This window comes from Paenibacillus psychroresistens, assembly GCF_009728935.1.
Taxonomy (GTDB): Bacteria; Bacillota; Bacilli; order Paenibacillales; family NBRC-103111; genus Paenibacillus_AC; species Paenibacillus_AC psychroresistens.
This window is the reverse complement of the sequence record NZ_CP034235.1, coordinates 7217501-7332843: the sequence shown is the minus strand read 5'-3', so window position 1 is coordinate 7332843 and position 115343 is coordinate 7217501. Positions and strand designations below refer to the sequence as shown.

101 protein-coding genes, 1 other RNA gene, 1 pseudogene and 1 riboswitch (1 of these 104 cut by a window edge) are annotated in these 115343 nt (G+C 41.2%); of the genes and pseudogenes, 70 read left to right on the top strand and 33 right to left on the bottom strand.

Features of this window, described 5'->3' with window-relative positions; all coding sequences use genetic code 11:
- Positions 1 to 300: 300 nt before the first annotated feature.
- Entirely contained in the window at positions 301 to 1011 is a 711-nt protein-coding gene (locus EHS13_RS33000; RefSeq protein WP_155704447.1) for an ArsR/SmtB family transcription factor, read from the bottom strand.
- Between EHS13_RS33000 and EHS13_RS32995 the strand changes: the two genes are divergently transcribed.
- From EHS13_RS32995 to EHS13_RS32985, 3 genes are all read left to right on the top strand, one after another.
- Entirely contained in the window at positions 974 to 1675 is a 702-nt protein-coding gene (locus EHS13_RS32995) for a DMT family transporter (protein WP_227013657.1), read from the top strand. The two genes, EHS13_RS33000 and EHS13_RS32995, sit on opposite strands and share 38 nt — an antisense overlap.
- 15 nt (positions 1676 to 1690) lie before the next feature.
- Positions 1691 to 1954 (top strand): EamA family transporter, encoded by a 264-nt coding sequence (locus tag EHS13_RS32990; RefSeq protein ID WP_227013656.1) that lies wholly within the window; start codon positions 1691 to 1693, stop codon positions 1952 to 1954.
- Between the two features lie 130 nt (positions 1955 to 2084).
- Complete coding sequence (locus EHS13_RS32985) at positions 2085 to 2618, top strand: M23 family metallopeptidase (protein ID WP_155704446.1); 534 nt, start codon at positions 2085 to 2087, stop codon at positions 2616 to 2618.
- 76 nt (positions 2619 to 2694) lie between these two features.
- Here EHS13_RS32985 and EHS13_RS32980 read toward each other — a convergent pair whose 3' ends face one another.
- Both EHS13_RS32980 and EHS13_RS32975 read right to left on the bottom strand, forming a co-directional pair.
- Complete coding sequence (locus EHS13_RS32980; protein WP_155704445.1) at positions 2695 to 3648, bottom strand: NmrA/HSCARG family protein; 954 nt, start codon at positions 3646 to 3648, stop codon at positions 2695 to 2697.
- 67 nt (positions 3649 to 3715) lie between these two features.
- Positions 3716 to 3880 carry a hypothetical protein gene (locus tag EHS13_RS32975; RefSeq protein WP_155704444.1) on the bottom strand — a complete coding sequence of 55 codons (165 nt, stop codon included), beginning with the start codon at positions 3878 to 3880 and terminating at the stop codon, positions 3716 to 3718.
- Between the two features lie 168 nt (positions 3881 to 4048).
- Between EHS13_RS32975 and EHS13_RS32970 the strand changes: the two genes are divergently transcribed.
- Entirely contained in the window at positions 4049 to 4606 is a 558-nt protein-coding gene (locus EHS13_RS32970) for a response regulator transcription factor (protein ID WP_162463372.1), read from the top strand.
- Between the two features lie 6 nt (positions 4607 to 4612).
- Here the strand turns inward: EHS13_RS32970 and EHS13_RS32965 are convergent, their stop codons facing one another.
- Together EHS13_RS32965 and EHS13_RS32960 are read right to left on the bottom strand one after the other, a co-directional pair.
- The gene (locus EHS13_RS32965) at positions 4613 to 5887 is read right to left on the bottom strand and encodes an extracellular solute-binding protein (RefSeq protein WP_155704441.1); all 1275 of its coding nucleotides are present in this window, start codon (positions 5885 to 5887) and stop codon (positions 4613 to 4615) included.
- A 5-nt stretch (positions 5888 to 5892) separates the two neighbouring features.
- The gene (locus EHS13_RS32960) at positions 5893 to 7140 is read right to left on the bottom strand and encodes an ABC transporter substrate-binding protein (RefSeq protein ID WP_162463371.1); all 1248 of its coding nucleotides are present in this window, start codon (positions 7138 to 7140) and stop codon (positions 5893 to 5895) included.
- A 127-nt stretch (positions 7141 to 7267) separates the two neighbouring features.
- Between EHS13_RS32960 and EHS13_RS32955 the strand changes: the two genes are divergently transcribed.
- The 7 genes from EHS13_RS32955 (at position 7268) to EHS13_RS32925 (ending at position 12656) form a co-directional block, all read left to right on the top strand.
- Positions 7268 to 8071: a helix-turn-helix transcriptional regulator gene (locus EHS13_RS32955; RefSeq protein WP_155704439.1), complete on the top strand. Its 804-nt coding sequence runs from the start codon at positions 7268 to 7270 to the stop codon at positions 8069 to 8071.
- A gap of 100 nt (positions 8072 to 8171) precedes the next feature.
- Complete coding sequence (locus EHS13_RS32950) at positions 8172 to 9137, top strand: ABC transporter substrate-binding protein (RefSeq protein ID WP_155704438.1); 966 nt, start codon at positions 8172 to 8174, stop codon at positions 9135 to 9137.
- A gap of 4 nt (positions 9138 to 9141) precedes the next feature.
- Positions 9142 to 10167 carry a FecCD family ABC transporter permease gene (locus EHS13_RS32945; protein ID WP_155704437.1) on the top strand — a complete coding sequence of 342 codons (1026 nt, stop codon included), beginning with the start codon at positions 9142 to 9144 and terminating at the stop codon, positions 10165 to 10167.
- Positions 10164 to 11144 (top strand): FecCD family ABC transporter permease, encoded by a 981-nt coding sequence (locus tag EHS13_RS32940; RefSeq protein WP_155704436.1) that lies wholly within the window; start codon positions 10164 to 10166, stop codon positions 11142 to 11144. Before EHS13_RS32945 ends, EHS13_RS32940 begins: the two co-directional genes overlap by 4 nt.
- A gap of 126 nt (positions 11145 to 11270) precedes the next feature.
- Positions 11271 to 11561 (top strand): autorepressor SdpR family transcription factor, encoded by a 291-nt coding sequence (locus EHS13_RS32935; protein WP_155704435.1) that lies wholly within the window; start codon positions 11271 to 11273, stop codon positions 11559 to 11561.
- The gene (locus tag EHS13_RS32930; RefSeq protein WP_155704434.1) at positions 11551 to 12213 is read left to right on the top strand and encodes an SdpI family protein; all 663 of its coding nucleotides are present in this window, start codon (positions 11551 to 11553) and stop codon (positions 12211 to 12213) included. The genes EHS13_RS32935 and EHS13_RS32930 overlap by 11 nt, the downstream gene beginning before the upstream one ends.
- 110 nt (positions 12214 to 12323) lie before the next feature.
- A complete protein-coding gene (locus EHS13_RS32925; protein ID WP_155704433.1) occupies positions 12324 to 12656 on the top strand; it encodes a hypothetical protein in 333 nt (110 codons plus the stop codon).
- 74 nt (positions 12657 to 12730) lie between these two features.
- On the opposite strand, the gene EHS13_RS32920 is transcribed toward EHS13_RS32925, so the two are convergent.
- Positions 12731 to 13177 (bottom strand): VOC family protein, encoded by a 447-nt coding sequence (locus EHS13_RS32920; RefSeq protein ID WP_155704432.1) that lies wholly within the window; start codon positions 13175 to 13177, stop codon positions 12731 to 12733.
- Positions 13178 to 13561: 384 nt separating this feature from the next.
- Here EHS13_RS32920 and EHS13_RS32915 point away from each other — a divergent pair, with 384 nt between their 5' ends.
- Positions 13562 to 13741, top strand: coding sequence for a hypothetical protein (locus EHS13_RS32915; RefSeq protein WP_155704430.1), 180 nt, complete (start codon positions 13562 to 13564; stop codon positions 13739 to 13741).
- Between the two features lie 87 nt (positions 13742 to 13828).
- On the opposite strand, the pseudogene EHS13_RS32910 reads toward EHS13_RS32915, so the two are convergent.
- Together EHS13_RS32910 and EHS13_RS32905 are read right to left on the bottom strand one after the other, a co-directional pair.
- Positions 13829 to 14257: pseudogene (locus EHS13_RS32910) on the bottom strand (class I SAM-dependent methyltransferase); the annotation flags it as partial.
- Entirely contained in the window at positions 14257 to 14970 is a 714-nt protein-coding gene (locus tag EHS13_RS32905; protein WP_162463370.1) for a MerR family transcriptional regulator, read from the bottom strand. The gene EHS13_RS32905 and the pseudogene EHS13_RS32910, both read right to left, overlap by 1 nt.
- Before the next feature lie 189 nt (positions 14971 to 15159).
- Here EHS13_RS32905 and EHS13_RS32900 point away from each other — a divergent pair, with 189 nt between their 5' ends.
- From EHS13_RS32900 to EHS13_RS32890, 3 genes are read left to right on the top strand one after another with little or no spacing between them, the layout of a single operon-like run.
- Entirely contained in the window at positions 15160 to 16173 is a 1014-nt protein-coding gene (locus EHS13_RS32900; protein WP_227013655.1) for an ABC transporter ATP-binding protein, read from the top strand.
- A complete protein-coding gene (locus EHS13_RS32895; protein WP_155704427.1) occupies positions 16170 to 16949 on the top strand; it encodes an ABC transporter permease in 780 nt (259 codons plus the stop codon). The genes EHS13_RS32900 and EHS13_RS32895 overlap by 4 nt, the downstream gene beginning before the upstream one ends.
- Positions 16950 to 16954: 5 nt before the next feature.
- Positions 16955 to 17737, top strand: coding sequence for an ABC transporter permease (locus EHS13_RS32890; RefSeq protein WP_162463369.1), 783 nt, complete (start codon positions 16955 to 16957; stop codon positions 17735 to 17737).
- Here the strand turns inward: EHS13_RS32890 and EHS13_RS32885 are convergent.
- A complete protein-coding gene (locus EHS13_RS32885; protein ID WP_155704423.1) occupies positions 17734 to 18381 on the bottom strand; it encodes a YitT family protein in 648 nt (215 codons plus the stop codon). The genes EHS13_RS32890 and EHS13_RS32885 overlap by 4 nt on opposite strands.
- Positions 18382 to 18549: 168 nt before the next feature.
- Here EHS13_RS32885 and EHS13_RS32880 point away from each other — a divergent pair, with 168 nt between their 5' ends.
- Positions 18550 to 18987, top strand: coding sequence for an Lrp/AsnC family transcriptional regulator (locus EHS13_RS32880; protein WP_155704421.1), 438 nt, complete (start codon positions 18550 to 18552; stop codon positions 18985 to 18987).
- A 92-nt stretch (positions 18988 to 19079) separates the two neighbouring features.
- Here EHS13_RS32880 and EHS13_RS32875 read toward each other — a convergent pair whose 3' ends face one another.
- Together EHS13_RS32875 and EHS13_RS32870 are read right to left on the bottom strand one after the other, a co-directional pair.
- Entirely contained in the window at positions 19080 to 20282 is a 1203-nt protein-coding gene (locus EHS13_RS32875) for an ATP-binding protein (protein WP_155704419.1), read from the bottom strand.
- A gap of 34 nt (positions 20283 to 20316) precedes the next feature.
- The gene (locus EHS13_RS32870) at positions 20317 to 20952 is read right to left on the bottom strand and encodes a GNAT family N-acetyltransferase (RefSeq protein ID WP_155704418.1); all 636 of its coding nucleotides are present in this window, start codon (positions 20950 to 20952) and stop codon (positions 20317 to 20319) included.
- Positions 20953 to 21397: 445 nt separating this feature from the next.
- On the opposite strand from EHS13_RS32870, the gene EHS13_RS32865 reads away from it, so the two are divergent.
- On the top strand, positions 21398 to 27310 hold the full coding sequence (locus EHS13_RS32865) for a GLUG motif-containing protein (RefSeq protein WP_155704416.1): 5913 nt from the start codon (positions 21398 to 21400) through the stop codon (positions 27308 to 27310).
- A 106-nt stretch (positions 27311 to 27416) separates the two neighbouring features.
- Here EHS13_RS32865 and EHS13_RS32860 read toward each other — a convergent pair whose 3' ends face one another.
- The 4 genes from EHS13_RS32860 to EHS13_RS32845 all read right to left on the bottom strand — a co-directional run bounded on the left by EHS13_RS32860 (position 27417) and on the right by EHS13_RS32845 (position 30197).
- Positions 27417 to 28385: an NAD(P)-dependent alcohol dehydrogenase gene (locus EHS13_RS32860; protein WP_155704414.1), complete on the bottom strand. Its 969-nt coding sequence runs from the start codon at positions 28383 to 28385 to the stop codon at positions 27417 to 27419.
- A gap of 240 nt (positions 28386 to 28625) precedes the next feature.
- Complete coding sequence (locus EHS13_RS32855; protein WP_155704412.1) at positions 28626 to 28847, bottom strand: helix-turn-helix transcriptional regulator; 222 nt, start codon at positions 28845 to 28847, stop codon at positions 28626 to 28628.
- 1 nt (position 28848) lies between these two features.
- A complete protein-coding gene (locus EHS13_RS32850) occupies positions 28849 to 29295 on the bottom strand; it encodes a hypothetical protein (RefSeq protein ID WP_155704411.1) in 447 nt (148 codons plus the stop codon).
- 203 nt (positions 29296 to 29498) lie between these two features.
- Positions 29499 to 30197: an NAD(P)-dependent oxidoreductase gene (locus EHS13_RS32845; protein WP_155704409.1), complete on the bottom strand. Its 699-nt coding sequence runs from the start codon at positions 30195 to 30197 to the stop codon at positions 29499 to 29501.
- Positions 30198 to 30428: 231 nt separating this feature from the next.
- On the opposite strand from EHS13_RS32845, the gene EHS13_RS32840 reads away from it, so the two are divergent.
- The gene (locus EHS13_RS32840) at positions 30429 to 31283 is read left to right on the top strand and encodes an ankyrin repeat domain-containing protein (RefSeq protein ID WP_155704408.1); all 855 of its coding nucleotides are present in this window, start codon (positions 30429 to 30431) and stop codon (positions 31281 to 31283) included.
- A gap of 239 nt (positions 31284 to 31522) precedes the next feature.
- Entirely contained in the window at positions 31523 to 32662 is a 1140-nt protein-coding gene (locus tag EHS13_RS32835; protein WP_155704406.1) for a hypothetical protein, read from the top strand.
- 160 nt (positions 32663 to 32822) lie between these two features.
- Here EHS13_RS32835 and EHS13_RS32830 read toward each other — a convergent pair whose 3' ends face one another.
- Positions 32823 to 33668: a helix-turn-helix transcriptional regulator gene (locus tag EHS13_RS32830; RefSeq protein ID WP_162463368.1), complete on the bottom strand. Its 846-nt coding sequence runs from the start codon at positions 33666 to 33668 to the stop codon at positions 32823 to 32825.
- Between the two features lie 240 nt (positions 33669 to 33908).
- Here EHS13_RS32830 and EHS13_RS32825 point away from each other — a divergent pair, with 240 nt between their 5' ends.
- Positions 33909 to 37001, top strand: coding sequence for an alpha-L-rhamnosidase (locus EHS13_RS32825; protein WP_155704403.1), 3093 nt, complete (start codon positions 33909 to 33911; stop codon positions 36999 to 37001).
- A gap of 1 nt (position 37002) precedes the next feature.
- A complete protein-coding gene (locus EHS13_RS32820; RefSeq protein ID WP_155704402.1) occupies positions 37003 to 39087 on the top strand; it encodes an alpha-L-rhamnosidase-related protein in 2085 nt (694 codons plus the stop codon).
- A 5-nt stretch (positions 39088 to 39092) separates the two neighbouring features.
- On the opposite strand, the gene EHS13_RS32815 is transcribed toward EHS13_RS32820, so the two are convergent.
- Positions 39093 to 39986 (bottom strand): helix-turn-helix transcriptional regulator, encoded by an 894-nt coding sequence (locus EHS13_RS32815; RefSeq protein ID WP_155704400.1) that lies wholly within the window; start codon positions 39984 to 39986, stop codon positions 39093 to 39095.
- A 197-nt stretch (positions 39987 to 40183) separates the two neighbouring features.
- Here EHS13_RS32815 and nudK point away from each other — a divergent pair, with 197 nt between their 5' ends.
- Together nudK and EHS13_RS32805 are read left to right on the top strand one after the other, a co-directional pair.
- Positions 40184 to 40783 (top strand): GDP-mannose pyrophosphatase NudK, encoded by a 600-nt coding sequence (gene nudK / locus EHS13_RS32810; protein WP_155704399.1) that lies wholly within the window; start codon positions 40184 to 40186, stop codon positions 40781 to 40783.
- A 91-nt stretch (positions 40784 to 40874) separates the two neighbouring features.
- A complete protein-coding gene (locus tag EHS13_RS32805) occupies positions 40875 to 42767 on the top strand; it encodes a stalk domain-containing protein (RefSeq protein WP_155704398.1) in 1893 nt (630 codons plus the stop codon).
- Positions 42768 to 42849: 82 nt separating this feature from the next.
- Here the strand turns inward: EHS13_RS32805 and EHS13_RS32800 are convergent, their stop codons facing one another.
- Positions 42850 to 43710 (bottom strand): LysR family transcriptional regulator, encoded by an 861-nt coding sequence (locus EHS13_RS32800; RefSeq protein ID WP_155704396.1) that lies wholly within the window; start codon positions 43708 to 43710, stop codon positions 42850 to 42852.
- 111 nt (positions 43711 to 43821) lie between these two features.
- On the opposite strand from EHS13_RS32800, the gene EHS13_RS32795 reads away from it, so the two are divergent.
- From EHS13_RS32795 to EHS13_RS32780, 4 genes are all read left to right on the top strand, one after another.
- The gene (locus tag EHS13_RS32795; protein ID WP_155704394.1) at positions 43822 to 44349 is read left to right on the top strand and encodes a GNAT family N-acetyltransferase; all 528 of its coding nucleotides are present in this window, start codon (positions 43822 to 43824) and stop codon (positions 44347 to 44349) included.
- Positions 44350 to 44990: 641 nt separating this feature from the next.
- Positions 44991 to 45689 carry an RNA polymerase sigma factor gene (locus tag EHS13_RS32790; RefSeq protein WP_155704392.1) on the top strand — a complete coding sequence of 233 codons (699 nt, stop codon included), beginning with the start codon at positions 44991 to 44993 and terminating at the stop codon, positions 45687 to 45689.
- Between the two features lie 504 nt (positions 45690 to 46193).
- Entirely contained in the window at positions 46194 to 47765 is a 1572-nt protein-coding gene (locus tag EHS13_RS32785) for an ABC-F family ATP-binding cassette domain-containing protein (RefSeq protein ID WP_155704391.1), read from the top strand.
- Positions 47766 to 47787: 22 nt separating this feature from the next.
- Complete coding sequence (locus EHS13_RS32780; RefSeq protein ID WP_227013654.1) at positions 47788 to 48537, top strand: M15 family metallopeptidase; 750 nt, start codon at positions 47788 to 47790, stop codon at positions 48535 to 48537.
- 57 nt (positions 48538 to 48594) lie between these two features.
- On the opposite strand, the gene EHS13_RS32775 is transcribed toward EHS13_RS32780, so the two are convergent.
- From EHS13_RS32775 to EHS13_RS32755, 5 genes are all read right to left on the bottom strand, one after another.
- Positions 48595 to 49497, bottom strand: a complete 903-nt coding sequence (locus EHS13_RS32775) for an MBL fold metallo-hydrolase (protein ID WP_162463366.1) — start codon at positions 49495 to 49497, stop codon at positions 48595 to 48597.
- A 569-nt stretch (positions 49498 to 50066) separates the two neighbouring features.
- On the bottom strand, positions 50067 to 51248 hold the full coding sequence (locus EHS13_RS32770) for a HupE/UreJ family protein (protein WP_155704387.1): 1182 nt from the start codon (positions 51246 to 51248) through the stop codon (positions 50067 to 50069).
- 106 nt (positions 51249 to 51354) lie between these two features.
- Entirely contained in the window at positions 51355 to 53397 is a 2043-nt protein-coding gene (locus EHS13_RS32765) for an S-layer homology domain-containing protein (protein ID WP_155704385.1), read from the bottom strand.
- A gap of 77 nt (positions 53398 to 53474) precedes the next feature.
- Positions 53475 to 55403, bottom strand: coding sequence for a fibronectin type III domain-containing protein (locus tag EHS13_RS32760; RefSeq protein ID WP_155704384.1), 1929 nt, complete (start codon positions 55401 to 55403; stop codon positions 53475 to 53477).
- Positions 55404 to 55570: 167 nt separating this feature from the next.
- The gene (locus EHS13_RS32755; protein ID WP_155704382.1) at positions 55571 to 56644 is read right to left on the bottom strand and encodes a HupE/UreJ family protein; all 1074 of its coding nucleotides are present in this window, start codon (positions 56642 to 56644) and stop codon (positions 55571 to 55573) included.
- A gap of 184 nt (positions 56645 to 56828) precedes the next feature.
- Between EHS13_RS32755 and EHS13_RS32750 the strand changes: the two genes are divergently transcribed.
- Positions 56829 to 58010, top strand: a complete 1182-nt coding sequence (locus EHS13_RS32750) for a YibE/F family protein (protein ID WP_155704380.1) — start codon at positions 56829 to 56831, stop codon at positions 58008 to 58010.
- On the opposite strand, the gene EHS13_RS32745 is transcribed toward EHS13_RS32750, so the two are convergent.
- Positions 58007 to 58807: a 3'-5' exonuclease gene (locus tag EHS13_RS32745; RefSeq protein WP_155704378.1), complete on the bottom strand. Its 801-nt coding sequence runs from the start codon at positions 58805 to 58807 to the stop codon at positions 58007 to 58009. The two genes, EHS13_RS32750 and EHS13_RS32745, sit on opposite strands and share 4 nt — an antisense overlap.
- 158 nt (positions 58808 to 58965) lie before the next feature.
- On the opposite strand from EHS13_RS32745, the gene EHS13_RS32740 reads away from it, so the two are divergent.
- Positions 58966 to 59505: a DUF1697 domain-containing protein gene (locus EHS13_RS32740; RefSeq protein ID WP_155704377.1), complete on the top strand. Its 540-nt coding sequence runs from the start codon at positions 58966 to 58968 to the stop codon at positions 59503 to 59505.
- A 193-nt stretch (positions 59506 to 59698) separates the two neighbouring features.
- Here EHS13_RS32740 and EHS13_RS32735 read toward each other — a convergent pair whose 3' ends face one another.
- Together EHS13_RS32735 and EHS13_RS32730 are read right to left on the bottom strand one after the other, a co-directional pair.
- Positions 59699 to 60460 (bottom strand): exodeoxyribonuclease III, encoded by a 762-nt coding sequence (locus tag EHS13_RS32735; RefSeq protein ID WP_155704376.1) that lies wholly within the window; start codon positions 60458 to 60460, stop codon positions 59699 to 59701.
- Positions 60461 to 60480: 20 nt separating this feature from the next.
- Positions 60481 to 61296 carry a stalk domain-containing protein gene (locus tag EHS13_RS32730; RefSeq protein WP_155704375.1) on the bottom strand — a complete coding sequence of 272 codons (816 nt, stop codon included), beginning with the start codon at positions 61294 to 61296 and terminating at the stop codon, positions 60481 to 60483.
- Between the two features lie 330 nt (positions 61297 to 61626).
- Here EHS13_RS32730 and EHS13_RS32725 point away from each other — a divergent pair, with 330 nt between their 5' ends.
- The 24 genes from EHS13_RS32725 (at position 61627) to EHS13_RS32615 (ending at position 88537) form a co-directional block, all read left to right on the top strand.
- Positions 61627 to 63753: a carbohydrate-binding protein gene (locus EHS13_RS32725; RefSeq protein ID WP_155704374.1), complete on the top strand. Its 2127-nt coding sequence runs from the start codon at positions 61627 to 61629 to the stop codon at positions 63751 to 63753.
- A gap of 89 nt (positions 63754 to 63842) precedes the next feature.
- Positions 63843 to 64313: a hypothetical protein gene (locus EHS13_RS32720; protein WP_155704373.1), complete on the top strand. Its 471-nt coding sequence runs from the start codon at positions 63843 to 63845 to the stop codon at positions 64311 to 64313.
- Positions 64297 to 65364, top strand: a complete 1068-nt coding sequence (locus EHS13_RS32715) for a right-handed parallel beta-helix repeat-containing protein (RefSeq protein ID WP_155704372.1) — start codon at positions 64297 to 64299, stop codon at positions 65362 to 65364. The genes EHS13_RS32720 and EHS13_RS32715 overlap by 17 nt, the downstream gene beginning before the upstream one ends.
- A gap of 117 nt (positions 65365 to 65481) precedes the next feature.
- A complete protein-coding gene (locus EHS13_RS32710) occupies positions 65482 to 66594 on the top strand; it encodes a Gfo/Idh/MocA family protein (protein WP_227013653.1) in 1113 nt (370 codons plus the stop codon).
- Complete coding sequence (locus EHS13_RS32705) at positions 66591 to 67664, top strand: Gfo/Idh/MocA family protein (RefSeq protein ID WP_155704370.1); 1074 nt, start codon at positions 66591 to 66593, stop codon at positions 67662 to 67664. Before EHS13_RS32710 ends, EHS13_RS32705 begins: the two co-directional genes overlap by 4 nt.
- 70 nt (positions 67665 to 67734) lie before the next feature.
- Positions 67735 to 70056 (top strand): helix-turn-helix domain-containing protein, encoded by a 2322-nt coding sequence (locus EHS13_RS32700; protein ID WP_155704369.1) that lies wholly within the window; start codon positions 67735 to 67737, stop codon positions 70054 to 70056.
- 178 nt (positions 70057 to 70234) lie between these two features.
- Positions 70235 to 71167: an ABC transporter permease gene (locus tag EHS13_RS32695; protein WP_155704368.1), complete on the top strand. Its 933-nt coding sequence runs from the start codon at positions 70235 to 70237 to the stop codon at positions 71165 to 71167.
- 11 nt (positions 71168 to 71178) lie between these two features.
- Positions 71179 to 71571 carry an ABC transporter permease family protein gene (locus tag EHS13_RS37045; protein ID WP_227013651.1) on the top strand — a complete coding sequence of 131 codons (393 nt, stop codon included), beginning with the start codon at positions 71179 to 71181 and terminating at the stop codon, positions 71569 to 71571.
- Positions 71571 to 72071, top strand: a complete 501-nt coding sequence (locus EHS13_RS37040) for a carbohydrate ABC transporter permease (RefSeq protein ID WP_264373564.1) — start codon at positions 71571 to 71573, stop codon at positions 72069 to 72071. The genes EHS13_RS37045 and EHS13_RS37040 overlap by 1 nt, the downstream gene beginning before the upstream one ends.
- 128 nt (positions 72072 to 72199) lie before the next feature.
- Positions 72200 to 73780, top strand: coding sequence for an ABC transporter substrate-binding protein (locus EHS13_RS32685; protein WP_155704367.1), 1581 nt, complete (start codon positions 72200 to 72202; stop codon positions 73778 to 73780).
- A gap of 78 nt (positions 73781 to 73858) precedes the next feature.
- Positions 73859 to 74764 carry a sugar phosphate isomerase/epimerase family protein gene (locus tag EHS13_RS32680; RefSeq protein WP_155704366.1) on the top strand — a complete coding sequence of 302 codons (906 nt, stop codon included), beginning with the start codon at positions 73859 to 73861 and terminating at the stop codon, positions 74762 to 74764.
- Entirely contained in the window at positions 74761 to 75627 is an 867-nt protein-coding gene (locus tag EHS13_RS32675; protein WP_155704365.1) for a sugar phosphate isomerase/epimerase family protein, read from the top strand. Before EHS13_RS32680 ends, EHS13_RS32675 begins: the two co-directional genes overlap by 4 nt.
- A gap of 13 nt (positions 75628 to 75640) precedes the next feature.
- Positions 75641 to 76453, top strand: a complete 813-nt coding sequence (locus EHS13_RS32670) for an alpha/beta fold hydrolase (RefSeq protein WP_155704364.1) — start codon at positions 75641 to 75643, stop codon at positions 76451 to 76453.
- A gap of 12 nt (positions 76454 to 76465) precedes the next feature.
- Positions 76466 to 78007 carry a TIM barrel protein gene (locus EHS13_RS32665; protein ID WP_155704363.1) on the top strand — a complete coding sequence of 514 codons (1542 nt, stop codon included), beginning with the start codon at positions 76466 to 76468 and terminating at the stop codon, positions 78005 to 78007.
- The gene (locus EHS13_RS32660; protein WP_155704362.1) at positions 78004 to 78999 is read left to right on the top strand and encodes a zinc-dependent alcohol dehydrogenase; all 996 of its coding nucleotides are present in this window, start codon (positions 78004 to 78006) and stop codon (positions 78997 to 78999) included. The genes EHS13_RS32665 and EHS13_RS32660 overlap by 4 nt, the downstream gene beginning before the upstream one ends.
- 140 nt (positions 79000 to 79139) lie before the next feature.
- Positions 79140 to 80360: a multidrug effflux MFS transporter gene (locus EHS13_RS32655; protein ID WP_155704361.1), complete on the top strand. Its 1221-nt coding sequence runs from the start codon at positions 79140 to 79142 to the stop codon at positions 80358 to 80360.
- A gap of 45 nt (positions 80361 to 80405) precedes the next feature.
- Positions 80406 to 80993, top strand: a complete 588-nt coding sequence (locus tag EHS13_RS32650) for a beta-xylosidase family glycoside hydrolase (RefSeq protein WP_155704360.1) — start codon at positions 80406 to 80408, stop codon at positions 80991 to 80993.
- Between the two features lie 131 nt (positions 80994 to 81124).
- Positions 81125 to 82393, top strand: a complete 1269-nt coding sequence (locus tag EHS13_RS32645; protein WP_155704359.1) for a CHASE4 domain-containing protein — start codon at positions 81125 to 81127, stop codon at positions 82391 to 82393.
- Positions 82390 to 82740, top strand: coding sequence for a hypothetical protein (locus tag EHS13_RS32640; RefSeq protein ID WP_155704358.1), 351 nt, complete (start codon positions 82390 to 82392; stop codon positions 82738 to 82740). The genes EHS13_RS32645 and EHS13_RS32640 overlap by 4 nt, the downstream gene beginning before the upstream one ends.
- A gap of 51 nt (positions 82741 to 82791) precedes the next feature.
- Positions 82792 to 84249: a DHA2 family efflux MFS transporter permease subunit gene (locus EHS13_RS32635; protein ID WP_155704357.1), complete on the top strand. Its 1458-nt coding sequence runs from the start codon at positions 82792 to 82794 to the stop codon at positions 84247 to 84249.
- A gap of 168 nt (positions 84250 to 84417) precedes the next feature.
- Complete coding sequence (locus tag EHS13_RS32630; protein ID WP_155704356.1) at positions 84418 to 85278, top strand: VOC family protein; 861 nt, start codon at positions 84418 to 84420, stop codon at positions 85276 to 85278.
- A gap of 57 nt (positions 85279 to 85335) precedes the next feature.
- Complete coding sequence (locus tag EHS13_RS37650) at positions 85336 to 85437, top strand: stalk domain-containing protein (protein ID WP_155705604.1); 102 nt, start codon at positions 85336 to 85338, stop codon at positions 85435 to 85437.
- A gap of 114 nt (positions 85438 to 85551) precedes the next feature.
- The gene (locus EHS13_RS32620; protein WP_155704355.1) at positions 85552 to 86988 is read left to right on the top strand and encodes a hypothetical protein; all 1437 of its coding nucleotides are present in this window, start codon (positions 85552 to 85554) and stop codon (positions 86986 to 86988) included.
- Between the two features lie 88 nt (positions 86989 to 87076).
- Complete coding sequence (locus EHS13_RS32615) at positions 87077 to 88537, top strand: tetratricopeptide repeat-containing glycosyltransferase family 2 protein (RefSeq protein WP_162463363.1); 1461 nt, start codon at positions 87077 to 87079, stop codon at positions 88535 to 88537.
- A 64-nt stretch (positions 88538 to 88601) separates the two neighbouring features.
- On the opposite strand, the gene EHS13_RS32610 is transcribed toward EHS13_RS32615, so the two are convergent.
- The 4 genes from EHS13_RS32610 to EHS13_RS32595 all read right to left on the bottom strand — a co-directional run bounded on the left by EHS13_RS32610 (position 88602) and on the right by EHS13_RS32595 (position 95529).
- Entirely contained in the window at positions 88602 to 91670 is a 3069-nt protein-coding gene (locus tag EHS13_RS32610; RefSeq protein WP_162463362.1) for a carboxypeptidase regulatory-like domain-containing protein, read from the bottom strand.
- Positions 91671 to 91839: 169 nt separating this feature from the next.
- Positions 91840 to 92424 (bottom strand): C40 family peptidase, encoded by a 585-nt coding sequence (locus tag EHS13_RS32605; protein ID WP_155704352.1) that lies wholly within the window; start codon positions 92422 to 92424, stop codon positions 91840 to 91842.
- Positions 92425 to 92429: 5 nt separating this feature from the next.
- A riboswitch (cyclic di-AMP (ydaO/yuaA leader) is annotated at positions 92430 to 92565 on the bottom strand.
- A gap of 138 nt (positions 92566 to 92703) precedes the next feature.
- On the bottom strand, positions 92704 to 93522 hold the full coding sequence (locus tag EHS13_RS32600; RefSeq protein WP_155704351.1) for a hypothetical protein: 819 nt from the start codon (positions 93520 to 93522) through the stop codon (positions 92704 to 92706).
- Positions 93523 to 93534: 12 nt separating this feature from the next.
- Complete coding sequence (locus EHS13_RS32595; protein ID WP_155704350.1) at positions 93535 to 95529, bottom strand: M1 family metallopeptidase; 1995 nt, start codon at positions 95527 to 95529, stop codon at positions 93535 to 93537.
- 177 nt (positions 95530 to 95706) lie between these two features.
- On the opposite strand from EHS13_RS32595, the gene EHS13_RS32590 reads away from it, so the two are divergent.
- Positions 95707 to 96207: a YwhD family protein gene (locus tag EHS13_RS32590; protein WP_155704349.1), complete on the top strand. Its 501-nt coding sequence runs from the start codon at positions 95707 to 95709 to the stop codon at positions 96205 to 96207.
- Here the strand turns inward: EHS13_RS32590 and EHS13_RS32585 are convergent.
- Together EHS13_RS32585 and EHS13_RS32580 are read right to left on the bottom strand one after the other, a co-directional pair.
- Complete coding sequence (locus EHS13_RS32585) at positions 96199 to 97035, bottom strand: Cof-type HAD-IIB family hydrolase (RefSeq protein WP_155704348.1); 837 nt, start codon at positions 97033 to 97035, stop codon at positions 96199 to 96201. The genes EHS13_RS32590 and EHS13_RS32585 overlap by 9 nt on opposite strands.
- An 822-nt stretch (positions 97036 to 97857) precedes the next feature.
- Positions 97858 to 99879, bottom strand: coding sequence for a transglycosylase domain-containing protein (locus tag EHS13_RS32580; protein ID WP_155704347.1), 2022 nt, complete (start codon positions 99877 to 99879; stop codon positions 97858 to 97860).
- Positions 99880 to 100083: 204 nt separating this feature from the next.
- Between EHS13_RS32580 and speE the strand changes: the two genes are divergently transcribed.
- Both speE and EHS13_RS32570 read left to right on the top strand, forming a co-directional pair.
- Positions 100084 to 100911 carry a polyamine aminopropyltransferase gene (gene speE / locus EHS13_RS32575; RefSeq protein WP_155704346.1) on the top strand — a complete coding sequence of 276 codons (828 nt, stop codon included), beginning with the start codon at positions 100084 to 100086 and terminating at the stop codon, positions 100909 to 100911.
- Between the two features lie 16 nt (positions 100912 to 100927).
- Positions 100928 to 101341 carry a YwiB family protein gene (locus EHS13_RS32570; RefSeq protein WP_162463361.1) on the top strand — a complete coding sequence of 138 codons (414 nt, stop codon included), beginning with the start codon at positions 100928 to 100930 and terminating at the stop codon, positions 101339 to 101341.
- Between the two features lie 22 nt (positions 101342 to 101363).
- Here the strand turns inward: EHS13_RS32570 and EHS13_RS32565 are convergent, their stop codons facing one another.
- On the bottom strand, positions 101364 to 102584 hold the full coding sequence (locus EHS13_RS32565; protein WP_227013649.1) for a S8 family peptidase: 1221 nt from the start codon (positions 102582 to 102584) through the stop codon (positions 101364 to 101366).
- A gap of 362 nt (positions 102585 to 102946) precedes the next feature.
- On the opposite strand from EHS13_RS32565, the gene rpoE reads away from it, so the two are divergent.
- From rpoE to EHS13_RS32495, 14 genes are all read left to right on the top strand, one after another.
- The gene (gene rpoE / locus EHS13_RS32560; RefSeq protein ID WP_155704344.1) at positions 102947 to 103546 is read left to right on the top strand and encodes a DNA-directed RNA polymerase subunit delta; all 600 of its coding nucleotides are present in this window, start codon (positions 102947 to 102949) and stop codon (positions 103544 to 103546) included.
- 207 nt (positions 103547 to 103753) lie between these two features.
- A complete protein-coding gene (locus tag EHS13_RS32555; RefSeq protein WP_155704343.1) occupies positions 103754 to 105358 on the top strand; it encodes a CTP synthase in 1605 nt (534 codons plus the stop codon).
- Positions 105359 to 105471: 113 nt separating this feature from the next.
- On the top strand, positions 105472 to 105867 hold the full coding sequence (locus tag EHS13_RS32550; RefSeq protein ID WP_227013648.1) for a response regulator: 396 nt from the start codon (positions 105472 to 105474) through the stop codon (positions 105865 to 105867).
- A 147-nt stretch (positions 105868 to 106014) separates the two neighbouring features.
- A complete protein-coding gene (gene fba, locus EHS13_RS32545) occupies positions 106015 to 106869 on the top strand; it encodes a class II fructose-1,6-bisphosphate aldolase (RefSeq protein ID WP_155704341.1) in 855 nt (284 codons plus the stop codon).
- A gap of 81 nt (positions 106870 to 106950) precedes the next feature.
- Positions 106951 to 108225 carry a UDP-N-acetylglucosamine 1-carboxyvinyltransferase gene (locus tag EHS13_RS32540; protein WP_155704340.1) on the top strand — a complete coding sequence of 425 codons (1275 nt, stop codon included), beginning with the start codon at positions 106951 to 106953 and terminating at the stop codon, positions 108223 to 108225.
- A 50-nt stretch (positions 108226 to 108275) separates the two neighbouring features.
- Positions 108276 to 109685, top strand: a complete 1410-nt coding sequence (gene rho / locus EHS13_RS32535; RefSeq protein ID WP_155704339.1) for a transcription termination factor Rho — start codon at positions 108276 to 108278, stop codon at positions 109683 to 109685.
- Positions 109686 to 109753: 68 nt separating this feature from the next.
- The gene (locus EHS13_RS32530) at positions 109754 to 111022 is read left to right on the top strand and encodes a radical SAM family protein (protein ID WP_155704338.1); all 1269 of its coding nucleotides are present in this window, start codon (positions 109754 to 109756) and stop codon (positions 111020 to 111022) included.
- A 120-nt stretch (positions 111023 to 111142) separates the two neighbouring features.
- Entirely contained in the window at positions 111143 to 111340 is a 198-nt protein-coding gene (gene rpmE / locus EHS13_RS32525) for a 50S ribosomal protein L31 (RefSeq protein WP_155704337.1), read from the top strand.
- 80 nt (positions 111341 to 111420) lie between these two features.
- Positions 111421 to 111819, top strand: coding sequence for a hypothetical protein (locus EHS13_RS32520; RefSeq protein ID WP_155704336.1), 399 nt, complete (start codon positions 111421 to 111423; stop codon positions 111817 to 111819).
- Positions 111820 to 111866: 47 nt separating this feature from the next.
- Positions 111867 to 112133, top strand: an RNA gene (gene ffs / locus EHS13_RS32515) — signal recognition particle sRNA large type.
- A gap of 188 nt (positions 112134 to 112321) precedes the next feature.
- Entirely contained in the window at positions 112322 to 114121 is a 1800-nt protein-coding gene (gene dnaX / locus EHS13_RS32510) for a DNA polymerase III subunit gamma/tau (protein ID WP_155704335.1), read from the top strand.
- 14 nt (positions 114122 to 114135) lie between these two features.
- On the top strand, positions 114136 to 114447 hold the full coding sequence (locus tag EHS13_RS32505; RefSeq protein ID WP_155704334.1) for a YbaB/EbfC family nucleoid-associated protein: 312 nt from the start codon (positions 114136 to 114138) through the stop codon (positions 114445 to 114447).
- Between the two features lie 105 nt (positions 114448 to 114552).
- Positions 114553 to 115152: a recombination mediator RecR gene (gene recR, locus EHS13_RS32500; RefSeq protein WP_155704333.1), complete on the top strand. Its 600-nt coding sequence runs from the start codon at positions 114553 to 114555 to the stop codon at positions 115150 to 115152.
- A gap of 167 nt (positions 115153 to 115319) precedes the next feature.
- Positions 115320 to 115343 carry the beginning of a DUF2508 family protein gene (locus tag EHS13_RS32495; protein WP_155704332.1) on the top strand. 267 nt of this gene lie beyond the right edge of the window, so the window shows 24 of its 291 coding nt (coding positions 1-24); its start codon is at positions 115320 to 115322; the stop codon falls past the right edge of the window.

Below are 115343 nucleotides of genomic sequence, written 5' to 3'. Positions count from 1 at the left end.
ACGCACGATCTTATTACTCCCAATGCTCTGTACGGACACAAAAAGCCGGGAACTTCCACTCTGGAGGTATCTCGGCTTTTATTATTTGTACTCTCAAAGATTGCAATATACCTCTTGTATAGGCTTTAAGTTCACTTCTCTTCAACGTACCCAGTTCAGTCTTAAAATCAACACATTAAATGTTCAAATAATCAAATCAACGAGAAATCAACAAAATTTACCTTCATGTAAATGATAAAGAATAAGACTCCGAAAACGGGAAAAATCCCTCGACGAAGAGTCGAGAAGTTTCTTGGGTAATCAAATAAAGGGGTAATGAAGCCCGAACTCGCCTGCTAATCCTTGGATTCCCTCGTTTGTTACTCGAACAGCCCGGCCATTAGGTATGCGTTCAATCCACTTTAGCTCGAACAGCCTTTTGGTTAACTGGGCTCCCAAGCTTCCTGCTAAGTGGTGCCGCCGTTCCCTCCAGTCTAAGCATTGGCGAGCATAATGTCGCCGTTTCCGGGGATCTGCATCAACCTCAACTCCGAGCTCCCTTAACTTTTCCTTACCTTCTAAGCGCAATACATAATCATTCCCGGATTCCTCTAATAATTTCATATCAAGTAATCGATCCGTAAGGGCTACCCCAATTTTACCAGCCAGGTGGTCATAGCAAGTTCGAGCATGACGCAGTGTCTTTAGTTCGTCGGATTCACGGAGTGAACGCACGGATTTGGGTGGTGCAATGGTAATAAGGGATTCAAGGACATGTCCAACTTCATAACTAGCAAGTCGAAAATATTTATGTCGGCCATGTGGTTCGTGAAGCAGCAGACCTCCCTCTACCATCTTGGCTAAGTGCGAGCTGGCCGTTTGTGGAGATATTCGAGCCGCATGGGCTAATTCGCCAGCGGGTAGAGCTTTTCCCCCTAGCAAACTCATTAGCATTGCTAAACGTGATGGATCGCCGATAAGAGATGCAATCACCGTGACATTCGGATTTAAAGACTGGACGAAATTGATCATTATTGGATTTTTTCAGACGACGGGAGTTATGGGGTGTATCTTTCTGAGCATGCGTACAATCCCGTCTGGAGAGACTTCCATATTGACCTTTGTTAATCCGCTTCTGGTCGTGATCTTGGGAACCGGGTTTCTAGGGTTGAAGTATCGAATGTCTCAATGGTTTGGGGTAATCGTAGGATTTATAGGTGTATTCATAACACTAGGATTCCACTTGCAATTAACGACTGGGTCTTGGTTGGGCTTAGGATCTGCGCTTTCATGGTCGATCGCTACTGTTATGGTAAAAAAATGGGGTGGGCTTTTTGATACTTTGGTAATGACTGCTTATCAAATGTTATTCGGCGGTTTACTTCTGTTATTGCTGAGCATGGTATTGGAATCACCGCATCTTATCATCAATGCAACTTCTTTAGGGGTTGTAGTCTATCTAACTCTCATGGGCTCAATAGTACAATTCGCAACATGGTATTATTTGCTGAGTCGTGGTGATCCTGGGAAAACAAGCGCATTTCTATTCTTAGCTCCGTTCTTCGGAGTCCTGTCGGGATGGTTGATCCTTGGTGAGGAAATCCATAAGTGTGTTTATTTAGGAGGATTTTGTATCTTCATCGGAATATTCCTAGTCAATTGGACTAAAGTCAACAAGAAGCTTTTACAACAATAGAAAGAAGGGATTTATGTGCAAGATTTTGGTCCGTGGACGATTGCTTTCCTCAGCATCGCATACATACTCTTTTATTTTATGGTCCAAAAAGGGAGTCCTGAATTTGCTACGATGGTTACCTATTTTATTCCGGCAAGCGCAATTATTTGGGGAAGCACACTGCTGAACGAACAAATTCATTGGAGTTTATTGATAGGACTAGCATTCATTCTAGGAGGCATATTCTTAGCAAGAAAAAAACGTCTCCAACAAGCAGCTGCCACACTTAATGAAGCTTAATAGGAAAAAATTCCCGAAGGTAATCCTCCAATAGGAGTGATTGGATTAGTTATTCGGAGAATTCAGTGGCGACTGACAAGGGATAATAGCCGCGAAGCTGTGCTTGGTTTTAGAGGGTTTCATACTGATCATGGTTGCTTTGTTGGTGTTGCCATCCACATTTGCTGCGGGAAAAGAAGAGAAAATTAAGCAAACACTAAATTCTGCACCAATAAGTGCGGTGTCTGATCAAACGGTTGGCGAGCAGAAAGAAAAAGTTCTGCCTTCGCCGAAAGTATCGGAAAAGATCGTGTTCAAAATGCCGACATCTGGTAAAGTAACAACTCCATTTGGTTACCAAACGCATCAGAAAATCCTGCATGATGGCATAGATATTGTGAACAAAGAAGGAACCGATGTATATGCTGCCGCTGCTGGTAAGGTAATCAAGGCAGAGTATGATCCTGACAACGGTTTTACCATTGTCATTGAACATAATGAGAACTGGCGAACGGAATATCGGCATTTCGCAAACGCAAAAATGCCTGTTATAAAGGGAGAAATGGTGAAATCAGGCGACCTGATTGGACACATGGGTAGCACCGGTCAAGCAACAGGTCCTCATCTTCATTTTTCAATCCTCATGGATGGAGAATATATCGATCCGGTATCCATGCTTAAGTAAAAGACCGGAAGGCACCTAGTTCTGGTGTCCTCCCGGTCTTTGTTCTGCAAATACTGTTTTCAAACAAAAATTTAGTTTATTCAACCAGGATACGATCCTTGTTCTGAGCCAGCCATTCACCCAGAGTCTGTAAGGAAGCATTTAATTGACGAGAAACATCGAGGTCCCGCGCTCCGGTAAAAACCTGATCGAACTCTGCAAAGTACTGAAACATGTTACCTAAATCTTCAGCACCAGGGAAACCAAAGCTGCGATAAATCTCAGGAGCTAGCTTATTGTATCGAACTGTCTCACCATAAGTCTTTGAAAGCAAATCAGCAATCTCGATTCCAGTCAAAAAGTCTCCTGCAATTCCAATAAACTTACCTGCATACTTATCTGGTCCACCCTTGAAAATACCGTAAGCGCATTTACCAATATCTTCAGCTGCAATCCCCGCAAGCTTACTATCACCCATAGGTAATGTGATCGCCAGCGTGCCATCTTCTCCTCTTTTAGGGCCCATCCCGAAATGAATCATGTTATCCCAAAAAAAGGAGGTCAATAAGAATGTTGTGGGTACTCCAGCATCAATAAAGAATCGATCACCTTCACCTTTTGAATCAACATGAGGTACTTTGTAATTGCCCATTAGAGTTGGCATGCGGTCATCACTTAAAGGAATCCATTTTCGTGTATCCTCAAGGGTAGACCAAATAACATGCTTAACATCAGCTTGTTTTGCTGCTTCTGCCATAAGCTTAGCATGGTTGATTTCTTTCTCAGGTGAAAAGTGATTCCAAAAGAAAGTAACACAGAAAGCACCATAAGCATCTTTGAATGCCTTTTGTAGACTTTCAGCATCATCGAGATCAGCCGCTACTACCTCAGCTCCTAATGCAGCTAGCTCTTTCGCGGTTTCACTGTTAACATCTCTTGTTATTGCACGGACAGTGAATTCCCCAGCTTTGTCATTCAGAATAGCCCGTACTAAACCGCCACCCTGTGATCCCGTTGCACCCATTACTACTATAATCTTCTTATCAGCCATATACTTTCTCCCATCAAATTCAATTCGATACTAACACGTAAACAAGAAAGGTTTCCCATCCTAATATTTACTTGAAATTATTTTCATAAATCAACGAGTAGCTAACTGGAGGCATTGGCATTCCGCTTGCTTCTGTTACACCTGCATAAAACGCAACTGCTATCTCTTCGCTTTCCCATATATCAGTTATCGTAACGCCACTTTCATGCTTGGAAACAACGTGGGATATCATTGCCTCAGGAACCAATTGCTCCGGATTAATTGATTTGTCGAAAGCTTTAAATTCTTCATAACTGACACTGCTCAGTTAATAGAAAAAGTTCAAAGAGCGGATCGGAATCGCATCCAAGATGAAGCTTTATTCCATACAATTGGACATTTGCAGCGTTTAATTGAATTTTTGAATACGGTAACTTCGCTTACTTCACTGAAAGACGCGTCTACTTATGCCTCAGCCATTGCTAAACAGCTGCAAGGCTTGATACATGCCGATACAGATATAGCGCAGGCTAAACAATATTTCGAAGAAGCAGCAGATGCTTTTGTTGAGTTACATTTGCCTTTGGATGTTGCCAGAAGCAGATTGGGCTGGGCGATGCTGGATTCGATTCAAAGGCCAGTTGTTGCCGTACAGGCGATGAAACAATGCCTGGATATCTTTTCTCAGTTTGATGATTCCTCTTATACCTTCTTTACAAACTCCCTATCTGGTCAAATACAATCTATTGAGGTTCCTCAGGAACATCCAATAATAAGCAATGGTGAGAAAATATTAACCAACCGTGAGTGGGAGGTTGCCTCTCAAGTGGCCAAGGGGATATCGAACGCTGAAATTGCCAGCAACTTAAGCTTAAGTGTAAGAACCATAACTACCCATTTGGAACGCATCTACTCCAAGCTGGCGCTTCGCTCCCGCTCAGCCTTGTTTCGGTATATGTTTGAGCGGAGGGAGAATTAGCTTCATTTACTGATCTGCTGTCGTTTTTAAACGATCCAACTCTTTGTCTAATTTTAGAGCTAGATCATGAAGCTTATCTTGAACATCATTATCATCCACATTAAGTAGATCTTGAAATTGAGTATATATTTCTGGGCTTTGAGCTTGATAATATTTTGGACTTACATAGCCTTGAGGCTTAATAGCGTAATTAATCTCATTTGCTAGTATGCTTTTGATCGGATCGGTATCTTGATGGATTGCTAATCCAATAGATTTGCTAGTAGTCAAATAGCTTTGGGTTAAGGCGGCTGTATGCTCTTGATTTGTCAAAGTTAAGTAGTTGAGAAACTCCCAAGCAGCTTGCGGGTTTTTACTTTTGTTAGAAATGCCAAACCCCAGATAAGATAATGGATTTACTCTTTTCCCCCCCTCAAAATGGGGTAGAGAAGCTACGCCTAAAGCTTCCCCGAGGCTTGTTTTATAAAAGGCATAAGCTTCCAGGTCACCTATTACCATGCTCTTTTTACCATAATTAAATGCTGTTCCTGAAACTGTAGGATCTCTTGGACCTGATTTTAATGTATCATCATGATAGTAAGCATTTAACCATTTTAACGCTTCAACTGATTCAGGGCTATCTAAATAACCAACAAAAGTACTTCCATCAGATGCCATTAAAGTTGTTCCTTTACTTGCCGCGAGTGCTTCAAATGTATATGTATCGTACGCAATATCAGATCCTTGTCCTGGCAGCATTTTATTGGAAATGCTTCTGAACTGCTCCCAAGTCCAATCATTTTCGGGGTAGGGTTCATCGATATCATCAAATAGATTTTTGTTGTACAGCACTACAAGTGGAGAGAACGAGTAGGGCAATACATACAATTTTTCATGAAATTTAACGGAATCTAAAATTCTTTTATCAATATCGATATCTTTGGGGTTTGGGACCAAGCCTAATAAATCGACAAATAAACCGTCCTTATCAATCCCTTCTAAATCAAAAAAACCAAAGGGTATAATATCGGGACTTTGATCACCTTTAATCATTTTCATGAAATCAAAATCTTGGGTTTGTGGAAAATAATCGAGTGTAACTTTAATAGATGGATGTAGCTTCTCAAAGCTCAGGATAGTATCCCTATATATTTTATCTATTTTGAAAGTGGAGGGTGATAAATCAGAAGGCGCATTAATCATCCAGTGAATATCGGCAGATTCCGGAGCTTTTTGCACCAAATCACATGCGGAGGTAGTGATAACAGCTAACAATATAACAATTAGATATAGTCTATTCATAATAGTTAATCTCCCTTAACTACACGTTTTAATTCTTCATCTGCACTCAATGCAAGCTCGTGTAATTTCTCCGGAAGCTCTTTATCATCTAGGTTAAATAACTCCTGAAATTGGTTGTTTATCTTAGGATTACTATAAAGCGGACTCCTGAAGCCAGATGGCAAGACGGCATAATTCAACTCGTCGGCAATTACACTTTTTATTGGATCTGTATCTTGATGAATGCCTTTTGCAACTGAAGCACTAGTAGTAATATTAAAGTTTGAAAATGATATAGCATTTTCATGGTTAGTTAAAGTAAGGTATTGGATAAATGCCCAAGATTCTTCAGGGTGCTTGCTGTTCTTAGAAATCCCATATCCATCAAAGCTAATCGGATTTGCGCGCATCCCACCTTCGAAATAAGGTAGTGGGGCAGCACCAATTTTATCTCCTATTTTTTGTTTTAAAAGTGTGTAGGAATCAATAGAACCGAGTATCATGGCAACTTGTTCCGTACTAAAACGAATATAGGCATCTGTGAAATTTAGAGGTACGGTTTTTGATTCATCATCTTTATAATAATCATTTAACCATTGAATAGAACGAATCGCCTCAGGGCTGTCTAAATACCCAATAGAAGTATCCGCATCAGGAGATATCAAGCTTTTTCCCGTGCTCGACATCAACAATTCCATTATATAGGGATCATAAGGTATTACGGAGCCATGGTTGTCTTTTATCTTTTTTGAAACTTCTCTAAATTGTTCCCAGGTCCAATTACCTTGAGGAAAAGGAATACCTGCCTTTTTATAAAGATCCTTATTATATAAAATAACTAAAGGATTAGCCGAAGAAGGAATAATAAGCAGCTTGCCGTTACTCGTTGCCAAATCGAGGATATTTTTATTAATGTCTAGTTCCTTATTATCTGCCTTTTGTTGTAAAGGTTTTAAATCTAAGAATATCTCCTCTTTTTGCACCTCATTGATAAGCAGAGTATTATATGGGATAACATCTAATGGATCGGTTTCATAATTTTCTTCTCCCGTTATGTAATCAATAACAACTGTGATAAGCGGGTTAATTTTTTGAAAAGCTGGAACTGCTTTTTTAAATAAATCATCACGCAGATACCCACCTGAATCGTAACCATTTGGTTTAGGCAACAATAGATGAATAGTTGCAGGTTCCTTAGCTTTCATTGGTTCGTTGCATGCCGATAGGGAAAAGATCATTGTAAATAAAATCACAGTGAATAAAGATTTTTTCATATTCGAAATAGTCCCCCTGTATTCATATAGAAATATCATAATATAAAAAGCTTCACCAATATATGTACATTTTGTTAGATTTAAGTGTTGATTTGTTAGAAAATAAGCCAAGAGAGGGTTAAACATCATGATTTTCCAAGACTTTAATCAAATGATTCCGCTCATTGAACAAATCAGTTCCAATTTCACTTCGCAAACCTTGGAGTGTTCCCTGAACAGCCATACTATTATCATTGTTCGTAGTGGATATATTTCTATTTCTGCTCAAGACCAAGAACCTGTTGTTTGTACACAAGGTTTTGCTTGTCATCCCCAGTATGGGCCATATTATATACAGGTCCCTAAAACGAAGGAAGTGGAGTATGTGGTCATTACCTACCGCGTATTTCCCGAAGATAGCGTTTGGACACTAAATGGCCCGCTTAGTACAATAAGTGAGTTTAAAATTCATTATATGGTGGATGAATTAATCCGCACAAGTCATGAAATCCAGACATCTTCAGACGAAGAAGCCGCTATGCATCAGGTTAGAAAACGATTGATGCTGGAAAGAATCTTGTTCATTTATCTGAACGATTCCCGTATCGGACAAGAGAAGAAATTCACTGACCACTCTATGGAAGAGATCCTATCTTATATTAATGAACATTACATGGTGAAGCTAACTCTTCCTATGCTAGCCCGGCGTGCTGGAATAAGCGAAGGCCATTACACTGTACTATTTAAAAAACATACTGGAACGACAATGACTAATTATTTGCACCATATTCGAATTGAAAAAGCCAAGACCATGTTCCTGCAAACTGATCTGCTCGCTAAGGAAATCGCACAAAAGGTTGGATTCAACGATTATTTTCATTTCAGTAAAATTTTCAAAAAAACGACTGGATACTCGCCTACTTCATTCAAGGAAGCGGAAACCAACATCTAAAAATTAGACATGCTGTATCGGAATATTGGATATGTTCATACTGTAGATAATCAGTTATTATTTGAAATGAGAATAATTATCATTATCAGGAGGAAGACAGATGAATCACTGGATTAAAAGTACACTTCGCATTACATTGATCGGCGTCTTTGTTGTAAGCCTTGCAGCTTGCGGTAAAGCGACGACCAATCAAACAGAGGCAACCACGCCAGCCAGCCAGACCCCAGCAACACAAGAGGATACTAAAATTACGGTCCAAGATGCAGTAGGTACCGTAGAATTGCCGAAGAAGCCTGAACGTATCGTAACTATGGAATTCGGTTTTACCGATGCCCTTGTAACATTAGGTGTTAAACCAGTAGGTATTGCCGATGACGATGATTCGAACTTATTAATGGACGAGGTAAAAACTCAGCTTAAAGATTACAAGTCCGTTGGTTCACGTTATGAGCCTAATATTGAATTGATTAGTTCTTTGCAACCGGACCTGATTATTGTAGATATTAATAAACACAAAAATGCTATCCCCCAATTAAAAGCTATTGCTCCGCTGCTCATTCTCGATGATTTTCAAGCTGATTATAGTCAGATGTTGAAAAATTATACTACCATCTCGATAGCGGTAGGCAAGGAAGAAGAAGGCAAGAAGCGCTTAGCCGAGCACGAAACTAAAATGGAAGCATTGAAAAAAGAGATTAAACATACAGATCTCCGTGTTCTACCTGCTGTTGTTAATCCAAAAGGCTTTTACGCTCATTCCGATCATTCCTATACAGGCTCCTTCTTGGCTATGCTAGGATTTACAGATCCGGTGAAGAATAGTGCATCTTACCCGCAATTAACATTAGAGCAGCTCGTAGAAGTGAACCCTCAGGCTCTTTTCTTGATGCCTGTCGAGAAAGAAAACATTGATAAGCAATGGGAGAGCAATCCGTTATGGCAAAAAATAGACGCAGTTGCAAACAAGAAAATATTCACGGTTGCGAGACGCGACTGGTCGCTTTCCCGCGGATTAATCGGCTCGGAAAAAATGGCCGAAGACATTGCGAAAAGCTTGGGAGAATAGCTGTATGATAAAAAAGCTACAATTGGAAAAGCAGAGCCGTAAATGGCGTCTGCTCTTCCTTTTTTCTACGTCTATTGTATTGTTGATTATTGGCATTCTAATTAGCCTTAAGTGGGGGGCAGCTTATGTCTCGTGGAAAACTTTATATGAAGCATTGACCTATCAAGGTCATGAAAAAGCGCATTTGTATATCCAGACATTGCGTTTGCCTCGCACTTTGACAGCTTGTATCGTTGGAATACACCTAGCTTTGGCAGGACTGCTAACACAGCTTACGACGAAAAACCCGCTTGCATCCCCTCATGTTTTCGGAATTAATGCAGGAGCTTCCTTGGCTGTTGTGCTCGGATTAGTCGCAGTAGCAAATTTCTCGATTATGGACTCTATGCTTTTCGCCTTTGTAGGAGCAGCAGCGGGTGCCTTGCTTGTTTGGTCGCTCATTGGCGGTACGGGGCAGAAGCAATACGTTCGATTAGCTTTAGCTGGGATTTCTGTGCATTTCATGCTATCTTCGCTTACGGAAGGGCTAATTATTTTGAATCAATTTTCTACAGATAGCATGATTTTTTGGCTTGTCGGCTCTGTAAACCAAGCTGCATGGCTTGATGTCCGAACGATATTGCCTTTCACTATTCTCGGTCTGCTAGCCTTTAGTCTCATGCTCCCGTCATTCCGTATGCTAATGATGGAGGATGAAATTGCCGCAGGGTTAGGCCAGCGGGTAGCCGTAGTCCGAGCCATCGGCATGCTTCTTGTTATAATTCTCTCCGGGTCAGCTGTTGCTATATGTGGACCTATCGGCTTCGTCTGCCTGATTGTCCCCCATATCGCTAGATCCTTGATTGGGATTAACCTTGCAGCTCTCGCTCCTTTAACTGCAGTGCTCGGCGCTGTATTGCTCGTGTATGCCGATTTTATTAGCCGATTCATCGATTTCCCTTATGAATCTCCTGTCGGGATTGTAACAGCTGCGATTGGCGCTCCATTCTTCATCTATTTAGCTCGGAAAAAGGGGGATGCAAAATCATGAGAATGGGATTTTCCCTTATTGCTGCGTTTCTTATACTGCTCATTTTAGCTATTGTGTCTGTGAGTGTTGGCGCTGTTTCTATTCCTTTACACGAGATATGGCCCGGCTTGCTTCACGAAAATAGCAAGTTCTTTTTCATTGTCCATGAGGTACGTCTACCGCGAATTATTGTCGGAATTTTAGCTGGATTTGGTTTAGCTGTTGGAGGTGTGATCCTGCAAAGCTTAGTGCGAAATCCACTAGCTAGCCCGGATGTAATCGGGATTACGAAAGGAGCTGGATTTGCCGCAGCAGCGGTTATCTTTTTATTTCCCAAGGCACCGGCCTATATGCTTCCTCTCGCAGCATTTGTCGGAGCTTTCACAGCCTTTGCAATTCTATTATTACTAAGTAAAAGTTTATCTTTAACGCCGGCTACCTTTGCTTTAGTTGGTGTTGCTGTTGGAGCTTTTTTTCAGGCTGGCACACAGTACTTAATTGTAAGGAATCCAGCTGATATTAATATGGCGTTGCTCTGGATGTCCGGAAGCTTGTGGAGTAGAGGATGGAACGATGTACATTCACTCCTGCCCTGGATTGTTGCGCTCCTCCCAATTGTGTGGTGGAATTCTACGAAGCTGAATATCTTTCTGCTTGGAGACGAAACAAGTGCATCTCTTGGTTTAAACATCATACGGCAGCGTTTCTGGCTGCTGCTTCTCGCGGTAGCGCTAGCAGGCATATCGGTTTCAGCAGTTGGGACTATCGGTTTTATCGGCTTGATCTCACCGCATATTGCCCGCAGTATTGTTGGTAACAGACATAAATGGCTAATTCCACTTTCTGCACTCATTGGGGCTGATCTTATGCTTCTGGGTGATTGTCTCGGCCGCACAATTATTATACCGAGAGAAGTTCCAGTGGGTATCATGTCAGCTATCATCGGTGCTCCATATTTCGTCTACTTACTGCGGAGAGCGCGACACAACCGGATCTAAGAATACAACAATAAATAATAAGGCTCCTTGGAATTCTTCTTGGGAGACTTGTTATATGTTTGAAGTGTGTGCTAATATTAGACTATTAGATAATTATCTAAATATTAAAGGAGGTGAATTAACTTCATGAATATTGCCTTTAAAGCCTTGTCTGATCCAACAAGAAGGAAAATCATTCGTTTATTGCATGAGCGTGACCTGACAGCAGGAGAAATAGCCGATCAGTTTAACATGACCAAACCGAGCATCTCCCATCATTTAAATCTGTTAAAAAGTGCAAAGCTTGTTTTGGATGAACGTGACGGACAGCATATTATTTACTCACTCAATACAACGGTCGTTCAAGAGGTTATGGGCTGGTTTTTGGAAATGTTCGCTGATAAAGAAACGGGGGGAGTAAATAAAGATGAAAAATAAACTTAAGTTCAACATTTGGGATATTTTAATTTTGCTCTTGGGAGTCATTCCTATTATTGTCGCAATCAAGCTGTTGCCAGATCAAGTTGCCAGATATTCAAACATGGGAGGGTATGGATTACCGATCGGTTATATGAACAAGAAATATATTATAGTTGGAATTGGATGTTTCACATTGTTGCTGCCATTTATAGTGAAATTATTTCCGCTTATGGATCCTAAACGTGCGAATTATCTCAAATTCCAAAGTACCTTTGAATATATACGGTTTTTACCAAGTGTAGTGTTAAGTGTAATTTGCTGTATATGGGTGCTGATTGTTACCGGGCATCCGTTTGATCTCCGTACCTGGTTTATTGTTATGTTTGGGATTTGCTCAATTCTTACGGGGAATGTAATGGGACGAGTTCGGACTAGTTATTTAGGTGGCCTTCCTACACCGTGGGCACTTAGAGATGAGAACAATTGGCGCCTTACTCACCGGTTTGCAGGATTTCTCTGGATTTTGACTGGTTTCCTGGCACTCGCGTCACTCTTCTTTACGAACTCTATACTAGTCGTAATAATTACCCTAGCAATTCAAATTTTAATTCCATTTGGATATTCATATCTGATACATAAAAGAAAGGATGATTCAGTTGAAATCATTTAAAATGTCCTTTATTCTAATTATGATTTCTGTCTTTCTTGTCTTTTCTGCCTGCACAAATACCAAGGAGATTGTAGAAGCTGCGACTTTACATATTGAACTGCCTAATCCAAATGCTGACGCTTCAATATTTTACGCTAACAACAAATGAAAATACGGCAGAGCTTGCTGATCATTACTTGATGACTAGTCAATCCATGTCTGAGGCTACACATCAAAACTCGGACCCGATTAAAAGTGTATTTATGAATGAATTGAAATATGCAGTAAAGCCATCCATATATTTAAATCCAAAATTTAACCAGATTTGGGATAAACAATCTCCAAATATATATACGCAGTTTTTAAATCTCGCTTCGGCAGAGGACAATGAAGTGGCGATTAAATTACACGAGCTTGCGCAAAAGGTAGACCAAGAGCTTAACCTTTTAGAGGAGAAAAAATAGCAAAGAAAATGGAATAATTGGATATAAGTAAGAACCAGCCACTTCTTAACGTGAAGGGGCTGGTTCTTGTATTCTTATCCCCTATTGGTTAAAATGGCTCCCCAACTGTCGGGACTGACATCTCGAATGTGTTTAGAGAACGTCCATAAATGTCCTTCTAAATCTTGCGCGGAGTACTGACGCTCTCCGTATTCCGAGTCGAAAAGCTGTTCCACAATTCGTGCACCCGAAGCAATTGTGTGGAGATAATGTTCATCGATATCTTCAATGAACACCATAAGTGATTGTGTCGCAAAGCTTAGTTTGGCTGGACTCGTCAGTGTACGAACGGAATTTTTAAGCATAACCCAAGCATCACCGTGGTGCATCATTACGCCATGGAGCTGTCCGTCGGGGACCTCGAAGCGGAAATGCTCAACGAAGCCGAACACCTCGCTCAACCAGTTAATCACATCGGCCAGGTTTTCATAATAGATGTGTGGAAGTATGGAATTGGTTGGTATTGATCGATTGTTTATCATGGAATGCCTCCTCTATGAGCCATTATTGGCATCGATTTTCGTTTTCTTGGTTGAGTTATTTCCTATTTTACCCCAAGGCTTAAAGTAGGAAATAACGAGAATGATGATGAGCGAGATGAATTGTAGCGAGAAACTGGTGGCAAGTTTCTGGCTGCTAGACGAAAGAATCTGCAGCGAACCGTCCGCATCGACCAGATGCTTCGCTTCTTTAATCCATATCCGGTTCCCGAGATGGTATGCTCCCTCTTATTCGACTTCGTGCACCATCTTTACGATGGCAGTCAGGCGTAAATATACGTAAGATTACGGATGCGGATTCTTAAATAAAGTAATATAATAAAATGGAGACGTTTAGGAGGAAAATACAAAAAAAGGAGTGTAACAATGAGCGAAACAATTCAAAACTTACCACCTTATTTCAATGGAAACTTTGGTAACGGGGAAGCGATGAAAAAGCTTGCTGAAACTTTATTAACAGATAGAGAAAGTAACACTCTTGCAGCAACTGATTTTGATAAACATAGAAACTTACTTTGTGGGAATCCTTTTGTTTTAACGAAGTAGTTTCATTTGGAGAAGCGAAAGGCCGGTAATCACTTATTCTCGAGTGGTTGCCGGTTTTTCTTGCATTTACAGGTGTCTATTATCTATTCATGGATTAGGTTTTATCGCATCAACAATGATGGATACACAGCCTAGCTTGCCATCTTGATTTCGATGGTCAAAACGTTTGGAACGGTAAATAAAGCCTTGGGTTTCATCCCAATATTCGTAGTGAAACTGCCCTTCATCATCACAATATTCCAAAAGTTTAACTTTAAACCCTGCTGATTCGAACATAGAAATGATACTCGTATAGCTATGAACAATTTTATGGCTAGCAGCTGGATGATCTAGAGGCCCTGGACCTCCAATCTTAACGATACTCTGGTACACTTCATCAGGAAAAAAAGCATCGGGTACTGCACAGCGAATGTATCCTCCTGGCTTTAAAAAGTCAAAGCATATTTCCGCAGCCTGAATACCTTCTTCATAGTCAAGATGCTCCCACACATGCTCTGCAAGAATCGTCGAGGAACTTATACCAAACGAAGAAATCGGCATAATTCTAATAATTGTGCTACAGCAGATAACTGATCTTGATTGCGTTTATCAAGCATTAAGAGAGAGCCCTCCGCTATTTCAATCGCTTTAGCAATGTTATTGTTTTTCATTTCACTAAGCACCTGTTTAATAGCTTCTAGCGAATAATTTGCATATTTTAATGATTGAATTAGTAAGATTTGAGTAATGATTTCAGCTGAAAAAGACCGATAACCATTAGCTTGATCTCGGTCACATTCAATAATGCCGATTTTTTCCCAGTAACGTATGGTTGTTGCAGTCACTCCTGTTTCCAATGCAGCTTCCTTGATGGTAAAGCTTGCTCTTTTTTTCCTATTAATCATTTTAGGAGATGTATTTATCGTTTTTAGTGTTAGAATAGTCCGGTTTACTGTTTTCCATTCCTGATTCAGCTCAGCACACGCCTCGTTCACTATCCACAACGCGCTTTTAACATCCCTCTGTATCAATAACCGCATAACCTTGCACGTCAAAGCCATGCAAAAACCAGAATTCATAGATCGAATACAGACGAAATAAGCCTCATGTTCTTTGGAATAAAGGCGATAGTCCGTTTCAGACCTAGGTACTGAAGGGATAATACCCCACGCTTCATAATGACGCAGCGCACTTGTACTCATTCCAATTTTAATAGCGATATCAATGGGACGGAGGGACTTTGTTTGCATGCAAGAAAACTCCCTTTCTGAGCATGAAATCATTCTAACAGAGACAGAAACATTATTAAAGAACATTAAAGCTTTAAGCTAAAGTTTAATTTTAAAGTCCATTGATTATAAAGGATTTAACTCATAACCTTAGCACTTGCATCATTGTTGTAAGCTAATCTTAGATAGTTTAAACAAGGAGTGATTGGTTTGAAAAAAGCGATTGAAGTAGAAGGGTTATCTAAGGATTATAAAATGTTTGAACGAAAAGAAGGGATGCAATCCGCATTAAAGCATCTCTTTGTTCGCAAGCAAACTCTGGTGCATGCAGTACAAGATATTTCATTCTCGATCTTGAATGGAGAGAAGGTTGCATTCCTTGGACCGAATGGATCCGGCAAAACAACAACGTTGAAAATGTTATCAGGCCTGCTGCACCCTACTTCTGGTGAGGTACGAGTACTCAGATATGTTCCCTATAAACGCGAACCTAGTTTCTTAAAGCAGATAAGTATGGTGATGGGAAATCGTCAGCAGCTGCATTTGGACATTCCCATCGTGGATAGCTTCGAGCTGCATCGCAGACTTTACGGGATGTCGGCTGTGGAATATCGAAATATATTAAATGAATACATTGAAAGCTTCGAGCTTAGTGACTTGCTGACTAAAACGCCTCGCACACTATCTCTGGGACAACGAATGCGTTGTGAATTAGCCCTTTCTCTATTGCATAGACCGAAGGTGATGTTTCTGGATGAGCCTACGCTGGGACTCGATCTGGCAGTACAATCTCGCGTTCGCGAATGTATCAGGGAGGTTAATGAAAAGTATGGTACGGTAGTGCTTTTAACCTCACACTATATGGCGGATGTAATCAGTCTTTGCCAAAGAATTATTTTTATTAACTCTGGTTCTATTATTTATGATGGGCCTTTGAATAAATTGGTTGATTTATTAGCTCCATTTAAACTCGTCGAAGTACAAATGAGCTCAGATCTTAAAGGCAGATTATTTCTGGAGCATGCAAATAAGATAGTTAAGCAAGAGAGCCGAGAAAATACGGAAATCATTACTTTTCGCGTTCATAGAGATGAGACTTCTATTTTCGTCTCGGAGGTATTAAGTTATCCTGATGTCTTTGATTTTTCTGTCTCAGATCCACCCATAGAATATGTAATTGATCAATTAGTAGGTAGAGGAAATCTGGAGGTGGCTTCCAAGTGAATTTTATCTTCTATGCACGACATTCTATGCTGAGCTTGCTTGTTTTTAGAGGCTTTTTCTTCTCACTGGCTTTACAGTGGATTATTCCGCCATTGATTGCGATGTTTGCGTGGATTGCTGTACTGGAGAACAGCAATCGCACCGGACAAGTGGATTGGTTGATTGCCAACTATCTGACGATCCTGTTCGTCAATCAGTTTACTTACTCTTATGAACATTGGACGATAGCTTTCCAGATCCGCAATGGAACGTATTCCAAACAGCTTTTGCTCCCTTATCACCCTATCCTGCAAAGTATTGCTGATAATTTTGGCTCTAAGCTGTTATTTCTCTGCTTTAATATACCAATTGTTATCATCTTATGGTTGGTATTTCATCCGCATATTGACTTGACTGGCTGGAGAATTGTTTATTTTATGATTAGCCTTGTTTTTGCTTCCGTGATTCGTTTTTTTATGGGCTTTATACTTGCCTGTATCTCTTTCTGGACTACACGTTCAGATTCTACTCTTTTAGTGAATGATGCTCTTATGTTCTTGCTTGGCGGCCAAGCGGCACCGATTGCCTTCCTTCCCTCTGTCCTGCAAAGCACTATACAATTCCTGCCTTATTTTTCTTGTTTAGGATTGCCTGCGATGCTGTTATTATCACCTCTTGATCACGGAGTTGTGTTTGAACTGATCGCTAAACAATGTATTTGGTTAATGATCTTTATGCTATCGGGTTACTGGATTTGGAAATCAGGGGTTAATAAATTTCAGGCTACAGGGGGATGAAAAACATGGGTTATTTCTCTATATTACGAGTGTATGCGCGGTCTGCTTTGTTTCAGCATGTATCCTTTCGTTTCCATATGGTACTCAGTTTGTTGAACTCATTAATCGGTTTTGCCGTTTCTTTTGGAGCGATTCTATTGCTGTTTAACCAAACAAATTCGATCAACGGATGGAGTAAATACGAACTGATTGGCTTAACATGTCTTTATACCGCATTGAGAGGTTTAATGGGATTGTTTCTTCTGCCAAGCCTTGAAAGATTTGTTACCGATGTAGCGGATGGGGAATATGATCACCTTCTATTAACACCTATTGACTCTTTTCGTCACACACTGGTTCGTTCATGGAATTCAATGGCGTTTATTGATATTGGAATAGGTGTTTTTGGAATCTTGTTTGCTATAGTTCAGATCAAGCCGCATCTTTCTGTATTGGAAGGGTTGGAGTTATTAATTTGTTTAACATCAGCTGTATTCATTTGTGCCCATGTAATGATTGCTGCTTCCACACTTGCTTTTTGGTTTAAAAGAAGTGGGTGGAATTGGGTATTCCAAACAGCACTTTCAATGGGGCAATACCCTGTAAATATTTACCCTAAATGGCTAACTTTCATCTTGACCTGGATATTACCCATAGGATTTATTACAACAGTGCCCATGCAAGTCCTCTTCGATGGAGGAGGATGGAGCTTAACTGGCATAAGCGTAATCATAGCTTTATTGAGCCGAATATTGGCAAAGCGATTATATCATCTAGGCATTCGCCAATATATGAGTGCTTCTGGTTAACTATTGTAAGGTTCTATACTAACTTTATTAGATAGATTGCGTAGCTTTGAAGGCTGCACAGCTTTATTCCGATTTTGATAGAAATACATAATAATTGAAGTGACAGAAATGGACACGAGAGAGATCATTGCTTTGTTGGGTGAAACGGCAGATAAACTTGTAAGAATAACTAAAAGGTCAAATAAAAAGTTTGTTTTACCTGGATTTAAGCGGTATTTTTTATGTAGGAAAAGCGCTAGGATCGTAGAACCGCCAAGAGATGCGCCATTTTTAAATAAGGTGCAAATCCCTACTCCTACTAAAGTGCCGCCTATTATGGAACCTAAAAGCGCGGGCATCAAAAAATTAGGAAGTAGGATGTCAACGGGAGACATGAGGGTTAATAAGGAAATTGTGATAATCGTCCGAAGTGTGAAGGGGCGGCCTAAGTTGAAGAAAGAAAAGATGACGAATGGAATATTGATCAAGGCAAAGAGGATGTAAAAATGCGCTTGTAATAAATAAGATAGGCTAAGCGAGAGACCTGCTGTTCCACCAGTTACAATATGAGAATGTTTTAATAGGATTAGACCAGCTGTTGTAGCGATACATCCTAGTACAATGTGAAGCCATTTGAGAACTAATACATTCGTTTTACGATCCATTTTCCGATTCCCCTGTCTAGTGTTTCTTAGTTGTATCCCTTGATTTCATGTTATAATAATTGACATGCGCAATATATAATAATCTGAACGACTTTTAGTGTTATATTATGTAACGTTGAATGTAAAAAGCGTTTACAACCTTCAATTTGAAAGTAGGCCAAAAAAGAGATGGATCACCTTGACATTACCCTCCTCAAATTGCTTCAGGAAGATGGGCGAATGACGGTGAGCGAGTTATCCAAACGTTTGCCGTTAAGCCGTCCCAGTATATCGGAGCGTCTATTGCGTCTTCATGAGAAAGGAATTATTCTAGGCTTCAACGCTAGAGTATCCCCAGCCGCAATTGGTAGAGACGTACTATTAATTATTCAAATGAGTGAATTAAAAGTATCTCCACAGGTTTTCGAGCAGCGAATTATCGGAGATGATGATATTCTAGAGTGTCATCGTGTGACGGGTAGCGTTAGTTATGTAATGAAGGCAGCAGTAATGGGGATTGATGCGCTTAGTATGCTCGTAGAACGGCTAATGCCTTACGGCACTGTGAATACATCGGTCATCCTGTCTTCACCGGTAACGAATCGAGTTATCTTACCCAAGGAGTAATGAAGCTCATCTATTCCAGACAAACAAAAAGGCCGGGAAACACCTTGTTACTGGTGTCCCCGGTCCTTGTTCTGTACATATTGATTTAGCTTTTACTTAACACTTGGCAATGTAATTAAAACGGTTGTTCCTTTGTGTTTTTCGCTTTGAATTTGAATCTGGCCTTTGTATTTTTCTATGATATCATAACAAACAGTCAAACCAATTCCAGTACCTTTTTGTTTAAGCGAATAGAAGGGAGTGCCTAATTTAATTAACTCTTGAGGGGACATTCCAGCCCCTGTATCGGTTATTTCTATTTTAACCTGATGGGTGCTTCTGTAGGCTTTAATACAAATAACTCCATTTGACTCCATTGCTTCAATTGCATTTTTTAGTATATTCGTTAGCAGCTGTTTCATTTCAATGGAGGAAACATGTACCCATAGATTATCTGTCACATGATGCTCGATGATATTTTTAGTGTTTAAAGCAAAAGGATAGAGTAAATTTGAAACAGATTGTATTTCTAATCCAACATCAGTCAGATGATTATTGTTTATAAGCGGTTTGACTAAGGATAGATAATCATGAATAATGGTCTCGGTTCGATCCAGCTCATTTATCATTAGTAAGATATGATCCTTTGATAAGGGCTGTTTCGCGGATAGCTGCAAAAATCCTTTTACAACAGTAAGCGGGTTTCTTATTTCATGAGCAACCGAAGCAGCAAGTTGACCTACTGTATTAAGGCGTTCGGCTTCTTGGATTCTGCGGTAATATTGTTTTAATCGATCAACCCGCCATGACATATTAATAAATACAAAGCTAATTAAAACTTCACAGACTGCAAAATTAATTAAATTCCCGATGAGATCGTTTGATATGGAAGGGTAAATCTGTTTATAGTGCTGAGATAGGCTGATTACAGTAAATAAACTCGTCCCAAAGAGGAAGTTAAACGAAACAATAGCAAAAAATAATTTGCGGTTGAATAGAATAGTAGATAGTATGGGTGCAAAGAAAATAAGCGCAAGCGTGGTAGTTGTATCTGGATATAACAGGAATAAGGCATAAAAATAAAGTAAAATCGAGAACATTAATAAACACTTCGTTAGAATAGTTTCCTTATAAGGATAAATAAGCGATAGAAATGAAATAGAAGCTGCAAAAAAGAATTGAATCCATATTTTAGGCAATGGCTCATGTCGCAGGATCGTCGTCAGCAAGCCCGAACACATAAAGATAATAGCTATGATGCAAAACGTATAATAGATTCGTTTATTAAACTTGTTTCGGATGTCTAGATCAACCATCAAGTATAGTTCCTTTATAATTAGTTTACTTTAATCATATCATTATATAGCCTGAATAACCTGATCTTTTCATGCCTTCCCGCAAATAAAATCGTAAAGCACTTGGATTTCTGTCCATGCAGTACAAGTAAGGCTCCTCATTGCTAGTGGCAAGTATATGGTTTTTTGCATGATGCAGTAACAGGCTGCCGAGACCTTTACCTTGTTTGTGGCTTGCAACTGCCATAAAATCTATTTTTGCTCCCTCGAGAATATATGCACCTGCTATCTCACCGTTATCAACCATAATACAGCAATCACCTTGTACTGCTTTTTCGAGCCAGGCTATTAAATGATTCTCTTTGTTGCTCAAAAATACACTTGAATTTGGGTCATCAAATGTGTGTGATAATGATTTATCAAGCATGGAGCAGGTTGCTTCAAGGTGTTCTTCAGTAAAGGGTACAATTGAAATATTCTTTGGAAGGTCTGGATTGCTGGAGATGTCCTTAGTATTAAAAATAAGCTCATGTGTCTTAGGTCCCTCTTGGGTTTTCCATGGCAGCTGTGTGAGTAACATTTTATTAAGTTCAATATTGTCGGCAGGATACCATATGCTTGTAGATGCTTTGACCTGACTACGTGCTTTGACTATCAGTAATAACAATTTCTCGCGTAAATCTTCCGGCATATCTGTATTAAAACCAATCTGTATTCGCAGGTTTCCATTGTAAACACGGGCAGAATAGGTACCGTACCTATCACCACTACGATAAAATAATTTATCAATGAAGCCCGTAAAACCAGAGCTCCCTACCTCGCCTTGGAAAATTCTTTTTTCTCCCTGATCTATTCCGGCAATAATATCATCTGCTAAATTGTTCTTCGTTGCTATTTTCGAAACTTCGAAACTTCATTATCTATCCCTCCGTGAGACGTTCACTTATTCATAAGTTACCATATTTAAATCCTTTTTTGTGATAATTAATGATTATATACGATTTTGATAGACCTTTTTCTCGCAAAATCTGTAAGAAATCCATTTTCGTGTCGGAGTTTGTCATTTTGCTGTCATTGGGGTGTTGTATAGTTGAGCGTAGTTATGAATAGGGTGAAAATTTGAAGGAGGAATTGTAATGCGTATCAAGTTTAAAAAAGGAATATCCATCATCTTAGTTATGTTGATGGTCGTAGGTGGATTGAATGGATTGTTTGTTGGTGGGGGTAAAGTGCATGCTGCAGTGTCAGTAGAATTTGCTGGAGGAACCGGTGCACAATCGGATCCTTATTTAATTGAAAAAGCAGATCAGCTTAATGGGATTAGAAGTAATTTGGCAGCTAATTATAAGCTGACAGCAGATATTGAACTAGGAGAATATGATTGGGCACCGATAGGTGCATATATGAATGGATTTAATGGAAACTTGGACGGCAATGGTTTTAAAATTATGAATCTAACGCTTGATACACCAGCAGATGACTCTGTAGGACTCTTCAGATATACGGGTCCACAAAGTTTCATTACTAACATTATTCTGGAAAATGTTAATATAAAAGGAATTGGGACTATTGGTGCAATAGCAGGAATAAACACTGGAACAATCAGCAGCAGTTCCGTTACTGGCAACGTATATAGTGATCCTACTCCAGATTCCAATCCCAATAAAGGCAACAATATAGGCGGTTTGGTAGGAATGAATTCTGGAGATATCATCAGCAGCTTCTCAACAGCGAATGTAACTGGAATAGGTTATGTAGGCGGAGTTGTAGGGTTTAATAATGAAGGAACTATCAGTGATAGTTATGCTTTAGGGAATGTAGTCGGTTCAAATCAGGTTGGAGGGTTGGTAGGCGGAGACGGCGGTGGGGAAATAAGCAACAGCTATGCTACAGGAAGTGTGACGGGAAATGATGATGTTGGCGGCTTAGTTGGATATAGCGGCTGGAGTTCATCAATCAGCAACAGCTATGCTTCTGGAAACGTAGTTGGATCAACCGACGTAGGTGGTTTGGTAGGAAAAAATGCTGAATACAACGGTACATCTGGAGAAATTAGCAACAGCTTTTACAACAAGAATACAACACAACAAGAAGATGAAGATAAGGGTGATGGTCTTTCAACTGGTCAAATGTTGCTGCAAGGAACTTATGCAAATGTAGGCTGGGATATCAACGACGCGGACTCACATTGGTACATGGTCTCAGGGCAATATCCACAACTATGGGCGGGAATAAGTTTGGCACCAGGAACGGATAGCGGAACAACTAAATTAAACAATGTAGTTGCCGAAATGGAATATACACTTGATGGGGATAATTATATTTCTGTTATGGAGAATACCTATGGAAGTATACCTGTAAATGCAGACGACGAAATAACAGTTCGTTTAACAGAAACTCCAACAAGCACAAAAACATTGGCGGTTGTTCTATCGAACATCAAGCCGGCAGCAGCACCACAAACAGCAGTGCTAGCTATGGGTACAGGCGCCTTTGGAACAACGGATTTAACTGGAGTAGAGAGCGGAATGGAGTACCGCGTCAATTCAGATGAATATTCAGACGTAACCGGAACACTCCAGGACATAATATCTATTGCTGTCGAGGAAGGCGATATTATTTATGTTCGAATAAAGGGAACAGACTCCCAACCAGCATCTTCAGTAAAGGTTTTGCTGGCAACGTCGGCTAATATCAAGACAACAGTTATTACGGGTGAAGATATATTCGGGGTAACTCCACCAGTAAAATTTGCAACACCGGAATCTTCAATAGCTGCAACCGATGAGTATACGGCATCACTCGCATGGTCACCAAACGATACAACGTTTATAGGTGGAGAAACCTATACAGCAACAATTACATTGATGCCCAAAAGTGGATATTCTTTGACAACCGTGGCTGCAAATTTTTTCAAAGTAGAGGGAGCAGCAACAACAAACGCAGCAAATTCAGGAATAATAACAGCCGTATTCCCTGCTGTAGCTTCAGATTTTGCAGGCGGAACAGGGTCAGTAAATAATCCGTACCAAATTAAAGACGCAGTTCAGCTCGATAAGGTCAGAAATTATTTAAACTCCAGTTTTGAGCTGATTGCAGATATCGAATTAGATGGTTATGGGGATGACGAAAATGGTTGGATGCCTATAGGTGATTCTAATTGGTATGGAAACTTTAATGGGAATTTTGACGGCAAAGGTTTTATTATAAATCATCTAACAATTAATAGGCCAATTTCAGACTATTTGGGATTGTTTGCAGTTATAAATGTAGTAAGTACGATTACGGATATGAAACTTGAAAATGTGGATATTACGGGACGAAATCAAGTAGGTGGATTAGCTGGTGCTAATTATGGAACGATCAGTGATAGCTATGTCAAAGGAAATGTTTACGGGAATTCGGAAGTTGGTGGATTGACTGGTTTTAATTATAATAATATCGATAACAGCTATGCCTCTGTAACATTGGAAGGTTCAAGCAATCATTTAGGAGGCTTGGTTGGTAATAATTATGGTGAAATCAATAACAGTAATGCCGCTGGTACTGTGGTTGGTGAGGGTTATTATGTAGGTGGTTTGGTTGGTAACAATGATGGTGATGGTGATGTCAACAGCAGCTACGCCGCAGTAAGTGTTACTGGCCAAGGTACTTTAGGTGGCTTGGTTGGCAGCAATGGCGGTGAGATTGATAGAAGCTATGCAACTGGAAAGGTAATTGGATTAGAAACGGATGGTTCTGCAAACGGTGGCTTGGTTGGAAATAATAGTAGTGGATCAATCAGTAACAGCTTCGCTACAGGAAATGTAAGTGGAGCTGATGGTACTGAAAATGGTGGCTTGGTAGGAAGTAATGTTTACGGACAAGTTGACACCAGCTACGCAACAGGTGATGTGAACGGAGAAGAATCTAATAACGGCGGTTTAGCTGGAAATAATTATGATGGAGATATTAATAACAGTTATGCCAAAGGAAGTGTGTTCGGGGATAATTCTCAAAACGGAGGACTAGTGGGATCTAACGAAACTGGAATTATAAATAGCAGCTATGCCCAAGGAAGCGTAACAGGGGCTAATTCTACAAATGGTGGACTAGTGGGAAAAAATGATGATGGTTCAGTTAGTAACACCTATGCCAAAGGAAGCGTAACAGGGGCTAATTCTATAAATGGTGGCTTAGTAGGGAGAAATCCTTACGGAAATATAACTAACAGCTATGCAATTGGTAATGTAGCAGGAACTAATTCTGCAAACGGTGGCTTAGTTGGAATTAATAATGATGAAGAAGATTCCGATGGATCCATTACTGGCAGCTTCTACAATACAGAAACAACCGGACAAGATGATGAAGGAAAAGGTAGTGGACAAATAACAGAAGATATGATGGATCAAGAGCTTTATTTTAACGATGACTCTGATTCTGCTTGGGACTTTACAGAATTATGGGGTTTAAACTCAACACGAAACGGTGGATATCCTCATTTACAGGTTGTGCAAACCTATGTAGATTATGATAGAAATGATAGTGAAGATGGTAATGTACCGATTGACGAACAATCCTATATGCCTGGAAGCAAAGTTAGTGTTGCAGGCAATTCAGGAATATTAGTTAAGACAGGTTACGCTTTCGCAGGATGGAACACAGAAATGGATGGAACCGGTGAAAACTATGTTGAATCGGAAACTTTCACAATATTAGGCAACACTACCTTATATGCAAAATGGTTAGAATCAAATAAAGAAGCTTTGAATAGTGCAATTCTATTAGCAGTAGGTATTAAAGAATCAGCGGTAGTTGGTACATTAGTTGGTCAATATACAGACAGTGCGAAAACTGCGCTTGGTACGGCAATTAGTCTTGCAACAGCTGTGAAAAATGATACTAATGCAAATCAAGCCACTATAGACTCAGCGGTGATAGCTTTAGACAATGCAGTTAGTGGTTTTAAAGCAACGGCTGTGCAAGTGCCTAGTAAAACAGCATTGAACAGCGCGATTACAGCGGCAACTAACACTAAAATGTCAGCGGTAATAGGCACACTAGCCGGTCAATATACAAACAGTGCGGTTACAGCGCTTGGTACGGCAATTAGTCTTGCAACAGCAGTAAAAATGGATACAACTGCTAATCAAGCAACTGTAGACGCAGCGGTGGCAGCTTTAAATACAGCTGTTAGCGATTTTGAAGCAACGGCGGTGTCGGTATCTAATAAAGTGGCATTGAACAGCGCGATCACGGCAGCAACTGCCATAAAAACTTTGGCGGTAGTAGGTACGCAAGTGGGTCAATATACAAACAGCGCTATAACAGCGCTTGGAACGGCAATTACTCTTGCAACAGCAGTAAAAATGGATCCAACTGCCATTCAAGCAACAGTAGATGCAGCGGTGACGACTTTGAACACAGCAGTCAGTGATTTTGAAGCAACAGCAGTGTCTGCATCTAACAAAGTGGCATTGATTAATGCAATTGAATCAGCAACGACTATTAAAACGTCGGCAGTAGTAGGTACGCAAGTGGGCCAATATACAGCGGTGGCAATAGCGACGCTTGGAACGGCAATCACGAATGCGACGGCAGTGAAAAATGATACTACCGCCAATCAAGCAACTGTAGATGCAGAAGTTACAGCCTTGAATACAGCCGTAACCACTTTTGTAGAAACAGCAGTGCCTGCGCCTAGCAATCCAACGGTGACACCACCAGCTTCAACAACGTCACCAACACCAACATCAACGCCGGCACCAACACCAAGCGCAGCTCCAACAGCTCAGCCTACTGATGTTGTTGAAGTAGATTCTAGCGCAAATGTTGTGAAAACAGTTACCGGTAGTAACGGACATGTTACGACAACAGTGACTCAAGATGCAGCGAAGCTTGCAGATGCATTTAAACAAATGGCAAGTCAGGATGATAAAACAGGTAAAGCACCATCGGTAACTATTACAGCCGATAACGTAACGGGTACAGGAGTAGTATTTAATCTACCTTCATCTGTACTCGCAGATGCCGCCTTGAAAACACCGAATGCGGTAATAGATTTTAAATCTGCGGATGGCGGTTATTCATTGCCGATCACTATTCTTGATTTTGCAGCAATTGCACGAAGCTTAGGCACAGATATTAAGAATATTAATATTCAAGTCACAATCACAACAGTAGATACAGATACGAATACCAAAATTAATGCAAGAACACAAAATACTACAACTAAGCAGTTGGGTAATGCAATTGAATTTACAGTTACAGCAACAGGGAATGGTAAGACATTTGAGTTGAATAATTTTGGGGCAACTTATGTGGAAAGAAATGTCGTTGTGAAGTCTACTGTAGATCATTCTCATGCAACTGTCGCTTTATATGATCCGGCAACAGGACAGTTTTCGTTTGTGCCAGCCGTATTTGAGACACAAGCAGACAAGTCCACAAAGGTTACATTTAAACGTAATGGGAACAGTATTTATACAGTGCTTTCTTCAACTAAAACGTTCGATGATGTAACTAATCACTGGGCCAAATCGGATATCGAGCTTCTGGCATCTAAATTGGTTGTTAACGGAGTTACGGATTCTAGCTTTGCTCCAAATAACAACATCACAAGAGCAGAATTCGCGGCTTTATTAGTCCGCTCCTTAGGATTAACATTAGATGCAAGTTCAGCAGTTTTTACAGATGTGAAATCGAGTGATTGGTATGCTGGTGCAATTGGCGCAGCTGTTAAAGCGAAGTTAGTTGATGGCTTTGAAGATCACAGCTTTAAACCAAATGCTACAATTACTCGTGAACAAATGGCCGTTATGGTAACTAGAGCGATTACTGCAGCGGGTAAAACAAGTGACGTTACTGGAAAGCAAAGTGAGATACTAGCTAAATTCCAGGATAACTCCTTAATTAGCACTTGGGCGCAAGTAGCTGTAGCCCAGTCGGTTGAAGCTAATATCATTTCCGGTATGACGGGTAACACGTTTGTCCCTTCAGCAAATGCTACTCGGGCACAAGCTGTTGTTATGCTGAAACGTTTATTGGAATATACAGATTTTATTAATTAAACGTTAGACATAATTAGCATATTTTAAAATCAAAACACCCCTTATACTAAACATTGCAGATCACCCTTGAGGTGATAACGATGAATAGTATAGGGGGTGCCTTCGTTTACAAAGTGATAACTACATTACCCTTTTTGTGTCCTTTTTCTACATAACTATGAGCCTCGGCAATTTGCTCCAATGGATAGCGTTTATCTATAACTGGTTTAAGTTTTCCTGTTTCAATAAGCTCTTTGAGAAAGGTTAGATCTTTAACCTTTTCAATTGAAGGCCTCAAGCCTGTAGCAGCAAACTTTACCTTTTTGCTGCCAACCTTAGAAGTCCATAACATTTGCAGCAAGGTAGCCGGAGTAGGGACAGTTGTAAGATAAACCCCGCTTGGCTTGAGTGACCTTTTACAACGTGAGAATGAGCTCTTGCCAACTGTGTCAAAAATAATATCATAGGTCTGGCCGGTTTTGGTGAAATCCTCTTTGGTGTAATCAATTACCTTATCGGACCCCAAAGCTCTCACCATTTCTAAATTCGCAGTACTGCATACCCCAGTCACTTCCGCACCAAAGTACTTGGCAAGCTGTACCGCATAAGTACCAACCGATCCAGAAGCACCATTAATCAGCACTTTTTGTCCGCGCTGAATTTTTGCTTGATCTCTTAGGAAAGGCAATGCTGTTAATGCGCCATCACTAACGGCGGCGGCGTCTCCATAGGACAAATGGGTTGGTTTTATTGCCAGCACACCGTCTTCCGACAAGCATTTGTACTCTGCATAAGCAGCGAAACTGATTGAGGATCCAAAAACCGGGTCACCTTGCTTGAATAATTTCACATCTTTGCCTACCGATTCAATTTCTCCGGCTAGCTCAGACCCTAGTATCGTATTTTTGGGTCCTAGAAGACCCGTATAAAATCTTGCCATGAATGGAGCGCCACTTCGAAAGGCGCAGTCCGCTGCTGTAACTGTTGTCGCAAAGACTCTGATTAGTACTTCATTGTCCTTGGGAGTTGGCTTTGCTATCTCTTTGAGTTGAAGCACACTCGATGATCCGTATTTTGTGTATACGATTGCTTTCATTTAATTATTCCTCCTTATATTATGGATAATAAATTATTAAAGACTACTCCCAAATAGACATTCGGTTTGCATTTTTCATGGATAATAAATTATTTGATCATATAAATGAATTAACTAAAAACTCAAGTGTATATACGAGTTATTGTTGATACCAAATATATTTTCGCTAGAATCTCTTGCATTATTAATGGATGGTAATTCTGAATTACGGTTATCACTTCAATTACTTCTGGTTTGTAGTTATAAATCTTTCTCTTCTACAAAGAATACTTCCTCCAGAGGTGAGTTGAAGACGATTGCAATCCGAAAAGCCAATTCGAGAGAAGGGGAGTAGTTTCCTTTTTCGATGGCTACGATTGTTTGTCGTGTTACACCCACTTTGTCAGCTAATTGTTGTTGGGTCATCTCATCGAGGTTAAATCGTAATTTTCGAACGTTATTTCCAATAAGCCATTTGCCCATACTAGACACCTCTCCGATAATGGTATAGCCGTGTAATAACTCCAACCACTTCTGATATAAACCCTGAGAATAGAATGATGATGAACATCGCAGATGGTGTCATATCCATGACCAGTGAGCCCATCGCTATAACAAAGCCAAGTGTAAATACAGCATGAGAACTCCTTGTGGCCTTCAACTCAATTAGCTTATCTAGCTCATCTGCAAATGCTGGTTCTTTTTCATTCGTAGTTATTCGATTGATAATATTGAACACAATCGAAATAATGATTTTTGCTACTATGGATATCGGGATTAAGATTAGAATGGCAACTCCCCAAAAGTGTAAGATGTCTGCATAATCTGTACCCACATCTTGGTATTTTTGAAAAATATACAAACAATAGAATCCAAAAACCAGTGTAGTGCTAATTAAAGATACGACATTCTTTTTTTCTTGATAGGACATATTGTATTCCTCCTGTACGGTTATCTTTACTAAGTGTAAAGTATTATATACATAATGTAATAAATATAAGACATATTGTCAAGTGTATAATGCACCGGTTATGAAATAATTTCCTGATATGCTTGAAAAAATAAAAAGACCGAGAGCACCTTGCTGGTGTTTTCAGTCTTTCCATTGATTGTATGCAATTAAGTATCATCTGACTAATGCTTTTTCTGAAATGCTTCTCTCATGATAAGCTTGAGCATATTGGGCTTAACCGCGAATGTTCCAACCGCAACTACCTTGCGGAGATACTGATCATTGGTGAGTTGGCTGAGCATACAGTTTGCCAGATCTGCCCTCGATGTAAATCTCCCGCGAATGTAAGTCTCAGCCATCTTATAAGGTGTTACTGCTGGAGTCTCAAAAAGACCAGAGGGCCGGACAATTGTCCAGTCCAGTTTACTGTTCTTCACCAATGTTTCCATCCTCCGCATATCGGTATATAACGTCTTCCCAATGGTTTTAATGATGGTCGGCTGGATAATTCTCTCGAAGATGAAGCCTCCCTGAGGATCATAATGAGGCTCGGTAGCGCTTGAACTCACACAAACGAGGCGGCGAACGTTGTACTTATTCATTGCTTGCACAATATGAGCAACACCTTGTGAATAGACAGTAATTTCATCACGGCTAAAAGGAACACCGAGGGTAGAGAGGACAGCATCTTTTCCCGAAACTGCATGTTCAACCGATGAGAGGTCGAATACATCTCCGCGTACCACCTGCAAACGGGCATTCTGATGAGGGAAAGTCTCCGGATGGCGAGTGACTGCTGTCACCATATGTCCCTCCGCAACGGCTTGTTCTGTCAAAATTCTTCCTGTTGGACCATTTGCTCCAAAAATGACAATGTTCATAATAAGTCTCCTTTTAACTATATTTTCTGCTGGTACCTAATAAAAATCATGACCATTCGGCTAAGTGAGTGCGCGCTCACTCATTGAATTGAATATAGCTGATTACTAATAAGTTGTCAATTACAATAGCCTTTACTAACAATAGGTAAATAAAATTTTATGGAAAATATATACATGGTGTGTTATGGTAATAATGTAATTAAAATTACATAAATACATGGGAGATAAACTATGCCAAATAAAAAGCAAAGTATCGTTATATCCATTAGGTTGGATGAAGGTTCGTTGAAGGCAGTAGATGTACTTGTTGAATCTGGACTTGAATCCAATCGTTCAAGAGCAGTCACGCATTTTATTAACATTGGTATTCAATCATCAGAGGAGCTGCTCAGAAAAGCCCAGTCTCTTGCTGATAACGTGCATCAATTACGGAATGAAATGATTGAGGCTGTGAAAATCAATAATCTTGCAAAGGTTACGGAATTAATAAGCCAAGATGCAAGTCTTGTTAATGCGAGTAATAGTAGTGGGGAAACGGCTGTATTAATGGCAGCTTATTACCGATCCAATGAGATAAAAGAAACACTTATTAACAACGGGGCTGAATTAAACATTTTTGAAGCATCGTCGGTTGGCAATACACAACGAGTAAAGCAATTATTGAAAAAATCACCTAAGCTTAAAGGCAGCTATAGTGCGGATGGTTTTACCCCATTAGGCTTAGCTGCTCATTTTGGCAATGAAGAAACAGTGAAGCTTTTATTGGATCAAGGTGCGGATGTAAATGCCAGAAGTGTAGATGGTAATCTAAATAATATGGCCATTCACGCTGCAATAGCTGGGAACTATGAACATATTGTAAACCTACTTATTGAACATGGAGCAGATGTAAACGTTAAGTGTGAGGGAGAATGGCGATTAGGTTTCAGTCCTCTGCATGTTGCTGGATACTTCGGTCGTGGTTCCATCATAGATGTTTTGCTAAAAGCAGGGGCTGAGAAAACGGCTAAAAATGATAATGGAGAAACACCTTACGAGTTGGCTATGAAAAAAGAACATCAAGAAATTGCTGATCTATTAAAATAAAAAATAAGCGAGAATCCAGACTGAGTTTGTAAAAGGAGGGGATATCATGGTATATAGAATCGATCGAATATGAGACAATAGAGTATTACCAATCACCGGAGGACTTAGTTTTCGTGCTTAAACACACCCCGATTATCCCTGAGTTTGGACAACATCAGCATGATTGGGAGACACTCCGTGTATTTATTGCTGAGAACCAGAGTGAAAAGGGGATTCGAACAAATTAAGGAAGTGAATGAATGGGATCCTTTTTTACAAATATTCAAATTAAATCTGTTGGGCCGAATTCATTGTTAGATTTAAAAGAAGAGATTATTGCGACGATTATGAAAAATTTTGATTATGATAAAGTGGAGGAAAGTTCTGATAGAGCTATCATCATTTCAGGGGATGTAAATAGTGATTGGATTACAGTTTACGATGAACTAAGTGATTCGGATGATTATCAATCGTTGGAAGATTTAGCTTCAGCAATTTCACAAGCTTTGGGAACCTATGCAGTTAGTAATTTAGTATACGATAGTGATTTGTTATGTATGAGGCTTTTTGAACAAGGTAAGAGCTTGGATTTGTACGTAAACGATGTGGAACTTTATAACGAGTTCCTACAACAGAATCGTAAACGGAATGGACAATTATCAAGATGGGCACCACTTTTAAAAGAAGCTAATAAAAGTGATTTATCACTGATATGGCAAGAAGAATCACTTTTTGCAGAAGATAAATTACATTCTTTATCAAAATGTTTTGGTTGGTTGACTGACGATTCGTGCACAGGATTTAACTATCGACAAAAGGATAGATTAGGTCCCCGAGATACTGTACTCTATTTTCGAGATAATAATCCTGCCGGTCCATTGTTTAATGAAGATGGGCCAACTAAGTTTGAGTATGGCACTTTCGGACTAGTATGGGAATGTAAATCCAATATGCTTTCTAGTCAAAGGTTTTTTCATCAAAACACAGGCGTCAGTGAACGAGGCCTTTCAATAAGAGTATGGGGCAGCGCAATAGATGAAGGCAGTATAGTTTCATTAACTGCCGATGTAGTATTACCAGATCAGATTTTAAGTAAAGGTACGGTAAGAGAAGTACAACTGAAATATGTGGATCAAGATACTACATTTCCGGGTTTTATCATTGACTTTCCAGATTATGATATACCTGCAGGTGCAGAGTTAATACGTTCCATTTCTTCTAATAAAGATATTGAAAAATCAACTAAAATGAATCATAAAAGTCAGACGACAGTTGATATAAGTTTTATTCCGTTGAAAAGCGGGATTTATGAACTATTCGTTTCTATACATCCTTCTTCAAATATTATGAATGGAGTAGAGCACAAAATTCCGATTTATGTAGATACCTCAATATGGTGATAATGTGCTTTCAGCGCCTTTATTTATTGAGCTAAACTATAAAGCATCTGAGCACGAGCATGGTTAAATAAGTTTTATCAGCCTGACGACTAAGCCCATGTGGTATTTTGATCAGTCATTTTGTTTAAATCCTCCATTTTAGTAACAGTCGTATCCCCGATCATCCATGCAGCTGCGCATTCTTCCAAGCTTTCGGGCTTTGCCCAAACTTCTTCTTAAACATACGGCTAAAATAATGAATAGTCGGAAATCCGGTGGATTCAGCAATTTCCTGAATACTCATTGAGGTGGATAGCAGATAAGCAGTTGCTGCGTTCAAGCGTAACTCATACATATACTGCAGAGGCGTCAGATCGGTCATTTCCTTGAATAACCGAATAATGTAGGAAGGCGTATATCCAGAGCGTTTGGAAAGCTCGTCCAATGTAATATCTTGCTGATAGTTATCTTCTATGTGGCGGATCAGGTCGTAAATGTAGCTCTGGGAGGACCATTTATCAAATAGAAAAGGTGAAAGGGTTTTACTGCTAATCTTGGGATGGCTTTTGGTTACAAAGTGGTTGATCAATAGAAATAATTTTTGGATATCACAGGTTAGGCTAAGAAAAAAGGTAGCTTTAGTTGGTTCTGGAAGGTTGTTTAGTATTGATACGTCCATGGCTTTTAGGGTCAAGTAAATATCACTAAGCTCATTATGATCCCAATGAATACTGCTTTGCGCAGTGTTCCAGAGATGGAGCAATTCAATGCTCGGGATATAATCCATTTCTTGCAAGCGAAGCTCGATGAACCAGGAATGCAGATGCTGTGAAACTTGTTCGATATGATGGGGAGATGAAGGTGAGAATATAAAGAGCGCAGGACCCTGGGCTTTATATGTATTTCCAATCCAATGTATGATGAATTCGCCAGAGGATATATAAAGAATTTCGTGATAAGGATGAACCCCTCCTGAGGTTTTATCAGGTCGGTCGGAGATGTAGTGATTGTATTCACGAATAAACATCCGGTTCATTCCTTTCTCGTAATTTCGTTTGTACTATTGCCTAAGTATACGGTTTGATTCCGGTTTGTAAAAGCGAGAATTTCTTTATCGACGCTGTAGTTCACTTTTAGCTAAATCCTATTTGCAATCACGCGCTGGTTAAGAGAATTAAGCTGAGAAAATAGCAGATTTCGGCTAAATACAATTGCTTATCTGCCATCTATACTTATAAGTAGACTTGGCGAGGGATGTGTTGCGAGAATGTTATTTATTAGCGATCTAACCGTAGAATACAAAGTAAATCCACTTGGAATCGATATTGAACAGCCGGGAGTAAGCTGGCAATTACAAGCTGATGAACGTAATAGCAGCCAGACAGCTTATCATGTTATTGTTTCACAAAGCCTCGAGCGGTTGAACCAGCACATAGGGGATTCATGGGATACGGGAAAAATGGTGTATAATCAATCGCAGCATATTATCTATCAAGGTGAAAGGCTTGTCTCCACGGCTCGTTATTACTGGAAGGTAAAAGCTTGGGACCAGAAAGGGCGGGAAAGTGCATGGAGCGAAGCTAGCTATTGGGAAATGGGACTAATGGAAGAAAATGCGTGGCAAGCGCAATGGATCACAGCTCCATTTCTGGATGATCCACAACCTGAGCCTGATATAATTCGCGACATACCTGTAATATGGGATTCGTTTACGGAACAGACAGAAAGCAAAGAGCAGCAAAATCGTTATTTTCGTTTAACTTTTGAAATGGAGAATAAACCACTGTTGGCTGCCAAGCTGCAGTTTTTTGCTATGGATTCGCTCTATATCCATATTAATGAGCATAATGAAGGGCTATACACTCCATACTCGCTGTCTATCACACTGGATATTGCCCATTTACTGCAATCGGGCCTTAATGTAATTGTATGCAGAGCGGACGGGGAGCATAAAGGCTTCATTGCTGCGATTTCAATTACTTATACCGATTTACAAACGCAGGTGTTAACAACTGAGCAAGGGTGGAAAGTAAATAATCAACCAGATTCCACATGGCTATCTCCCTTGATGGTTGATAGTCATTGGCGGCTGGCTGTGCCCATTGGCAGGTTTGGGCACGATTCATGGAGTATGTACAACCAAATACAATATCCAGTTAATAAGGCATATGGACCAAACCCGATCTTTGGCAAAAGCTTCTGTATTAGAAAAACCGTCACAAAAGCGAGATTATACATATCGGCTTTAGGTGTCTATTGGAGTACGTTAAATGGAGTGAAAATTGGCAGCGATCTGTTTGCACCAGGCTGGACCGATTATCGTAAACGAATTGCCTATCAAACCTATGATATTGCACCTTATTTACTAGAAGATGATAATCATATTGAAGTAACCGTCGGTTCTGGCTGGTATGCAGGAAATTTGAGCATTATGGGCCCTTATCATTATGGAACCAAGGTTGCTTGCCGTGCTCAAATACATGTTGAATATGAGGATCATACAAGTGAAATTTTTTATACGGATGAAGCTTGGAGCTCAGCGGAAAGCGCGGTTGTTTCGGCAGATTTCTATATGGGAGAGACCTATGATGCTAGAAGAGAGCTCCTATCTCTCAATTGGCAGAATGCGATCGTTCTGGATAAACTTCCAGGGGGAGCTATGAAAGCCCAAGAGGGACCAGCAATTCGGGCCAACCGCCAGTTATCCCCACAAGCTATCTTTAAGATAAGTGATTCCAACTGGATTATCGATATGGGACAAAATATGGTAGGCTGGCTGCGCCTCAAAGTGGAAGGACCAAGCGGGACCGAGGTAAGAATCCGCTACGGGGAGCGGCTAGATAAGGACGGCAGCTTATATAGAGTGAATTTGCGATCTGCTAGGCAAGAGGATATCTATATTCTTAAGGGTAACCAGTCAGAAGAATATGAGCCGCGGTTTACCTACCATGGTTTTCAATATGTAGAAATTGCAGGATATCCGGGAGAGCTGACCCTAGAGAAGGTGATTGGAATAGTGGTTCATTCCGATCTTGAGGAAGCTGGAGAGCTGCAAACCTCGCATCCGCTAATTAATCGTTTATTGGACAATATCCGCTGGAGCCAACGGGGCAATTTCTTCGGTATTCCCCTCGACTGTCCGCAAAGGGATGAACGCCTTGGTTGGATCGGCGATGCGCATGCTTTTGCGAGAACAGCAACTTACAACATGAATTGTGCGAGCTTTTATGATAAATGGCTAACCGATATTAGGGAAGCGCAGCAAGAGAACGGGGCATATACGGATATTGCTCCTTTGCTGGACTACTTTGGTGTGGGCAATGTTTTTTTCGCTGATGGGGGTATTATCATTCCCTGGACGATGTATAAAGTTTATGGAGACAAACGCGTTATCGAAACCCAATACCTTTCCATGAAAAGATACATAGACTTTCTACTAGCGGATTGTGATGAGGATCTGCTAAGAAGATCAGAGAGCTATGCGGATCATTTATCTTTTGGCGCTGAAACACCTAAATCGTTGATCAATGCGGCTTTTTTCGCTTATAGTGTGAAGCTGCTGGCTGAAATGGCTGAAATTATTGGTGAAAACACAGATGCTGCACAATATAAGGACCTGTTTACAAAGCTGAGAGCGACGTTCCAAAAGCATTTTATTGATGAAAATGGTCGCATTGCCTGCAACACCCAGACTGCTTATGTGATCGCCTTAAAAATTGGACTGCTGCCAAGTGAATTAGAGCCTATCGCGACGGCATATCTAGTGGAGGATATTAAACATAATGATTGGCATTTGACTACAGGTTTTATGGGGGTGAGCTATGCTTTGTCGGTATTGACTGAGCATGGAGAGCAGGATGCGGCATTCCGGTTGTTGCTGCAAGAGGCTTTTCCTTCATGGTTGTTTCCAGTGCTCAATGGGGCTACGACTATTTGGGAAAGATGGGATGGGTGGACGGTAGATAAAGGATTTCAGGATCCAGAGATGAATTCATTAAATCACTATGCGCTTGGATCAGTTGGAGAATGGATATATCGTTATTTGGCAGGGATTGATCTCGCAGAAGGTGCATATGGCTTTCAGAAATTTATTATTAGACCATGTCTAGGTGGTGGGTTTACGCAAGTGAGCTGCCGCTATAAGACACTCTACGGTTGGATTGAAAGCTCTTGGGATATAAAAGACGGAGTTTTTACGTTAAATGTGGAAGTGCCGGTTAATACAACGGCGGAGATTGTGATGCCAGTGCTAGCAGATTCGACTGTCTATTTAGATGGAATTGCAGTATTAAATCAAGCTGTCATTCAAGTTGGTTCAGGACGATGCGAATTTAAATCTTCAATAGCTGGAGGTATATAAAATGAGTGAGAGTCAACTATCCAAATGGGTTTGGTACCCCGGCGATTATGAGATTTGGCTGCATGGTAAAGTTTCTGTATTACGGCAATTCAGAGGGTATATTGTTCCTCCACTTTGGCGGTTGGATTCCGCTTATACCAACGTGAAATTTCGCAGACAGTTTGATCTGCCGCAGCCTGAGGAACTAACTATATCTGTACAGGGAGAGTTTGCCCTGCATCTGGATAATAACATGACTCCTATACCCTATGAGCACCAAAAGATCACGTCCGTGTTAATTCCCACTGGAAAACATGAGCTAACTATAAGTGTATTCAGCGATCAGGTCATTCCTGCGATTTATTCTGCGTTAGGTCTGATTGCCGATGATGGGGGAGAGTGGGAAGTAACGGCGCATAACGGTAAATGGGTGAAGGCAGGTTCAGGTGTTTTTAATGACATTGATATACCTCCACAAAAATTTCCTTTTTCTTACGAAACTATAATTCCTGTTTCTGTTACTGATGTTGATGGCGGGATCCTAGTTGATTTTGGGCGAGAAACTTTTGGATATGTGCAATTTTTGGGAGTAGTCGGAAAAGGGGTTATCCAGCTCTATTACGGTGAGTCTAGAGAAGAGGCTTTAGCTGAAGAACTGGCAGAAACCTATGACAAGCTAGCTGTCGATGTTGAAAGCTTACCTCAGGATTATGCCTCTCCAGTCACACGGGCGTTTCGTTATATCAAGTTGAAGGCAGATGAAGGAGTTAGCTGGCGGGAGCTTAGTCATGAATATGAATATTTGCCGTTGCAGCAGCAGGGTTCGTTTCGCTGCTCAGAAGCACGAATCAATCAGATTTGGGAGGTATCCGCTCATACACTTCATATGAATATGCGGGAGTTTATATATGATGGCATGAAGCGGGATCGTTGGGTGTGGAGCGGGGATGCGAATCTAGGATTTTTGATTAATAATTATGTATTCTTCGATCAGGCTGTGACCAAACGTACCTTGATAGCTCTGCGCGGCAAAGAACCGATCGAAACACATATGAATACCATTATGGACTATACCTTCTATTGGTTTATCAGCTTGCATGATTATTACCTATACACGGGAGATATTGCATTTGTTCAAGCAAACTATCCTAAAATGTTATCCTTGCTAGAATTCTGTCTAAACCGCAGAAACAAAGAAGGCATGATGGAAGGCCAACCAGATGACTGGATATTTGTTGATTGGGCGGAGATGGATCGTCGTGGTGAGCTGAGTTTTGAACAGCTTCTTTTCTGCCGGAGCTTGGAAATTGTGGCGATCTTCGCTAATGTACTGGCTGACCATGAGAATGGGAGTAGGTTGGAACAGCTTGCTAGGGAGCTGAAGGAACGCATTTTTTCTGTGTTCTGGAACCAAGAACTAGGCGGATTTATCCATAGTCGGCTGGATGGTGAGTTGAATAAGCAGCTCTTGAAGTATCCAAGCATGTTTGCGCTTCGCTTTGGTTATTTGAACGCAGAACAAGAGGAGCAAGTTAGACAGAATGTGCTTTTGGAGGAGACCGTTCAGAAAATTAAAACACCATTTATGCGGTTTTTTGAGCTGGAAGCCTTATGCAATATTGGAGAGCAAGCGCATGTGCTTGGGGAGATTCGCGACTATTGGGGAGGCATGCTTGATCTGGGAGCTACCACGTTCTGGGAGGAGTATGATCCTGCCTTGGCGGATGACCTGCAATACGATATGTATGGCGATAAGTTTAGGAAGAGCCTATGCCATGCATGGGGGGCAGCACCGATTTATTTACTAGGTAAATATGGCTTGGGAGTGACGCCTGAGGAGCCAGGTTACAAGCAATACCGTGTTAAACCAAATTTATGTGGATTGGACTGGATCGAAGGGACGATTCCCACTCCTAACGGAGAGCTCGCCGTATTCATGGATAAATCGAGAATTCGTGTACACACAAACCGGTCGGGTGTTGGGATTCTAGAGATAACAAGTGAGCAGTTGCCTACTGCCAATGAAGGTATCTTCCAAAGTATGGGTAACAAGAGGTACGAGCTCATGTTAGATCGACCTGAGTTTTTATATGAAATCTTATATTAGATGGATTAATCAAAATAAATATTTTTATAAGGAAATTCGAGCTCCTTATTGCGATATTCGCTTGGACTCATGTTGAAATAGCTGCGAAATATTTTGCCAAAATAACTTACGCTATCGAAGCCGCATTGCTGAGCCAATTTATGAATAGACCAATCTGTATTACGTAAGGAGGAAGCGGCAGCTTCAATGCGTCGGCGTCTCAGGTACTCCATAGGTGCCAATTCGGAATGCTTTTGAAAAAGCCTGCATAGGTAGTGCTTGGAAACCCCTGCATAGCCGGCTATTTCTTCAAGTGTTAGACCTTTTTCATAATTTTCACTCATGAATTTCTCTGCTAGTAGGATAGTTGGATTCATACGATTTGTGCTGAGGCTTTTATCTTTTTCGTACGCAGCCATCGCTAAAACCCATTCATAAACCAACACTGATATCCGTCGTGAATCTCGAAGTCCTTCATTTGAGATTTCCCGATATATTTTCCAGAATTGTTGTAAGGGCTCAGCTTGTGAATGGAGATGTATAATTGGAGCTTGGCTGCTCACTAATCGTTCGCAGAATAAATGCGCATCCTGTCCTTTGAGATTCATCCAAATAAACTCCCAAGGCTCAGCGGAATCCTGCTCATAATAATAGTGAAAGCTGCTGGGAACTTTGATTAGAAAACCACTTCCAGCCGGCAGTTTATGACTCCTCTCATCGATCCGTATTCTACCTTCACCTGACAAAGTAAGCTGAAATATGATGTGCCCAGGATCAGAACGCTTCGATACATCAAAGGAATAATCTGCGGATTGTATAGAGTTCCATCCAATTGAAGCAAGGGAGATAAAGGGGGAGAGCGTTTCTTCCATCGTACGGAAAGCATAAGATGAGGGGGACAGCATGGTAAGCAACCTCATTTCAAGAGAGCAATATTGTTATTACTTTATTGTATATACTGAATGATAGCGCGTATTTGTAATTATAACAAGGTCAATATTGTCATACTTATTATCAATATTCTCTGATTGTTCCTGCTAGCTTGAATTGGTAAGATAAATACATAAACGACGGATCATCTAAAAAATATGAGTTTGAGTTAGGACGGAGATAGCAAATGAATCCAAGAGTTATTATTAAGCATAATGAGTTGCTTTCGGACAATTGGTACGTTTTAAGGAAAATCACCTTTGATTATCAGAATAAAGCTGGAACATGGGGAACTCAGAGTAGAGAGGCCTATGATCGTGGGAATGGAGCTACGATTTTACTATATAATAGTGTTCAACAAACCGTCATTCTGACACGTCAATTTCGTCTTCCAACGTACATTAACGGAAATGAATCAGGTATGCTGATTGAAACCTGCGCAGGACTTCTTGATAAAGATAGCCCGGAGGAATGCATTCGGAGAGAAACGGAAGAGGAAACAGGGTATCATATTTCGCAGCCTATCAAAATAGGTGAAGCTTACATGTCACCTGGTTCGGTTACGGAGCTTTTACATTTTTTTGTTGCTGAATATTCCAAGGATATGCTTGTAAATGAGGGTGGCGGCTTGATCGAAGAACAAGAGAATATTGAGGTGCTTGAACTAGCTTTTGCGGACGCAATTGAGATGATCAGAGAAGGGGAAATTAAGGACGGTAAAACGATCATGCTTTTGCAGTATGCTCAATTAAACCATCTAATGCTTCCGCCAGTCCAAGCTAGGTAGGGTAGGGATTACAAGTGTCGGAAAAGATAGAAATTTGTCGGATATGATGGTATTATATGTATATTCGTAATGAAAGCAGGGGGAATTCAGCTTGAAGAGAGTAATAAGTCGTATTTTAGTTTTAATGGTAATGGTAGGTTTGATTCTTCCTAATACTAGTGGTACTGTCTTTGGGGATTCCACACTTACTCCACCCAAAGTTGTATCTGTGCAGTCAGATGGGACGCCTTTGATGGATGATGGCTCTTTCTGGTTTGTGGTTGGGAGATTGGATGTAAACCGGAATTTTAATTTAACTCAAATTGCCGGGGGCAGTGGTTTTGGCTACGGGATTACTAAAGATGGGGAGCTTATTCACTGGGACAATAGCCAACCTAGCTTTGTGCCAGATGCAAATAATGTTAAACAAATAAACCAATATTATTGGTTGAAAACGGACGGGACACTCTGGACCACTAAGAATAAAGAGGTTAAACAGCTGTCCGCTTTTAAAGCAGCCTCTATGTTTGATGAAGATAACGGTCGCTTTATTATAGTCTCCACGGATGGGGAGCTTTTGAGATATTACGATCAAACCTCCAAACCAGCTAAGTTAGAGCAAGTTGCCAATGCCGGTGCTATTCGCAAGATACAAGTTTATGGTGATACAGCAGCTGTATTATACGAAGATGGAAAAGTGGTTCTTTATAATACCAACCATTTTGATTTAAAGACACTTAAGCCTATTCCGGAGCTTATGACTACAGATGGTGTAGATATAGAGTTAAATGGCGATCAGTTGTTAATTGCTAAAAAGGATGGAAGTGTATGGGCAAGTGGTGGGAGCGGTTCATCTGATAAAGAGCGTTTTAGTTTGGTACAGGTAAGTGGGATCGATCAGATTCAACAAATTGTGAGTGGCAACAGCAGTGTATCCATATATGCTCAAAAAACGGATGGAACTTGGGTGGGATATCAGGATGGGAAAACAGCGCCTTTTACCCCGATACATGTAAAGAGCTTAAAGCTTACGATTCCAACGCGCTTTCCTAAGGTTGGCGACACGATCAAGCCATGGATTACGCTTGAGTATGATTCAGGTACTAAAGTTGATTTCCCTTGGGGGCAAGCCGACATTACCATAGATCAACCTCACCTTCTTAAGTTGACTGATGATGGAGCACTCAAATCTTTGGGAGTGGGCGACACTAATTTTACCGTTCAAGTAAACGGTGTGAGACAGACGATGGTAATCACGTCCAGCTTGAAAAATGTGCTCGAGAACGCTAAACAAGTTAAGGGAGTTACCTATGTACCGATCAAATCTGTTTTTCAAGCTTTGGGAGGAACTTCAACGTATGCAGCGACTACAAAGGTATACAGCATTGTGGTCGGAGACACCACGATTGAGATTACCAAAGGAAGCGCAAAGGCTAAGGTGAATGGTGAGGTTGTTGCCATGAAGGGAGCTCCGATCGAGAATAAAGGCGAGACTCTTTTTGCTAGTGATCTGCTAACCACAGCATTAGGGGCCAAGCTGAAGTGGGATGCAAAAAAAGAGCAATTGAATATAGCTATGGGAGCGGGGCAATTAGTCGTAACAGCCAAGCTAGTAACCGTTGCTAAACCCACAAATAGCAGTAAAATGACTGAAGCACCGGCTACAGGTGATATGGCTGGTTGGAAGATACTGAAAGGCCATCCGTATGAAAAGTCCATCAAGATTTATTTCAAAGCGGATAAAAAGAATCAAATGACGAGCTTAAAAGTCGTCGATATCCGTGTTGTGAATTTGAAGCAAAAAGTTAGTTGGACGGATGAATTGGGACGCAAGCATGTAAATACAGTAGGCGAAATGTATAGCGTTTTTGCAGCCTATAGCAATAGATATACGAGTAATTATCTCTACAATCTCTTTGGTGATTTCTACTTAAACTGGCTGTCCCCGGACAGCTACAATGCAGAGTATCTGGTAGAAGACTATTTACGAGGTTTTGGACAATAATATAATTTGCGTCGTTTATCTCCTCATATGGAGCAAACGACGTTTTTTTATTGTATGGATTAATTAAAGTATGGAGGATTCATTAAACTAATTCAACACCTAGCATTTTTAAACTTAGTTTTACGTTAGGATGGTCCTGATTCTTTGTCAAATAAAGCGCATATGCCTTAGTAATAGGAGTATTAAATTCAGATTGAAGTTCAAATAGCTTCTGAGAATCAAGATAAGGCTGGGCAATAAATCGCGGTAAGAATCCAAATCCTGCTCCTTGTAAAAGCATAGTAAGCATAATAGTGGAGTGATCGGTTTGAAGTGCAGGGACGTATCCGGCTCCAACAATACTAGAAAACCATTCTGCAAAGGGTGAACCCCATTCTATATGACAGTAATCACGAGTGAAGAAATCGGCTCTGCTAATAGCGGAGTCGATTTTTTTGGCCGATACAAGGATATTCTGGTCCTCGAATAAGAAGTGTTTAGAAATTTGTGGGTGTTCAGGCGGGTCATATCTAATGGCAACATGTACGATTCCATCCAGTAAAAGATCGCGGATCATGTAGCTTGGATCGATATAACTTAGAAATTTAATCGCAACCTTGGGATGGTTTTCTCTAAAAGCAAGAATATGCTGCAAGTAGTAGTAATGCCAGACGGAACCAGGCCCGCTTAAAATGAGATAATCCTCTAATTCTTCTTGTAAAGTTATCTTGCTTTCTTCAAATAAATGCAGCATCCTCTCGGCGTAAGGGAGGTAAGCGATACCCGCTTGAGTTAAGCTTACATTTCGATTATCACGTAGAAATAATGTTTTGCCTATTGTGCGTTCTAACGCTTTTATCCTTGCAGTAACAGCAGATTGGGAGATATGTAAATACTCAGAGGCTTTTGTGAAGTTCAGGATTTTACACACGGATAAGAATGCTTCTAGCTGTGATATATCCACAATATGCACCTCGATGATTTGAAATGTGAATTATTATAATACGAATAATTCGTTATACAAATTGTAAGCTATCGATTAAAATTTTACTATATCGATTTGGAGGAAACTAACATGAATATTAATTTAAAGATCGAGCAATTAGAAGCCATTGAAGAGCATGCTGATGAGCTTTCTGAGCTGCTAATTCGAGTAGTAGAAGATGGTGCCTCAATTGGTTTTTTGCCTCCACTAGATTTAACGAGTGCTCTGAGATATTGGAATACTGTACTAGCTCCTGAAGTAATTCTATTAGTTGCACTTATTAACAATCAGCTTGTTGGTAGCGTACAGCTCCATTTATCCACTAAACAGAACGGTGGATTCAGAGCTGAAATTGCCAAGCTAATGACACATCCCGATTACCGACGGCAGGGTATTGGCCGTTTACTGATGCAAAACGCCGAAGAAAGAGCCATTCAGGAGAGAAGGTCATTATTAATTCTCGATACAAGAGAAGGCGATCCTTCCAATTTACTCTATGCTTCAATGGGCTATATTCAGGCTGGACGGATTCCCAACTATGCTAAATCGGCAAATGGTGAATTGCATGCAACTATTTTTTATTATAAAGAACTAACATCCCATTCGCTCATGATTTAAAGCGGCGCCACCGCTTTAAAAAGCTCTGGAGGCGGTGATCTCATGATTTAAAGCGGCGCCACCGCTTTAAAAAGCTCTGGAGGCGGTGATCTCATGATTTAAAGCGACGACACCGCTTTAAAAAGCACAGGAAGCAGTAATCCCGTGATTTAAAGCGGCGCGACCGCTTTAAAAAGCACAGGAAGCAGTGAACTCATGATTTAAAGCGGCGCCACCGCTTTAAAAAGCTCTGGAGGCGGTGATCTCATGATTTAAAGCGGCGCCACCGCTTTAAAAAGCTCTGGAGGCGGTGATCTCATGATTTAAAGCGGCGCCACCGCTTTAAAAAGCTCTGGAGGCGGTGATCTCATGATTTAAAGTGGCGCCACCGCTTTAAAATGCTTAGGAAGCAGTGAACTCATGATTTAAAGCGGCGCCACCGCTTTAAAAAGCACAGGTAGCAGTAATCCCTTGATTTAAAGCGGCGGCACCGCTTTAATCGTCATCCTTAAGTAATCCTAATTTAATGGAGATCGATCATTAAACAGTTCGTTCTTATACCCTTCTAGATAAATAGATAAATACAAATAATACCATATCAAATTTAATATCAGGTATAATATGGATAAATCTGTTTATTGTTTCATCGGAAGGAGAGAAGTATGTCAATAACTAGCCTCGATTTACAGCAAATGCAACAACAAATATACCGATATAGCTTGCAAATAACAGCTAACCAATGGGAAGCGGAAGATTTAACACAAGAGGTTCTTTTGAAACTAGTAAGAGCAATGGAAATAGACCCCTCGAGAATAATCACGAAAGCTTATCTGTATCGGATTGCCAGTAATGCTTGGAAAGACAAGCTTAAGAAGGATAAAGGTCACTTGGAGATAGGCGACGCATCCTTGTTACATATAGAGGGTGAAGATGGGGGCCTGTCCACACGGGAGCTACTGGAAGTATTAGCCCACCGATTATCACCTCGAGCTATGGTCATTCTTTTATTGATGGATGTGTTCGAATTTACTGCAAAGGAAACGGCCAAGTTTCTGTTAGCTGCTGAAGGTGCCATCCAGGTATCACTGGGACGCGCAAGATTAAGATTAAGAAAGCTAGCTCAACAGAGATCGATGGGATTGGAAACAGAGGGGACTAAAATCCAAGGAGATCATGAAGAACAAATCGATTTAAATTCACTGGTAGATGCTTTTAGAAGGAGGGACACAAAGGCTATTTGCAACGCATATCTTGGACTTGTGAAACAACATATCAAGATCAGCAAATTAATCTGGATAAACGGAAAGCTGATCTTCTTCATTGAAGACCCGGATGGCAACAAATTTAGGATAACGGAATAATTTTTTCTAGGGGATGTTTGATTTCTGTCCGAAAAGTCGCTTATTCCATGTGAAATATATCAATATAAATTTGGAGGTAATAACATGGGTGTACAATCATTAGGAGCTATTTTTATTCGGGTGAGTAATTTGGAGAATTCGATTCCATTCTATTCTGCTCTGGGCTTGCGATTCCGTGGAGTGGACATCACCAGCGAATCATCATATTATGTTCGATGTGGCTGACCCTGATGGTAATCTGATTAACATTATTGAAGTTATACCGGTAGACAAAAAAATAGAAGTTACTTCCAACGAGGAGTAATAGTTAGCCGGGAGCACTGATATATAGGTGTCACCGGCTTTTTATTTAATTGGCTAGTTTTCTGTACTTTACGATTAGTGTGGATGGGCTTACGTTGCAGTGCTCTTGAGTCTTCCTTAAAATGTGATTATACCAGCAATCTAATGGTATAATCATGTTTGAGTGATCGATGGTTCTTTTGAATTAGAAGGGTGATAGATATGAGCTTAATTCGCATGGAAAATGTAACTAAAAAATATGAAGATACCCTGATTTTTCGTGATATTTATTTTAAGGTGAGCAAGGGTGAACGGATTGGCCTAATTGGACGTAATGGTGCCGGTAAATCGACTGTGTTTAAGCTGATATTAGGGAAAGAGGAGCCTACGGCTGGGAAAGTCGAAGTAGATCCTAAGGTTAAGCTAAGCTACTTCTCTCAATTCTCAGAATTGAGTGGAGGCTTGTCGATTCAGCAGGAGCTGGAAATGTGCTTTGAACAGGTGGGTTTGATAGAACGAGAATTAAAGGAAATAGGCGAAAAGCTGGGTTACATAACGGATGATGCTGAAATGGATCGACTGTTAAATCGCCAAAATGAGCTTTTTGAACAAATGGAGCATTTGGATGGCTGGAATGTGTCTGTCGAGATCGACACGGTTCTAACCAAGCTGGGGTTTGATGATCGCTCACGGAACCAACCTATTGATGAGCTATCTGGCGGGTGGAGGAACCGTGCCGCGCTTGCCAAAATTCTAATTGAGTTGCCTGATGTCGTGCTTCTCGATGAACCGACGAACTTCTTGGATATAGAAGGGCTCGTATGGTTAGAGCAGTGGCTGCGCCGGTTTAATGGAGCAATGATTCTCGTGTCGCATGATCGCCAGTTTATCGATAAAGTAGTTACGCGGACGATTGAAATTGAAAATTACCATTTTCAAGAATATGAAGGCAATTACACCGATTACATTCAAAAGAAGAAGATGCGTAAAAAAGTATTGGATCGTCAGTTCGAATGGGAAGAAGAGCTTCTCATCATGGAATCTGAAGCAATCGATAGCCGCGGGCACAAAAAGGTCTCCAAGGACCGACTATCACGCCAGCTCGCTGACATGAAGAAGCGAGTGGAGCCTCACCCAGTGAACGTGCTGATCACCGATATTTATGAGAATTTACGTTTCCCCGACAAGCTATGCCAAGTGACTAATATTGGACAGATCTATGATGAACGGAGAATATTCCAGAACATCAGCTTTGATATTCAGAAGGAAGATCGACTTGTTATCGTAGGTCCAAACGGAAGTGGGAAATCGACGCTAATTAAGGTGCTTACAGGACAAGAGCAGCCTGATTCGGGTGAGGTCATTTGGGAAAAGGGCGTCAGCTATGCTTATTTTAATCGGATGTGGGACGAGCTTGATCTTAAGGATACGGTTAGTCATGCAGTAAATGTTTTTGGACTTGGTCTAAACGCTCCGCGAAAAAAAGTTAATAAATTTCTCTCGATGCTGCAATTCTCAGAAAATGATTTAAGTAAGTTTATTGGTAATTTGTCTGGTGGCCAGAAAGCCCGAGTGGCTTTAGCTAAATGTCTTCTTTCTGGAGCGGCTGTTATTATCTTGGATGAGCCAACCAACCATCTTGATTTGCAGAGTATCCAAGTCATGGAGCAGGCGTTAATTCACTTTCCTGGAGCCGTAGTTACGGTAAGTCATGATCGTTTCTTCATAGATAAGATAGCGACTAAGCTGCTGACCTTCGACCCAATCTTAGGAATAACGGAGCAGAATGCTTAGCATAAAAAGGGAGACCTAGCGGATGAAACCTTTTGGATGGGGATGGAAGGTAAGTGTGGGGGTATTGGCATTAGGCTTAATTATAGCTTCTACAAGCTTCGGACCATCTGTAAATGCGGAATCGAAAATAGCAACGGACAAAAAGATGGAGAAGAAAAATGCTTTGCCCAAGGGATTCGTATATCTGGATAAAATAATTCCATCTGCACAATATGACATTCGATATTATGGAGAGTATAACTTTGTCGGGAAGCGAATTGATGGCTATAAAGCGCCTTTTGCGATAATGACGACTCAAGCTGCCGCAGCATTAAAAAAAGTCAGCGATGATCTTGAAAAGGAGGGCTATATCCTCATCATTTATGATTCTTATCGTCCTGAAAAGGCAGTCTCGCATTTCGTGAAATGGGCAAAGGACATCAAGGATGTGAAGATGAAGAAAGAGTTCTACCCAAAGCTAGATAAAGCTAATTTGTTTAAGCTTGGATTTATTTCCAGCAAGGGAGCACATGAAAGAGGCAGCACGATTGACTTGTCTACTGCGAACAAAGCAACAGGCAAAGAAGTGGACATGGGCAGTAAATTTGATTTCTTCGGAGATATCTCTTTTCACGGCACGAAGCTGATTACTAAGCTGCAGACAAGCAACCGAAATGTGCTTAAAAACGCGATGCTCAAGAATGGGTTTAAGCTTTACAGCAAGGAATGGTGGCATTACACCTTAATTAAGGAGCCTTTTCCTGATAAATATTTCAATTTCAATGTAGAGTAAAACCCGAAAAACGGTAACTACCTTTTGACAGGTGGTTACCGTTTTCTTACGCATAGCCTAAGTTAGGAATATATATTTGGTTTCCTTAATCGCTTGAATATCTTTTAAATCAAGGGTCAGAGTTTCCGTTTCACTGCGATCAGTGATATTTAATTCCTTGAGAATTAGGTCCACAGTATCTAGCTCATAATGTGTGGGTAGAACAATCTTCGGCTTCAGCTGTGTTATTACAGTAATGGATTGTTGAGCAGAAGCGCCGTAATCAGTCTTATTGCTAAATCGGGTAAATAGAATATCGATTTTCCCCAGTTTTTTCAGCTGCTCTGGTGTTAGTTCGTCCTGCCCCAAATCCCCCGTGTGAGCAATTCGAATTCCATCTACTTCAAACACATAAATAGTATTTGAATTCTCTGAGTATTCTTCAATGACATTATCACGATGAGAACCAACAATACCTTTTGCGGAAACATCCTTAACAGTAAACGAATCCTCCATATTGTTTGACATCCTCGCTGTAGTTCTTCCTTCAAAGGCATTGTCATGATGGTCAGCATGTCCATGGCTACTTGTGACTATATCGGCCTGTGGTATACCCTTTTTCTTCGGTAAATCGTAAGGATCAGCTAGGATTACGGTCCCTTTACTAGAAACAATAGCAACTGTTGTATGTGCCTCTTCACCTTTGGAATTGCTATAATTCTTAAAGATTGTCTTTCCGGTAGTATTTACTAACGATGTCGTATCCACAATATCCAACTGATCAGGTTCTGGAACCGGTGTTGGCATTTCTGTAGGAGCAGGTGTAGCTGAATTAATGGCTGTCGTTGGTGCGGATGATGCAGTCACAGCGGTTGTTGCCCCCACATCTGGTGATGCTGCGGGCTTTGTTTTCGAGCAAGCTTGAATCCCAAGAACAGCTAGCAGTAATAGCGATAGTAACAATCCATTTTTGAATTTCACATTGATTTCCCCTTTTATCGCTGACATAAAATTATCATATCAGTGAAAATCAATGAGTAAAAGGTGTGATAAATATTAAATAGTGTCAATATCTACTATTTTGAGATTCGCGTTATTTTCTAATACACATGGCTTTAAATCCGTTGCTTCCAATTTCAATGTACAGTAAACCCCAAAAAATGGTAACTACCTTTTGACAGGTGGTTACCGTTTTCTTACGCATAGCCTAAGTTAAGAATATATATTTGGTTTCTTTAATCGCTTGAATAACTTTTAAATCAAGGGTCAGAGTTTCCGTTTCACTGCGATCTGTGATATTTTTTTGGACCGATGAGCCGGATTCAACCCTATTGCTAAATCGGGTAAATAGAATGTGGTAGATGGAATCCGGATTGCTCACACGGGGGATTTGGGTCAGGACGAACTAACGCCAGAGCCTCACTAATTGAGGCCTTTATCATTGTAAGGAAGCCCAACTTAACTCTAGAGAGTATCGCTGAGTCAACCAACCAAGTCTGGGATTGGATCCGGGGAATAAGCTCTCTATGGATATTGAGGAGGTCGTCCTGCTAAACGGTAACCAGTCGTTCGATTAGCCAGATTCCACCTAAAACGAGTGCTATACTCGAGCCAACGACGACAAAACGTCTTGAATGTTGGTAGCGATGCAGCAAATATAATAGCGGTACCAGTAAAGTGACAATCGTGATTTGTACTGTTTCAATTCCGAGGTTAAAGCTGATCAAGTCGACAGCCAGCTCACTTTTTGGAATGTTCATTTCTTTCAATATGTCGGCGAATCCCATACCATGAATAAGTCCGAACAAGAAGGTCAGCACCCAGCGATGGCTGACTGTCGGACGTGCAATGTTATCCAAAGCAACATAACAGATGCTTAAAGCAATAGCAGGTTCGACAATCATCGGAGACACATTAATTATTCCTAGAACGGTTAATGTTAATGTGCAGCTATGAGCAATGGTAAAAGCGGTAATCATCGTCGCGTATTGTTTAAGCGTTTGCCGTGCGATCAGCAGCGAGAATAAGAATAGCAGATGATCATAACCGCTAAGTATATGACCCATGCCGAGTTTAAAGAAAGAATACCAGCCCGAGGTCGAATTAGTAGGCTCGGATTCTTCATTTGTTGTTTGTTCCCCGGTATGCAGCTGCTGTATATTTGGCGGGAAGCTTGTATAATCCTTGTCTGTCACCATCAGGGACCAGGTCCGGAAATTGCCGGATAACGCTTCTGTGCCTTTCTGGCTTCCATAATTGATAGTTAACAAATTGACATAGTTTGTTTTCGCATCTTTCGTGTAAAGAGTATCAAGCAAGGAGATAGACTTAGAGGGGGCAGCGGGCGGGTAGATGGCTTTCAAAATTAGTTTAGTCGTATCCCCTTGCTTGCCGAGATCTAAGCTGATCAATTGCGTCCAGGCTTTGATTTCTTCGTTAATCTTTAAGGTTAAATTTTCCTTTAGTGTGGCTTCCATCCGTGCTTTTACTGCGTTGAATTCTTCCTGATCCAGTTTGTTATCCGCATTGATATCACCGCCCATTAGCTCGATCACAGACAATTCATCTAAAGTGTAGATCATTTCGGTTTCGGATTGGGTTAGATTCAGTGTTGTATAGCTTGCACTATAAGCATGAGCATAAACTGTTTGTTTAAAATGGAGCAGCATCACCATCACTAGCACCATGAAGATCAGCGACATACGCATAATGTGGACCTTATTTCGGATCATACTATTTTCCTCCAATCATTGTAGGGATGAGTAAGAATTCTAGAAAATATCCAGTAAAAAAACCTCCCCATCCTGCGTGAGGGGAGGCTTCTGTTAAACTTTGGATTTATTTATCCAGCAATCTGGCAATCACGACAGCTGCTTGAGCACGTGTAGATGAATCATTCGGATTGAAGTTATTGTTGGAGCCGACGATGATTCCTTGACTTGTCGCCAAAGCCACGCCATCTATAAGGGATGAATTAATGGAAGCATTATCTTTGAATTGGTTCAATATGGCTTGTGTATTAGCTACATACTTATAGCCTTTTACAGTTATAAGAGCTTTTGCTGCAAGAGTAGCCATTTCTGCGCGGCTAATTGTTGCGTTTGGAGCAAATTGGGTGAGAGACCGCCCATTGATAACTCCTGCTTTTGCAGCGGCAGCAACAGGGGATTTAAACCAATCTGTATCGTTGACATCATTGAAGGATTCAGAAGCAGAGTCGTCTTCAAGATGAAAGGCTTTGACAATCATTGCTGCAAATTCGGCGCGTGTTACTTTAGCGTTAGGAGCAAATAGTCCTTGGCTGCGGCCTTGGATGATACCTTTGGCTGCTGAGATATCAATCGATTGTCCTGCCCATGTCTGAACGCTCGCAGTATCTGTGAAATCGACTTTGTTCTCGACAATCACATAAGTAGAAAATGATTTGCGTTCACCTTCGAAATAGTTGCCTTCCGTATTATAACGTCCACCATAAAACTCCAATTTACCGTTAATTATTTTGGCTAGAGAAAGTAAATCGGTATTAAGTCCATTCGTATTAATTGGTAATTTGACAATTACGGGCTTAGTGAAGCTCGTGTTTGTGCCCGAGTCATTTTTAAACTCAAAATTATACACATCGGAGGCAACCTTTAAGCCTGTCGCATCGCTTGCTGTTGTTACGGGTTGTTTATTGATAAAAAGTATTGTATTTCCAATAAATTGATCTACATCTACGGATAAGGAAACACCGTTTATTTTAATCGTGATTGTGTCAATTCCTGCTTCTTTGGCTTTAGACACTAGATCGGCATTTAATGGGACCTCCGCGTTAGCAGCCGTTTGTGTGCCCAGATCAAGCGATACGTTAATTTTCACTTTATCCGCATTGGGATCAAATTGTGTCAGCGTTTCAATCAATTTTGTCGCATTATCATGGACTGTTTTAAATAGATCCGTGAAAGTACTGGCATCCAATTTAGCTTTTGCGAAGTTGCCATCAACCTTGATTGAACTGGAGATGTTCAATATGGATTGCTGTTCAATGGCTTTTTCAATAAGATCAGTCTCTTTTTTTAGCACTGTTTGTGCATCGGCACCATTTTCTTTATTGGCTAGCAGCTCATTCAATTGTTGAGTGGTTTTTTGCAAATTTACAGCTAAGTCCTGGGGATTTAGTGTTGGTGCATTTGTACTCGATGGTGCAGGAGTGGCAGAGGGCACAGGTGTTGCTGTTGGTGTTCCTGATGTTGGTGTTTCTGATATTGGTGTTCCAGGCGTTGGCGTTGGTGTTGGCGATGTTGTAGGTGATGTTGTAGGTGATGATGTAGGTGTTGGCGATGTTGTAGGCGTTGGTGTTGGTGAATCCGTTGGGGGTGAGGTAGGAGTAGCCGGATTTCCCGCGGATTCCCGGTTAACATTCACTATTATGTTAGAATTCAGACTTTCTTTAGTTGCTCCTTCATTACCGATGACTGTTGTTACATTGGTATCTTTCATCGTTATCTTTGCAGGCGAATTCCCGGTATATTCAAAAGTTACATTGCAAATGGTTACTGTTCCATTGAAATTGTTCTTACCGTTAAAAAAGCCAAAATATTGAACACCGTTTTTATCTAAGATGCCCACCGTATTCATGTTTACGCTGTTGTTCTTAATATCACTTGTATAATCTATTGATTTGATTTTCAGATCACCTTCTAATCCAAGACCAAACTCGGCGCCACTAAACGGAGCATTGTTCGTGACTAGTATGCCTACTGAAAACTCGGTTGAATTTAATCCGACGGTAACTTTTTGCTGTGAGAATTCCACTTTTTCTAGGCTGGTATTTGCAAAAGCAGTCATTTGCATGGATAGAAAGCAAATAAGAACGAAGATAGTCATATATTTCATTTTCATGTTGTTATGGACACCTCTTTGGTTTGAAATACAGGAAAAGGCTTGAAGGCCCTTTCCTGTCTTAGATCTATCAGTTATTATTCAAAAATTTGCTTTAAGATCATAGTAAAGTCAGTAATATCTACAACGCCATCAAGATTGACATCGGCAACCTTACTTGTATTCCAGTTTGGATCCTGTGAAGAGGCTCTGTAGAAATCTAATGCTTTGGACAAGTCGGCGCCGGTTGTTAAACCATCACCAGTAAAGTCATAATAGCGGACAATGGAACCCGTTTTTCCAGTGATACTGGATTTAACGTCTTTATTTACTCCGCTGGAAGAAGTAGATGAGTTGTTAAGCGTGATTTCGGCAATCGCCAATTTCGTTGGATTACTTGGTACTAGCTCAAAGGTAAGTTTAACAACATCTGTGGCTGCAATTGTTGAAATAGGTGTTGTTAAGCCTGCTACAACTCTAACTGACTTTCCATCGGCTGCTAATTTACTGTCAATTACTCCAGCATTCGGTGATACTAGCTCAGCCTTAGTAAATTTGATTCTTGTGCTGTCAAAGCCGAAAGTCGCATCTACTGTGTTTACTGAATTGCCCTTAGTGAGCGCATAGTAATATTCAAAAGTAGTTGGATGGGCTTCTTGGGTTGGTTTAGCATATACTTTTGCTTCTGTATCTTTAACCATGCCGTAAGTGTCGACCATTTCCATTGTATCGGTTCTAAAAGTTTTAATTGTAACGCTGGTTGGAGTTACGTCGATAGTGGAGAAGGTAGGAACATGAAGCTGGCTTCTAACGGCAGAATATACTTCCGGAGTTGTCTTTAATTCATAGTATTTACTACCGCTGGCAGAGTTGGCTGTAAGATAAGTAGAGCCTACAGGGTTAACATCTCTTCCTTGGCTGTCAACTAGCTGGTTTTTTTGTGGAATATCGCCTTTCATTACAAACGTTCTGACATAAGAGTGGTCATGTCCCATGAAGATCATATCGACGTTCAGCTCGTCAAAAGTTGGGAAAAGGCCAGCTCTTAAATTTGTAATAGCTGATTCCAAAGAGTGAGTTCCTGCTCCATAAATATCATGATGGAAAGTAACAAACTTCCATTTAGCATTTGGAACAGCTGCAACTGTTTCTTTCATAAATTGTACATGTGCTGCCGCACTGCTATTGTTGGTATTCAATACCATGAACAAAGAGTCGCCTTTGGTGTAATAATAGTCACCAGGGCTAACAGCAGTAGCGCCTAAAGTAGACTGGTTAGGTTGATTAAAATGATAAGTATAATTTACGCTGCCATCATGGTTCCCGACAACTGTAGCAACGGGCAAGCTTCTAAGTACGCTAGGACTTAGATAAGCATCATATTGAGATTCACTATTATTGGTTTCCACCTGATCGCCTGCAGACATTATAAAGCTCATATTAGGGAACTGGGCTACTGCTTTATTAAGTGTATTTGTCCAACCGTAAGTATCGTTGGTCACACTTCCAGATGCGCCGATTTGTGGGTCACCTACAAACATAACGCTGTAAGTGTAAGGATCTTGTGTTTTAAAACTGTAAACTGGACTCCAGTTAGCATCGGTTCCATCGCCAACACGGTAAACATATTCAATGTTGGGTGAAAGAGGGGCAATGGTTACTTTGTTAGAATAATAGACAGTGGATGAAACTGTCGCTGCTTCGGATGATGTTCCTGTAAAAGTCACTGCATTAGAACCAGTAGGAAAATTGCCGCCTGTCATTAATGCTTTGTAAGACACTTGGACTTTGGTAGCGACCGGATTTGTGGAGGTATAGTAAGTCACGTTCATTTCAGACTCGTTTTTTCCTGGATTAAGTGCAATGTCTTTAATGGAGTAAGTACTTGCATCTGCACTAACAACTGTGTTCAATTTGGATTTACCTGCAAATCCAGAAGGTAGAAGAGAAATTACTAATAATACGGCCAAGACTAATACGCTAATTGTGGTAAATCGTCTCTTTGCATTGAATAAAATATACAGCATGGAAAAAACCACTCCTCAAAAAATTTATACCCCACCCGCGCGGTTATATAAAAGGGCACTAGAAGTAGCGTAGTCTAGAATTGTTAAATGAATTGCCTTTCTAAGTGTATTATTTGTAAATATTACGTTTAGTAGTTCTTTATACTTATGGTTCTGCAACCATTCTCCTAGAGGTAAGCCCTCGCTATGAAGCTAATAAATCCAAGTAATGCCAATATCATTAAGATAGCCGGAATTGCCTGCTTTATTTTACGTATATAATGGATAATAGGATAGAGAATTAGGACAATCAGTACCAAACCGACTTCAATACCTAAATTAAAAGCAATTAATGATGGGGCAAAGTACCCGCCTTTGTGGTTCATCCCGCTTATTATCTCCGCAAATCCAAATCCATGAAATAAACTAAAGCAGCCAATCAACCATAGATTTAGTTCTTTATGCTTGTTAAACAGATTGTTCAAGGCAATATATAGAATGCTAAGTGCAATAGCGGATTCTACAAATTTGACTGGAAGCGTCAGGATTTGCAGACTGGCCAAAATCAACGAAAGCGAATGAGCAAAAGCAAATGAACCTATTACAACAAAGATCTGCTTTAAAGATTTTATTCCAATGAGAAGGCCCAATAAAAATAAAATAGAAGCATAACTGAGCAATATAGACTTGAAGCCTAGTAGAGAGAAGTTCTGGACAGCATGCTGAAAATTCATTTGACCTACCTGAAGCTCGCGAAGTTCATTAACCAAGACGGCATTTTGCTTCAAATCACCTAGCGTTAAGGTTACATAATTCACATGATATACATCCATATCAAAAACAAGATTATAATCCAAGACAAAATGCTGAGGAATATTTCCCGCTGGATATTCCAAAATGACTTCGGCAAATGGCTGATTGTCCCTATCTAAATACTTAAGCTGTGTCAGCTTTCCTTCAAGCAGTAAATTATCCGCATATAATTTGATTTGAGACAGCAAATAAGCTTCCACTTTAGCATGAGAATTTCCAACAAATTCTTTCATTGCTTCAGATGTGGTGTCTCCTCTGTTCGGATCATCTGGGGTAGCCCCGGCACGCAAATCATACATGTCAATCTGTAAATTGTATTTAATGACACCATCCTTCACTGAAATATCAGAATAGGCTAGACTATCACCGCCATGAGCAAAAGTGGCAGGAGCCCATAAACCAAATAGTGCTAATGTTAATACAATTATTCCAATCCATTTTTTAACCATCTTTATATCCTCCTTTACAGCTGCTTTGGAATTTATCTCTGCCTAAGAATATAAGCTCACTATGTTAGAAGAGAAGCGCAATAATGTTTAATTTTTGTAAAGATGTGCTTTTGTTAAGCCATTCTGTGGATTCCTCTGATATGATGGTTTTTACACACTAGCTATACAGACATGGAGGTATTACATGCTTAAATCTGGGAAAGTAAGAGTCGTTCTTTTCGTATTGTTATTGCTGCTGATCTCACTATTTATGTATTTATTCAATCAAAGTCCTGAAAAAACGTATAACGAACAGAACGATACTTCCTATACAAAATATGAAAAAGCCAAGGTTTTAAAAGTAATCAGTGAGGAGTTGGAAAAAGACTCAGCAAGAGGAGATTTATATCACGGGTCTCAAGAGCTGGAGGTAAAAATTCTTTCGGGGGAGCATAAAGGCACCGTTCATACCATTACCAATAACATCAGTATCTATTTGAATGTTATTGTTAAAACAGGTCAGACTATTATCGTTAGCGTTGATACTGCAGATGCTGAAAACTATCTGGTCAATGTGTACAGCTATTATCGAGCTCCACTCATGTTTGCTTTGATATTGCTTTTCTTTGCTGTTCTATGGGGAATCGGTGGGAAAAAAGGTTTGAAGTCGGTTGTAGGCATAGTCTTTACTTTTGCCAGCATTATTTATTTGTTTATCCCGATGTTATACAGGGGGTATTCTCCAATTCTTGCATCTGTGCTGATCGTTGTGTTAACGACCTGTATCACCTTGCTATTACTAAACGGTTGGAGCTCTAAGTCTATTGCGGCCATTCTCGGCACGACAATTGGCGTGATTATAGCAGGGATCATTGCCTATATTTCTGGTAATTTAGCTCATGTTTCAGGATACAGTACCAAAGAGGTTGAAATCTTAATCGTCGTTGCCGATGATACCGGCATGCAGCTCAAAGGGCTGCTATTTGCTGGGATATTACTTTCTTCTCTTGGCGCCATTATTGATGTTGGTATTTCCATTGCTTCATCCGTTTACGAAGTCTATTTAGCCAACACTAAACTCAGCAAGAAAGAGCTGTTTCTATCTGGGATAAATGTTGGTCGTGATATGATGGGAACTATGGCGAATACCCTGCTGCTTGCTTTTACAGGTACTACTCTTGCTTCTTTGATGATTCTTTATGCTTCCAAGGTAACCTTTAATCAATTGACCAATATGAATATGATTACCATCGAAGTCATTCAAGGGATAACAGGGTGCTTTGGGGTAGTCCTGACTATACCAATAGTAGCGTTTATCTCCTCGAGGGTTATTCCTAATTTTGAGAAGAATCCCGCTCTAAATGAAAAAGCTGAAACCCCTAGTTAGGGAGTTTCAGCCTGCTTAACCATTTTTTCTGTACGAGTGTTTGGAAGTGGCGCCTTAGCAATTTCAGCCGTAAAATACATTTCCATTTCCTCAAGCTTTTTTGGATCCGTTATCGTCAATTTATCTTTTATATAATGTTCAACGAATAACTCCCAAGTGGGGGTTATTTTCTGGCTTATCATAGTTTGGGCGGCAACCTTGACCAATCTTCGTTCTTTGGCATTCGTGTAGGAGTCTTTAAATTGCTGCTTTAGCTCAAAATCAAGCTCATTGAAGATTTTCAGGAACACGTCCGAGGTCATGCGAGCATCATCCAATGCACGATGTGCTGAGCCGTTTGCAACAATCTCTAACTCTATGAGTGCAGATTCCACGCTAACATCATTTTTGAGCTTCTTATACCGAACGAACCCTTTTAACAAATCATAATAGTGGACTGTCATCCAGAAGGAATCATCCAGCTTATGCATGCGGGTATCATAGATAATACGTTTTAAATCCTCGCCGCCCCAAGTGAGAAATAGATGGGAATCACTCTGATTCAGCCATACCATGAAATCATTCATTACCTTTGGAAAACTGGAGGCTAAATCTATCTCTTCCTGTGGAATCCCGGTTTTCTGTTTAATAAAGCTGTTCAGCTTGGAGAAATATACAGGCTTGATTAAAGCCGAGAATTCATCTATCTGCTGCAAGGAGGAGTTTAACCTCACAGCACCGATCTCAATAACCTCCATTGGCAAATCACTCGCAAACTTACGCCCATTGAATTCGATATCCATAATAATATAGTCCAAGCTAGTAACCCCCGATTAATAAGTGCATGGATACTAGTCTAACAAATAAATCAGCGGATATAAAGGGTAGCGGAATATTGTCTATAACCCAAAATATGGTATGATCTATTTAAAGATAGAACTCTGGATACTAGCTTACAAAGGGAAGAGGAGAATAGATGACGATTTACATCGCATTGTTACGTGGCATTAATGTAGGTGGGAATAATATGATCAAGATGTCCGAACTGAAGCTGATGTTTGAAGAGATGGGATTTGGCAAAGTACAGACGTACATCAACAGTGGAAATGTGCTTTTTACTTCGGAAAATGGGGCAGAGCAGGTACGACAACGGGCTGAGTTTGAGGTCAATAAAGCGTTCGGAATTGCAGCAACAGTCGTTATAAGAACAGCGGCTGAGTTAGAGCGTATTATTGGAGATTGCCCTTATAAGTCGGATTCTTTAGCAGCGGGTGAGAGTGTACAGGTAACTCTATTAACAGAAGCAGCTTCATCAGAGAAAATGGCTCTTTTACCGATCGGTGTGGATGGCAAAGATGAATTCCATAATAACGGACTTGAGATTTACTTTTTATTTCGCCAAAGTGTTCTCGACTCTAAGCTTGCTAAGAATATGACTAAGTTAGGTTCAACCGCTACTTCTCGCAACCTTAATACAATTAACAAGCTAGCGGCCTTAATTAAGAAGATGCAATAAGATAAGATAAAAGCGGAGCACCTTGTTGAAAAGGAGCTCCGCTTTTATCGTACTCCTATAAAATTTAACTTACTCCAAACACTCTATTAACTCACAGCTAATAATTGAAAGGTATACTCTTTTTGGGAGGTGATACTGTGTATTATGAAGAAGACCGCGAACCCTATGAGACTAGTGATGAGGAAGAGGCAGATTAATTAATCTCTGCAATCTCAAGTATAATCGGGCAATGATCGCTGCCTAGTATAAATTGATCAATTTTTGCATCCGTAATTAAAGAACTAAGTCTCGAAGAAGCTAGGAAATAATCAATCCGCCAGCCCACATTCCGCGCTCTAACACCAGGCATATTAGACCACCAGCTGAAAGCATCTGTTTTCTCGGGGTATAGATGTCTAAAGCTATCAATAAAGCCTGCATCTAGCAGCTGAGTCATCTTGCCGCGTTCCTCCGGCGTAAACCCAGAATTGCCGACATTGCCTTTCCAGTTCTTAATATCAATCTCATGATGAGCCACATTCAGATCCCCGCAAATGATTACGGGCTTAAGTGCATCTAGCTTCAGGAGATAACCAAGGAATCTTTCTTCCCAATCTACACGGAATTCTAGCCTAGAGAGATCGCGTCTAGCATTTGGCGTATAGACATTTACTAGATAAAAGCCAGCAAACTCCAAGGTAAGAACCCGCCCCTCAGGCTCGCTATCCTCCTCTAAACCGTACCACACAGACAAAGGTTTCACTTTAGTGAAAACGGCCGTACCCGAATAGCCTTTTGTAATAGCGTAATTCCAATATTGTGAATATTCCTCAGCATGTTCCAAGCTGATTTGTCCTTCTTGGAGCTTTGTTTCCTGTATACAGAAAATATCTGCGTTCGTTTCTCTAAAATAATCAGAAAAACCTTTTTTTACGGCTGCTCTTATGCCGTTAACATTCCACGATACAAGCTTCATAGTTGAATTTCCCCTTATTCTTAGTTGTGATATTCTTTCGAACGTTCAATTTCAAAGCTTGATTCAGGTATGGATTTATCAGCAACAATGGTTAATGCTTGGACCATAGCTGTGAGCGTATTATCTGATCTTAACACAACTGTTGCTTCAATTTGAAATTCATTTACACCTGTAACATCAATGTCAAATTTCTCTGGGGCGGAGTTCGTATAGATGGAAGGGCTGCTATATAATTTTTTCTTGGTTGCTACATCGCTAACCGTATATTGGACGTATGAATCCGCAGAAATGGAGTAGGCTTGAAAAGCTCCCTTTAATCGCTTAGCATCGCCAAACAGCAAATAATTTACAAAGAAGTTACGTGTAGGCACAGATTGATTTGGGGCTAGTTTGTTGGTGAATTCATAGGTAAAGTTATTTGCTTTAGGAATTACTTCAGTGGGATCAAAAAGTGACGTGCTATATATTTCAAACGCTTTTAACGGATATTCAACGATTCCATAATCGATAGCATCCTTGTAAGGTTCGCCAGATACAGCCGCCTCCGCTTTCGTTGTCATTAAGATTGTTTTACTTTTTGAATCCCAGTCAATACCTAGCCCAGTTAGAGCGCCCATGGTACGTAAAGGGAGGTAAGTCGAACCATTATAGATAATAGGATTTAAGGTGATTCCATCTGGATCTTTAGCTACCCACTCTTTGCCGTTTAAGGTCATTTTCATGTCATGGTTTATGTATGCTTTGACGTCTTCGATGATTGGACCTGCTTTAACCCCTGCTCCCATACCCAAGATCAAGGCTAACGAAACACTGATTATGAACACTTTTTTGTTCAATTTAATGGCTCCTTTTTGGCTGGGTGGTAAGCACATGGGACCGATTCTCAAATGTCCTAATTAGTATATCATAATGTCTATATTAGGTAGTTACATAATTTAACAGGGGTTGTGCATTTTGGCGATATTATTTAGAATTCCTGTGCTATTCGCTGCTATTAATCAACTACAGCTAAGTATTCTTTTCATACAGGCAATGTATGCAAAAGTACGATTAGTACAGTATTTATTGAATAGCAGCTTAGCTATAATGAGCTCATTCCTTAGAAAGGAAGGGAGATAAGTTGAAGTTTAAACTAATTTGAAAATGGAAAAGGAGATGAATTTACGATGAAGGCAAAGGCAAAACGTAATTGTATTCAGCTGGTATGTGCTTTATTAGTGCTCGGTTTGTTGTTTCCCGCTTTATCTCAGCAAACTGCATCTGCGGCTACTAAAGACGTAACTACTTTTGGAGCAACAGGGACAGGTACTTCAGATGATACTGCCGCTATTCAAAGTGCAATTAATGCTGCTGTTTCAGGCGATACGGTTTATTTTCCTGCCGGTACTTATTACATCAATGCATCGTTGCTTCCAAAGTCAGGTATTAAGATTAACGGTGTCAGTAAAACGACAGCGATTATTAAATTTAATGGCAGCTCGGGAGCACCGATGATTTACATGCCTATTACTTCCAATATCATTAATGTTGAAATTTCCAATTTAACGTTAGATGGAAACAGCGATCCGCAGGCGGAGAGCGGCATTGAAGCACACAACGGGACTGGACATAATATGCATGATTTGATTGTTAAGAATTTTGTCGGCCTCACTACTGATTTTGGGCCATTCGGGATTTGGTTTGAGGGAACGAGCGGCAGTATGAGCTATCTCAAGGGGGTAAAGAATAGTACTATTGCGGATAACACCTTTACTAATATTGGAACGGCTAATGAATGGGGCGGAGCCGTTCGGATGGGCTGGGGCTCGACAGGTAATAAAGTTCTGCGCAATACCATAACTAATACAGGACGCGGAGGAATATTCGCACATGACGGATCTTCGGGTTCAACAATTCAGAATAATACAGTTACAGGATCAGGAATGAGTCCGGATGGCGAGGGCTTAAGTATTGAATTAACCGCTTTTTCGGGCAATGCAGTAATCGAGGATAATAGTGTGGATCATTGGATTAGCTTGGATGAATCTGATTATACAGCTGTGCGACGAAACACAGTAAGCGATACTAGCGGTGTTGTGAAATTCATTGGTTTAGAGGCAGCGACTACCAGCAATAATATTTTTACCGATAATATGGTGAATGGCGGGCAGCAAATCGGCCTTTCCGTTTCTAATGATGGTGTTAAACAGCATAATTATTGGGCCTATAACACGGTACAGAATATGGTGCAATGGGGGGTACAGATTCAAGGTGATACCGGCGCGCAATATCAATATTTCTACAATAATACGATCATGACCACACAGGCAGACCATCCAGCAGCGGAATACCCGAGTGATGCGGGCTTCGGATTCCGCTTTAATGGGAATGCGACATACTTCACTTTAGATAATAATCAGATAAAGAACAATGAAGCAGCAGGGATTCAAGTAACAAGTACAACAGGCGTTGATAAAATCAGTTTTGTGAATAACACGATTACAGGCAACACAGATCAGTCGATTGATCAATACCCGGCTGCAGCTGCAGATCTGGAGTGGAGCGGCAATACAGTCAGTGGTAACGGAACCAACACACAACTAACTTCACGAGGATTCAGCAATCCTAAGCCAACTGCTAATTATACCGCTGTAACTACAGCAGCCGTTGGAGCAACAGTAACATTCACTAATACATCCACAGATAATGTGTCCATTGGCTATTCTCTATGGGATTTTAATGATGGAATTCCCGCAACAGTAACAAGTCCTACGCATGTTTTTAATAAAGCAGGAACATACCGTGTATCGTTGGTTGTTTGGGATAACTTGGGGAGAGGTGCAAGAGTAACGAAGAATATTACGATTACCGGAGGATCGCCAACTCCAACCCCAACGGCTACACCAACAGCTACTCCAACCCCAACGGTTACTCCAACGCCAACACCGACACCAACACCACCGCCGACCATTCATCTTGAAGCAGAAAGCTATAATTCAATGAGCGGAATAAACAATGTAGGTGATGGTATTAACAGTTGCGATAATGGTGATTGGGTAAGATTTAATAATGTTAATTTAACGGGTAAAACAACCTTTAAAGCCAGAATTGCAACTCAGAATTCAGGTAGGCATTTGGAGGTCAGGCTGGGTAGTCTTACAGGTACTAAAGTAGCTGATATAACAACGATAAACACCAGCAATCTGGACCAAACTTTAAGCGCCGCCTTAAGTGGGGCAACAGGTACAAATGACATATGGATTAAATTTGTAGGAAATACCGTTGGGGAATTGGATTGGTTTGAATTTCAATAAATGAGGATCGTACGGATCTAAACAAGCTCATCTAGCTAGTTTGGATCCGTTTTTTCACGAACCTTGCGAGACTAACAGGAGGGGAATCAATGGACAGTACTAATGAAGTCAGTGAGCGGCTGCGTCAGGAAATAGCTGAAAAAGCATCTAACAAGCTGACAGAGCTGCAAATGGAAGTAATCATGGAAAGCTTAGATTTAGCGCAGGATTATGCTATTCGAGCTACATATAAACCGGATGAATTTGCTGGTTGGATTACATTGCGGAATTATGAATCCAAGCATGCTGGATTAGGCCAGCATTGTATTGTGGATACAGGAATATGCATAATTAGCAGGGATTTGGAGTTTGGGAAGGATACACATTACGATTATAAGGATAATGGAATTGCCATTCTTAATGAAGAGAAGCGAATAACCAATTTCAATACAACCGAGGTTATTGTTTCCCTATTTAAATCACATGAGTATAGTAGTTTTGCGACAAAAGAAGTCGATCAATATTCTAATCATTTATATCTATTTATACCAAGGAGATTAATCGATGAGCCAACTGCATGAATTAACTGTGTCCGAACCGATTGTGATTACAGAAGATGGAACTGTCATCTCTAAACTGAAAATTATCAATCCCGAGGGCTTTGCTATCATTATTAAAGCCAACCATGTAACCATTCAGGAATGTGAAATAATCGGAGCTATTAATTTATACGGTTCAATCCATGACATTACCATTCAGAATAATTACATACATGATTTGACGCCTCAGGGAGAGATCTCTTATATCAAACAATTTGCCGGCATAACAACAACAGAGGGAAACAGGTGGGATAACCCGCTCATACAGCCAATGGGGGCTGAGAATATCACGATTCGCGGTAATTATTTTGAAAACTGCCCCACTGGAGCTTATTTAGTTGAATGCAAGGGTCCAATAACGTTCAGTGGAAATTTCAGCAAAAATCATAGAGGTCCGTTTCCGCGAGGACAGATGGTTCAGTTTGCGCTTTGTGATGGAAGCTTGGCGCAGATTCTAATTGAGCATAACTTTTCTTACGTAGACCCCAAATCTCCAGATCAATGCAAGCGAGAAGCAACCGGCTTTGGTGCAGAGGATCATATTAATGGTTACTGCAGCACCGGCTCGGAGCTTTTCCCTATAAGGGTTCGTAATAATTTCATATACGGCTACAGCTCCTCCTCTTGTGGCTCAGGTATTATGCTGGGTGATGGTGGAGGAGGGCATTATCAGATCATGGAGAACAAGGTTTATCAAACAGGCAATGCCGGTATTGGCTTGAGTGGCGGGCATCATTGGCTGGTCAGGGCAAACCGCATTTATCAAAACCCACCTGCAAGCCAATATAACGGAAAGGGACTGCAAATCGATAATTACGGAGATGCTTTTGGGCCACCTATCCATGTAGAGGATAATGTTGTTTATTGGATGTGTGGAAAAGGCGATGGTTCGCTGCTCTGTACAATCGATAAACTTGTGAGCTTTACAAATAATCATTTTGGTAATGCGAATGCTTTCGGAGAGCTAGACCTCCTGCCGCCTCAAGTACCCTCCGGAGCAATTGAAGGTCTGCTAAAGCCATGGGAAGTATAGGCGAATAGGTTTTCATGCGAATTGAATGAAAAAGAACAGTAATGTATCTATTGTACAGTTTATTTGTGCATGGAAATAAGTAATGAACAGTATGACCTCCGAGGGCACTGTGCCATTATGAATATAAGTAAGAATACTAAATCGATTGTTGATGAAGGGGAATTCGATATGAAGAAATTAACGACTTCCGTAGTTGGTGGCGGACAAGGAGGGCGCTTAAGCATGCATGCTTTAAGTGTCTCGGAGCATTTTGAGCTTGTGGCCATCGCGGATTTAAGACCCGAGGTTTGCGAACAACTGAAGCTTACTTATCCTGGGATTGCAACGTTTGCCACACATCAAGAAATGTTTGCTGAATGCCCAACAGATGTTGTCTGTGTTAGTACCTTTCCTCCATCACATGAAGAAGTGACTATGGATGCTTTAAAGCTTCCTTTAAAGGGGATTTTAGTGGAAAAGCCATTGGGCCATACAGCTCAATCAGGACGAAGGATTTTGGAAGCCATTCGCAGTCATAACATTCCAATAGCAGTCCCACATGGCTTGCTGGTCAGGAAAACACCAATCGAAATTATTCGGAGAGTAGCTGCAGGTGAAATTGGAGAGTTAAAGCTAGTTGAAATCCAGAATACGAAATGGGACATTATTAATGCAGGAATTCACTGGCTGCACTTTTTTGTTATGTTGACTGGCAATGAACCGCTAAGCTATGTTATGGCTCAATGCGAAACCAGTACACATACGTATAGAGATGGCATGCAAGTGGAAACCACAGCTGTAACGTATGCACAAACTCAAAGCGGTATTCGCGTTATCATGAATACAGGTGATGACGTGCTTATAAACCGAGCAGGGAAAGATACATTGTTCAGAATTATTGGAACGAAAGGGCAAATAGAATTCTGGGGCTGGGAGAACGGATATATGCTGATGAATGAGAAGCATGCTGCAACCACGCACATCATTCCAGATGAATTTGAAACTACAGGCCACCAAAGACATTTGGAGAACATGGCTGCTATGATAGATAGCGGTGTCAACGATTACAGTATGGCGGAAAGCTCCTTATCTGCGCTTGAGATTGTCGAAGCTGCCTATTTATCAAGCCGTTCAAATAGCAAGGTGACATTTCCTTTTGATGAGTTCATTGTTCCTGTTCAGGATGAAATTTGGATAGCAGGTATTCCATATGATGGGAAAGCAGTGGGAAGGGATGGCAGAAAGCTATGAGTCTTATTGCATTTGGTATTATAGGCGCTGGATGGCGCGCAGAATTCTATCTGAGAATCGCCGAGCAATTGCCGAATCGGTTTCGAATAGCAGGTATGGTTGTAAGAAACGAACAGCAGGCAGCAGGCATTGAGAAGAAGTGGGGTGTCAAAACCTTTCGGAACATCGATGATATGTTAAGTCAAGCTGATCTAAGTTTTGTAGTTGTGAGTGTACCAAGAGCAGTCGCACCGTCCATTGTGTTAGAGCTTGCTAATAAAGGAGTAGCGGTATTGTGCGAGACACCTCCTGCGGATCGGTTGGAGGATTTAATTGCTTTTAATGAGGCAGTTGGCAGCCAAGCCAAGGTGCAAATCGCCGAGCAATATCTGTTTCAACCCAATCATGCAGCTCGGTTGAATATTGTCCGTTCAGGCAAGCTTGGAGCTGTGAGTCAAGCCCAGGTTTCAGCCGCTCATGATTATCATGGTATTAGTTTACTGCGGCAATATCTCGATCTGCATTATGAGGATGCAACCATTCGTGCAATCTCGTTTACTTCGCCCATTGTGGATGGACCCAACCGCGAAGGCGACCCCAAAGCGTTGTGTCAAACAGAATCATCGCAGGTAATTGCCAGCTTTGAATTTGGTGATAAGCTGGGTGTTTATGATTTCACGGGCGATCAATATTTTTCGTGGATTCGCTCACCCCGACTGCTTGTTCGTGGAGAAAAAGGCGAAATAAATAACCATCAAGTTAAATACTTGCTCGATTATTCAACTCCTGTTGATCTTGAATTAAACAGACTTCATGCTGGAGCGGATGGCAACCTAGAGGGATTTTACCTGAAGGGAATATTATGCGGTGAGCACTATGTATACCATAACCCTTATATACCGGGCCGATTGACAGATGATGAAATTGCCATTGCAACTTGCTTGGAGCGTATGGAGCAGTATGTCTCTGGAGGGCCTGGATTCTATAGCTTGGCGGAGGCTTCGCAGGACCATTATTTAACGCATATGCTTAATAAAGCTTTGGAAACCAAAGAACCGGTCCGTACCTCCCGACAAGTCTGGGCTATTTAAATAACCTAATTGACAAAGCGAAAAGACACCCATAGTATGAAATAGAATAGTCTTCGGCAGGAGGTATAGAATGAGCTTATTGAAAATGTACAGATCGCGCAAGTATCTGCATCGCATCCTCATTTCTATATCTCTGCTAATGGTCTTATTCCTATTCATAACATCAACTGCGCTTTATTATATCGCGAGATCACAAATGTTGGATCAAACCCATAGTGCTAACCAGAAGGTCATGTATCAATTTAGCAACAATCTCTATCAAACCAATGAAATGGTTAAAAATTTAGCGACCTCGATGTATTATAACAATGATATGGTAGCCTTGATGAACAGCAAATCGCTTGAAATATTTGATGTCATTAATCGCCAATCGGAGTTAGATCGTATTGTGCATTCTTCTTCCTTTTTACAATCCATCATGTTTTATAATGGTTATCTCGATAAATTTTATTATGGCACGAATGCCGGCAGCTCGGATGAGTTATTGTTTCAGAAGATAAGACAGTTTCTGAAGAAACCGGATCAGGTCAAAAAAATGCAGCTTATTCCGTTAGTAAGTCCTAATATGGAGGATGGAACGGCGGATGTCGTTTCCTATTTTATGTATAACTCCCTAGGTGGTTATTCGCTTAAAGAGAGTATATTAATCATGAATGTTAAACCACAATGGTTATTCGATACGATTAACAAAATCAATACGCTCTCCCATCTTGAAGAGTCTCACGTTTTTCTAATGAGCAGCAATGGTCAAATGATTAACTCAGAGCATAAACAGCTAAGCTTGACTCTCAAAAATGAGATTCAGGAGCGTATGCGGGCTGGAAAAGCCGCGGATTATTTTATTTATAAAGATAAAGGCGATACTCAAGTCATCACCTATCTAACAACGGAAGTAAATCAATGGATCGTTGTTAATGTACAGCCTTACTCATCCATTCTGGGAAGCGTTAACAAAATGCGAGATACCTCCATTGTGGTAACGCTTATTTTTCTAGTGCTCTCTTTAATTCTTTCCACGGTGGTGAGTCATAAGCTTTATCGTCCAATTAATGGCTTGTTCACACAATTCAGTCCTGGTCCGGATACAATGGAGCCAGCTAAGAATAAAGATGAGATCTCATATATGTCGACTATCCACAGCCAGATTACGGAAAAGCTGAAAATGATTCAAAAAGAACAGGATACCAAATTCAACATCGTCGAAAATTATCATTTGAAGCAGCTGATTACGGATAGCTCACTTGTTACTTTGGCGGAATGGAAAGACTTTCTTGGAGAGAACTCATTTCTAATCAACGGCAAATATAAGCTGCTATTATGCCTTTTGAAGATTGATGATTACAAAGCGTTTAAAGAACGATTGAGCACCCAGGATCAGAAATTGATCAGCTTTGCTATTGGTAATATAGCTGACGAAATTGTAGGCAGCCAATATCCATGTAAAACCGTCGAGATGAGAAACGATGAGTACATTATCTTAATTGGGTTGCCGACAACGCCTGGGAGATCAGCTGCGGAAATTCACACTCGTTTGCAAGAGGTCCAAAGCATCATTTACGACTACTATCGGTTTTCTTTGACTGTAGCGATTAGTGAGGAAGTTGGGCAATGTCTGGAGCTTTCAAAACAGTATCTGTACGCGCAGAAGGTCGCCAAATACCGGCTTATTTTTGGAAAAATGGCCTTGATTCATCCTGCTATGATCTCTGAGCATATGAACAATCCAGATTTTCAAATAACTAACGAGCTAAAGAAGAAATTGGCTGAAGGTATTAAGTCGTCACAGGATGGAGAGCAACTGAGCGAGCTCCTCCAAACGATATTCCAGAAGATACACAAGTTTGATTATGATAATATTATTCACACAATCCTCGATCTGGTAGGTCTGGTGAAAACAACACTTGTCGAGATGAACAACAATAAGCTACAGACGCTCGATGTGGATCTTACAATCTTCATACAACGGATTCTAGAGAAAGAAACTCTGGAGGAAATATTCGAATTATTCAAGCAGCTGATTACCGATATTTCCAATAAACAGGATGGCCTCAGTGAAGACCGCAATCATATCTTAATTGCAACGATTAAAGAAATAATTGAAACAAACTATTACGATATGAATTTAAACTTACAAGGGATTGCTTCGATACTAAAAATGTCGCCGGTATATATAGGCAGAGTATTTAAACAAAGTGAGAACACAACCCTATCCGAGTTTATCAACGATATTCGCTTAGGAGTCGCTCTAAAGCTCCTGCAAGATAAATCCTACAGCATCAATATAGTGATGGAGAAAGTGGGTTATGTCAATCAAAGCTACTTTTTCAGACTATTTAAAAAGAAGTTTGGTACCACACCTAAGGAATATCGCTTGAAGAAATCCATAACGTAGCCAAAGAGTGGGGTGAACCTGCTCTTTTTTGTGTGCAATAGAATAGTTAAACAGTAAAGTATCCATTGTACAGCCTAAATGTATATGTAAATATGCTTATTACTGTAGGCTGCACTAAATGTTTATGCCAAGATGAAAGCAGGTTCAGAAAACGAAACAGCCAGGAAAAGGTGAGCAGATGAATCCCCAAAAAAGCAGCAGATCACTTTGGAAAGTATTCAAGAAGAATGGAGAGCTTTTTACACTAACGCTTCCAGGTTTGATTTATGTGCTGATCTTTGCTTACATCCCTATGGTCGGCATTATTGTAGCCTTTAAAAATTATCGTTTTGATAAGGGGTTATTTGGAAGCGAGTGGGCAGGGTTTAAGAATTTTGAGTTTTTCTTTGTTTCGGATCAAGCTTGGATCCTAATCCGCAATACGATTCTATACAATGCGGGCTACATTGTGATTACAGCCTTTAGTGCAATTTTACTAGCTCTTTTACTTAATGAGGTTAAGGGTTTTGGGATTAAAATTTATCAGACGATTATGTTCCTGCCTTATTTTGTATCTTATGTGCTTGTCAGCTATATCACCTATGCGTTTTTGGATCATCAAAACGGGTATTTAAATGAGCTGCTGCAAACGGTATTTTCGGCGAAAACGATTAGCTGGTACACGGAGGCGCATTTTTGGCCCTTTATTCTCAACATCGTTCATTTGTGGAAATCCATTGGGTTTTCTACATTAGTATATTTTGCAGCTATTATCGCCATCGATCCAACCTACTATGAAGCAGCAAAAATCGATGGGGCTTCAAGAGTGCAAATGGTGATGAAAATTTCCATCCCTTTAATTACACCTGTAGTTGCAACCTTGTTTATCTTAAGCATTGGCAATATGTTTCGTGGTGATTTCGGGTTGCATTATTTTGTGCCGAATAACTCTACATTTGTTTACGATGCTACGGATGTCATTGACACCTATGTATATCGTGCACTGCGTGTGATGGGGAATGTCAGTATGGCGGCGGCAGTTGGTTTGTTTCAGTCGGTTGTCGGGTTGATTCTAATTGTGCTGACTAACTTTCTGATAAAAAAAGCAAATGAAGAAAATGCGATGTGGTAGGAGCTGAGTGCGTGATTATTAGAAGACAAACAACACCGCAAGAGGAAATATGGATTCATCTGCTCTTCATCTTGGTTTCTATAGCGATCCTTATCCCATTTCTCTTGGTTGTATCCATCTCGTTGACCAAAGAGCAATCTCTACTAGATAACGGCTATCAAATAATTCCGCATGTGTTTTCACTAGATGCGTATAAGTATATTTTACAGTCACCGATTATTTTGTTAAGAGCCTATGGGGTAACGATTTTCGTTACGATTATTGGCACCATTGCCAACTTACTGATAACCGCAATGGCAGCTTATGCCATCTCCCGCCGGGATTATGCCTTTCGTCAATTGACGACGTTTTATTTCTTTTTTACGATGCTGTTTGGGGGGGACTTGTTCCGTTTTATATTCTGATGACTCAATATTTGCACCTTAAAGATACAATTTGGGCTTTAATCGTGCCTGGTTTGTTGGGACCCTTCAATCTTATTATGCTAAGGGTTTTCATGCAAAGCATCCCGAGTGAAATCATAGAATCAGCTAAGATGGATGGGGCAAGAGAATATAGAATTTTTTTCACCATTATTATTCCGCTATCTACACCAGGGCTGGCTACCTTAGGCTTGTTCATCTCATTTGGCTTTTGGAACGAATGGTTTAATGGTTTGTTATTTATTAATAACGATAAGCTAATACCGCTCCAGCTCCTGCTTGTAAGAATGATGAACACGATTGATTTTCTAACAACTAAACGCGAATTTATTCGTGGCTTGCACATTGATCGAGCGTCCTTTCCCTCCTTATCGGCCCGTATGGCTATGGCCATTCTTGTCGCTGGACCAATGCTGATTATCTTTCCATTTTTTCAGAAATATTTCGTCAAGGGATTAACGATTGGCTCGTTAAAAGGGTAAAGGCTGATTTAGCTGGCTAGAGGATTTTATATTATATTAGGAATAAGCTCGGGAAAGAGAGGGGAACGAACAGCATCCTATATATAAATGGCGATAGTATTAACGAAAATTTGGGGAGGCCAATTCACATGAATAGAACGTTTAATAATGCTTTAAAAATATGCTTCGTGTCTATGCTTTGTTTTACACTGGTTTTAAGTGGTTGTACTAAAAAAGCAGCAACAGACGATGCAGTCACGACTAGCATGGCTCCAACTGCTACAGCTGTTGCAACTGCTACAGCGGCTCCTTCTGCGGCTCCTGCTGTAGAAACGGCAGCGCCTACAGAAGCTCCCCAATTAGAGTCGGTTACTTTAACCTGGCACTATCCGCAGCCGAATGCACAAGCAGACTTAAAGGCAGTTGAGGAAGCGGTTAATAAAATTACCCAAGATAAAATAAAGGCAACCATTAAGCTAGAGCCATTTGATTTCGGCGAATACGAGGATAAAATGAATACGATTGTCTCGGCATCCGATGATTTTGACATCGCGTTTACAGCTAATTGGTTGTTCGACTATTCTTCCAATGCAAGCAAGGGTGCTTTTGTTGCTTTAGATGACCCCGCTACTAATTTACTTGCTCAATATGGCACCGATCTGGTACCGCTTATGCCGGAATTGATGTGGAATGACACCAAGATTAACGGTAAAATGTATGGCATTCCTTCCTATCAAATTGCTGCAAAGGCAACGGGCGTTTTAGTCCAAAAGCAATTTGCTGATAAATATAAGCTGGATTTAAGCAGCCTTCACAAATATGAGGATTTAGAGCCGTTCTTAGAGCAAATTAAACAAAATGAAAAGGGCATTGTTCCTTGGGGCAATGCACAGTTCTTTACTGGAGCAATTTATGGCTTCGATGATACGACACCTGCAACGATACGTCAGAATGATTCTACTTATACGGTTGTAGATATTGCCTTTACAACGGAATATGAACAATATTTAAAGCTGGCTCGAAGCTGGTATCAAAAAGGCTACATCCATCCGGATATTGCAACAATGAAAAATCCGGAGGAGGAATTGCTAGGAAAAGGCAAGGTTGCTGCAGCGTTTGACCCTACCTCAAAGCCTGGAGTAGAAGCGGAGGAGAAAGAAAGCTGGGGCGGAAATGAACTTGTAGCACACCGCATTACAGAGCCGATGTTTACTGGGGCAACCTCTGGACTCAATGCCATCAGCAGAACCTCTAAGAATCCAGAAAGAGCCATTATGTTCTTAAACCTGGTTAATTCAGATAAGGATTTATACAATTTACTCAGCTTTGGGATTGAAAATAAGCATTATACCAAGGTAGGTGAGAATACGATTAAAGTATTGCATGACAATGGCTATGCTCCAGATACCAATTGGGTTATTGGAGATGTATTCAACGGTTATTTACAAGAAGGCCAGCCTGCAGATACTTGGGAATTGACCAAGCAGCTGAATTTATCTGCTAAAGCTTCACCTTTGCTAGGATTTTCATTTAATGAGGAACCGGTGCAAACGGAGCTTGCGAATGTGGATGCTGTTGCAGAAAAATATGCGATTGGACTGGAATCCGGAACCCTAGAAACAGACAAATATTTAGCAGAATATCGTAAAAAACTAAAGAGCGCGGGCAGCGAGAAAATTGTAGAGGAAAAACAAAAGCAATTGAACGCTTGGTTGGCGACTAAAAAGTAATAAAAGTTTAGTGAGAAACCCGCGTTTTGCAGATAAGCTGGCAATGCGCGGGTTTTATAATGAAAGGGAGGTAGAAGAATGAAACCAAAGCTGTCCCTTGGAAGCTGGGCTTTCGCGTTTGGTCCTTTTGCTAATGAACCATGGCCGTTTGAACGCGTACTGCAATATACAAGTGAAGCGGGCTATAACGGAATTGAGATCAATGGATTCTCCCCCCATCCTACGGATGAGGAATTCGATACTTTAGTCAAGCGAAAAGAGCTTTGCAAGCGGATAGAAGCATACGGATTGGGAGTGTCAGGCTATGCCCCCTCGTTTGTTGAGGTTCCGCCAGATAGAATTCCTGCAGAGCTCTATGTGGAAAGAATCAAACGTGCTGTTGCGTTTGCTGGCGATTTGGGCACGAATAGAATCCGCATTGATACTGTCAGTGCACCGAGCTCTTTAACGGAAGAGGCATTCAAACGTAGATTTGAGCATCTTTCGCAGGTATGGAGAGCAGCTGCTGAAGCTGCGGGGGCAGAAGGGGCAGAAATCGTTTGGGAGTTTGAGCCCGGATTCTGGCTGAACAAGCCATCGGAAGTTCTCGCGATGTGTCATGCGGTGGATTCTCCGTATTTTAGAATATTATTCGATACAAGCCATGCCTATATGGGGGCTGTTATGGCGGCTAAGCATTTCGATGGCACTGAAAATCTGGAAGGTGGAGTAACCGCTTATGCAAAGCTATTAGCCCCGCATATAGGACACTTTCATCTGATAGATTCGGATGGCACATTGCATAACGATGAAACGAGTACACATGCTGAATTTGGCAATGGGTTTGTAAACTTTCCGCAGCTTCTCCAAGAAACAGGTCCTTTATTCTTGGATATGGAATGGTGGGGTGTGGACTTCTGTTTTAATGCAGAGGTGGAGGTATGGGGACGTAAGGCTGTACCCTATATTCAGCAGCTTATTAGTGAGGTGCACTCAAGTAAATGAAAACAATGAGAATAGGGATGAACCTCTTGTTATGGACAGATTCGCCCGCATTTATTAAGCATGAGGAACTGGTCTGTACACTGCATAAATGGGGATTTGATGGTGTGGAATTTCCTGTGGCACCTATGTCACATCAGGATATTAGCGCTTTTTCTTCCTTGTGCGACAGCTTAGGTCTGGGACGAAGCGCCATATTGGCTTTGGATGCAGAAACGGCAGATCCGGCTAGCTCGGATCACCGTTTACGGCTTGCAGCATTGAATGAAATAAAACGTGCAATTGATAAGAGTATAGCTATTGGGGCAAATGTGCTTTGTGGCCCTTTATTTCAGGGTTTGGGACGCTTTACAGGCGCAGCTCCAACTCCGGCAGAGTGGGGGTGGTCGGCAGAGACACTCCGGTTAGCGGGCGAATATGCGTTAGAAGGTGGAGTGAGCCTGGCGCTAGAACCTCTAAACCGATTTGAAATGTATATGGTTAATACCATGGAGCAGGCAACCCAATTTGTCAAAAATATAGCACTTCCCAACGTAGGCTTACTTGCAGATACACATCACAGTAATATCGAGGAGAATCATACAGCAGAAGCATGGTCTAAGTCTTATGAGTCCATTGTGCATGTACATATATCCGAAAACCATAGGGGAATGCCAGGCAGCGGGCATGCGGTAACACAGGGGGTATTTGAGCTGCTTTTGAAGCGTAACTATGAGGGATGGTTAACTATAGAAGCTTTTGGCCAAAGTGTTGTGAATTTAATTCCGAGGCTGCATTTGTGGAGAGCATATGCTGAGAATGAGGAGCGTATAGCACGCGGAGGTCTTGAATTTATTCGCAGTCAAATACTACCCGTGCGGGAATAAGGAGAAGTGGGAGATGCCAAGAGTCAGGGTGAACGGAATTGATTTGAATTATGAGGAGAGAGGCAGCGGAACTCCATTAATTCTGTTAATGGGTCTTGGTGCGGATGGGTCAGTATGGGAAGAGCATGTCAAAGCTTATGAGCAGCATTTTCGCTGTGTACTTATCGACAATCGTGGAGCAGGGCAATCCGACAAGCCTCTGGCCCCCTATTCAACTCGACTTATGGCAGAGGATACGGCTGGGCTCATGGATGCCTTGGGGATATACAGCGCACATGTTGCTGGAATTTCAATGGGTGGCGCTATAGCCCAAGAATTAGCATTGCTGTATCCGGAACGCATACTTTCACTTACTTTGAATTGTACCTGGTCTCATTGTAATGCCTATATGAAAGCTGTCTTTAGTATGTTAAGCGATATGTATGCAATGGCTAAACCAGATGCTTTTGCAAAGCTTTTGAATCTTTGGATTTTCACACCGCAATATCACGATGAAAACGGCGAAGATTTACATAATCGCGAAGCTGAGGCGCTGGAAACGATGGGAAGAATGCCAGCACATGCTTTTAGTGCACAATGTGGCGCATGTGCAGAACACGATACGCGTGGAAGGCTTGCTGATTTGAAGCTGCCTGTTTTTGTGACAGTAGGGGAGAAAGATATATTCACACCACCGGAGCATTCATTAGCTATTGCCGCAGAGCTAACACATGCAGAGCTAACTGTTTTTGAGGGCAGTGGACATACGCATCATTGGGATAAATTAGCTAAATTTAATCAACTGACACTGGCTTTCATGTTATCGAATGAGAACGGGTCTAACTAGGAGGATGTGAGTATGGGGCTGCTTTTTGGTTGTCAAACCTATACCTGGCAAATGTCATTTGAGCAATATAACAATTCGCTGGATCATATTATGGACGTCGCCGCTGCGAGTGGGTTTGCCGGAATTGAAGCAGAGCTTTGCATGCTCGGTGATTATTACAATGCTCCAGAACGATTAAAGCAAGCGTTAGCGGACCGTGGATTAAAGCTTGCTGCGCTGACACTAGCCCTTCCTTGGAGGGGCGAGCATGAATCAAACGAAGAAATGGTTGAAGCGGAGCATTTAGTGCAGTATCTGCGTCATTTTCCTCAGGCTATTATGGTGCTCGTCCAGCTGCCTTGGGATAATCGAGATGATCTGCGTGAGCGTCAGGAGAATTTACTGTCGATCTTGCATACTGTTTCCGCAAGAGCCAGGGATGAAGGGATTGCTTGCGCTTTCCACCCCAATTCTCCTTCTGGCTCGTTATTCCGTATTATAGAGGATTACACCTTCTTATTTGAAAGGCTAGATCCTAAAGTACTTGGTTATGCACCTGACTCCGGTCACATTGCAAACGGTGGGATGAATCCAATGGACATATTCCGCAGCCAGAGGAAAAACATCACACATGTACATTTTAAAGATTATGCAGTTAAGGATGGCTGGAAGCCTATGGGCGAAGGTGGCATAGATCATCTGGAAATTGTCCGGTTTTTGCGGGAAACGGACTATAACGGATGGATTATGGTTGAAGAAGAATCGGAGTTGGCTGTAGGTGAACCGGATCTTGTTACGAAACAAAACGGAGCTTATGTGATAAAAAAACTAAAGAGATTATCAGGGAAGCACATTGTATTTGTTTGTGGAGAAGATGAGTATAAGTCCGAGCAAACCTTAGCTGAGCTTGCTAGAGAAATTCAGCGTTCACATGATGCTGCGATTACGATACTAACTTCCCAGCCTGATTCCACGGCAATAGATAATTTACCTGGTTTGGAGGTGCTTGAGCAAGCTGATCTTGTTGTATTCTATCTTAGGTTTCGACAGCTGCCCGAAGAGCAGTTTAAATATATTCGGCAATACATTGAGGCAGGTAAGCCGATCATCGGATTCCGCACCAGTACACATGCTTTTAACTATCCTCTAGGACATCCGTTGGAAAGCTGGAACCAAAAATTCGGGATTGAGGTCCTTGGCGCACCTTGGATTCAGCACTTCGGACATTCGTCCTTTACAGATGTCAGCCATAATTGGGGCAGCCTGAATCACCCTATCCTTAAAGGAGTTTCCGCTCGTTTTTTCGTACGATCGTGGCTTTATTACGTTCATCCGTACCCCCCTGAAGGTACCGAGATTCTCTTGAACGGTTACTCCGTACATCCAGAAGAGTGGGCGCTTGCTGGGGGGAATAAATCACGGATTCAACCTGTTGCTTGGACACGGACGCATTGCGGTGGAGGCAAAGTGTTCATGACGACCTTGGGGCACCCTGAGGATTTTGAGCAAGAAGCATTTAGGATATTAATAGTTAATGGTATTTATTGGTCATTAGATTTGGAGGCGAAGGTATGAGAATGGTGGCGATAACGGGACAGAAGCAAATAGAGCTTGTAGAGTATGAGAAGCCTAAGCTATTGTTGGACAGTTGGGCATTAGTTAAGATACATGTCGCACCTATGTGCGCGGAATATAAATCCTTCTCCGAGGGCCATCGATGTGTTGGGCTTGGACATGAAGCTGCAGGCGAAGTGGTCGAGGTTTCTCCCGGCAGCAAAGTGAAAGTCGGCGATCGTGTTGTGGTTATGCCCCAATATCCTTGTGGAGAATGTGTGTTATGCATAGCAGGAGATTATGTACATTGTGAGCATAACCTGGACTATGGAGCTTCAACCATGACGCAATATATTGCTAAGCCGTCGTGGCTGCTCCCGAAAATTCCAGATGATGTATCCTATGAAAAAGCATCGTTGGCTTGCTGTGGTTTGGGCGCTTCATTCGGAGCTATGGAGAAGCTGGGAGTGAATGCATTTTCGACTGTGCTTATCAGCGGATTAGGACCTGTTGGTTTAGGGGCGATTGTTAATGCTCAATATCGCGGCGCAAGAGTCATCGCCGTTGAAATGAATGAATATCGAGTTCAACTGGCGCGAGAAATGGGAGCAGTCGACATTATTGATCCGCGGAGCAAGAATGCCGTTGAACAGATAAAGCTGCTTACTGGAGGTCGAGGAGCTGATTGCGGTATTGAAACATCTGGAGTTATCGCGGCGCATCGTTTACAAATTGATGCTATTGCGCGTGGTGGCAAAATTGCTTTTGTAGGCGAATGCGGTGATGAAACAATGATTCGAGTCAGTCCCGATTTGATCCGAAAAGGGATTTCATTAGTCGGATCATGGCATTATAATCTGAATTCTTATCCTAGAATAATGCAAGTGATTCAAAATTCATCGTTGGTAGATAAATTGATATCGCATGTATATCCCATGAGTAAAACTCAAGAGGCTTTTCAAACTTCCTTATCCCAACAATGCGCGAAGATATTATTAAAGCCCTGGGAGTAAAAATTCAATTTATTAAAAAAGCTGCGAGATCATCTCGACGGCTTTTGTTTTATGTGCGTATGGATAAATTAGCTGATTATGTTATTCTTATTAGTAAATCAATGTCTGAGGCAACCAACTGAAAGGAATTATAATCTATCATGAGCCAGCCAAACCAACTACTAAAAAGCACTTATCCATCAAGTCGAATCTGGACAGCCATTATACTAGGGTCTTTAGCATCATTTGGTCCGCTTTCAATGGACATGTACTTACCAGCATTACCTAATCTTGCTAGTGAATTGCATGCTACAACATCCGTTACGCAATTGAGTTTAACAGCTTGTTTGCTTGGTTTAGCGCTAGGTCAATTGATTGCTGGACCGATTAGCGATGTACGAGGTCGCCGACTTCCTTTAATTATAGGTGTGGCTATCTATGCGATTGTTTCGTTACTTTGTGTTTATTCGACTTCCATAGAGATTTTTATCTTACTTAGATTCATTCAAGGATTGGCAGGGGCAGTTGGTATTGTTATTTCGCGAGCAAGTGTGCGTGATCTATATTCGGGTGTGGAGCTGACTAAGTTCTTTGCATTGCTTATGCTGGTCAATGGGGCTGCGCCTATATTAGCACCCATTCTGGGAGCTGGGATTTTAGAGTTCACCTCATGGAGAGGTGTTTTTGGAGTATTATGTCTATCCGGGGTATTGATGCTGCTTGGAGTCATATTTGGTTTAAAAGAAACGTTGCCAGTGGAGCGGCGCTCTCGTGGTGGGATTCGCAACACATTGAAGACGTTTCGTAGATTAATGAGGGACTCAGCTTTTATGGGATATGCCTTAACACAAGGCTTTGTCATGGCTGCCATGTTTGCCTACATTTCTGGTTCATCCTTTGTTCTGCAAGAGCTTTTTGGGGTGTCACCTCAAATATACAGCTTAATCTTCGGACTCAATGGTGCAGGTATTATTATTGCAGGACAGATTGCAGGAAGATTAGCAGGACGAGTAAGCGAGCGTAAGCTGCTGGGAACGGGACTGGTTATGTCAAGCAGTGGAGGGCTATTATTACTTGTGGCGGCGCTAACCCATCAGGGACTTTATTTGATTCTTCCGGCTTTATTCCTTGTTGTTTCCAGTGTGGGGATAATTGCGACAATGACCTCATCTCTAGCACTGCAGAGTCAAGGCCAATCCGCAGGCACCGCCTCAGCTTTATTAGGGATGCTGTCTTTTATTATTGGAGGTATTGTTGCTCCGCTTGTTGGTATTGGCGGCACCCAAACTATCCTGCCACTCGCGATTGTGATGGCTGTATTAGTTTTAGCGGCAGTTACCTGTTTTATTACCCTATCTAAGAAAACATCTATTAAAATATAATCTTTAGATTCGCACATCAGATAAAATAGAGGAGACTGTTCAGTTATGAACGAAAATGTATTATTCGAGGATCGATTTAATGAAGCAACTCTAATGGATAATTGGTCATGGGTTCGCGAGATGGGCATTAATTGGCGTATTGCTGGAGATGAGCTGCAGATTCTGACTCGACCAGGGAGTTTAATGGAGGACAGCAATAATGCAGAGAATGTATTAATTCGCCCGCTTTCGAATACAGCCAAAGGATTTTCGGCAAGCGTTTCATGTGAGCCGGCTGCTCCTTATGAGCAAGCAGGTTTACTCTGGTATTACGATGATGATAATTATATCAAATTGGTCAAAGAACTGGTGGGTGAAGAACTCGCCGTAGTTGTAGTGCGTGAAGAGAACGCAAAAGCGAGTTTGTTAGGTAAAATAGCATTAAGCTCCGTTACAGATCCAATTGAGCTTCGGTTTTTCGTTGTGGATGAAGTAATTACAGGGCAATACCGCTTATCTCCCGATACGGATTGGACTATAGTTGCCCAGTGCCCGGGTTATCGACTGCAAGAATTACAAGCAGGATTGTTCACACATGGTGGTGTGATGGATGTCGATCGATGGGTTAGATTTTCTGGGTTCAAGCTCTTTTAGTAGGTTGATCTAAGTAAATATAGAATGGGAAAACGTCCTCTGACCTCGAAGGTTAAGGACGTTTTTTTGGGATATAATGTGCTATAATAATGCAGCAAGCCAACGAATTAATTAGTAAAGGATGACTTAAGTTGCAGAAAAAACGTTTATATTTTTCAATCAGCCTTCAAGTAATTGTTCTAGTTGCGGTATTGCTTATTATTCCATTGTGCATTGCGGGAGTTTTCTTCTACACATCAACAACGGCCAATCTACATAAAATTGAACAAGAAAACACGTTAAATGTGAGTATCTCCGCTCGTAAAGTATTGGATGGTCTAGGTGCGAATTTATTAGATTCTGTTTTGACAAATGCTCATTGGGAAGCGAACCGAAAAGCTGTAGAGGACAAGGATGTCACTTGGCTGGAGGAGAACATGAATGTATCCGTGGGGATCATCCCCAATGTACATTTTCTAGCCACAGCAGATTTAGCGGGAAATATTATTAGTCAAAAAGGTGATGCTGCTGAGTTCAAAGACAAACTTCAAGTACCAGCCATTTATGACCGATTGAAAAAAGCGGACAGCTTTTCAGGTATTGTACAAACCTCTAAGGGGATGGCAATCATTGCGGTCTCGAAAATTACAGATGAAGCGGGCACAGCTCCTGCAGTTGGGCTATTGGTTTTTGGCCGATTACTGGATCAAGCTGCTTTGGACAAAATTAAGGACACGCTTCATGCGGATATAGCTCTTCTTTCAGAGAAGAACCAGCTGTTATCTACATCTAAGGATTTAGATTTGAATGAATTAAAATCAGCTCTTATAGGTGCCTTGAAAAAGGCTAATTATCTGGAATACGATAGCTTTCAATCCACAGATTCCACGAGTGTGACTCAAGTTTTCACTGGATTCCAAGGCTTAGATGGTAATTCAGTTGGACTTTTGGCAGTAGATAACCCATCGAAAGCAAGTGGGGAAGTAACCAACAGCCTCAAAAAATTGAGCGGGATAGTAGGAATCATACTTATTGCTTTACTGGTTATTCTAACATGGCTTGTACGCAGGAGGATTACCGTTCCGATTACTCGTCTATCCAGTTTATTGGGGGAAGTTGCCAATGGATCATTGAGGGTTCAAGTTTCGCCTGCTTATTTAAAACGCAATGACGAAGTCTTTACTATGGCAGATGCCGTTCAGAAGATGGTTAGTCAATTAAGTGTGCTTATAGAACAAATTAATTTAACGGTTCAGCATGTAACAGTCGCCTCCAAAGAGCTGTACGCAGGAGCGATACAAACCGTACAGGATGCAAATCAAATTGCAGCTTCCATGGAAGAAATGACTGGCGGTGCAGAGATATTGTCCCAAGGAGCGCAAGAAAGCAAACTGGTGAAATTCAACGGAATTCAAGCTTGATTGCCGATGCCGTTTACGAAGGGAATCAAGAAGTGATTAAAGGTATGGAAGTAGTTCGCTCTGCAGGAGATGCATTTGTTCAAATTTCTGCAACAGTTGTTGAAGTTTCTGAACGAATCCAAGATGTAAAGAGCATAGCCCAAAATACGACGGAAACATCTAATCTGGTTCATAATACGGTGGAAGAAACCCTGCAAATATCTATTCAATCTCTCGCCAATATGCAGAGTATTTCTCATTTTACAGAAGAGCAGCTTACTGGTGCCAACGAGGTTACGCGATCAGCACAATCTTTAAACCAGCTGGCTGAAAAGTTGCAATCCATTGCCGCACGCTTCAAAGTATGATAAATAAAGAAGAAAGAGTTATATAGTAAATTTAAGAGGAGGGATTTAGATATGTCTGGAGAAGCAACAAGCTTTACCCCAGTTAAAACAGTTCGTGAGCTGGTGGGACCACTGATTGCGATTATTATTGGGATTTTTATGGTCATACTGGACAGCACTGCTGTTAATGTGGCAATTCCCGTACTAGTTGAAGATTTTCATAGTTCGCTAGCTGTTATACAATGGACGGTTACAGGATACGCGCTCGCACAAGCAGCTGTTATTCCGCTAGCAGGTTGGATGACGGATCGTTTTGGTGCTAAGATCATCTTCATGATTTCACTCATATTGTTCACAATTGGTTCCGTATTATGCGCATTTGCTACTACTGCCGATCAATTAATCTTTTATCGAATTCTACAAGGATTAGGTGGCGGGATGGTTACGCCAATTGCATTTGCAATGACCTATAAGCTTAGCCCTCCTGAAAAAGTAGGAGCAATTATGGGAATGATGGGTATTCCTATCTTGCTCGCACCTGCGCTTGGTCCAATTCTGTCAGGCTACTTGGTGGATTATGTTAAATGGGAATGGATTTTCTTAATTAATGTACCTATTGGAATCATTGGCTTAATTCTGACCTTTATCCTGTTACCTAAATTTCCCAAACTATCTGCAACCTCACTGGATGTTTTGGGGATTATCCTAGGTCCGCTCGCTTTTGTGAGTCTATCCTATGGGCTTAGTGAAGGTGGAACCAGCTGGACATCAACAAAAACCATAGTGGGTCTAATAGTTGGGGTAATCTCATTGCTTTTATTTATTTACGTAGAGCTTTCCAATAAAAAACAACCGTTATTAGAGCTCCGAGTATTCCGTTCAGCCTTATTTACGCGGGGAATCCTGGTGCAGTGGGTGCTGCAGTTTACTATGTTTGGGATTATTTTTACAGTACCTTACTTTATGCAGATAATGATGGGGATGAGTGCTTATCATGCAGGGATATGGACGCTCCCTCAAGCACTGGCAGCTGCTATTTGTATGCCAATTGGAGGCCGATTATATGACCGCATTGGAGCAAGGCCATTGGTTGTTGTTGGCTTAATCCTTGTTGCTATCGGCACTTACCTTATCTCGTATATTAATCCAGGAGATAGTGCTTGGTCATTCTTGATCCCTCGTGCATTGATTGGAATGGGAATGGGGCTATCGTTCCTTGCGCTCAACACTCATTTGATTCAAGCTGCACCTAGGAATCTAGTCAGCCGAGTTACCTCTTTAACAAGCGCTGCTCAACAAGTTGTGACTTCCTTCTCTGTAGCCGGGCTAACCACGTTAATTGTTACTCGGACGAATTATTATGTTAAAGCAGGAGAAAATCGTTCGCCAGAAGCAATAACTCACGCTTTTCATAACATTTATTTGATCCTTGCCTGTCTTGCGATACTTGGCTTGTTACTGGCAACTACACTGAAACGGCCTAAGGTTGAAGGAACAGCTGCACCAGCTCCAATAGTGGAAATGGGTTAGGGGAAATTAAGGTTAGAAAAGGCCCGAATGATGAACACTTAGCATAGTGTTTGTTGCTCGGGTTTTCTTGACTTTATTTGCTTATAAATATATACTTACTTACATAAAGTTATTAACGAAACATTTAGCGTGGACACTAAAAGTTCATTAAGAAGGAAGGCTTATACAATGACACATCCCATTCACCCGCAAACCTCGATAGGTGCTGTATATCTAAAGGTTAGTGACTTAGAGCGATCTGCTCAGTTTTATCAAGACGTTGTTGGCTTTAGGGTACTTAGTGAGAATGAGCTTAAGGTTGAGCTCACAACTGATGGCCGTAACCCACTATTGGTTCTTGAAAAGATTCCAAACGCAGTAGTTTTGCCGCGCAAGAACACAACAGGGCTTTACCATTTTGCCATTCTGGTACCAACGCGTAATGATTTAAGCTTGTCTGTCCGCAATTTAATTAAACATAACCTTCATGTAGGTCAAGCGGATCATTTGGTTAGTGAGGCTTTATATATCGCGGATCCAGAGAATAACGGCATTGAGATTTATGTGGACCGACCTAGAAATGAATGGACATATAACGAGAATGGCGAAATTAAAATGGCAGTCGATCCGATCGAGTGGCAGGGTTTGATAGATGAAGCTGGAGATGCAGAGTGGAGTGGATTAGCTGAGGGAACTGTAATGGGGCATATTCACCTTCATGTTGCAGATTTGAAAGCGACGGAGCAGTTTTATGTTGACATTCTTGGATTCAAGATCATGGCACACATGGCTAATTCAGCGTTATTCCTATCTGCAGGCGGGTATCATCACCATTTAGGGATGAACGTTTGGGCGGGTGTTGGCGCTCCTCAGCCTCCAGATAATGCGGCAGGTCTGCGCTATTATACCATTGTGCTGCCGGATAAAGCTGCACTGGAAGAAGTTCTTAATAAGCTGCGCATTGCAGACATTTCAGTTGAGCCATCAGACGAAGGCTGGTTCGTTCAAGATCCGTCGAAGAATAAGATTTTGCTGGTGAGTCAGGTTTAATGAATTTTATTTAGGAAACATCCCCCAAGAGTCCATTCATAGAATGGCTCTTTTTTTCTGGAAAAGACTTTAGTCCCTGTGCGTTTCATCTGTAAATCCGTTGGAGCTAATGTAAGCTGGGACAAATCTACTAAATCTGTAATTTTAACTAATAAATAAAGCTGCATAATCGGACTAAAGACTCAAGAAATTTCAATGTCTAGTTAAATAGGCACTGTTTTTCATGTGACAAAATATGCTATTATTTGTTTATATATATTTAGGACGGTGAGAATGATGGCGAAACGTAATAAAATTAAAAAAGCAGGGTCCACATCAAGAAACATACATAAAATAGCTACAACGCTTGCTATGGTACCATTAGTATCAATGTCGTCTTTTTTGTTTCATGATTCATATGCTTTGGCTAAAGATCCAGTCTCACTAAAATCATTAACATTTGATTTATCGAGTCAATCTATGCAGGATAATAATCAATATTTGGATTATACTAATGATGAAATATGGGGTAGTGGTTCACAATATCACCTTTCGGGAGTTGTATCCATTTCTAATTCTGACGTAACTGGATATGTTACTAGTAATTTTAGTGGTGAAATCCTCAGAGTTGACAGTCATAACCTTGGCACATCAACAATTACAGTAGAAACTACTGGAGGAGAACAATTTTTCTTCAATTTAGTAAGTTTTGATCCGGCAATTACCGCAAACACATTGGATAGAGGGCAAAATGGTGTGAAGGATGGTTTGGACATTGGTGATATTGTGTATGCTTTATCACATCCTATTGAATCTACCTCTCTTGCAGCTGATCTTAATCAAGATAATGTAATAGATCATGCCGAGATTACTAAATTACTTGGATATATTCCAGCAGGATATGCGAATTCAAGTCCAGAATTAGATGGGGAATTTGCTTCGAATTTGCTTAATATTGAACAGGGAAGAGATAGAGATATAAATTTATCGGATATATTTAAGGATGCAGATGAAGAAGACTACTTACACTTAAGACTTTATAGAGTATTAAGCACAGATGAAACAACAAGTACTACCCCAAATGTTGATGTGACATCTTCATGCGGAAATACTCAATTGTCAATTTATGGTGATATGATAGGGAGCACTACTTATACTATTATTGCCGAAGATCAGCATGGTGGTTCTAAAGTGGCCAATCTTACATTCCGTACCATTGCTAGAACAAATGATGCGCCTGTCATTTATGATGAGTATTTGCAAGAATTGATTTTCAATAATGGAGCAGATTATGATTTGAAGCAATTAATCTCAGATCCTGATGGTGATCCACTCACTTTTACTATTACTACTACCCCTATTGGTTCCGATCCTTATCTAAGTACTTCAATTACAGGAAATTTGCTCCATGTATCTGGAAGTGATAAGAAAGCCCATGCTACAATTACTGCAGATGATGGTCGTGGCGGTTCAACTACGCTAGATATTGATTTGTATGTATTAAACAAATCATTTTATGTTGGCTCCACTGGAACATTAAAGTTTTCAGAATATTTTACATCAGGCGAAACATTTGAATCAATTCATGGAGTCGGTACATCCTACGAAACTGGGTCTGGCAATTTAAGATTTAATACAAATCCATCAGGCACAAAAATATTTACAGTTTTTGGATTACAAGATGAAGAAACAATACATAAAACTTTTGTTATGTATGTTTCTCCTAGCTAATAATAAGATATTATTAAATAAAAACGGAGCTTAAGAAGAACGAAACCCGTTCTTCTTAGCTCCTTTTTACATGGAGGTTACTAAACTAATGAACGAACCAAGAACCATAGAGTCCATGCATGCCCCTATAATTGCTGCGCTTCAAACGAAACGTTATCTTGAGGCTGAAATGATGGCATGTGAAGCGGTACAAGCTGCACCACTGGTAGCACAAAGCTGGGTTTTACTCGGCGAGGCCTTATTACAGCAAGGGATTGGCATTACCGCTGCGCAGATATTTGAAAGAGCATGGCTGCTCGATCCTGAAGCTGTTTGGATTGGAGCAGTCCAAAAAGCTCTGCAGGCTATTAAAAAACCAACGAAAAGTGACATTGTAGCTAAATTATTAGAGGTGCCAAGCGTTACAATTACTGCTGCTGTACTTGTAAAAAATGAAGAACGTCTTATCGAGAAGTGCTTAAGCCATTTAGCGGATGCCGTTGATGAGATAGTAGTTATAGATACTGGATCAACGGATAGAACGATTGAGATAGCTCAATCTATGCCTAAAGTTCGGCTTATTCATTATGCATGGTCGGATGATTTTGCGGCTGCTCGTAATGCTGGTCTTGCCGCTATCACTACAGATTGGGTGCTTTGGGTCGATGGAGATGAGCTTTTATTCAAGGAGGATATCCCTTATGTACGTCAGATCGCAGGGTTATTCCACTCTTCGCCAGTCGCACCTATTCTTCATATTTGGCAGAATAATATTGTAAACGGTAAGGTTACACCGGATGTTTCTCAATCTAGAATGTTCGCTATGAATAGAGGATTAATTTATTCTGGAAAAGTTCATGAGCAGGTGATATCCGCTGAATTTGGTATGTACGAAGCGGATCATAGGAATGCTAAAGTAAGAATTCGAGTCAATCACGATGGTTATGAGCCAACAATCATGCAGCAGAAGAATAAACTGCAGCGAAATATAACACTGCTTAAACAAATGGTTGTGGATGAGCCCGATAATCCAGGTTGGTGGTATTTTTATGGCAGGGAAACATTTGGGGGGGGAGACACAGTTAAAGCTTTGGAGATCCTCTTAAGAACGGAACAATTGGCTGAGCAGCAACCTAGATTCGGCCGCATGGTTGAGGTTTACATGCTTATGGTGAAGATATATATGCCCTTAAATCAACTGGATGAAGCAGAGGCTGCCTGTCATAAGGCGCTAGCTATATTTAATGATTACCCCGATGCCTCCTTTTTCTTAGCGCAGATAAATGTTCGTAGAGCTATCCAACAAGCCAAGGAAGCTGAAAAAAATATAAAAAAGGCTAAACAGGATTTTACAACCTATCGCAGCAGTGTTTCGGCTGATCACCAAATTTCGCAATGGAAAGCAGACATGCTATTAGCCGACGTTGCACGATTAGCAGGCAAGTTGCCAGAAGCCCAGCAAATCTATAAACAAATTCAAGCTCGTTTTCCAGAGATGAAGGAGCTTGAAGTCAGACTCAACCAATTAGAACAAACAGGCGATCAGCTTAAGCATGGCAGTAAACTCTAATATAGAAAGATGAGGATTCAGACCATAACGGCCTGAATCCTCATCTTTTATATCAAACTAAGAATTATTCTTCAGGATTAGTAATAAGGTCGATCAAACCAAGTAAATCTTCGATATCTTGCTTTTGGAATCCGCCATTGCCTGATATGAAACTAATTATTTTATTAATTCCAACGCCTTCAGCAAGTGGGTCAATTGCTGCTCTTACTAAATGGAACAAAGGAATCGCTGTATATTGTCTGCTTTCTTCGCCATTTACGGTTTTAGCAAAGATCCCAATTTTACTTGCATTCGTTGGATAAACAAGAGTAGATGGAAGAAAAACACTACTTTCTCCGTAATAAGATTTTTTAAGTGTGAGGATAGATCCAAGCTTTTGGCCCATTTTATCCAAGAAGTAAAGCTCATAGCCTTCAATATTGGAACTATTCTCAGGATAATGCCAGTTAAGCTCGTTGGCCGTATTTTGTGCGTTATAGTTGAATGTTACATTATTCACAACAGGCAAAGTATCAACTAATGGTGGAGATAACTGAGGTATAGTTTTGCTTTGGGTATTATCATACACTTGGTTGAAGTAAGCAGGAAGATAAATAACATTGCCCGATGTATCCTCAATCCCTATTAGAATAGATCTAGCGTCATAATTCATAATATTTGTATATACGTCAGAGGGGATCGGAAATGAATAAGCTCCTGAGCCTGCTGTTTTATCCGTTTTAGTTAGAATCTGTCTATTATTATTGGAATCGATAAAGTAGACTACATATTTACTGACATGGGTTTCATCTGCTAACCTATCCCAATGAAGGATGGGAGTAACTAAGCCTGCTCTTAAATCGGTATCTTCAAAGTAAGGATTTGATATTATAGGGCGAGGCGAATCCCAAATGAGAGCGAAAGTGCCATTAGAGCTTTCTCCACTAGCATTCTTCGCGAAAACACCAATTGCACTAGCTCCGTTAGGAATCAAAGTATTCACAGGAATAGTCATTTGTATAGTAGAATTATATGTTTTTGATATTTGGGCAATAGATTGAATTCGAACACCTGCGTCGTTAACAAAATAGACCATATAGCTGTCAAAGCCATTGTATGGGCTTGAATCCGTAATAGCCAGAGAACCACCGATTTTGCCCGGCAATGTATCACTATCTAAGAAGATTAAACCATTAACTGCTGGAATATTAGTTGTTGCAGTTGGGAGACTAGGATTAGTTAGAGTATTATCAACTATAGCAATCACTTGAGAAATAGGGGCAATTTCACCTTTGGTATTGCGAATGCCTAATTGTAATACGTTTTGATTAGCAGGTAAATTATTGTACAGGGTTTCTGTTAAATTAAAAGTATAAGTTGCAATTCCTGATTTACTAACAGAACCGATAACATGTGGTATTCCGGAGTCGTAATAGAAAACTACATAATCCTCAAAAAGAGCTTCATTGCTGCTCTTCCCCCATGTGATAGAAGCAACTATTTTTCCAGCACGACTGTCCCTATCCTGAAAGGTTATATTCCCGGTGTTAATAGATGAATTGTCCCAGATCGCTTTCGTTACTTGCTGGTCAATGGTAGCACCATTAACAGACACAACAGCGATTCTTGTTGCCGGGATACCCGTTGATGTCAGAGGAATCGTTTGATCAATCGCTAGAGTATAACTTTGAGAAGAAGCGGCTTTGGTAATAGAGGTTATCGCTGGCAAGATCAAATTATTATCCTCATCCGCAAAATAAACCTTGTATCCTGTTATCGCTGACTCATTAATGGCGCTATACCAAGAAAGTGTACCTGTAACATGATTAGTAACCTGGTCTGTATCATAGAAGAAAACCGATTGCGGTATTCCCCCTACAACATCAACTATATTGATAATAATAGGTAATCCTTCAGAGCCATTAATATCCTTAGGGTAGACACCAAGTTTGCTGGCAGTTGCGCCATTTACTGTTAATGAAGTTCCATTTGGAAGTGAAACCCAATAGTTGCCTGTGTAACCTGGTTGCTTAGCTAGGGTTAGAACTGAGCTTAATTTAATATCGTTGTCGTCAAGTAAATACATTTCATAGCCTGTGATTCCAGCCTCAGTCCAATCCAGAGCACCACCAATAGAATGGCTAGCAGGATCGGTATCATTGTAGAAATGGAATGAAGTGGGTGCTTTTAAACTTAAATTGGAGGCAGGCGTCGCAGCGGCTTTTCCAGTAGTAAGATCGGAAACTAACATATTAAAAGAGAATGGAGCCATTTCATTATTGCTAGTTTCTAGATTAACCTGAACAGAATACACAGCACTTGTTATATTAAGTGAGGGGGTATGTATATAACTAGAAACTTGAGAGGTTAACTCTACTTCGGTACCAATTATGTTATAGTCTTTATCCTTATAATTAATCACATATCTATTGAATTGAGATTCATCTATTGGATGTGACCATGTTAGTTTTAATTCATAAACATCTGGGGCTGGATTTGTATCGTATAAACTAAAATTTTGCGGATTATAAGCACCTGCATCCCATAAAGGAGTTGAGATAATCGGTCCAAGCTCCCCATTTGGAGCGATAACTTGAATACCGATTCTTTTGGCACCTTGTGGAACATTAGATATGGCATAGGTAACTCCTGTTACTGAAGTTGGTGGAGCAAGAACTGTATTGTCGTTGGCAAGGTAATAAACATTATAGCTAACGGTAACATTGCCAGTATATGTCCAGGACAATGATCCTGAAAAGAGACCTGCATTATAGTTTGTATCATAATAAGTTGAAATAGCTAAAGAGGGAGCTAATGTTTGATTAAGAGTGTAATTTCCAGTAACGGAAATAGTCGTACTTTGATTTCCATAAAAACCCTTTGAATCTGAAAAATCCACATAAAATATACCGTTATCGAGGGATCCTACATAATAATCACCATCTGAATTAGTAATTAACGTAGCAACGGTTGTATGACTGCTGTTTTTGATTTCAAGTTGAATCCCTTGAATAGGATGCGCATTGGTATCAGTCACTTTACCATGAATTATGCCATCGGTAGCAAAAACTGTCATTTGAGGCATTGAAATTGTGAGCAGCAGCAAGATCAACAATAATTTAGTATTTAGAGTTTTTAAAGTGTTTTTTAGCATTACCGTTTCCCCCGTCATTGAATGTCGAATACATAAGCACCTCTAAATTTATCATAATATAAGGTAAATAACTATGATAATTCTCCAAACAACAAAACATAAAAAAACCATTCCAATAAGGGAATGGTTTTTTTATGTACTTACGGATTTGCTGTTAAGCTCATCCCGATCAGGATTCTTCTTGATCAACCACAGGTACTGTGTCTTGATCATCGTCGTTTGATTGTGGTTCTTCCTGGTCAACCTTTGGCTTATCGGTATTGTCTTTTTTTACAACTGGTTTTTCTTCTTTTTCTGTCGCGATAGTAGCATAAGCTTTATCAGACATAATTCTGCGAGCAGTTACATAACGTTTTGCATAATATTTCTCGCTGAGCTTATTCTTTGTAACTCCTGAACTGCTTGCGGAGTGTATAAAGTAGCCGTCTCCAACGTAAATACCAACATGAGAAATGCCTGCGCCTCCAGTTTCGAAGAATACCAAGTCACCGGCTCTTAGGTCGCTTTTTGCTACCTTTTCGCCTGTAATTGCTTGGGTTCTGGAGCTGTGGGAAAGATCAATGTCGAACTGGGCGAAGATGTAACGAGTGAAACCTGAGCAATCAAATCCTTTAGGCGTGGTTCCCGCTGCTAAGTACCGAACACCCATTACTTTTTCAATCTTAGCGTCCAGCTCAGTTGCTGCTGAAGCACTGCCAACCATAAAGCTGAAACTCAAAAACAAAGCCAATACAAACAGAGATGCCTTTTTCAAAGCGGTACTCCTTCCAGGTCGCCTACGAGGTTAGCTTGAGGGTTCGGTTGAAGGTTCCCTATGATCCCTTTAAATCAAGATCAATTCACCCAAGAATGGTTCCCCCGTTTCCTTGTTACAGGAATTCGGCACTTAATGTTTTTTTTTGTTGCTTAAAAATAATTCTCCATAAATATGCAAAATCCTCCCTACAGTCGAAAAAATATTTTTATAATGTGAACATAAAAAGACTCCTTTTGCGGGAGTCCTTACAAACACAGGGCTTATGACCCTATAAATTTACGTATATTCGGTTTTTGTCGAATACAATTCTTGCTGAGTAGTGATGACCCAAAGATGAAAAAAGGTATGTACCAAACGATACGCTTGATACAGAATCAAGGTCCATAAGCTTGCCCAGATCCAGAGGACAGATGTCGCAATCGTTGCAATAAGTGCGGACCCAAGCATGAACACTATAGATATGCCAATAATGGAGAGGATATACTTAAAGGCAATTCGTAAGGATTCATTCCAAGGTCGCGACCAAGCTTTACCGAATTGCAGATACATGAAGGTCAGATGCAGGATATACCCATAGACCAAGTATCCAGTTACCAGTGGAATTAAGACGAAGACAGTTGCATCATAATCACCCCCTAAAACAATAGTTCCCCACTTAGGTAGGAGAAAATATAACGGTGCCAGCGTTAAGACCATTTGCATTAAATAATAGAGCAGGAATGTACCGCCAAGCACGCGGATACCTTTGAAAAACCGATATCCTGAATTTAAGTGCGTTTGGCGCAAGGAATAGTAAATGCCTGCATTTAGCATCGGGGTAATAATCATTCGAGTCAGCAGTAATCCAAGGAACAGCCACAGGTAAGAATCAATAAAGTCTGTTTTCAGCAGCTGGAATTGCCCTTCGGCTAAGAATAATTCTACCTGTCCGCCAGAAGCTTGGATGTCTGGATAACGATGAAGCAGCGGGACGACAATGGATTGAACAATTCCATAGAGCGCAATCCCCCATCCAAGCCGATAAGCGAATAAAACAAGTACGAGAAAAGGCTGCTTCCAAGCGGCCTTCCAGCCATCTTTCATATAACTGTACATAATTCCAACCCCTTACCAGGAAACCGAGTTAAACAAGGTTTCGAGAATTTTGAGAAAGCTTGTATTCCAACGTATGGTTGCTGTGGGATCAATATTTGTTTTCATGAAGTTATTAATGTGTTTATTCTCCATGAGCATTTTATGTTCGGGATCGATGCGAACCCAATCCACAGGAGAAGTATGTATTAGCTTGAACAGGGTATCATTGGATTCGCTATTCCAGACTTTATCTATGCTAGTGCCATCACTGAAATGAAAGTGGATGGGTACATTAGGAAAAGAGCCGCCTTGCTTACGAATCAGGACCTCACTGGTATAAGAAGTCTGATTTTTCTCCGTAGTTTTACGGATATGTATGTTGTCTACGGTGTAGTCGATCATTAAACCACCATATACGAAGCTATCGAAAAAGGGTTTCCAGCTTTTCTGAGTTGTCTTTTCTAATATAGCTTGAAAATCTTGGGTCGAAGGATGACGGAACTTCCATTGCTGAAAGTAAGCCTTTAGTGTCTTTTGCATGAGCTCAGGACCAACATCTTTTTCTATAGAATTAAGTACTAGCTTGGCACGGGTGTAGACATTTTCTGCATATTGACCGTGGTGGCCATACTCCCATGAATTTAGCTTAAGCGATTCTGGAGATGTGACATAGCTGGCTTCCAAAGGCAAGTTGGGCTTGCTGCCATATTCACGTTCCATGACTTTATCCTCTGCATAAGAGGTAAAGCCTTCGTCTAACCATGCTTCTTCAAATTCATTAGAGGCGACCATACCGTACCAGAATTGATGCCCAATTTCATGAACCACAACGCGTTCGAGGGAGAGATCGTTAGCCGAAGCTACTGTGCCCCATGCCGTAATCAAAGTAGGGTATTCCATGCCGCCTGCTCCATTGCCGTTCTCTGGCGGTACAACGATGGAGAGAGTGGAGTAGGGATAAGCGCCATACCATTCCGAATAGCGAGTTAAAGCCTTTTTTGCCGCTTGCATATATCTCGTTTTGAAGTTTTTGTGACTTGGGTCCAGATAAAGCTTGATCTTAACCCCAGGGACGTTTGGTGTTGAGAAAGGTTCCTCGTAATAGACGAAGTTTGGTGACGCAGACCAAGCGAAATCATGTACATCATCTGCGTAGAAGTGATACGTTTTTCGATTGTTCTTCTCAGCGGCTGGATTAACTGGAAAGCCTGTGGCTGCAACAATATAAGCGGAGGGAACCTGAATACTTACATCATAAATCCCAAAGTCAGCATAAAATTCAGAATTGCCATGATATTGATGGAGATTCCAGCCTTCCTCTAAACGACCTCTTGTTCCGGCTGGCTCATAAACAGCGATTTTGGGAAACCATTGTCCGGCCATATAGAAATCATCTGCATATCCCATGCGAGCGTAAACATAAGGGAGCTTGACTGAAAACTTCATGGTAAAGCTGATTTTTTCACCTGGTCCAATTGGATCACTTAAGCGAACCTTCATTAACGTATGATCATTGGTATTCCCGTCATCGGGCTGGACGAAGCTTAAATGGCTCATTAAGTCTTGGCCTAATGTGGTTTCAAAAGATTGCAGCTTCATCCACCCATTGCTGGCAGATGTCATTTTATCCTCGCGAAGCTTGCCCCCAGATTCACGGTTAAACGAGGTTTTCGTTGATTCAAAGGCGTTTGGATACAGGTGAAAATAAATTTCGCTGACTGGCTTTTTACCTGGATTTTCCCAAGATACAGTTTCTGTACCCTCTAGCATTTTCTGTTCGGGAATTAACGAAACGGCTATATGGTACTCTACGATGCGATGACTGAGGGGGCTCGGCTGAGTCTGGTCACTCGTTTGAACCGAGTTCTCCGGCAGCACTTGGTTGCTCAAAGGAATCGTCTTAGTAGTAGCAAAATCGTTTAGCTTAGGTGCCTTGTGCAAGATTAAAGAGCTCATTAGAGCAAGGTAGCTGCAAAACACAATCAGGAGGATCCATTGGAACATTCGATTAGCGAATAACGGTTTCATTTATTTTCACCTCGTTGACAAGCATCTAAAGCATGTATATGTCTGTCCAACTCGGATTATTTCAAAATATATGAAAGTATTATATTTCCTAGTACGATTTAGCTGGTAAGTCCGCGTGACATTCGGTAAAATAACAAGCATAAGCAAAAAACACGATTTTGAATGGATGGTGCTCATATGGAGACGAATGATAAAGTAAAGAAGCCATTGGCTTTAAATATTATTAGCAATAAAGTGGATCACAAGGGATTTGGAGCTGGATCGATAGATCTGAATAGTGTCTCTGGAATGATTATCGATGGCGACCAAGCCTATATTGATGAAGGCACACTGCATGCGAAGAGTAAGGTAGAAAAAGGCATCAAATTCTCGATGAATAAAGAAGATGTGCCGAATGGCAGGAAATGCTGGATTGTTTGGGTGGCAGTGGGCCGCAAAGAAGAGGGACCTTATTATGCAGGGGTAGCTTCATGCGAGATGCTAATTGATACCGAAGCGCGCAGAGGCTGGAAAATTCTTGCAGAGCATGTGAATCGGATGGATCGTGCGATGAAACGTAAAATCATGCTCGAAAATTTAGACGCATCCGAAAAAGCACTTCTAAAGGAAGCGCTGATAGGACACAACCCCCAATGGTGGGAGCATTCAGAGGATGAGCTTAAGCTAGCCTTACAATAAAGTTTGAATATAGTGTGCGACGCCGTCTTCATCATTGCTTACAATGAGGGAGTCGGCTTTTTCTTTTAACTCGGTACGGGCATTACTCATAGCAATTGTCGTACCAGCCACTTCAAACATCTCAATATCGTTAAAATTATCCCCGAATACAATGATTTGCTCTGGCAAACAGCCCACCAGTTCCGCCCATCTCAAGGTTGCGGCTCCCTTATTGGCAAGTGGATCACTGACTTCGAGGAAGTACTGATCCTGTAGATAGGTGTCTAAGCTGAAATGGATATAAATATTAGTTCCGTAATGAAGCTTAAGTGCGTCATAGAAAGGTTTTAGGTCTTCATAAGCTCCGATGTAGGTGAGAATCATTACCTTTTTATCGAGGTGGTTCAAATGAAGCAAGGGCATCTCGTGAAAACGGCGATCATTCGGGCGACTATCGTAAAAGCCTTGTTCTCCTATGCGCCGCAGAGGCTCATGCAATACCAGCTCATGCTGATTCTCATCCAAGAGAAATAAAAACGGGACTTGGTCAAAGCTTTTTCCCAATGATATGACTTCATTAGTGATATCGTGCGATAGCCAAGCCCCGCCGACTGTTGCTTGTGATAATGGATCGAAAATAAGTGCACCGTTATATAGAATGATCGGAAATTGCCATGGGATAGTCGAGACCTTGGTTTGTGAGCTTATATAGCTTCTAGCGGTGGCATAGCTTACGACATGACCAGCTTCAAGTGCAGCAGTAAAAACCTCTTTAGAGAAATCGGACAATAAACTGCTAGAACGCAGCAACGTCCCATCCAAATCGGTTAAAATGTAAAGCTTTTGCATATGTGATCCCCTTCTTTGTTTGGTTGTGGATGACCGCAGTAATTCACTCGATCGGCCCTCGAGAAGAGATGTAACGCGGTATGGCCGCTTTAAAACACTCGATCGACCCTCGGGAAGAGATGTAACGCGGTATGGCCGCTTTAAAACACACGATCGGCCCTCGAGAAGAGATTTAAAGCGATCTCGCCGCTTTAAAATACTCCATCGACCCTCGAGAAGAGATGTAACGCGGTATGGCCGCTTTAAAACACTCGCTCGACCCTTGAGAAGAGATGTAACGCGGTGCCGCCGCTTTAAAACACTCGATCGACCCTCGGGAAGAGATGTAACGCGGTATGGCCGCTTTAAAATACTCGATCCGCCCTCGAGAAGAGATTTAAAGCGGTAGCGCCGCTTTAAACCACTTGATCGGCCCTCGGGATGAGATTTAACGCGGTATCACCGCTTTATTTCACTCGATCCGCTATTAAAGGCGGAAGCAGCGGTTTCCTTGCCCAATGGGGATTCCTGCACCTATTTGTATGAAACTTGATCCGATTGCCTAAAAAAGTTACTCATATGACCTTATTTCCCAGCTGAGGCAAAGGGATAGAGGTCAAAAGGAGCGAGGAAAGGTCGATAACTAGAGTTTGAATTTCACTCCTTGATATTTAGTTTTTATGGAGATTTTGTGTCATAGGTTGAGTTGATTACTACTGCAGAGTATACTACTTTTAGTATATTTTTACGATATACTAGGACAGCAAAAGGCAGACCCTCGGGTCTGCCTTTTGTGTGTCCAATCGCATATTTAATCATTCATATAATTAATTCTTAAAGCTGTTAATCATTCCACCAGCTCTTCAAATTATTCCACCAAGAGGAATTATTATGGTCATTTCCTTTATTTGTGGGCTCATTGCCTATTGCCTTAGCACAATATTCTGTAGGCTCTGACCCCATAACGAAAGCCTCCATTCGTGAATCTGGACAAGCGTCATTGGCAAGCTTTCCTGAAACAGGATCAATGTAGACATTAACTACATCTGCCGGCACCTCAAACAGCTTAGGAGGAACGGCGCTCAGAGCCCCTTCCGTAAACTCAGCGAAAATCGGAGCTGCCTTGCGTGACTCCAGAGAATTAATACTGCGATCACGATCATAGCCTACCCAAACCGCAGTCGATAGCTCGGGGGTAAAACCAACCATCCAAGAGTCGGTATCCGTGGTTCCGGTTTTACCAGCTACAGGACGCTTCATTATATTAGCAACACGATAGCCTGTACCGCCTTGCTCGAAAACACTTTGCATTAAATTAGTCAGGACATACGTGTAAGGGGCTTCGACCACCTGCTGTTTTTCAGGCTCATCTTCATAGAGGACATGCCCTTGTGAATCCTCAATACGAATAATCGCAGTAGTCTCAGCTTTAATCCCTTGGTTGGCAATGATTCCGAATGCGCCGGCCATTTCAAACGGACTAACTGGGAAGGTACCTAAAGCCAGTGAGGGAAGTGGTTTCAACTCACTAGTAATCCCCATTTTGTGCGCCATCTCAATGACTTTATCTGCACCTACATCAATGATGGTATGGACCGCATAAATATTATCCGACTTAGCAATTGCCTTGCGCATGTCAATTTCCGTCTTTTCGTACTGATCGTCAAAATTATTCGGAGTGTAGGTTTTTTTGCCATCATCATAAGTAAACTCAGTGGGCTCGCTTTTGTATTGATTCAGCACAGTAAAATGATTAGCCAAAGCAGTCAAATACACAAAAGGCTTAAACGATGAGCCTGGCTGCCGGGTTGTCGCAAAAACACGGTTGAATTGATTGGTATTGTAATCCTTCCCACCAACCATAGCTTTGATGTAACCATTGCGTGGGTCAATCGCAATTAAGGCGACCTGCAGCTCATCCTTGGAATTCATCTGTTCGGCAATGGCCTTTTCTGCAACACGTTGTGCCGTCAAATCCAGCGTAGTGAAAATTTTAATGCCTCCTGCGTCGAAGGCGGTATCGTTGATCCCAAGCTTATCAATCGCTAAAGTCTTCACATAATCACGGAAATAAGGGGCTTCCACCGACTGCTCCTCTTTTTTAGGAATAATGTTCAGGGTTTCGTGTAAGGCTTGGTCTGCTTCTGTTTGCGTTATGTAATCGTACTTTACCATGGCTTCAAGAATGATTTTTTGACGATCCTTGGCATTCTTCATATCCAGATAAGGTGAATAAAACTTAGGCCCTTTTGGAATCCCAGCAAGCAGAGCACTCTCTGCCAACGTGAGATCCTTGGAGCTTTTGCCCAGAAACATGAGGGAAGCCGCCTCGATACCATACGCAGCATGGCCATAGTAAATTTGGTTGAGATATTGCTCAAGAATTTGATCCTTGCTTAGCTGCATTTCCATCTGCATGGCGTACATAGCTTCTTTGATTTTACGGGTCCATGTACGGTCATGAGTTAGGTAGAGGTTGCGCGCAAGCTGCTGAGTAATAGTGCTGGCTCCTTGCTCTTTAGACAACGTCTTAACGTCCTTCAGCACAGCTCTCGCCATCCCGCGGGGATCAAAGCCCCAATGCTCATAGAATCGATGATCCTCAATCGCCAAAGTAGCTTGTACCAGAGTAGGTGCGATATCTTTTAAGGCAACAATGTGTCTGTTCTGATTATTCGTGCCGTGAAAGGAATCAATCACTTCATCATGAATATCAAAAATTTGTGAAGTTTGAGTGACTGTAGTGACAGGTAGGGATTGTGCCCGCAAATAAAGAAACAAGGCAAATAGAGCAACAGCGCTGACAATAAAGCATAAAAAAAGTACTGATAGCAGGGTTTGGACGAGTCGAGACCAGCGGAACATCGTTGGGTTCAGCTCCTTTCATTACAATCATCTTATTCCTCAGTATGGAGAAGGAAGGAAAATGATATTCATTTGGAGGAGCCAAAATCGATAATTATTTGTAAATTTTTCAAAAACAGAGCTGCATTCCTTGCAATTTTGAGCGGTTCTACTATAATACACTTTATATCTATGGACATTTAGAAGAGGAAGAAGGCTGCTGCAATGGAATTATGGTACACGGAAAAACAAACGGAAGCTTATGGAATTACTGCGAAAATCAAGGAAACCTATGTAAGAGAACAAACGGACTTTCAAGATTTGGCAATGATTGAAACGGAAGAATTTGGCACTATGCTAATTCTAGACGGAATGGTCATGACTACAGTGAGAGACGAATTTGTATATCATGAAATGGTAGCTCATCCTGCTTTATTTACACATCCAAATCCGAAGCATGTACTTGTTGTAGGTGGCGGTGACGGCGGCGTTATTCGTGAGATTTTGAAGCACCCAAGTGTGGAAAAAGCCGTTCTAGTTGATATCGACGGGAAAGTGATTGAATATTCCAAAAAATATTTACCAACCATAGCTTGCGGTTTAGAGGATCCACGTGTTGAAGTTATTGTGAATGATGGCTACATGCATATCCATGATCATAAGAATGCTTATGATGTAATCATGGTTGACTCTACTGAGCCAGTTGGGCCGGCGGTTGAATTATTCTCGAAAGGTTTTTATCAAGGCATTTATGAATCTCTAAAAGAAGACGGAATCTTCATCGCCCAAACAGATAACCCTTGGTTTAAAGCGGATTTAATCCAAAGTGTTAATCGTGATGTGCGTGAAATTTTCCCTATCGTTCGCGTGTATTGTGCTAACATTCCTACTTACCCAAGCGGATTGTGGACTTTTACCATGGGCAGTAAAAAATATGACCCATTAGAAGTCGATGAGACGAAAATCCCTGAAATCGAATCTAAATATTACACCCCGCGCCTACACAAAGCAGCATTCGTGCTGCCGCGTTTTGTTGAGGATCTTTGCAAGTAAAAGGGGCGGTAAGACCATGATGGAGAAAAGAAATGTTAAGCTGCAAATTGCTAGCCAGTCCGATGGGCAAATGATTGAACAGACCTTTAATGCGGAGCTTTATGTGAAAGGCGACCATTCTTACTATCGATATAACGAAACAGATGAGAATATGGGGCGTACAATTACAACGTTAAAAGTCGAACCAGGGCAAATACGGATCATTCGGCATGGAGATGTTCAATCGGAGCAAAGCTTCGCCCTGCAGAGTCATCGGAGCTTTTCTTATCAAACCCCGCAGGGCAGGCTGGAATTAACTACTTTTACACATGCAATTAATGTGGGGTTAGTGGAGCAAATCGGTACAATATCATGGAGCTATGATCTTTTTGTGTCCGACGAGCTGTCGGGCACTTATTCTTTGATTGTAGAGATTAGTGAATTGGACTAGTTAAATGGAATAAAAAGCAGCTTTACAGGATAATGGACTTGAGCGTCTGGGAGGCGCTCACCTCTCCTCGGGTGGGAGACAATTGGTTTTTTAAGCTGAGTGTCGAAGCGTTGCGCTGCAGCATGAGCTTGATTTGCCGAGGGCTCAATCCAGGCTTAGCGGCAAGCATTAGCGCAATGACGCCTGTCACATGAGAGGTTGCCATAGAGGTGCCGCTCATTATGTTGTATTTGCCATGGAGCCAAGTCGAATAAATTTTGTCACCTGGCGCATAAATATCAATACGATGCCCGCGATTACTGAAACCCGCAATTTTATGGCTTTGATTGGTGGCACCTACCGCTATAGTTAACGGGAAACGGGCGGGGTAATCCAACAGATTTTTCTTGCCATTGTTCCCAGAGGATGCGACAACCACCCTTCCCGAATAAACAGCATTCCGTACGGCGGCTTCTAAAGCTTTACTGTGGTTTTTCATGCCAAAGCTCATGTTGATGATATCCATTCGGTAGCGGACACACCATTCAATACCTTGAATGATATCAGATACAAAGGCGGACCCATTGTAATCAAAAGCCTTAACTGCATAAATAGCCGCATTTGGTGCCACGCCAATAATGCCAGAACGTTGAGAGGCTGCCGCAATTGTACCTGCAATATGAGTGCCATGGCCGTTATCGTCCATAGGCAGCATATGGCGTTGGACGAGATTGATTCCTCCATAGACAGATCGTTGTAAATCGGGATGTGAATAGTCCACCCCAGTATCAATAACCCCAATTTTAACACGCTTACCTGTTGAACGGCTCCAAACCTCAGGTGCGCGGATGTGACTAACCCCCCAAGGAATGAATTGCTCACCCTGTGCATGGAGTGATGCTAGCTTAATATCTGTTTCAATCGATGCAATTAAAGGCAGCAGCTTAAGATGTTGGTTAATAAAATCTAGAGAGCAGCTAAGCCCGCAGATGATTTTTAGTGGTTGGTGTTTAGGTTTCTCAGGATTCGCAGATTCGGCAGGAGTGGAAATGAAAGCCATAAACCGATTGTAATTTTGCATAGTATAGAAACGGACAATATACCTGGGATTCAAACCAGAAGTCAGTTTTGTGGCGTAATGCATCCATTGCTCGAATACAGCGTCCTTCAATTGATTGACCTCCCTAGAGTTTGCGATTTTGCAAACTTTCTTCGTAAGCATCTGCTGGGCTTTCGTGAGAAAGCCGGCATCGTAAGCAAGCATTATTCATCGCAAATTTCTTTCTAGCTTCATCCTATGAACGATGCGATCACATGGAATGATGCGTTTGCCTTTTTTTTGAAAAAATTAGACTCACATCCGTATCAACAAATGGTTTTTGACATACGATGGATGGAGGGTTGGATTCGGGACCCTTGCTCAAGGGACTAGGGAAAGGCCGACCACCATTAAGCGGGTACAGTCACAGGCGCAAGTTTGTAAGTCGGTCAGGAGCAAAGGTGAAAACCTTTGCTTCTATTTTCTTTGTCATCTGTTGAAGGTATAGTTGCATTTTTACATAAAATAAGGTTTACTATATGAAGATACTGGCGTTAACGTCAAAATGTGTGAAAGGAAGTGCCGAAATGAGTAACCAATACACACTGAAAATACCTGCAGATCAAGCAAAAGAAATGCCAATGGTCGATCTAGCTTTTATCGTGCTTAAAGCAGCCAATACGCCATTTTATTATCGCGATTTAATGTTGGAAATTGCTAAAATCAAAGGCTTCTCCGACGATCAAGTGATGCAAGTCATCGCCCAACTATATACGGAGATTAACGTGGATGGAAGATTCGCATGTGTCGGCAGCAACCTCTGGGGCTTGAAAAGATGGTATCCGATTGATAACAAAGCAGACGATGCTATGGGCAACTCGAAACGTCCTCGAATCATTAATGATGAGGATGACGATGAAGAGGATCTTTTCGCTGAAGAAGAAGATACGTATGTTGCAGAAGAAGAGGATTTTGATTCCTTCGATCGCGATCGGGAAGAGCTAGTCGTTGAAGAAGAGGAAGAAGAAGAGTTATTCGCTGAAGATGAATTGGCAGATGGTGAATTGGGTGAAACCGATTTAGAAGAATCTGAAGATGAATTAGGCGGAGAATTAGAAGAGGATTCTGATTTTGAAGATGATGATTCCGAAGAAGATGAAGATGACGACGAGGATGACAAGAAGTAAAACTTGCATACTTGACACGACCCCTAGAGACAGAGTAAACTATTGCATGGGCTATAGATTTACACAACAAATATAGATACACTTTTAACGAGTTACTTCTTATGATTTGACCGTTATTAGTATAAATCGACTATAAAGTGCCCCGTATGTACGGGTGTCACTTTTTATTTTTTTTATGGACATATTATCGTACGGGAGGTAGAGAAAGTGACGACTAAATATATTTTTGTAACAGGTGGGGTGGTATCCTCCTTAGGCAAAGGGATTACCGCAGCATCGTTAGGTAGGCTTTTGAAAAACCGCGGTTTGAAAGTAACTATGCAGAAGTTTGATCCCTACATTAATGTGGATCCTGGAACGATGAGCCCTTACCAGCATGGAGAAGTTTTCGTTACGGATGATGGCGCTGAAACGGATTTGGATTTAGGGCATTACGAACGGTTTATTGATATTAACCTTTCCAAAGCCAGCAATGTCACATCGGGTAAAGTATACTCCTCCGTCATAACCAAAGAGCGTCGTGGAGAATATTTGGGCGGAACCGTTCAAGTTATACCACACATTACGAATGAGATTAAAGATCGTGTTTTCCGTGCAGGAAAAGAAGCACAATCGGATGTTGTTATTACTGAAATCGGGGGAACTGTAGGCGATATTGAAAGCCTGCCTTTCTTAGAAGCCATTCGTCAAATTAAAAGTGATATCGGTCGAGACAACGTGATGTATATTCATGTTACACTCATTCCTTATCTAAAAGCTGCCGGCGAAGTGAAAACTAAACCAACTCAGCATAGCGTTAAAGAACTGCGTGCTTTAGGAATTCAGCCTCATGTTATTGTTTGCCGGACAGAGCATGAATTAGCTCCAGACTTAAAAAGAAAAATCGCTTTATTCTGTGACATTGATGCCAATGCAGTTATTGAAGCCCGCGATGCGGACACGCTGTATGATGTGCCTTTAATGATGCGTGATCAAGGCTTGGATGAAATAGTTGTAAACCATTTAAAGCTAGTTACCAGCCCGCCAGATATGACGGAATGGGAAGCTATGGTTAAACAGATTAAAGGGTTAAAACATACTACCGAAATTGCCATAGTAGGTAAATATGTAGCTTTACATGATGCTTATTTAAGCATTGTTGAAGCCTTATCTCATGCGGGCTTTGCTTGCGATTCCGAAATTAAAATTCGTTGGGTCAATGCCGAAGAAATTTATGAGCATAATGTGGATCAATTGCTTAAAAATGTACAAGGTATCCTAGTGCCAGGTGGATTTGGTGATCGTGGGATTGAAGGAAAAATTATGGCTATCCAATATGCGCGTGAACAAGAGATTCCGTTCTTTGGAATATGTTTAGGCATGCAGGTGGCTGTTGTCGAATATGCACGCAATAAGCTTAAATTAGAAGGAGCCAACAGCTCCGAGATTAACCCAACTACACATTACCCAGTTATCGATATTCTACCCGAACAAAAAGATATTGAAGATATGGGCGGCACGATGCGCTTAGGTTTATACCCATGCAAAATTGCAGAAGGATCGTTAGCTATGCAATGCTATCAAGACGAGCTGGTATACGAAAGACATCGCCACCGGTATGAGTTCAACAACGAATATCGTGAAAAAATTGAAGCAGCTGGTTTAAAGGTTACGGGAACTTCTCCAGATGGACGTTTGGTAGAAATGGTCGAATTACCAGGGCATCCGTGGTTTTTAGCGGTACAGTTTCACCCAGAGTTTACCTCACGTCCTAACCGTCCTCAAGCGTTATTTCGCGAGTTTGTTAAAGCCGCTTTTCAGCACAAGCTGTAACATATGTTAAAGTCTTGAAAATTTTCCTTCCCCATTTAAAGGTTTCCCTTTACATTGGGCGAATATATACCGATATAATGCCATTAGGTGTTTTCGTTGGGGAGGGAATATATTTGGATGACAAGAAAATATTAATTGTCGATGATCAGAATGGCATTCGAATTTTACTTGTTGAAGTATTCAGTGTGGAAGGTTATCAGACCTACCAAGCATCAAACGGGAAGATTGCTTTAGAGATTGTGCGCAATGAGTTTCCAGATCTGGTTTTGCTTGATATGAAGATACCAGGGATGGATGGATTGGAAATTCTTAAACACATTAAACAAATTGATGAATCGATTAAAGTGATCATGATGACTGCGTACGGCGAGCTGGATATGATCAAAGAAGCTTCAGACCTTGGAGCATTAATGCACTTCACCAAACCATTTGATATCGATGAACTGAGGATTGCAGTTAACAATGAATTAAGCGACTCTTCTGCTTCGGGTTTTGCCATGGGATCCTGAAAAGGATTCTTTTTTATATCGTCTACACTGCATTTCAGTTTCGAGTATGCTATAATGTTGCAGTAGAACTACGGGACGGGCTCGTGAAGGTGCAGAATTGCGCGATGCTTGATAAGAGTAGTAAATAAAATGTAGGAGGAATTAATCATGCCGTTAGTATCGATGAACGAGTTTTTCCCAAAAGCAAGAGCTAATAAATTTGCTGTTGGACAGTTTAACATGAATAATTTAGAGTTTGCACAAGCTACCATTCAAGCTGCGATGGAATTGAATTCACCGCTTATCTTTGGTGTTAGCGAAGGCGCTTTGAAGTATATGGGTATGGAGTTCACTGTAGCTATTGCAGAAGCAGCAGCTAAGAAATCCGGTCTTCCTATCGCTTTACATTTGGATCATGGGAGCACGTTTGAAGTAGCTATGAAATGTATTCGCGGCGGGTTTAGCTCGGTTATGTTTGATGGTTCACATCATTCTTTCGAAGAAAACATTCGTTTAACTAAAGAAGTAGTAAAAGCAGCACATGCGATGGGCGTTTCAGTTGAAGGTGAATTGGGAACGATCGGTGGAGTTGAGGATGATATAAGTGTTGATGAAGAGAATGCTAACCTAGCTAAGCCAGAAGAAGCGATCCGTTTCTACGAAGAAACAGGCGTGGATTGTTTGGCTATTGCTGTTGGAACAGCACACGGTATGTATGCAGGCGAGCCAGATATCAAGTTTGATATCATTCGTCAAGTAGCAAGCGCAATTCCAGTTCCAGTCGTTCTTCATGGCGGATCAGGTGTTCCTGACCAAATGATTATTGAAGCTGTTGCTGCAGGTGTAGGTAAAATTAACGTTAATACGGAGAATCAAGTTGCTTTAACAGAAACAATTCGTGCCGTACTTGCTAAAGATTCCAAAATTTATGATCCTCGCAAATATCTTACTCCGGGACGTCAAGCGATGTACGAAGTTATCAAATCCAAAATCCTATTATTCGGTAGCAACAACCAAGCTTAGTCAGTATACCAATCAGGGGAAACGCATTGTTTACAATGCCTTTCCCTTTGGTTGTTTTCATGTGGGAGGAAAATTTATTCTATGGAAAAAATAATGATCGCAGGTGGGAAGCCACTTCGTGGAACAGTTCAGATCAGCGGCGCTAAGAATAGTGCCATTGCTTTAATACCTGCGTCTATTCTGGCAGAATCGACAGTTATTCTGGATAATTTACCTGAATTAAGTGATGTAGCCATTTATGTAGAGCTTTTAACAGAGCTTGGAGCAAAGATTGAGTGGAGCGGAGATCAAATGGTCATTGATCCAAGCCATCTTAAAGCGATACCTATGCCCAATGGAAATGTAAAGAAATTACGGGCTTCTTATTATTTAATGGGGGCTATGCTGGGACGTTTTGGAGAAGCAGTTATTGGATTACCAGGTGGTTGTAATTTTGAACCGCGGCCGATTGATCAGCACATAAAAGGTTTCGAAGCATTAGGTGCACAAGTAAGCAATGAATTCGGTGCCTTACATATCCGAGCTAAGGAATTACGTGGCGCTAAGATTTATATGGATGTTGTTAGTGTAGGAGCAACAATTAACATCATGTTAGCAGCTTCACGTGCTATTGGTGTGACTACAATTGAAAATGCGGCCAAAGAGCCTGAAATTATAGATGTAGCGACTTTACTGAATGCCATGGGAGCCAAAATTAAAGGTGCTGGAACAGAAACAATTCGAATTGATGGAGTAAGCAGCATGTCAGGCTGTCGCCATTCTATAATTCCGGATCGAATTCAAGCGGCAACCTATATGATTGCTGCGGCAGCAACTCGTGGAGATGTGGTTGTAGATAATGTAATCCCTAAGCATTTGGAGGCTGTTACGGCTAAGCTGCAAGAGATGGGTGTCCACGTTTATGAAATGGATGAATCCATCCGTGTTGTAGGTCAGCCTGATTATGTTAGTGTCGATGTTAAAGCTCTCGTATATCCAGGATTCGCAACCGATATTCAATCGCCCATGTCATCGCTTTTGACACAGGCTAATGGAACAAGTGTGCTTTCTGATTATGTATATAGCAGTCGTTTTAAACATGTCCCGGAATTATTGCGGATGGGTGCCAAGATTAAGCTTGAGGGTCGATCAGCTATTATTGAAGGATCAGAGCTTAGCGCAGCTAAAGTAAAAGCGACGGATTTACGGGCAGGTGCAGCGCTTGTGATTGCAGCCTTAACTGTGAAAAATGGGGTTACAGAAATTACGGGTGTCGAATATATTGATCGTGGTTATGATAATCTTGTCTCTAATCTCACAAAGCTAGGCGCAGAAATATGGCGTGAAAGCATTAACGAATGTAACGTAGATAAATAGGGAATGCTAGACCATAGATTCGAAAATATAATAGTATGGTGGTTAGATACATGGTAGATATGCAGTTAGCTCAATTGGAAGCACAGAAACTAACAGAATTATACAAGCTGGCCAAGGTGCATCAAATTCCGGCTTATGGGGCTATGAAGAAAAAAGAATTGATCTTTGCTATTTTACGTGCTCAATCAGAGAAAAGCGGCTTTATGTTTATGGAAGGCGTTCTTGATATTCTGCAAGAAGGCTTTGGCTTTTTGCGGCCGATCAATTACTTGCCAAGTCGGGAAGACATTTATATCTCAGCTTCGCAAATTCGTAAATTTGATCTTCGTTCAGGTGATATGGTATCCGGCAAGTGTCGTCCTCCTAAGGAGAACGAACGTTATTTTGGATTGCTTCAAGTAGAAGCGGTGAACGGTGAGAATCCAACTACAGCGGCAGAGCGTTTACATTTCCCAGCATTAACTCCACTTTATCCAGAGACAAAAGTCGTTTTAGAAACGACACCTACTCAGCTATCATCACGGATTATGGATCTTTTATGCCCAATAGGCTTAGGCCAACGTGGTTTAATTGTTGCACCTCCTAAAGCTGGAAAAACCTTATTACTTAAAGAATTGGCCAATAGTATTGCAACCAATTATCCAGATATTGAATTATTCGTGCTTTTGATTGATGAGCGTCCAGAAGAAGTAACTGATATGCAGCGTTCTGTACGCGGTGAAGTGGTAGCTTCAACCTTTGATGAGCTTCCAGAAAATCATATTAAGGTTGCGGAGCTTGTGTTAGAGCGGGCACAACGATTAGTTGAGCATAAGAAAGATGTTGTTATCCTTATGGATAGTATTACTCGATTGGCGAGAGCTTACAATCTAGTAATTCCACCATCCGGTCGTACTCTATCGGGAGGGATTGATCCAGCAGCTTTTCATCGGCCAAAACGTTTTTTTGGGGCGGCGCGTAATATTGAAGAGGGTGGAAGCTTAACCATTATTGCTACAGCTTTAGTTGAAACAGGGTCACGGATGGATGATGTCATCTATGAGGAATTTAAAGGTACTGGTAATCTAGAGCTTCATTTGGATCGCAAATTAGCGGAAAGACGCATTTTCCCAGCCATCGACATTCGTCGTTCAGGAACGCGTCGTGAAGAAATGCTGTTAACCAAGGATGAGCTTGAAAAAGTTTGGGTATTGCGGAAGAATATGCAGGAATCTCATGAATTTACAGATGCTTTCCTCAAAAAAATCGCAGGTACGAAAACCAATTTAGAATTCCTGGAAACATTGGAAGCTAAACCGCAACCGCGTCCAACAACATCTTCTTCAGCTTCAACCAGCAGTAATAGGAGCAGCAGCCCAACATCATCTTCTAAAAGCAGCAGCTCGGCGACTGCTTCCAAAAGCAGTTCAAGCAATACATCAACAGCTGCCAAAAAAGTTGTTAAAAATTCAGCGTCTTAAAAACTTAGCTTTAAGCTAATACTTAAGGTGCCCGTTTTGCTTAGGCGAAACTTTAAGGAGCCAAATCAATGAACTTAATCTATGCCGATCAAAAAGGAAACGTATATGATCACCCACAGCATGTCGCCTTAGGTCGTAGCGGTGATATGATTGTTGAGCTGATGGAGGATGAGCTAATTCCATTGCCCGAAGGGGCAACGATGGTAAGCTTGCCTTTTACTCGCCCTGTATATATGGACTCGGAAACCTCGCATATGCTTCCGTTATCCGATGAATATTCAGCAGTAGGTGCTTTAATGCCGCAAGGGTATACAAGGCTGCTGCTTCCCGCATATGTTAAAACCGATAAAACAAAATTCATGCCGCTTTTTGGTTATACAGCAGTAGTTTGGAAGAATGGTGGCTTTTATGTAGCGGCCAAGCTGACCGATGATCCACATCGCTGGGATCCGAATAATTGTGATCGTAATGAGCTCGAGCTTAAGGTGAATGAGTTAACTTCACGTTATCCCGAGAATCGTTTATACACACACTTAAGCAATTGTGCTTTGGAGTATGAATGCTTAACGGCTTCTAATACGTTTCTTCAACGATGGGAAGGCGGCGTTCCGGTTTCTTTTTCCTGTAATGCATCTTGCCATGGATGTATTTCGGAGCAACCGGCAGATAGCGGTTTTGTTGCTCCCCAGACGAGAATGAATTTTAAACCGCATGTGGAAGAAGTTGTACAAGTTATGCTTGAACAATTACGCACACCGGATAGCATTATTAGCTTCGGTCAAGGCTGTGAAGGCGAACCGTCTACACAGGCAGTAACGATTATCGAAGCCATTCGTCAGGTTCGTGCCCAAACGCAAATGGGCTTCATTAATATCAATACCAATGCTGGATTGACGGATCACATTCGTGCCATTGTTGATGCTGGATTGAATATGATGCGTGTAAGTACTATCAGTGCTTTGGACGACCACTATAATGCATACTACAAGCCACGTGGGTACACATTAAAGAATGTCGAGAAATCTTTGCGATACGCTACAGATAAGGGTGTACTTACTTCAATTAACTATTTGATTTTTCCAGGAGTTACAGATCGGGAAGAAGAGATGGAAGCGATGATTGAGTTTGTTCGCAGATCCGGATTAAAGCTCATCCAAATGCGGAATTTAAATATCGATCCCGAAACCTATTTAAACTTAATTCCTAAAGCGCAAGGCGAAATTTATGGAATGAAACAAATGATCGAGATTTTCCGTGAAGAGCTCCCAGACGTTGTTCTTGGTTCTTATTCGCATGATCCACAAAGCCTCCAGACCAAAATAAGGTCAGAAGTTTAATTTAATAATATATATTTACCGAATATTGCGTTTATAGACACAAGCATGTTATAATTTTTGAGCATGAATATTGAACTCTGTATCGCAGAATGATCCAGGGCAGGGAGAGGTGAAACAACAATGAAAGAAGCCATTCATCCGAAATACCAAGTAGCTACAGTTACTTGCGCATGTGGGAGTACATTTGAGTCAGGTTCCGTTAAGCCAACACTTCGCGTGGAAATTTGTTCACAATGCCACCCTTTCTATACGGGCAAGCAGAAGTTTATTGATGCCGGCGGACGTGTAGATAAATTTAAGAAAAAATACGGCGTATAATTGGACGGGTTTTCAGCCAGTTTTTACCCAGTATAAACGAACCTCGCTTGGTCATTCTATGACTAAGGGAGGTTTTTTATATGCTCAAAAAAAGCGGGTATTTATTATTGGCGGCAATCTTATTGATCCAATTGGGACTAATGGGCGGCTGTGGCAAAAAAGAAACTAACATGAAGACCAAGGCGTATGCTAATGATGGCTTGTTAGGCACTACGGGCGGATATCCCAATAATCCAGCCAATCCTTCTTATCACACCTATGCCAATGACAAAAGTCTAGTGTTGAAAGCATTAAGTCCCATCAAAGGTATTCGTAACTCACGAATAATCTTTCGGGGACCGGATTTAATTGTTAATTTGGATTTGGAGCCGGAAACGGATATAGAAACCGCGATGCAAATTAAATATGCGGCATTTGGCTCCGTCAGCCAAATGATGCCTCGTTATCGTGTGAAAGTTAACGTTGGAAAAACAAGCTAGTTAAACTCGGTTGATATTTAGAAACCAATCGGATATACTTAATTTTGCCGTGCTAGATGGGGAGGTAGCGGTGCCCTGTAACCCGCAACCCGCTGTAGCGGGGTTGAATTCCTGTTAGAGGTCTTGTCGATGTAAGGTCTGCTGCTTAGAGGAAGTGTTGACAGCAAGGTCCTTCGCAATGAATGCTTGTGAACCCGGTCAGGTTCGGAAGGAAGCAGCCGTAAGTGAGATGTTTCATGTGCCGAAGGGTGGCCTAGCTAGAGCTAACGATAAGCGTTACGCTTGGATCGCAACGATCAATATCAGGTGCACGGTACTACAATTTAATCTAACTTAAATGAATCAAACTGAGAAACACCTAGTTGGTCCGACTGCGATAAGCAGTTGATCCGCTGAGGTGTTTTTTCAAATGGGAAAGCTGTTAACCTTGAGTTTCAAGAACACGCAAGATATAGTATAATAGAACAAACATACGCTCGAAACAGTGGTTGGAGAGGGAAACATGGCGCATATTGCATTATATCGAACTTGGCGACCGCAACGTTTTCAAGATGTCGTCGGACAAAAGCATATTATCCAAACCTTACAGAACTCCCTTAAGGAGAATAGGCTAACTCATGCTTATTTGTTTAGTGGGCCTCGAGGAACAGGGAAGACCACAGCTGCTAAGATCTTGGCTAAGGCTGTAAACTGTGAACGAGGACCAGCACCAGAGCCTTGCAACGAATGTTCTTCCTGTATAAGGATAACAAGTGGTGCAGTACTGGACGTTGTTGAGCTAGATGCTGCCTCTAATCGCGGGGTAGATGAGATTCGTGACATTCGTGATAAAGTCAAATATGCCCCGACGGAGGTTCGTCAGAAGGTATATATTATTGATGAGGTCCACATGCTTACTACAGAGGCATTTAATGCTCTGCTTAAGACATTGGAAGAACCACCTGCACATGTTATGTTTATTCTAGCAACAACAGAGCCTCACAAAATTCCTGCAACAATTATTTCTAGATGTCAGCGATTTGATTTTCGCAAAGTTTCTTTAGAGGAACAAGTCGCAAGGTTGGAATTTGTATGTACTCAAGAGAATGTCGAGATTGATCTAGATGCGATGCAATATATCGCAAGATTATCCGAAGGCGGCATGCGCGATGCTATAAGCTTGCTCGATCAAGTCGTTTCTTATTCAGGCAAACGCATTACATATGCCGAAGTTGTCGCAATGACAGGTGATGTGGCTGCGGATCAATTTCGTAAGCTAGCAGAAGCTATGCAGGCTAAGGATATAGGGCTTGCTTTGGAATTAATCGATGGATTCATGCAGGAAGGCAAAAGCGCGGACAAATGCATCGAAAGCCTGATTCATTATTTTCGAGACATTTTACTTATCAAAATGATGCCGAATTCACAGGTTGTCACAGATCGTATTCTTGACCCGGCAGCATTTACAGAGATTTCTGCAGCTTTCAGTCGTCCAGAGATATTCGCAATGATTGAAATTTTGAACCATTATCAGGTTGAAATGAAGTACTCCGCTCAGCCACAAACCTTATTTGAAGTAGCTATCATGAAAATTTGTAGTGCGTCTAGCGAGGTGGCTTCAGATACAATGAAGGCACAACCAGGTGCGAGGGTTAGCTCAAATGAGCTTGCATCGCTAAAACAGAAGCTGGGTCAATTGGAACAACAGCTACAGCGCTTGCTGCAGTCTGGAGTATCTACAGCTGCTAGCTCATCGGCTCCCGCGCAGAACAACAATTCTGCACAGACATCAAGAGCACAATCTCCACAACAGCAAAGCTCTAATACTATGACAACATCAGCACAGCCTTCAACATCGTCTGCTCCTGCAGCTGCAGTGAAACGATCATCCGTTGCAATGGACAGCTATTTGCGCAGTGTAGATTCAGCCGATCACAAACAAGTGAAGCTGAAATGGAGCTCGGTATTAAGCCAAGTCAAAGATCGTAAAATAACGATACACGCTTGGCTCACAGATGGTGAACCTGCTTCTATTCATGACGATACTGTTCTTTTGGCGTTTAACAGTGCCATGCATCGTGAAACAACCGAGAAACCTGCTAATAAACAATTAATTGAACAAGTAATGACCGAGGTTTTTGGTCAGCCTATGCGATTCTCCAGTATGATGAAGAAAGATTGGAATGAAGCTAGGTCAGAAATGGTCGCTCCAGTTGAAGAGATGGTGCTTGAGCCTGAAGAACCAGGTGTGGTTAAGGAAGAATGGATTCATGAAGCGATACAATTGTTTGGCGAAGATATGGTCACAATAAAAGAAGATTAAAGGAGACGATCAGGATGAATAACATGAACCAAATGATGAAGCAGGTTAAGAAAATGCAAGAGCAAATGATGAAAGCACAAGAGGAGTTAGTTGATAAAGTAGTTGAAGGCTCTGCTGGCGGCGGGGTTGTTACGGTAACGGCCAATGGCCACAAAAAACTTACTCATGTAGTGATTAAACCAGAAGCCGTTGATCCAGAGGATGTTGAAATGCTTCAGGATCTAATTATCACTGCGGTTAATGACGCTTTGACTAAAGCAGATGAGCTTGCCAACAAAGACATGTCCAAATATACCGGCGGAATGAAAATCCCTGGATTGTTCTAATTAATAAGATCAAAATTCGGATAGATCATAATAAACGGATATGCCGTCTTTCTAAGGGGGCATATCCGTTTATCCTTGATTTTAGTAGGAAAGGGGCATGCTCGCGTGTATTACCCAGAAGCTTTAGCTAAATTAATAGATGCCTTTACGCGCTTGCCCGGAATTGGTCCGAAAACCGCAGGAAGACTAGCTTTTCATGTGCTTCGAATGAAAGAGGAAGATGTGACCGATTTTGCCAAAGCACTTGTAAATGTCAAAAGAAACCTTCATTACTGTTCCGTCTGCTGCAATATCACAGATATAGATCCTTGTAGGATCTGTATGGATAAGAGTAGGGATCCGTCGATTATTTGTGTCATACAAGAGCCCAAGGATCTAGTGGCGATGGAAAGAACGCGTGAGTTCCGTGGTTACTACCATGTCCTTCATGGGGCTATTTCTCCAATGGAAGGCATTGGTCCAGATGAAATCTATGTGGCGGAGCTCCTGAAGCGTCTTGGTGATGATACCGTGCAGGAATTGATTATGGCTACTAACCCCAATATTGAAGGAGAAGCTACAGCGATGTATCTATCTCGATTGATTAAACCATTTGGCATTAAAGTCACACGTATTGCTCATGGATTGCCGGTAGGTGGAGACATGGAATATGCGGATGAAGTAACTCTGACTAAGGCATTAGAAGGTCGACGCGAGTTGAATTGAGGTAACTTAATAGCTTCCATTAGAGAAACCGTCTTCACTGGCGGTTTTTTTTGTGCTGTCTGAGAGTGGGGTATTTCGAATTCCGTGGTTCTAAAAGTAAGCGATTCTCGCTATATATCTTTTATATAGAAGTATAATAGATCGCTTGCGCGGAGGAGGAATTGGACATGCAGTTGCAGTGGCGAAAGCTC

What these genes read in the sequence shown, in the direction of transcription:
- EHS13_RS32940 (WP_155704436.1), top strand. Translation starts at nt 10,164, where the DNA reads ATGAGAATGGGATTTTCCCTTATTGCTGCGTTTCTTATACTGCTCATT.
- EHS13_RS32875 (WP_155704419.1), bottom strand. Translation starts at nt 20,282, where the DNA reads ATGGTTGATCTAGACATCCGAAACAAGTTTAATAAACGAATCTATTAT.
- EHS13_RS32915 (WP_155704430.1), top strand. Translation starts at nt 13,562, where the DNA reads ATGAGCGAAACAATTCAAAACTTACCACCTTATTTCAATGGAAACTTT.
- EHS13_RS33000 (WP_155704447.1), bottom strand. Translation starts at nt 1,011, where the DNA reads ATGATCAATTTCGTCCAGTCTTTAAATCCGAATGTCACGGTGATTGCA.
- EHS13_RS32960 (WP_162463371.1), bottom strand. Translation starts at nt 7,140, where the DNA reads ATGAAAAAATCTTTATTCACTGTGATTTTATTTACAATGATCTTTTCC.
- EHS13_RS32760 (WP_155704384.1), bottom strand. Translation starts at nt 55,403, where the DNA reads ATGCTGTATATTTTATTCAATGCAAAGAGACGATTTACCACAATTAGC.
- EHS13_RS32600 (WP_155704351.1), bottom strand. Translation starts at nt 93,522, where the DNA reads ATGTACAGTTATATGAAAGATGGCTGGAAGGCCGCTTGGAAGCAGCCT.
- EHS13_RS32830 (WP_162463368.1), bottom strand. Translation starts at nt 33,668, where the DNA reads ATGTTTATTCGTGAATACAATCACTACATCTCCGACCGACCTGATAAA.
- EHS13_RS32520 (WP_155704336.1), top strand. Translation starts at nt 111,421, where the DNA reads ATGCTCAAAAAAAGCGGGTATTTATTATTGGCGGCAATCTTATTGATC.
- EHS13_RS32975 (WP_155704444.1), bottom strand. Translation starts at nt 3,880, where the DNA reads ATGATATCCCACGTTGTTTCCAAGCATGAAAGTGGCGTTACGATAACT.
- EHS13_RS32530 (WP_155704338.1), top strand. Translation starts at nt 109,754, where the DNA reads ATGAACTTAATCTATGCCGATCAAAAAGGAAACGTATATGATCACCCA.
- EHS13_RS32630 (WP_155704356.1), top strand. Translation starts at nt 84,418, where the DNA reads ATGACACATCCCATTCACCCGCAAACCTCGATAGGTGCTGTATATCTA.
- EHS13_RS32750 (WP_155704380.1), top strand. Translation starts at nt 56,829, where the DNA reads ATGCTTAAATCTGGGAAAGTAAGAGTCGTTCTTTTCGTATTGTTATTG.
- rpmE (WP_155704337.1), top strand. Translation starts at nt 111,143, where the DNA reads ATGAAAGAAGCCATTCATCCGAAATACCAAGTAGCTACAGTTACTTGC.
- EHS13_RS32780 (WP_227013654.1), top strand. Translation starts at nt 47,788, where the DNA reads ATGAAACCTTTTGGATGGGGATGGAAGGTAAGTGTGGGGGTATTGGCA.
- EHS13_RS32880 (WP_155704421.1), top strand. Translation starts at nt 18,550, where the DNA reads ATGGATCACCTTGACATTACCCTCCTCAAATTGCTTCAGGAAGATGGG.
- EHS13_RS32950 (WP_155704438.1), top strand. Translation starts at nt 8,172, where the DNA reads ATGAATCACTGGATTAAAAGTACACTTCGCATTACATTGATCGGCGTC.
- EHS13_RS32855 (WP_155704412.1), bottom strand. Translation starts at nt 28,847, where the DNA reads ATGGGCAAATGGCTTATTGGAAATAACGTTCGAAAATTACGATTTAAC.
- EHS13_RS32770 (WP_155704387.1), bottom strand. Translation starts at nt 51,248, where the DNA reads ATGATCCGAAATAAGGTCCACATTATGCGTATGTCGCTGATCTTCATG.
- EHS13_RS32860 (WP_155704414.1), bottom strand. Translation starts at nt 28,385, where the DNA reads ATGAAAGCAATCGTATACACAAAATACGGATCATCGAGTGTGCTTCAA.
- EHS13_RS32565 (WP_227013649.1), bottom strand. Translation starts at nt 102,584, where the DNA reads ATGCTTGCTTACGATGCCGGCTTTCTCACGAAAGCCCAGCAGATGCTT.
- EHS13_RS32705 (WP_155704370.1), top strand. Translation starts at nt 66,591, where the DNA reads ATGAGTCTTATTGCATTTGGTATTATAGGCGCTGGATGGCGCGCAGAA.
- dnaX (WP_155704335.1), top strand. Translation starts at nt 112,322, where the DNA reads ATGGCGCATATTGCATTATATCGAACTTGGCGACCGCAACGTTTTCAA.
- EHS13_RS32865 (WP_155704416.1), top strand. Translation starts at nt 21,398, where the DNA reads ATGCGTATCAAGTTTAAAAAAGGAATATCCATCATCTTAGTTATGTTG.
- EHS13_RS32670 (WP_155704364.1), top strand. Translation starts at nt 75,641, where the DNA reads ATGCCAAGAGTCAGGGTGAACGGAATTGATTTGAATTATGAGGAGAGA.
- EHS13_RS32935 (WP_155704435.1), top strand. Translation starts at nt 11,271, where the DNA reads ATGAATATTGCCTTTAAAGCCTTGTCTGATCCAACAAGAAGGAAAATC.
- EHS13_RS32930 (WP_155704434.1), top strand. Translation starts at nt 11,551, where the DNA reads ATGAAAAATAAACTTAAGTTCAACATTTGGGATATTTTAATTTTGCTC.
- EHS13_RS32890 (WP_162463369.1), top strand. Translation starts at nt 16,955, where the DNA reads ATGGGTTATTTCTCTATATTACGAGTGTATGCGCGGTCTGCTTTGTTT.
- EHS13_RS32740 (WP_155704377.1), top strand. Translation starts at nt 58,966, where the DNA reads ATGACGATTTACATCGCATTGTTACGTGGCATTAATGTAGGTGGGAAT.
- EHS13_RS32835 (WP_155704406.1), top strand. Translation starts at nt 31,523, where the DNA reads ATGGGATCCTTTTTTACAAATATTCAAATTAAATCTGTTGGGCCGAAT.
- EHS13_RS32765 (WP_155704385.1), bottom strand. Translation starts at nt 53,397, where the DNA reads ATGAAAATGAAATATATGACTATCTTCGTTCTTATTTGCTTTCTATCC.
- EHS13_RS32650 (WP_155704360.1), top strand. Translation starts at nt 80,406, where the DNA reads ATGAACGAAAATGTATTATTCGAGGATCGATTTAATGAAGCAACTCTA.
- EHS13_RS32700 (WP_155704369.1), top strand. Translation starts at nt 67,735, where the DNA reads ATGAGCTTATTGAAAATGTACAGATCGCGCAAGTATCTGCATCGCATC.
- EHS13_RS32840 (WP_155704408.1), top strand. Translation starts at nt 30,429, where the DNA reads ATGCCAAATAAAAAGCAAAGTATCGTTATATCCATTAGGTTGGATGAA.
- EHS13_RS32675 (WP_155704365.1), top strand. Translation starts at nt 74,761, where the DNA reads ATGAAAACAATGAGAATAGGGATGAACCTCTTGTTATGGACAGATTCG.
- EHS13_RS32615 (WP_162463363.1), top strand. Translation starts at nt 87,077, where the DNA reads ATGAACGAACCAAGAACCATAGAGTCCATGCATGCCCCTATAATTGCT.
- fba (WP_155704341.1), top strand. Translation starts at nt 106,015, where the DNA reads ATGCCGTTAGTATCGATGAACGAGTTTTTCCCAAAAGCAAGAGCTAAT.
- EHS13_RS32680 (WP_155704366.1), top strand. Translation starts at nt 73,859, where the DNA reads ATGAAACCAAAGCTGTCCCTTGGAAGCTGGGCTTTCGCGTTTGGTCCT.
- EHS13_RS32905 (WP_162463370.1), bottom strand. Translation starts at nt 14,970, where the DNA reads ATGCAAACAAAGTCCCTCCGTCCCATTGATATCGCTATTAAAATTGGA.
- EHS13_RS32825 (WP_155704403.1), top strand. Translation starts at nt 33,909, where the DNA reads ATGTTATTTATTAGCGATCTAACCGTAGAATACAAAGTAAATCCACTT.
- EHS13_RS32820 (WP_155704402.1), top strand. Translation starts at nt 37,003, where the DNA reads ATGAGTGAGAGTCAACTATCCAAATGGGTTTGGTACCCCGGCGATTAT.
- EHS13_RS32945 (WP_155704437.1), top strand. Translation starts at nt 9,142, where the DNA reads ATGATAAAAAAGCTACAATTGGAAAAGCAGAGCCGTAAATGGCGTCTG.
- rho (WP_155704339.1), top strand. Translation starts at nt 108,276, where the DNA reads ATGGTAGATATGCAGTTAGCTCAATTGGAAGCACAGAAACTAACAGAA.
- nudK (WP_155704399.1), top strand. Translation starts at nt 40,184, where the DNA reads ATGAATCCAAGAGTTATTATTAAGCATAATGAGTTGCTTTCGGACAAT.
- EHS13_RS32710 (WP_227013653.1), top strand. Translation starts at nt 65,482, where the DNA reads ATGAATATAAGTAAGAATACTAAATCGATTGTTGATGAAGGGGAATTC.
- EHS13_RS32655 (WP_155704361.1), top strand. Translation starts at nt 79,140, where the DNA reads ATGAGCCAGCCAAACCAACTACTAAAAAGCACTTATCCATCAAGTCGA.
- EHS13_RS32755 (WP_155704382.1), bottom strand. Translation starts at nt 56,644, where the DNA reads ATGGTTAAAAAATGGATTGGAATAATTGTATTAACATTAGCACTATTT.
- EHS13_RS32595 (WP_155704350.1), bottom strand. Translation starts at nt 95,529, where the DNA reads ATGAAACCGTTATTCGCTAATCGAATGTTCCAATGGATCCTCCTGATT.
- EHS13_RS32585 (WP_155704348.1), bottom strand. Translation starts at nt 97,035, where the DNA reads ATGCAAAAGCTTTACATTTTAACCGATTTGGATGGGACGTTGCTGCGT.
- EHS13_RS32505 (WP_155704334.1), top strand. Translation starts at nt 114,136, where the DNA reads ATGAATAACATGAACCAAATGATGAAGCAGGTTAAGAAAATGCAAGAG.
- EHS13_RS32610 (WP_162463362.1), bottom strand. Translation starts at nt 91,670, where the DNA reads ATGCTAAAAAACACTTTAAAAACTCTAAATACTAAATTATTGTTGATC.
- EHS13_RS32850 (WP_155704411.1), bottom strand. Translation starts at nt 29,295, where the DNA reads ATGTCCTATCAAGAAAAAAAGAATGTCGTATCTTTAATTAGCACTACA.
- EHS13_RS32695 (WP_155704368.1), top strand. Translation starts at nt 70,235, where the DNA reads ATGAATCCCCAAAAAAGCAGCAGATCACTTTGGAAAGTATTCAAGAAG.
- EHS13_RS32685 (WP_155704367.1), top strand. Translation starts at nt 72,200, where the DNA reads ATGAATAGAACGTTTAATAATGCTTTAAAAATATGCTTCGTGTCTATG.
- EHS13_RS32665 (WP_155704363.1), top strand. Translation starts at nt 76,466, where the DNA reads ATGGGGCTGCTTTTTGGTTGTCAAACCTATACCTGGCAAATGTCATTT.
- EHS13_RS32885 (WP_155704423.1), bottom strand. Translation starts at nt 18,381, where the DNA reads ATGGATCGTAAAACGAATGTATTAGTTCTCAAATGGCTTCACATTGTA.
- EHS13_RS32620 (WP_155704355.1), top strand. Translation starts at nt 85,552, where the DNA reads ATGATGGCGAAACGTAATAAAATTAAAAAAGCAGGGTCCACATCAAGA.
- EHS13_RS32845 (WP_155704409.1), bottom strand. Translation starts at nt 30,197, where the DNA reads ATGAACATTGTCATTTTTGGAGCAAATGGTCCAACAGGAAGAATTTTG.
- EHS13_RS32965 (WP_155704441.1), bottom strand. Translation starts at nt 5,887, where the DNA reads ATGAATAGACTATATCTAATTGTTATATTGTTAGCTGTTATCACTACC.
- EHS13_RS32590 (WP_155704349.1), top strand. Translation starts at nt 95,707, where the DNA reads ATGGAGACGAATGATAAAGTAAAGAAGCCATTGGCTTTAAATATTATT.
- EHS13_RS32790 (WP_155704392.1), top strand. Translation starts at nt 44,991, where the DNA reads ATGTCAATAACTAGCCTCGATTTACAGCAAATGCAACAACAAATATAC.
- EHS13_RS32980 (WP_155704445.1), bottom strand. Translation starts at nt 3,648, where the DNA reads ATGGCTGATAAGAAGATTATAGTAGTAATGGGTGCAACGGGATCACAG.
- EHS13_RS32815 (WP_155704400.1), bottom strand. Translation starts at nt 39,986, where the DNA reads ATGAGGTTGCTTACCATGCTGTCCCCCTCATCTTATGCTTTCCGTACG.
- EHS13_RS32925 (WP_155704433.1), top strand. Translation starts at nt 12,324, where the DNA reads ATGCTGACGCTTCAATATTTTACGCTAACAACAAATGAAAATACGGCA.
- rpoE (WP_155704344.1), top strand. Translation starts at nt 102,947, where the DNA reads ATGAGTAACCAATACACACTGAAAATACCTGCAGATCAAGCAAAAGAA.
- EHS13_RS32725 (WP_155704374.1), top strand. Translation starts at nt 61,627, where the DNA reads ATGAAGGCAAAGGCAAAACGTAATTGTATTCAGCTGGTATGTGCTTTA.
- EHS13_RS32715 (WP_155704372.1), top strand. Translation starts at nt 64,297, where the DNA reads ATGAGCCAACTGCATGAATTAACTGTGTCCGAACCGATTGTGATTACA.
- EHS13_RS32660 (WP_155704362.1), top strand. Translation starts at nt 78,004, where the DNA reads ATGAGAATGGTGGCGATAACGGGACAGAAGCAAATAGAGCTTGTAGAG.
- EHS13_RS32540 (WP_155704340.1), top strand. Translation starts at nt 106,951, where the DNA reads ATGGAAAAAATAATGATCGCAGGTGGGAAGCCACTTCGTGGAACAGTT.
- speE (WP_155704346.1), top strand. Translation starts at nt 100,084, where the DNA reads ATGGAATTATGGTACACGGAAAAACAAACGGAAGCTTATGGAATTACT.
- EHS13_RS32635 (WP_155704357.1), top strand. Translation starts at nt 82,792, where the DNA reads ATGTCTGGAGAAGCAACAAGCTTTACCCCAGTTAAAACAGTTCGTGAG.
- EHS13_RS32720 (WP_155704373.1), top strand. Translation starts at nt 63,843, where the DNA reads ATGGACAGTACTAATGAAGTCAGTGAGCGGCTGCGTCAGGAAATAGCT.
- EHS13_RS32985 (WP_155704446.1), top strand. Translation starts at nt 2,085, where the DNA reads ATGGTTGCTTTGTTGGTGTTGCCATCCACATTTGCTGCGGGAAAAGAA.
- EHS13_RS37040 (WP_264373564.1), top strand. Translation starts at nt 71,571, where the DNA reads ATGACTCAATATTTGCACCTTAAAGATACAATTTGGGCTTTAATCGTG.
- EHS13_RS32955 (WP_155704439.1), top strand. Translation starts at nt 7,268, where the DNA reads ATGATTTTCCAAGACTTTAATCAAATGATTCCGCTCATTGAACAAATC.
- EHS13_RS32570 (WP_162463361.1), top strand. Translation starts at nt 100,928, where the DNA reads ATGATGGAGAAAAGAAATGTTAAGCTGCAAATTGCTAGCCAGTCCGAT.
- EHS13_RS32735 (WP_155704376.1), bottom strand. Translation starts at nt 60,460, where the DNA reads ATGAAGCTTGTATCGTGGAATGTTAACGGCATAAGAGCAGCCGTAAAA.
- EHS13_RS32870 (WP_155704418.1), bottom strand. Translation starts at nt 20,952, where the DNA reads ATGCCGGAAGATTTACGCGAGAAATTGTTATTACTGATAGTCAAAGCA.
- EHS13_RS32920 (WP_155704432.1), bottom strand. Translation starts at nt 13,177, where the DNA reads ATGATAAACAATCGATCAATACCAACCAATTCCATACTTCCACACATC.
- EHS13_RS32785 (WP_155704391.1), top strand. Translation starts at nt 46,194, where the DNA reads ATGAGCTTAATTCGCATGGAAAATGTAACTAAAAAATATGAAGATACC.
- EHS13_RS32580 (WP_155704347.1), bottom strand. Translation starts at nt 99,879, where the DNA reads ATGTTCCGCTGGTCTCGACTCGTCCAAACCCTGCTATCAGTACTTTTT.
- EHS13_RS32795 (WP_155704394.1), top strand. Translation starts at nt 43,822, where the DNA reads ATGAATATTAATTTAAAGATCGAGCAATTAGAAGCCATTGAAGAGCAT.